General features: G+C 43.1%; 93 protein-coding genes and 3 tRNA genes (1 of these 96 only partly in view). 40 read left to right on the top strand and 56 right to left on the bottom strand.

Annotated features, from left to right (window positions below; translation table 11 throughout):
- Positions 1-222 precede the first annotated feature (222 nt).
- On the bottom strand, positions 223-1029 hold the full coding sequence (locus tag PHU20_RS08190; protein WP_274824865.1) for an alpha/beta fold hydrolase: 807 nt from the start codon (positions 1027-1029) through the stop codon (positions 223-225).
- Positions 1030-1255: 226 nt separating this feature from the next.
- Between PHU20_RS08190 and PHU20_RS08185 the strand changes: the two genes are divergently transcribed.
- Entirely contained in the window at positions 1256-1450 is a 195-nt protein-coding gene (locus tag PHU20_RS08185; RefSeq protein ID WP_274824864.1) for a hypothetical protein, read from the top strand.
- A gap of 6 nt (positions 1451-1456) precedes the next feature.
- Here PHU20_RS08185 and pyrF read toward each other — a convergent pair whose 3' ends face one another.
- From pyrF to PHU20_RS08140, 9 genes are all read right to left on the bottom strand, one after another.
- Positions 1457-2278 (bottom strand): orotidine-5'-phosphate decarboxylase, encoded by an 822-nt coding sequence (gene pyrF, locus PHU20_RS08180; RefSeq protein WP_274824863.1) that lies wholly within the window; start codon positions 2276-2278, stop codon positions 1457-1459.
- A 99-nt stretch (positions 2279-2377) separates the two neighbouring features.
- The gene (gene prfA / locus PHU20_RS08175; RefSeq protein WP_274824862.1) at positions 2378-3454 is read right to left on the bottom strand and encodes a peptide chain release factor 1; all 1077 of its coding nucleotides are present in this window, start codon (positions 3452-3454) and stop codon (positions 2378-2380) included.
- Between the two features lie 131 nt (positions 3455-3585).
- Positions 3586-4869, bottom strand: coding sequence for a DUF3570 domain-containing protein (locus PHU20_RS08170; RefSeq protein WP_274824861.1), 1284 nt, complete (start codon positions 4867-4869; stop codon positions 3586-3588).
- A 105-nt stretch (positions 4870-4974) separates the two neighbouring features.
- Positions 4975-5184, bottom strand: coding sequence for a DUF4266 domain-containing protein (locus PHU20_RS08165; protein ID WP_274824860.1), 210 nt, complete (start codon positions 5182-5184; stop codon positions 4975-4977).
- A 9-nt stretch (positions 5185-5193) separates the two neighbouring features.
- Positions 5194-6189, bottom strand: coding sequence for an FAD:protein FMN transferase (locus PHU20_RS08160; RefSeq protein WP_274824859.1), 996 nt, complete (start codon positions 6187-6189; stop codon positions 5194-5196).
- Positions 6186-6620 (bottom strand): thioredoxin family protein, encoded by a 435-nt coding sequence (locus PHU20_RS08155; RefSeq protein WP_274824858.1) that lies wholly within the window; start codon positions 6618-6620, stop codon positions 6186-6188. Before PHU20_RS08155 ends, PHU20_RS08160 begins: the two co-directional genes overlap by 4 nt.
- An 18-nt stretch (positions 6621-6638) precedes the next feature.
- Positions 6639-7079: a QcrA and Rieske domain-containing protein gene (locus PHU20_RS08150; RefSeq protein ID WP_274824857.1), complete on the bottom strand. Its 441-nt coding sequence runs from the start codon at positions 7077-7079 to the stop codon at positions 6639-6641.
- Between the two features lie 178 nt (positions 7080-7257).
- Positions 7258-8439 (bottom strand): AIR synthase related protein, encoded by a 1182-nt coding sequence (locus PHU20_RS08145; RefSeq protein ID WP_274824856.1) that lies wholly within the window; start codon positions 8437-8439, stop codon positions 7258-7260.
- Between the two features lie 110 nt (positions 8440-8549).
- Entirely contained in the window at positions 8550-10736 is a 2187-nt protein-coding gene (locus PHU20_RS08140; RefSeq protein WP_274824855.1) for a glutamine synthetase III family protein, read from the bottom strand.
- Positions 10737-10946: 210 nt separating this feature from the next.
- Between PHU20_RS08140 and PHU20_RS08135 the strand changes: the two genes are divergently transcribed.
- Positions 10947-11969, top strand: a complete 1023-nt coding sequence (locus tag PHU20_RS08135) for a glutamine synthetase beta-grasp domain-containing protein (protein ID WP_274824854.1) — start codon at positions 10947-10949, stop codon at positions 11967-11969.
- 70 nt (positions 11970-12039) lie between these two features.
- Here PHU20_RS08135 and PHU20_RS08130 read toward each other — a convergent pair whose 3' ends face one another.
- Positions 12040-12978 (bottom strand): calcium/sodium antiporter, encoded by a 939-nt coding sequence (locus PHU20_RS08130; protein WP_274824853.1) that lies wholly within the window; start codon positions 12976-12978, stop codon positions 12040-12042.
- Positions 12979-13135: 157 nt separating this feature from the next.
- Between PHU20_RS08130 and PHU20_RS08125 the strand changes: the two genes are divergently transcribed.
- The 3 genes from PHU20_RS08125 to PHU20_RS08115 all read left to right on the top strand — a co-directional run bounded on the left by PHU20_RS08125 (position 13136) and on the right by PHU20_RS08115 (position 15405).
- Positions 13136-13495: a BlaI/MecI/CopY family transcriptional regulator gene (locus tag PHU20_RS08125; RefSeq protein ID WP_274824852.1), complete on the top strand. Its 360-nt coding sequence runs from the start codon at positions 13136-13138 to the stop codon at positions 13493-13495.
- Positions 13495-15183 (top strand): M56 family metallopeptidase, encoded by a 1689-nt coding sequence (locus PHU20_RS08120; RefSeq protein WP_274824851.1) that lies wholly within the window; start codon positions 13495-13497, stop codon positions 15181-15183. The genes PHU20_RS08125 and PHU20_RS08120 overlap by 1 nt, the downstream gene beginning before the upstream one ends.
- A 78-nt stretch (positions 15184-15261) precedes the next feature.
- Positions 15262-15405, top strand: a complete 144-nt coding sequence (locus tag PHU20_RS08115; RefSeq protein ID WP_274824850.1) for an SsrA-binding protein — start codon at positions 15262-15264, stop codon at positions 15403-15405.
- Here PHU20_RS08115 and PHU20_RS08110 read toward each other — a convergent pair.
- Positions 15399-15911: an adenine phosphoribosyltransferase gene (locus PHU20_RS08110; RefSeq protein ID WP_274824849.1), complete on the bottom strand. Its 513-nt coding sequence runs from the start codon at positions 15909-15911 to the stop codon at positions 15399-15401. The two genes, PHU20_RS08115 and PHU20_RS08110, sit on opposite strands and share 7 nt — an antisense overlap.
- 63 nt (positions 15912-15974) lie before the next feature.
- Between PHU20_RS08110 and PHU20_RS08105 the strand changes: the two genes are divergently transcribed.
- Positions 15975-16048, top strand: a tRNA-Arg gene (locus PHU20_RS08105).
- Between the two features lie 219 nt (positions 16049-16267).
- Here the strand turns inward: PHU20_RS08105 and PHU20_RS08100 are convergent.
- The 6 genes from PHU20_RS08100 to galB all read right to left on the bottom strand — a co-directional run bounded on the left by PHU20_RS08100 (position 16268) and on the right by galB (position 26981).
- Positions 16268-17638, bottom strand: a complete 1371-nt coding sequence (locus PHU20_RS08100; RefSeq protein WP_274824848.1) for an alpha-L-fucosidase — start codon at positions 17636-17638, stop codon at positions 16268-16270.
- Positions 17639-17671: 33 nt separating this feature from the next.
- Positions 17672-19267, bottom strand: a complete 1596-nt coding sequence (locus tag PHU20_RS08095) for a sulfatase (RefSeq protein ID WP_274824847.1) — start codon at positions 19265-19267, stop codon at positions 17672-17674.
- 188 nt (positions 19268-19455) lie between these two features.
- A complete protein-coding gene (locus tag PHU20_RS08090) occupies positions 19456-21084 on the bottom strand; it encodes a sulfatase family protein (protein ID WP_420828670.1) in 1629 nt (542 codons plus the stop codon).
- Positions 21047-22489 (bottom strand): sulfatase, encoded by a 1443-nt coding sequence (locus tag PHU20_RS08085; RefSeq protein ID WP_274824846.1) that lies wholly within the window; start codon positions 22487-22489, stop codon positions 21047-21049. The genes PHU20_RS08090 and PHU20_RS08085 overlap by 38 nt, the downstream gene beginning before the upstream one ends.
- A gap of 14 nt (positions 22490-22503) precedes the next feature.
- Positions 22504-24048: a sulfatase family protein gene (locus PHU20_RS08080; RefSeq protein WP_274824845.1), complete on the bottom strand. Its 1545-nt coding sequence runs from the start codon at positions 24046-24048 to the stop codon at positions 22504-22506.
- Between the two features lie 455 nt (positions 24049-24503).
- A complete protein-coding gene (gene galB / locus PHU20_RS08075; protein ID WP_274824844.1) occupies positions 24504-26981 on the bottom strand; it encodes a beta-galactosidase GalB in 2478 nt (825 codons plus the stop codon).
- Positions 26982-27115: 134 nt separating this feature from the next.
- Between galB and PHU20_RS20145 the strand changes: the two genes are divergently transcribed.
- Positions 27116-27352 carry a hypothetical protein gene (locus PHU20_RS20145; protein ID WP_420828669.1) on the top strand — a complete coding sequence of 79 codons (237 nt, stop codon included), beginning with the start codon at positions 27116-27118 and terminating at the stop codon, positions 27350-27352.
- 217 nt (positions 27353-27569) lie between these two features.
- On the opposite strand, the gene PHU20_RS08065 is transcribed toward PHU20_RS20145, so the two are convergent.
- From PHU20_RS08065 to PHU20_RS08040, 6 genes are all read right to left on the bottom strand, one after another.
- Positions 27570-29108: a SusD/RagB family nutrient-binding outer membrane lipoprotein gene (locus PHU20_RS08065; RefSeq protein WP_274824843.1), complete on the bottom strand. Its 1539-nt coding sequence runs from the start codon at positions 29106-29108 to the stop codon at positions 27570-27572.
- Positions 29109-29119: 11 nt separating this feature from the next.
- A complete protein-coding gene (locus tag PHU20_RS08060; protein WP_274824842.1) occupies positions 29120-32191 on the bottom strand; it encodes a SusC/RagA family TonB-linked outer membrane protein in 3072 nt (1023 codons plus the stop codon).
- Positions 32192-32682: 491 nt separating this feature from the next.
- The gene (locus tag PHU20_RS08055; RefSeq protein WP_274824841.1) at positions 32683-34923 is read right to left on the bottom strand and encodes a GH92 family glycosyl hydrolase; all 2241 of its coding nucleotides are present in this window, start codon (positions 34921-34923) and stop codon (positions 32683-32685) included.
- Between the two features lie 92 nt (positions 34924-35015).
- Positions 35016-37358, bottom strand: coding sequence for a GH92 family glycosyl hydrolase (locus tag PHU20_RS08050; RefSeq protein WP_274825176.1), 2343 nt, complete (start codon positions 37356-37358; stop codon positions 35016-35018).
- A 256-nt stretch (positions 37359-37614) separates the two neighbouring features.
- Positions 37615-39492, bottom strand: a complete 1878-nt coding sequence (locus PHU20_RS08045) for a sodium:solute symporter family protein (protein ID WP_274824840.1) — start codon at positions 39490-39492, stop codon at positions 37615-37617.
- 10 nt (positions 39493-39502) lie between these two features.
- Positions 39503-41752, bottom strand: a complete 2250-nt coding sequence (locus PHU20_RS08040) for a GH92 family glycosyl hydrolase (protein WP_274824839.1) — start codon at positions 41750-41752, stop codon at positions 39503-39505.
- Positions 41753-41912: 160 nt separating this feature from the next.
- Between PHU20_RS08040 and PHU20_RS08035 the strand changes: the two genes are divergently transcribed.
- Positions 41913-43043 (top strand): sensor histidine kinase, encoded by a 1131-nt coding sequence (locus tag PHU20_RS08035; RefSeq protein ID WP_338040884.1) that lies wholly within the window; start codon positions 41913-41915, stop codon positions 43041-43043.
- On the top strand, positions 43043-43750 hold the full coding sequence (locus PHU20_RS08030) for a LytR/AlgR family response regulator transcription factor (protein ID WP_274825174.1): 708 nt from the start codon (positions 43043-43045) through the stop codon (positions 43748-43750). The genes PHU20_RS08035 and PHU20_RS08030 overlap by 1 nt, the downstream gene beginning before the upstream one ends.
- A 172-nt stretch (positions 43751-43922) precedes the next feature.
- Here PHU20_RS08030 and PHU20_RS08025 read toward each other — a convergent pair whose 3' ends face one another.
- From PHU20_RS08025 to PHU20_RS08005, 5 genes are all read right to left on the bottom strand, one after another.
- Positions 43923-44684, bottom strand: a complete 762-nt coding sequence (locus PHU20_RS08025; protein ID WP_274824838.1) for a helix-turn-helix domain-containing protein — start codon at positions 44682-44684, stop codon at positions 43923-43925.
- A 121-nt stretch (positions 44685-44805) separates the two neighbouring features.
- On the bottom strand, positions 44806-45447 hold the full coding sequence (can, locus tag PHU20_RS08020) for a carbonate dehydratase (protein WP_274824837.1): 642 nt from the start codon (positions 45445-45447) through the stop codon (positions 44806-44808).
- A gap of 18 nt (positions 45448-45465) precedes the next feature.
- A complete protein-coding gene (locus tag PHU20_RS08015) occupies positions 45466-47025 on the bottom strand; it encodes a SulP family inorganic anion transporter (RefSeq protein ID WP_274824836.1) in 1560 nt (519 codons plus the stop codon).
- A gap of 134 nt (positions 47026-47159) precedes the next feature.
- Positions 47160-47438 (bottom strand): hypothetical protein, encoded by a 279-nt coding sequence (locus PHU20_RS08010; RefSeq protein WP_274824835.1) that lies wholly within the window; start codon positions 47436-47438, stop codon positions 47160-47162.
- Positions 47439-47772: 334 nt separating this feature from the next.
- Positions 47773-48915 carry an MFS transporter gene (locus tag PHU20_RS08005; protein ID WP_274824834.1) on the bottom strand — a complete coding sequence of 381 codons (1143 nt, stop codon included), beginning with the start codon at positions 48913-48915 and terminating at the stop codon, positions 47773-47775.
- 196 nt (positions 48916-49111) lie between these two features.
- Here PHU20_RS08005 and PHU20_RS08000 point away from each other — a divergent pair, with 196 nt between their 5' ends.
- The 5 genes from PHU20_RS08000 to PHU20_RS07980 all read left to right on the top strand — a co-directional run bounded on the left by PHU20_RS08000 (position 49112) and on the right by PHU20_RS07980 (position 54013).
- Positions 49112-49873, top strand: a complete 762-nt coding sequence (locus PHU20_RS08000) for an SDR family NAD(P)-dependent oxidoreductase (RefSeq protein ID WP_274824833.1) — start codon at positions 49112-49114, stop codon at positions 49871-49873.
- 25 nt (positions 49874-49898) lie between these two features.
- The gene (locus tag PHU20_RS07995; protein ID WP_274824832.1) at positions 49899-50807 is read left to right on the top strand and encodes a helix-turn-helix domain-containing protein; all 909 of its coding nucleotides are present in this window, start codon (positions 49899-49901) and stop codon (positions 50805-50807) included.
- A 357-nt stretch (positions 50808-51164) separates the two neighbouring features.
- Entirely contained in the window at positions 51165-52427 is a 1263-nt protein-coding gene (locus PHU20_RS07990) for an Nramp family divalent metal transporter (protein WP_274824831.1), read from the top strand.
- Positions 52428-52429: 2 nt separating this feature from the next.
- Positions 52430-53524, top strand: coding sequence for a type I phosphomannose isomerase catalytic subunit (locus tag PHU20_RS07985; protein WP_274824830.1), 1095 nt, complete (start codon positions 52430-52432; stop codon positions 53522-53524).
- Between the two features lie 309 nt (positions 53525-53833).
- A complete protein-coding gene (locus PHU20_RS07980; RefSeq protein ID WP_274824829.1) occupies positions 53834-54013 on the top strand; it encodes a hypothetical protein in 180 nt (59 codons plus the stop codon).
- 264 nt (positions 54014-54277) lie between these two features.
- Here PHU20_RS07980 and PHU20_RS07975 read toward each other — a convergent pair whose 3' ends face one another.
- Positions 54278-54919 (bottom strand): hypothetical protein, encoded by a 642-nt coding sequence (locus PHU20_RS07975; RefSeq protein WP_274824828.1) that lies wholly within the window; start codon positions 54917-54919, stop codon positions 54278-54280.
- A gap of 432 nt (positions 54920-55351) precedes the next feature.
- Here PHU20_RS07975 and PHU20_RS20140 point away from each other — a divergent pair, with 432 nt between their 5' ends.
- Together PHU20_RS20140 and PHU20_RS07970 are read left to right on the top strand one after the other, a co-directional pair.
- Entirely contained in the window at positions 55352-55678 is a 327-nt protein-coding gene (locus tag PHU20_RS20140) for a DUF6660 family protein (protein WP_420828668.1), read from the top strand.
- Between the two features lie 85 nt (positions 55679-55763).
- Positions 55764-57935: a TonB-dependent receptor gene (locus PHU20_RS07970; protein WP_274824827.1), complete on the top strand. Its 2172-nt coding sequence runs from the start codon at positions 55764-55766 to the stop codon at positions 57933-57935.
- A gap of 208 nt (positions 57936-58143) precedes the next feature.
- Here PHU20_RS07970 and nadE read toward each other — a convergent pair whose 3' ends face one another.
- Entirely contained in the window at positions 58144-60093 is a 1950-nt protein-coding gene (gene nadE / locus PHU20_RS07965; protein ID WP_274824826.1) for an NAD(+) synthase, read from the bottom strand.
- 223 nt (positions 60094-60316) lie between these two features.
- On the opposite strand from nadE, the gene PHU20_RS07960 reads away from it, so the two are divergent.
- From PHU20_RS07960 to PHU20_RS07930, 7 genes are all read left to right on the top strand, one after another.
- Positions 60317-61255: a family 43 glycosylhydrolase gene (locus PHU20_RS07960; RefSeq protein WP_274824825.1), complete on the top strand. Its 939-nt coding sequence runs from the start codon at positions 60317-60319 to the stop codon at positions 61253-61255.
- A 276-nt stretch (positions 61256-61531) separates the two neighbouring features.
- Positions 61532-62761 carry a hypothetical protein gene (locus PHU20_RS07955; RefSeq protein WP_274824824.1) on the top strand — a complete coding sequence of 410 codons (1230 nt, stop codon included), beginning with the start codon at positions 61532-61534 and terminating at the stop codon, positions 62759-62761.
- Complete coding sequence (locus PHU20_RS07950; protein WP_274824823.1) at positions 62751-63632, top strand: DNA adenine methylase; 882 nt, start codon at positions 62751-62753, stop codon at positions 63630-63632. Before PHU20_RS07955 ends, PHU20_RS07950 begins: the two co-directional genes overlap by 11 nt.
- A 427-nt stretch (positions 63633-64059) precedes the next feature.
- Complete coding sequence (locus PHU20_RS07945) at positions 64060-64830, top strand: HNH endonuclease (protein ID WP_274824822.1); 771 nt, start codon at positions 64060-64062, stop codon at positions 64828-64830.
- 320 nt (positions 64831-65150) lie between these two features.
- Positions 65151-65630, top strand: a complete 480-nt coding sequence (locus PHU20_RS07940; protein ID WP_274824821.1) for a M23 family metallopeptidase — start codon at positions 65151-65153, stop codon at positions 65628-65630.
- Positions 65631-65632: 2 nt separating this feature from the next.
- Entirely contained in the window at positions 65633-66127 is a 495-nt protein-coding gene (locus tag PHU20_RS07935; protein ID WP_274824820.1) for a cupin domain-containing protein, read from the top strand.
- 189 nt (positions 66128-66316) lie between these two features.
- The gene (locus PHU20_RS07930) at positions 66317-67087 is read left to right on the top strand and encodes an SDR family NAD(P)-dependent oxidoreductase (protein WP_274824819.1); all 771 of its coding nucleotides are present in this window, start codon (positions 66317-66319) and stop codon (positions 67085-67087) included.
- A gap of 83 nt (positions 67088-67170) precedes the next feature.
- Here PHU20_RS07930 and PHU20_RS07925 read toward each other — a convergent pair whose 3' ends face one another.
- The 7 genes from PHU20_RS07925 to PHU20_RS07895 form a co-directional block, all read right to left on the bottom strand.
- Positions 67171-68976: a M61 family metallopeptidase gene (locus PHU20_RS07925; protein WP_274824818.1), complete on the bottom strand. Its 1806-nt coding sequence runs from the start codon at positions 68974-68976 to the stop codon at positions 67171-67173.
- Positions 68977-69180: 204 nt separating this feature from the next.
- Positions 69181-71307 (bottom strand): glycoside hydrolase domain-containing protein, encoded by a 2127-nt coding sequence (locus PHU20_RS07920; RefSeq protein WP_274824817.1) that lies wholly within the window; start codon positions 71305-71307, stop codon positions 69181-69183.
- A 6-nt stretch (positions 71308-71313) separates the two neighbouring features.
- The gene (locus PHU20_RS07915) at positions 71314-72624 is read right to left on the bottom strand and encodes a YdcF family protein (RefSeq protein WP_274824816.1); all 1311 of its coding nucleotides are present in this window, start codon (positions 72622-72624) and stop codon (positions 71314-71316) included.
- On the bottom strand, positions 72621-74297 hold the full coding sequence (locus tag PHU20_RS07910) for a RagB/SusD family nutrient uptake outer membrane protein (protein WP_274824815.1): 1677 nt from the start codon (positions 74295-74297) through the stop codon (positions 72621-72623). Before PHU20_RS07910 ends, PHU20_RS07915 begins: the two co-directional genes overlap by 4 nt.
- A gap of 6 nt (positions 74298-74303) precedes the next feature.
- Complete coding sequence (locus PHU20_RS07905) at positions 74304-77675, bottom strand: SusC/RagA family TonB-linked outer membrane protein (protein ID WP_274824814.1); 3372 nt, start codon at positions 77673-77675, stop codon at positions 74304-74306.
- A gap of 179 nt (positions 77676-77854) precedes the next feature.
- The gene (locus PHU20_RS07900) at positions 77855-78847 is read right to left on the bottom strand and encodes a FecR family protein (protein WP_274824813.1); all 993 of its coding nucleotides are present in this window, start codon (positions 78845-78847) and stop codon (positions 77855-77857) included.
- 81 nt (positions 78848-78928) lie between these two features.
- Positions 78929-79453, bottom strand: coding sequence for an RNA polymerase sigma-70 factor (locus PHU20_RS07895; RefSeq protein ID WP_274824812.1), 525 nt, complete (start codon positions 79451-79453; stop codon positions 78929-78931).
- Between the two features lie 299 nt (positions 79454-79752).
- Between PHU20_RS07895 and PHU20_RS07890 the strand changes: the two genes are divergently transcribed.
- The gene (locus PHU20_RS07890) at positions 79753-80319 is read left to right on the top strand and encodes a YeeE/YedE family protein (protein WP_274824811.1); all 567 of its coding nucleotides are present in this window, start codon (positions 79753-79755) and stop codon (positions 80317-80319) included.
- Positions 80316-80729, top strand: coding sequence for a DUF6691 family protein (locus tag PHU20_RS07885; protein WP_274824810.1), 414 nt, complete (start codon positions 80316-80318; stop codon positions 80727-80729). Before PHU20_RS07890 ends, PHU20_RS07885 begins: the two co-directional genes overlap by 4 nt.
- Before the next feature lies 1 nt (position 80730).
- Here the strand turns inward: PHU20_RS07885 and PHU20_RS07880 are convergent, their stop codons facing one another.
- From PHU20_RS07880 to PHU20_RS07845, 8 genes are all read right to left on the bottom strand, one after another.
- A complete protein-coding gene (locus PHU20_RS07880; protein WP_274824809.1) occupies positions 80731-83166 on the bottom strand; it encodes a glycoside hydrolase family 94 protein in 2436 nt (811 codons plus the stop codon).
- 90 nt (positions 83167-83256) lie between these two features.
- Complete coding sequence (locus PHU20_RS07875; RefSeq protein ID WP_274824808.1) at positions 83257-84876, bottom strand: MFS transporter; 1620 nt, start codon at positions 84874-84876, stop codon at positions 83257-83259.
- A 160-nt stretch (positions 84877-85036) separates the two neighbouring features.
- Entirely contained in the window at positions 85037-85312 is a 276-nt protein-coding gene (locus PHU20_RS07870) for an ATP-dependent Clp protease adaptor ClpS (RefSeq protein WP_274824807.1), read from the bottom strand.
- A 31-nt stretch (positions 85313-85343) separates the two neighbouring features.
- Positions 85344-86180, bottom strand: coding sequence for a 50S ribosomal protein L11 methyltransferase (prmA, locus tag PHU20_RS07865; RefSeq protein WP_274824806.1), 837 nt, complete (start codon positions 86178-86180; stop codon positions 85344-85346).
- 79 nt (positions 86181-86259) lie between these two features.
- Complete coding sequence (gene tpiA / locus PHU20_RS07860; RefSeq protein WP_274824805.1) at positions 86260-87009, bottom strand: triose-phosphate isomerase; 750 nt, start codon at positions 87007-87009, stop codon at positions 86260-86262.
- Positions 86999-87532 (bottom strand): TlpA family protein disulfide reductase, encoded by a 534-nt coding sequence (locus PHU20_RS07855; protein ID WP_274824804.1) that lies wholly within the window; start codon positions 87530-87532, stop codon positions 86999-87001. The genes tpiA and PHU20_RS07855 overlap by 11 nt, the downstream gene beginning before the upstream one ends.
- 11 nt (positions 87533-87543) lie before the next feature.
- Positions 87544-88638, bottom strand: a complete 1095-nt coding sequence (locus tag PHU20_RS07850; protein WP_274824803.1) for a BT_3928 family protein — start codon at positions 88636-88638, stop codon at positions 87544-87546.
- Entirely contained in the window at positions 88635-89180 is a 546-nt protein-coding gene (locus PHU20_RS07845; protein WP_274824802.1) for a DUF1599 domain-containing protein, read from the bottom strand. Before PHU20_RS07845 ends, PHU20_RS07850 begins: the two co-directional genes overlap by 4 nt.
- Positions 89181-89295: 115 nt before the next feature.
- On the opposite strand from PHU20_RS07845, the gene folP reads away from it, so the two are divergent.
- Complete coding sequence (folP, locus tag PHU20_RS07840; RefSeq protein WP_274824801.1) at positions 89296-90117, top strand: dihydropteroate synthase; 822 nt, start codon at positions 89296-89298, stop codon at positions 90115-90117.
- A gap of 56 nt (positions 90118-90173) precedes the next feature.
- Positions 90174-90959 carry a diadenylate cyclase CdaA gene (gene cdaA, locus PHU20_RS07835; protein ID WP_274824800.1) on the top strand — a complete coding sequence of 262 codons (786 nt, stop codon included), beginning with the start codon at positions 90174-90176 and terminating at the stop codon, positions 90957-90959.
- Here cdaA and PHU20_RS07830 read toward each other — a convergent pair.
- Complete coding sequence (locus tag PHU20_RS07830; RefSeq protein WP_274824799.1) at positions 90956-92722, bottom strand: ABC transporter ATP-binding protein; 1767 nt, start codon at positions 92720-92722, stop codon at positions 90956-90958. The two genes, cdaA and PHU20_RS07830, sit on opposite strands and share 4 nt — an antisense overlap.
- Positions 92719-93465, bottom strand: a complete 747-nt coding sequence (truA, locus tag PHU20_RS07825) for a tRNA pseudouridine(38-40) synthase TruA (protein ID WP_274824798.1) — start codon at positions 93463-93465, stop codon at positions 92719-92721. Before truA ends, PHU20_RS07830 begins: the two co-directional genes overlap by 4 nt.
- Before the next feature lie 91 nt (positions 93466-93556).
- Between truA and PHU20_RS07820 the strand changes: the two genes are divergently transcribed.
- A complete protein-coding gene (locus PHU20_RS07820; protein WP_274824797.1) occupies positions 93557-94051 on the top strand; it encodes a metallophosphoesterase family protein in 495 nt (164 codons plus the stop codon).
- A gap of 99 nt (positions 94052-94150) precedes the next feature.
- Here the strand turns inward: PHU20_RS07820 and PHU20_RS07815 are convergent, their stop codons facing one another.
- Positions 94151-94561, bottom strand: a complete 411-nt coding sequence (locus PHU20_RS07815) for a DUF4293 domain-containing protein (RefSeq protein WP_274824796.1) — start codon at positions 94559-94561, stop codon at positions 94151-94153.
- A 194-nt stretch (positions 94562-94755) separates the two neighbouring features.
- Between PHU20_RS07815 and rho the strand changes: the two genes are divergently transcribed.
- The 4 genes from rho (at position 94756) to PHU20_RS07795 (ending at position 99065) form a co-directional block, all read left to right on the top strand.
- Positions 94756-96408 (top strand): transcription termination factor Rho, encoded by a 1653-nt coding sequence (gene rho / locus PHU20_RS07810; RefSeq protein ID WP_274824795.1) that lies wholly within the window; start codon positions 94756-94758, stop codon positions 96406-96408.
- Positions 96409-96612: 204 nt separating this feature from the next.
- Positions 96613-97308, top strand: a complete 696-nt coding sequence (locus PHU20_RS07805; RefSeq protein WP_274824794.1) for a hypothetical protein — start codon at positions 96613-96615, stop codon at positions 97306-97308.
- A 2-nt stretch (positions 97309-97310) separates the two neighbouring features.
- Complete coding sequence (locus PHU20_RS07800) at positions 97311-98000, top strand: hypothetical protein (protein WP_274824793.1); 690 nt, start codon at positions 97311-97313, stop codon at positions 97998-98000.
- A gap of 336 nt (positions 98001-98336) precedes the next feature.
- A complete protein-coding gene (locus PHU20_RS07795) occupies positions 98337-99065 on the top strand; it encodes a hypothetical protein (RefSeq protein ID WP_274824792.1) in 729 nt (242 codons plus the stop codon).
- A 37-nt stretch (positions 99066-99102) separates the two neighbouring features.
- On the opposite strand, the gene rpsT is transcribed toward PHU20_RS07795, so the two are convergent.
- The 4 genes from rpsT to proS form a co-directional block, all read right to left on the bottom strand.
- Positions 99103-99354: a 30S ribosomal protein S20 gene (rpsT, locus tag PHU20_RS07790; protein WP_274824791.1), complete on the bottom strand. Its 252-nt coding sequence runs from the start codon at positions 99352-99354 to the stop codon at positions 99103-99105.
- 42 nt (positions 99355-99396) lie between these two features.
- Positions 99397-99471: transfer RNA gene (locus PHU20_RS07785), tRNA-Glu, on the bottom strand.
- Positions 99472-99530: 59 nt separating this feature from the next.
- Positions 99531-99602 (bottom strand) — tRNA-Glu (locus PHU20_RS07780).
- Between the two features lie 170 nt (positions 99603-99772).
- Positions 99773-101248 (bottom strand): proline--tRNA ligase, encoded by a 1476-nt coding sequence (gene proS / locus PHU20_RS07775; protein ID WP_274824790.1) that lies wholly within the window; start codon positions 101246-101248, stop codon positions 99773-99775.
- Positions 101249-101348: 100 nt separating this feature from the next.
- On the opposite strand from proS, the gene PHU20_RS07770 reads away from it, so the two are divergent.
- Together PHU20_RS07770 and PHU20_RS07765 are read left to right on the top strand one after the other, a co-directional pair.
- Positions 101349-102572 (top strand): hypothetical protein, encoded by a 1224-nt coding sequence (locus PHU20_RS07770; RefSeq protein ID WP_274824789.1) that lies wholly within the window; start codon positions 101349-101351, stop codon positions 102570-102572.
- Positions 102573-102607: 35 nt separating this feature from the next.
- The gene (locus tag PHU20_RS07765) at positions 102608-104110 is read left to right on the top strand and encodes an OmpP1/FadL family transporter (protein ID WP_274824788.1); all 1503 of its coding nucleotides are present in this window, start codon (positions 102608-102610) and stop codon (positions 104108-104110) included.
- 70 nt (positions 104111-104180) lie between these two features.
- Here PHU20_RS07765 and PHU20_RS07760 read toward each other — a convergent pair whose 3' ends face one another.
- Together PHU20_RS07760 and PHU20_RS07755 are read right to left on the bottom strand one after the other, a co-directional pair.
- The gene (locus tag PHU20_RS07760; RefSeq protein ID WP_274824787.1) at positions 104181-105617 is read right to left on the bottom strand and encodes a T9SS type B sorting domain-containing protein; all 1437 of its coding nucleotides are present in this window, start codon (positions 105615-105617) and stop codon (positions 104181-104183) included.
- Positions 105618-105744: 127 nt separating this feature from the next.
- The gene (locus PHU20_RS07755; protein WP_274824786.1) at positions 105745-107553 is read right to left on the bottom strand and encodes a T9SS type B sorting domain-containing protein; all 1809 of its coding nucleotides are present in this window, start codon (positions 107551-107553) and stop codon (positions 105745-105747) included.
- Between the two features lie 134 nt (positions 107554-107687).
- On the opposite strand from PHU20_RS07755, the gene folE reads away from it, so the two are divergent.
- From folE to PHU20_RS07730, 5 genes are all read left to right on the top strand, one after another.
- Positions 107688-108368 carry a GTP cyclohydrolase I FolE gene (gene folE / locus PHU20_RS07750; protein ID WP_274824785.1) on the top strand — a complete coding sequence of 227 codons (681 nt, stop codon included), beginning with the start codon at positions 107688-107690 and terminating at the stop codon, positions 108366-108368.
- A 15-nt stretch (positions 108369-108383) separates the two neighbouring features.
- The gene (cysS, locus tag PHU20_RS07745; RefSeq protein ID WP_274824784.1) at positions 108384-109865 is read left to right on the top strand and encodes a cysteine--tRNA ligase; all 1482 of its coding nucleotides are present in this window, start codon (positions 108384-108386) and stop codon (positions 109863-109865) included.
- A gap of 37 nt (positions 109866-109902) precedes the next feature.
- The gene (gene yidD, locus PHU20_RS07740) at positions 109903-110142 is read left to right on the top strand and encodes a membrane protein insertion efficiency factor YidD (protein WP_274824783.1); all 240 of its coding nucleotides are present in this window, start codon (positions 109903-109905) and stop codon (positions 110140-110142) included.
- Between the two features lie 111 nt (positions 110143-110253).
- Positions 110254-111216, top strand: coding sequence for a prolipoprotein diacylglyceryl transferase (gene lgt, locus PHU20_RS07735; protein ID WP_274824782.1), 963 nt, complete (start codon positions 110254-110256; stop codon positions 111214-111216).
- A 34-nt stretch (positions 111217-111250) separates the two neighbouring features.
- Positions 111251-111742 (top strand): DUF192 domain-containing protein, encoded by a 492-nt coding sequence (locus PHU20_RS07730; protein ID WP_274824781.1) that lies wholly within the window; start codon positions 111251-111253, stop codon positions 111740-111742.
- A gap of 206 nt (positions 111743-111948) precedes the next feature.
- Here the strand turns inward: PHU20_RS07730 and PHU20_RS07725 are convergent, their stop codons facing one another.
- On the bottom strand, positions 111949-114717 hold the full coding sequence (locus PHU20_RS07725) for a phosphoenolpyruvate carboxylase (RefSeq protein ID WP_274824780.1): 2769 nt from the start codon (positions 114715-114717) through the stop codon (positions 111949-111951).
- A gap of 204 nt (positions 114718-114921) precedes the next feature.
- Between PHU20_RS07725 and PHU20_RS07720 the strand changes: the two genes are divergently transcribed.
- Positions 114922-115343 carry the 5' portion of an ATP-binding cassette domain-containing protein gene (locus PHU20_RS07720; protein ID WP_274824779.1) on the top strand. Its footprint extends 823 nt past the window's final position, so only the first 422 of its 1245 coding nucleotides appear in the window; the start codon lies at positions 114922-114924; its stop codon lies off the right edge, out of view.

Here is a 115343-nt window from a genome sequence, read left to right as displayed (position 1 = left end):
TTGAGTTAGTAATTTTTTGAGTTAGTTAGTTAAAAAACCGATGGGAGCATCGGTTTTTTTTATGCCTTTTTCACTTCTCCAATAACCGAAGGATTATGGCCCAAGGCCGTATTGCCTACTCGGAATTTACCCCTTCTTTTAGCCAATGTTCTTTATGTGATTTTAGGTAATGCTTTGCGAATCAACGCTGTTCCCGAAATCGCGGATCGGAAGGGTCAAGCCCTATATCGTCTGTTCTGTAAACTGCATATTGGTATCGCTCACATAGGCTATGACCATACGATTGAAAATGTGAGGTTGCTCCACGTTAACAACATGTCCACACTTATCTATGGTCAACAAATTACTGGCCGTATGGTTCTTTACGATTTTTTCGACCGCAGGCAAAAAAAGATAATCCTCACCTCCCATGACATACAAGGTGGGTATTTTAGTATCGACGACCCTGAACAAGCGCAACAGTGGGTTGATCTCGGAAGTCAATCTAAACCATCTGGTGAATTCCTTTTGATATAACTTCTTGGCTTCCCGAACAAAAAGTGATCTTGATTCCCTATGGTTTTTATTGGGCATGATAATAAAGGCGAAGAATTTATAGAGCCACAAATAAGGTATAACGGATTTAAACAAGTTGCCCAAACGTATCAATATCCGTGACCGGATATCCAATTGCATGATCGCCCCGCCCATAACCATACTTTCGACCCTTTGGGGGTGTTTCTCCGCAAGGTTTCGAATCAGTATGGTCCCCAGCGATATTCCGACAAAGTGCGATTTATTGATTTTCAAGTGATCGATCACCTCTACAATGTCATGGGTAATGGCGTCAAAAGTATACTTATCGTTAAAGGCATCTTTCAGGCTGGGTTTTGATTTTCCATGACCCCTCAAATCCAACAACAATACATTGAACCGCTTTTTAAATTCGCGCACCTGTTTGAACCAAATGGAGGAACTGCCTCCTGCTCCATGGACAAAAGTCACCCAAGTGGTTGATTCTTTATGTACGTATGTGTAATAGTTTAACAATAGCGTTCTCTAAATGCCCCGTTATATGGTCCTCCGCAAGGTATTAAAACTTTTTATAGCAGAACCACTTTACATTTTTTTTAACAACAATTTCCGCACCCTTTTAAGAACATCGTTAAACAATCATCAACAAAACCATAAACTACCTTAAAATCCCATAATATTCGAGCTTAGGAACATCCAATATCATAATTCGTACGTATATTCAATATACACATTACACACTATGGAAAAGCAATATTGCAAAGTCGGTTCGGTAACATCTATTTTAGCAGGTAATCAAGCAATAGCCGTATTGGAATACCAATACCAATGTTTTATGGAAAAGGCCTCCAATATTAAGTATAGCAATACGAAATTGGGTGAGTTTTTCGAACAAAAAGCGAAAAAGACCAAAAAAACATTGGAAGAACTCGGATAGGTTTCCCTACCCAAGGGATTTTAATTCCTCTTGCATCTGTTGTTGTAACTCTTCTGCTTTGAGTGCCGCCTTCGATGCAAAATCCGTGTCTTTGGATGCATAGATGATCCCTCGGGAGGAATTTACCAACAACCCGACATTCCGGTTCATTCCGTAATGACAGACTTCCTTTAAGCTCCCTCCTTGGGCTCCTACACCGGGTACCAATAAAAAACCATCGGGAATGATTTTGCGGATATCCCCTAGGTAACTTGCTTTGGTAGCCCCCACGACATACATTAAATTATGGGCATTTTCATAGCTTAAGGAAGTTTGAAGGACCTTCTTGTACAATGCAACACCGTCAACTTTTTGTGTTTGGAAATCATAGGCCCCTTCATTGGATGTCAACGCCAATAATATGGTATGTTTGTCCTTAAAGGCCAAAAACGGTTCTACGGAATCCTTGCCCATATAAGGGGCAATGGTAATGGAGTCGAAACCGAATTCCTCAAAGAAGGCCTTCGCATATCTTGTCGATGTATTTCCGATATCCCCTCTTTTGGCATCGGCTATCGTAAAAATCTCCGGATGGTTTTCGTTCAAATAGGAAATGGTCTTACCCAGGGCTTGCCAACCTTTAATACCATACGCCTCATAGAATGCGGTGTTGGGCTTATAGGCGACACACAAATGGTGTGTAGCATCGATGATAGCTTTATTAAACGCAAAAATAGGGTCTTCCTCTTCTAAAAGATGGGGCGGTATTTTTTCCAAATCGGTATCCAACCCAATACATAAAAAGGATTGCTTCTTGTGAATCTGCGCTATTAATTCCTGGGTAGTCATAAACCAAAGATATCCTCGAATGCAGTCGAGAGGTTGATATTTAAAGTAAAGTCCTGAAAATTACCGACTGCATTCGACCGGACATTATAATTGAAGGTTTTAAAATATTTCTGAAGCCTCTTTCAGTTTTTCCGTGTTTTCGACCAAACTCAATTCATCGATGATCTTTTGGATATCGCCGTCGATGATATTCTGCAGGTCATACAAGGTTAATCCGATCCTGTGATCGGTAACCCTACCTTGTGGATAATTGTAGGTCCTGATCTTGGCAGAACGATCGCCACTGCTCACCTGAGAATTCCTTTTGGCAGCGTCTTCCTCTTGTTTTTTGGCCAATTCCAAATCGTATAATCGGGAACGCAATACCTTAAAAGCCTTCTCCTTGTTCTTATGCTGTGATTTTTGATCTTGACATTGGGCCACCAAACCGGTCGGTAAGTGGGTTAAACGAACAGCGGAATAGGTAGTGTTCACGGATTGTCCTCCAGGTCCCGAAGAACAGAAAAAATCTATACGAACGTCTTTGGGGTCTATCTGTACATCAAAATCCTCAGCCTCTGGCAAAACCATTACCGTTGCCGCACTGGTGTGCACGCGGCCTTGGGTCTCGGTCTGTGGAACCCGTTGGACTCGGTGTACCCCAGCCTCGAATTTCAAGGTACCGTACACATCTTCCCCGTTAACTTCGAATTGGATTTCCTTATACCCGCCACTGGTACCTTCACTTAGATCGATGACATTGGTCTTCCATCCTCTGCTTTCACAATATTTGGTGTACATCCTAAAAAGGTCCCCGGCAAAAATACTGGCCTCATCACCCCCGGTACCTGCACGGATCTCCACAACCACATCTTTTGCATCTTCAGGATCCTTGGGTATCAACATGAATTTTATTTCCTCTTCCAAAGCAGGTAACGCCCCTTTGGCTTCGTCCAATTGCATTTTGGCCATTTCCACCATCTCCGCATCACTGCCATCCGAGATGATTTCTTCGGCTTCCTTTATGTTGTTCGTAAGTTCTATATATTGATCGCGCTTGGCCACCAATTCCTTAAGATCCTTATATTCCTTGGTAAGCTGCACATATTTTTTTTGATCGGTAATCACATCCGGCTGTATAATAAGGTCGGATACCTCATCAAAACGTTGCTTAACTATATTTAATTTATCAATCATATTCTTTCCTCTAGTGGTGCGAATTTACGATAAATTTACACATCTGCGCCATTCCCGATCCCCGTAAGGTACAATAGTTTATGAACAAAGACATTAAAAAAAGTAGGTCTTCCAAGCTTATTCCTTAGGGTTTAAATCCCTACAAAAGTAGCCCCTAGACTGAAAATGTAAGAAGAGAGTCCGTCGCTGCGGTCATATTTGTTGCCTCTAAAATCGATCGCCTTTAACCCGAAAGTAAGGATCTTGGCTTTGGTGAAAATATCCTTATAGCGTATCCCCATTCCGTACTGATGGGAATCAAAAGCAGACAGGTCATAGTCCGAAGTATAGAATTCAAGGCTCGAATCCGCCGCCTCTTTCCCATAAAAATAATCCGCAGCTGTTTGACTATAGTAGCGGTAGTTGGGGTACAAGGTAAATTGATCATTCAGTTTAATCGGAACCTCCAAACTGGCCGTATGGGCCGATATACCCCAATCATCGGAATAATAGCGGTAGTAACTGCGCAGTACGATCAAATCGTTCATGTAATAATTAAGTCGGGCCCCAACAGGGATTTTAAATCGGGAATCGGGCAATCGTTCTACATCATCGGCCAACTGAAAATCCTCGATAAAAAAGTCATCGACATCACTAAAATAAACCCTTTGATGGGGCGTACCCAACAAGCCTTTTTGGGACACCAGATCCATGAAAATGGACCCTTGTATGCGTTTACCCAAAATTTGGGAAAGACTTAAAGAAAGGGAGTATGAATTCCTCGTCTCATCATCAAAGGCAACGAAGTTCGGATCATAGGTACCCGTACCCGTTATCCTGGAATCGTTAAACCCATCCCTTAACTCCACCGGATATTGCGGGTTCCAGCGATCCAAAAACAACTGAAAGCTGGCGCTTAACTGCGTATTTTTTTCATTGAACAGTCTCGTATACCCACCCCCGAATCCGATAGAAAAATAATCATATTCCGACGCGATGTAAGCCTGCACGGAATATATGGCGTTTCGATCTTCGGAACTGTGTTCGTAGGTAGGATTGAAGTGCACCAAGGCATCGCTTTGTGAAGCACCTGATGAGGCGCTGAACGGACTCGCCGTTCTACCGGTATCATCAAAAGGATCGATATTGCTCGAAGATGCGGAGGAGTAGGCCGAAATACCTACATCAAGGGTCAAGACATCATCTGGGTTCAAAGGCATTTTAACCACAATACTGGATGTTGCATCCGTTAATTCCTCGGTACCCTCCCCTCCTGTTACGGCGGCGTGTTCCCCGTCTTGGTTGTAATAACTGAAGAGTAGATCTATCTCAGCGGTTTCCAAAACACGTTTTTGATACCTATTGGAGCCATCTTCTTGGGCAAACCCCCAATTGGCAACCAATACAAAGAGAAGTACTACACTAAGCTTTTTCAAAAAAAATAGGATTAAACTGTTTATTATAAAATCCGTTTAAGTCATAATTACCCAACTGATCCTTGCCATCCATCCAGCACGCCAAACCCAAGGAAGAGTAATTGATCAATTACAACCGCAACCCCCTCCAGATTTGCCACCATTGGCTCCCGAGGCAGCCTCCCGATATATCTGGAAGTTGGTCTCAAAACGTTCCGAACCTTTCGCACCCAATACCATTTCCTCATCGTTCAAGTACACTTTTTCGTACTCCTTAACGACCACGCAAGAAGTGGCAAGACCGGCGAACAGCAAAAGAAGAACAACCTTTCCCATGACACTAAATTATGGATTATTATCAAATAAAATACCGCTACTCTTATGTATTTTATTATCGCTATCAACCAAAATGACCTCGGTACCCCCCAGTTGATCGATCAACGAAAGACCTGCTTCCTTACCCATGATAAAAACGGCTGTGGCCAAGGCATCACAGAGTTCCGCACTTTTGGCGAATACCGACACACTGTTTACCCCTTGGGAAGGATACCCTGTTCGCGGGTCTATGATATGGGTGTATTTTCTACCGTTGAACATCACGAATTTTTCATAATTGCCGGAGGTTGCAACTGAGGATTCAACAATCGGCAACCAAGAAAAAACCTTGTCCTTACTTAAAGGGTTTGCGATACCTATCAACCATTTTTCCCCACTGGCTTTGGTTCCCCAGGTGGTCAAGTCTCCCGAGGCATTGATGATACCTCCGACCACTTGTTTCGACACCAACAATTCTTTGGTCTTGTCAGCTGCAAAGCCCTTACCGATGGCCCCAAAGGAAATTTTCATCCCTTTATGTTTTAAAAACACCGTTAGTTCCTCGGGATCCAAAATTATTTTTTCGTACCCCACTTTGGCAATGGATTCCTTTACCGCTTCCTGTGAAGGCATGGTGGTCATGCTCCCATCGAATTTCCAAATCGTATCCATCGAGGAATACGAAATATCAAAAGCCCCATCGGTAATCTCTGAAATCTGCTTTGCCCGTTCAATGAGCTTAAAAAGTTCCAAACTCACTTTTACGGGCTTAATCCCTGCATTTTTATTGATCTGTGCGGTTTCGGATTCGGGGTCCCAAGAAGAAATCATTTTTTCAATACGCTTGATCTCGGCAATGGCCTCATCGATGTTGATATATCCGATTTCCTCATTTGCAGCCACCACCGTAATATCGAAACGGCTCCCCATTAATTTCAAGGTCTTATGAACGGTCACGTATTTACGCTCTTGTCCATAACCAAGAACAACAAAGAAAACCAAAAAAAGTAGTAGGGCCTTTTTCACTTGACAAATGCGTTTAACAACGATATATAAGCACTAGGGGTTATATTCCGATACCCTGTCGTTCCTAACACTTCCTGCTTTGGATCCAACACCACAACCCATGGAAAATAGCCTTTCGGATTATATCTCTCGGCCAGTTTAGCGTTCTGTTGGGCAATAGCATCAGGTAACCGGTTACTTTTTTTTCTGGGGAAGTCTGCCCGATACAGCACATAATTTTCATTGGAATAGTCAATGAACTCCTTGGATTGCCATATACCCCGATCCAATTTAATACATGGGGCACACCAATCGGATCCGGAAAAAACAAGGATGATCGGTTTATTCCCCTCCGACGAGACCTCCACGGCATCCGTATAGGTCGGTTGCCATTCTTGGGCCGAAACAACCATTGAACCCAATAAAAACAAAATAAAAAACAACTTTTTCAATCTAAAAAAGTATTAAGATTATTCATAAACCCGAAGTATGTCCCCGTCGAGTTCGGTATTGTATATTTTCAAAGGCTTTGCCGCAGTACTATCCACTTGGTTCAAAGGCTCTCCGTCCATCGCGAATCTTGAACCATGCACATCACAATAAAAAATACCCCCATCATTGGTCAGATACCTCACTTGATCATAGGACTCATGACTACACACTTGGGTCGCAGCAACAAAGTTACCACTCAAATCCTTGACCACAACGACCAATTCCTTTAAAATATAACTGCCGTTATCGGCCAATTGCTGGCCTTCTGTGGAGTTTAAATCAATGGTAAAATCAATGCCCGTAGGTTCTTCGACCTTGTCCCCGTTTTCATCCTCTTTGGAACACCCTTGCAGACAAGGAAACGTAAGGGCGAAAGCCGCACCGGCGCCTAATGTCCTTAAAAACTCCTTTCTTTCCATAACATTGGTTTTAGTACTATCAACGTTACATTCAGGTGAATCGTATAAGAGAAATCATAAAGTCGGTCAACTACTTGAGTACTTACTTAAAATCAATTCAAAAGACTGACTTTAAGGGTGAATTTCAACGTTTGACCATCGTGGAACCCGCCTGTAAAAGGATTCCGTCCGATGTTAATCATTCATAGGTAAAAGTACCGTATTCGCTTTTTATGGTCAGTTTTTTAGTGGGATGCCCCTCTACCCTTCCCACGATCCGGGCATCTACGCCGAATTGTTTGGAGATATCGATCAAATCCCCTGCAACGGTCTCGTTGGTATAAATTTCCAAACGGTGCCCACAATTAAAGACCTGGTACATTTCCCGCCAATCGGTTCCCGATTGTTCCTGGATCAACTTGAACAAGGGAGGTATGGGAAATAAGTTGTCTTTTACCACATGAAGGTCATCTATGAAGTGAAGGATCTTCGTTTGGGCTCCACCACTGCAGTGCACCATTCCATGGATATCGGCCGCATTGTACTTGGATAATATTTTTTTTACGATCGGTGCATAGGTACGCGTTGGCGACAACACCAATTTACCGGCATCCAAAGGAGCATCGGCAACTTCATCGGTCAAGCTCATTTTCCCAGAATACACCAATTCATCGGGAACCGAGGCATCATAACTTTCGGGATATTTTTCGGCCAAATATTTGGCAAAAACATCGTGCCTTGCCGAGGTCAGTCCATTACTGCCCATTCCCCCATTATAGGCCTTCTCGTAAATGGCCTGTCCAAAAGATTCCAAACCAACGATCACATCCCCTGCCTTGATATTGGCATTGTCGATAACATCTTCACGTTTTAATCTGGCGGTCACTGTGGAATCCACGATGATTGTCCGTACCAAATCCCCGACGTCTGCCGTTTCCCCTCCCGTTGAGTGGATCACCATGCCGTGTTTGGCCAAATCAGCGATCAATTCCTCGGTGCCATTGATGATCGCGGAAATCACTTCCCCGGGAATCAGGTTCTTATTACGTCCTATGGTAGAGGACAATAGGATATTATCGGTGGCACCCACACAGATCAGATCATCGATATTCATGATCAGCGCGTCTTGGGCTATACCTTTCCATACCGACACATCACCGGTTTCTTTCCAATACATATAGGCCAAGGACGATTTTGTACCTGCCCCATCGGCATGCATTACCAAACAATAATCCCCATCATTGGTCAGGTAATCCGGAACGATTTTACAGAACGCTTTCGGAAAAAGTCCCTTATCGATATTCTTGATGGCATTGTGCACATCTTCTTTTGAAGCCGAAACCCCTCTCTGTTTATACCTTTCACTGTTCGATGACCCCATGAGATTTAATTTGTGGCAAAAATAATGGATTCGTTAAAAAAAAGCCCACGATTCGTGAGCTTTTCATTCTTAATGCGTGGACATAACAAAAAAATCTGCCCAACTGGGGGTTATTTTACAAAAAGCAACTCCCTATACTTGGTCAATGGCCAATGCGCATCACTGACCAATCGTTCCAATTTATCGCTGTGATAGCGTATTTCGTCAAAATACGGCTTCACTTTATGGCAATAGGCATCTGCCTTGGCTTTACTGCCCGTAATGACATTTGCCTTTTTGCGTTCGTTCACCATGGCATCGGTCTTGGTCTTCAGGGCTTCCACATGTTCAGAAATCCGACCGATGATGGCCATTTGGCTTTCGGCAAGTTGCTTAAACCCTTCCCCATAAATGTCCTTTAACCCACTGACATTGGCCAACAGAACATTCTGATAGGCTATTGCGGCCGGAATCACATAACCATATACCAGCTCGTTGAATACCCTACCTTCTATCTGCAAATGCATGATATAGGCTTCGAGTTCGACTTCCTGTCTCGCCTTTACCTCGACCTCACTCATGACATTCATGGCTTTAAACAGGGCGGAACTTTCTTTGGAAGTCAAAATCCCAATGGCCTCCGGAGTGGTTTTGTTATTGCTCAGTTTTCTTTTCTTCGCCTCTTTTTCCCATTCCTGGCTATACCCGTCCCCATCGAAACGGATCCGTTTGGATGTCTTTATATATTCCCTTAAAACATTGAATATGGCTTCATCCTTCTTTAGGTTCTTGGTATCGATCAAGACATCGACTTCCTTTTTAAAGTCATTCAATTGTTTGGCCACTATGGTGTTTAAAATCGTCATCGGCTTGGCACAATTGGTTTTTGAGCCCACTCCGCGCATTTCGAATTTATTCCCGGTAAACGCAAAAGGTGATGTTCTGTTGCGGTCTGTGTTATCGAGCATTATCTCAGGGATCTTACCCACCACGTTCAATTTCAGTTCTGTTTTTTCCTCTGGCGATAATTTACCTTTGGACACCCCTTCCAGTTCATCCAGCACATTGCTCAATTGTGTTCCGATAAAAATGGAGAGTATGGCAGGCGGCGCCTCATTGGCCCCTAACCTGTGGTCATTGCTTGCAGAGGCGATGGAGGAACGCAAAAGTTCTTCATAGGTATCCACGGCCTTGATCGTATTGACGAAAAAGGTCAGGAACTGCAGGTTCTTCATCGGTGTAGAACCAGGACTCAATAGATTCACCCCGGTATCCGTGGCCAAGGACCAATTGTTATGCTTGCCCGAACCATTGATCCCTGCAAACGGTTTTTCATGGAACAATACTTTCAAATCATGCTCTTCGGCAACCTTTTCCATAACATCCATGAGTAGGAGGTTATGATCTACCGCCAGATTGGCCTCCTCGAAAACAGGTGCCAATTCAAATTGGTTGGGGGCTACTTCGTTATGCCTGGTTTTCACCGGAATACCCAATTGGGTACATTCCATTTCCAAATGACGCATAAAATTCAACACCCTACTGGGAATGACCCCAAAATAATGATCGTCCAATTGCTGCCCTTTGGCGGCCGTCTGGCCAATGAGGGTTCGCCCGGTCATAACGATATCGGGCCTGGACATCGCCAAAGCCCTGTCGATCAGAAAATATTCCTGTTCCCATCCTAAAGTAGCACTCACCTTTGATACGTTCTTATCGAAATACCGGGCCACCGCCGTAGCCGCTAGGTCGACCGCATTCAAAGCCCTCAGCAGGGGCGCCTTATTGTCAAGAGCCTCTCCCGTATAGGCTACAAAAATTGTAGGAACACATAACGTGGTCCCATATACAAAAGCCGGGGAAGTGGGATCCCAAGCGGTATACCCCCTGGCTTCAAAGGTATTTCTGATCCCTCCATGGGGGAAACTTGAAGCATCCGGTTCTTGTTGAACCAATTGCCCCCCTCCGAATTTTTCCAAGGCCCTACCATCGTGGAACAGGTCAAAAAAAGCATCATGCTTTTCAGCCGTGGCGCCCGTTAATGGTTGAAACCAATGGGTATAATGGGTCGCCCCCATGTTTATGGCCCAACACTTCATGGCTTCCGCAACCTGATCGGCTATTTTCCGATCGATCTTAGACCCTGAAAAAATAGCTGCTTTTACACTTTCGTAGGCGTCCTTGGTCAGAAACTGTCGCATTTTGTCCTCATTGAAAACATGGGAACCGAAATACTCGGACCTTCTACCTTTCTCCTCAACGTTCTTACCGCCCCTTTTCTGGCTGTCTATCAGCGCTTTAAACCTTAATTCCGACATAAATACCACCGATTTTTTTACCAAAAGTAAGAATTAACGAATTAATAATATAACAGACATAATAATTAACTTTAATTAAAATACCCCCTCAAATTAAGGGGTATCCTAAATTATTTTACCTATAATGTTAAATAACCCCCCAAGAATTCGATTAATTCACAGAAAAACATATTTTTGCTTGTCTTAAAATTTAAATTAACATCCAGCATTATGGCAAAGATTAAATTAGAATACATTTGGTTAGATGGTTATTTCCCTACCCAAAATATGAGAAGCAAAACCAAAGTCGAGGAACATGAAGATTTTAAAGGGACTTTAGAAGAATTAGGGAATTGGTCCTTCGACGGATCTTCCACGAAGCAAGCTACGGGCGATGCTTCTGACTGTTTATTGGTTCCAGTAGCGATCTACCCAGACCCTGAACGCGTCAACGGATGGTTGGTCATGACTGAAGTCTACAATGCGGATGGCACACCCCATACATCCAATGGAAGGGCAACCATCGATGATGAAGATGATGATTTCTGGTTTGGTTTTGAACAAGAATATTTTATAATGGATACGGAAACCGACTTACCTTTAGGTTTCCCAAGAGGAGGATATCCTGCTCCACAAGGATTATATTACTGCTCTGTTGGCGGATTGAATACCCACGGAAGACAGTTGGTTGAAGAGCATGCCGATCTTTGTATAGAAGCCGGTTTGAATTTTGAAGGTATTAACCAAGAAGTGGCCTGCGGACAGTGGGAATTCCAATTATTTGCCAAAGGAGCCAAAAAAGCTGGTGATGAATTATGGATCGCCAGATATTTATTGGACCGATTGACTGAAAAATACGGTTACTATATCGAATACCACCCAAAACCTCTTGGAAGGGATATGGACTGGAACGGTTCAGGTATGCATGCCAATTTCTCCAATAATACTTTAAGAACTTGTGGTTCCAAAGAAGTTTACGCTGCAATATGTGAAGCTTTCCGTGATGTTGTTGATGAACACATTGCCGTTTACGGAGAATTCAATGACCAACGTTTGACCGGTTTGCATGAGACCGCTGCTATTACTGATTTCTCTTGGGGAGTTTCCGATAGAGGGGCATCTATCCGTATTCCATTGATTACCGTGGAAAAAGGATACAAAGGTTGGTTGGAAGACAGACGACCTGCTTCCAATGGTGATCCTTACAAAATTGCGGGTAGAATCATCAAAACCGTTAAATCTGCAAAGATCTAATAAAGAAAAAGAATTTAGTTAATTGTTTTTATCCCTACAGGCCCTGACTGAACCAGTCAGGGCTTTTTATTTATCGTATCGTAAAATAAATAAAAAGTCCATAGGTAAAAAGTAAGACAAGTCCGTCCCTCCAGCCTAACCGAAGTCCTTTCGGAAAGAACACCAAAGGCAAAATCAAAAAGGCCATTCCCAGCATCCAAAAGATATCATTCCCCAACAGTCCTTGATCCATTACCGTTACCGGGGTAATGAGCGAGGTAATACCCAATACGGCCATAATATTGAAAATATTGGACCCGACGAGATTCCCCAAAGAAATGGCCTTTTCCTTCTTTACTATAGCGACAACGGAAGCTGCCAATTCAGGAATACTGGTCCCTATCGACACTATGGTTATCCCAATGATCCGTTCACTTACCCCATAATTTTTGGCAAGCCCTACAGACCCCGTTACCAATAATTCAGAGCCCCCCCATAAAGCAAGGCCCCCAATACCCAAAAACAACACCGCCTTGTACAATGGCAAGGGCACATCATCTTCATAGGCCTCATCGACCACAGCCGTTTTTTGATATTTGAGGAGATAGACCAAAAACAAAAACAGGCCTACCACCAAAATAATTCCTTCAACCCTTACCAAGACCCCATCAAAGAAAATAAAACCGAAAAAAAGCAGGGAAGCCAACATCATCATGGGCCAATCGGTAGTATAAAAACTTCTTTTCACATCTATACTTCCCATTAAAAGTATGATCCCCAATACCAACCCTAAATTGGCAATATTGGACCCCACGACGTTACCCAGTGCCAAATCGGGGTAACCTTCAACTGCAGCTTTTATGCTTACGATAAGCTCAGGTGCCGATGTCGCAAAAGAAACGACGGTCATTCCGATAACGATTTTCGGGATGCTCAACCGTAAGGAAAGGGCAACTGCGGACCTTAAAAGCCAATTTCCGCCAGCGATCAATATCACGAGACCAAGAACAATAAAAAAAAAGTTTTGCATAAAAGAAGGTTTTGACAAATATAGCCTAAGAATTTTGTTTGAACATTGACCTCAAGCATGGCCAAGACAATCTAAAACTATTTTTATAGTTAAATAACTATTAATATAGTTGTATATTTGATCCAAGGCCCTTATTTTTGAAAAAACAAGAAGACAAATGCAAAAATTGACGAACAAGGAAGAAGAAGTCATGATCATTCTTTGGCGCCTGGAAAAAGCGTTCGTAAAAGAGATAATGACCCAAATCGAAGGCCCTAAGCCCCACTATAATACCTTATCAACGATGGTACGCAATCTCGTGGAAAAAAAATACGTAGGCTATGAGGCCTTTGGAAAGACCCATAGGTACTACCCTTTAGTATCCCTTGAAGCCTACCGCAAGCAATTCGTAAACTCCAAACTAGCCGAATATTTCGACAATTCCTATAAAAGTATGGTTTCCTTTTTTGCCAAGGAAGACAAGATATCGGTCGAAGAACTTAAAGAAATCATAGCCCTAATTGAAAAGAAGAACTGATGGAACCCCTATTACTATACGTCTTAAAGGCCTCCGGACTACTTTTTTTATTCCTTACGGTCTACCAACTGTTCTTAAAACAGGAAACCTTTTATACCGTCAACCGTCACTTCCTTCTAATTGGACTCCTCGCATCCCTGATTTTGCCTTCCATGGGGTTTACCCATTATATTGAAACCACAACAGCCCCCTTATCACAAACAGGTTCAATAGACCTACCTAAGGAAGCCCCGGAGTATATTTTCCACATCGATTATATCACGATATCATTTATAATTTACAGCGCAGGCGTATTGTTCCTACTGATCAAATTGGCCCTCCAGCTTTTAGCGATCGTCAAATTGATAAAAACCAACAAGGTCATACGAAAAGGCAGGTACTTTCATGTAATACTCCGTACGGGTACAGCTCCCTTTTCGTTTTTCAACTATATTTTCTATAATCCGAAGCACTTTACGCAAGTGGAGTTATCCACCATACTAAGGCATGAAGAAGCCCATAGCTCACAATGGCACTCTTTCGATATTTTACTCTCCAGGATCGTTTCGATCTTCTTATGGATCAACCCTTTTAGTTGGTACTATCAAATCAAAATAAAACAAAATCTGGAATTTATGGCCGATGCCCATGCCATCCATAAAATGGCTTCCGTAAAAAGCTACCAGTACACCCTGTTGAAAGTTTCGGGGAATGCCCTGCCTACCCCACTCATCAATAATTTTTATAATTCATTAATCAAAAAACGAATCGTCATGTTAAACAAATCGAAATCGAAAAACAGCAAAATCCTAAAAACAATGCTGATCCTTCCGCTTCTGGCCATCTTTTTGGTCAGTTTCAATACAGAAACAGTGTATATATTGAAGATGGATGGTTCGGACCACTCCTCAACCAAGACCCCTTACCAACTGATCGAAATTACCATAAACAAGAACACCACGGACCAGGAGCTTAGGAAAATAAAAAAAGACCTTTTAAAAAAGGGGGTTGATTTTTCCTATTCCCTAGCACACAATTCCAAAAATGAAATAACCGATATTACGGTTAACTTCACAACCACCAACAAGGAGGGTAAAAAAATAAACAGTTCCTCCAATTTTTCGAGTGACAATGAGGGAATAGAGCCCATACATATTGTTTACAATGAAGACACAAATTCATTTTCAATTGGCAACAACAAAGATCTTTATTATCAAACCGTAAAAGATATATCCCCTGAACTAGACGAAGATGACGATGATGCAATATGGATTTCATCCGAAGGAGACAAAAAGGAACATAAAACCATTGAAATAGCCAATGAAAACGGCAAAGAAACCATAAAGGTCAACGGTAAGAAAATAAGCCGTGAAGAATTTGATGCCCTAAAGGAAAAGGAAGGGATACAGGAAGAACATAGTACCATACGAAAGTCAGGTGGTAATGACTCCGAAAGCACCATCAAGATAAATATTTCGGATGAAAATGCATCCGATGCAACCAAAAACAAAGAGAAAATCGCAATACATAGCGTGAACGAACCCCCTCTGGTCTTCATCGACGGAAGGGAATCCGATGAAAAAGAAATGCGCGCCATGAACCCCGCAAAAATTGCCTCGATCAATGTGTTGAAAGGTGAGGCGGCCCAAAAGAAATACGGAAAAAAAGGTGAAAACGGAGTTATTGAGATTACCAGTAAAAATCAGTAGCCGATAAAAAAACCTTGACGGTTGCGTCAAGGTTTTTTTTACTTTTGACGTATCGAACGACCACATATACATACATCAATGTACAAAATACTGGCCAAGCTCAACAAAATAATCCTGCCTTCATATTCAAAAAAAGGATTGGACCTATCCAAGGCCACAAAACTGCAATTGGCCCTTATTGGCTGGCGCTATTATATAACCACTAGGGCATTGGATCAATAGTGCAAGAGGGAGTTCACTTCGAAGTCCTTGAGCTTTTCCTTTCCCTTTAGTCCATCGAGCTCCAACAAAAAATTACATTGAATGATTTCCCCACCCATTTTCGCGACCAAGTCACAGGTAGCCTTTGCGGTGCCCCCGGTTGCCAAAACGTCATCATGGATCAAGACCCTATCCCCTTTTTTAAGGGCATCGGCATGCATCTCCAACGCATCTGTACCGTATTCGAGGTCATAGTCTTGCCGTATGGTGGTAAAAGGCAGTTTTCCAGGCTTACGAACGGGTACAAAGCCCGCGTTGAGTTTAGCGGCCAACATCGGGGCAAAAAAGAATCCCCTACTTTCCATTCCCACGACTTTATCGATTTTTAGGGTACCGACGAGATCTAACAAAGCTTCTTCTGTGTATCTTATGGCATTATGGTCTTTGAGCAGGGGTGTAATATCCCGAAACACGACACCTTTGGTTGGAAAATCAGGAATATCCCTGATAAAGGATTTTAAATTCATAGAAATAGATTATACATATTTTGTTGTAAAGGTAAAAAGAAATATATTTGCACCCCTATAAACGGCCTCGTGGCGCAACTGAATAGCGCATCTGATTACGGCTCAGAAGGTTACAGGTTTGAATCCTGTCGAGGTCACGAATAAATAGTTCAATAAGAAAAAAACGCCAAGTTTACTTGAGCGTTTTTTTTGTTTGGACTATTTTCAAAGCGGAGCTTTGTCAGGATGTGCGCCAGCAAATCCTGCCTTTGCCAAGGCTACGGCGGGCACACCTGTCGAGGTCACATCAAGCAAGAAACCGCACTCGTAAAGTGCGGTTTTTTATTTTCATTTCCCGAAGTCCATCCTCCCTTAAGTCAATCCTTTAAGAATATTTCGATGACAGAAATCTCCACATTGGGTTTATTTACAGGCAATACCAAGTTTACATCACCCTCTTTCATTTTTTCTTTACCCCAAGCACCATACATCTTACCCATTTTAATTTCGGATGCATCATGCAAAAATTGAGCATACTTGATTTTATCCCGTATACCCTTCATTATAAAGTTCTGTATGGGATAGTCGAGCAGATGCACATATAGACGATTTGTTTTCGGATTATAGGTCAATAATGAATTGGCAGGTACGACAAACTCTTCGGGAGCTTGTGTACAACCATAGATGGATCTGGAATTATACCTCATCCAATCACCCATACCTTCCAAGGCCTGATCAGCACGATAGTCAAATGTCCCTCTAGCAGTTGGACCTACGTTCAATAACAAATTACCTCCTTTACTTACCGATTCTATTAATAAAGTCAATAATTGCTTATTGTCTTTCCAGGTGTGTTCATCACGATAATAGCCCCATGAACCGGAAAAAGTTTGACAGGTTTCCCAAGGAACTCTTTTCCCATCTACTTCTGGCCATTTTTCTACTTTAAACTGCTCTGGGGTCGTAAAATCCCATCCACCGGCATATTCTTTTAAATCCAATCGGTCATTAACCAAGATTTTTGGTTGAAGTTTACGAACCATCTTGATCAATTCAACAGAGCCCCAATCGTCTCTACCTTTTCCAAACTCCCCTGGGTATGAAAAATCCAACCATAATAAATCCACTTTTCCATAATTGGAAAGTAATTCACGAACTTGGTTTTTGAGATATTTTCGGTAGACCGCCATATCGCGACCTTTGTTCAACCCATCATATTCCTCTTTATTATCCACTTTTATGGAATGTCTGCTGTCAATAGTGAAATCCGGGTGATGCCAATCAATTAATGAATAGTAAAAACCAATGCCTAAACCTTCGGCACGAAAAGCCTCTACCCATTCTTTAAGAATGTCTTTACCATAAGGAGTATTTGTACTATTATAATCTGAATAATCGGTTTTGAACATGCTAAACCCTTCATGATGTTTTGTAGTAAGTACCGCATATTTCATGCCAGCTGCTTTTGCCTTTTTTGCCCATTCCCTAGGATCAAAAAGGTCTGGATTAAATACATCAAAATATTTTTGATAGTCTGTATCTGAAATATGTTCACGCTTTTTTACCCACTCATGGCGTGCGGCTTGTGCGTACAAACCCCAATGAATAAACATGCCAAACCTAGCTTCTTGCCACCAAGCCATACGCTCCGTTTTTTCCTTTTCAGTTTCGTTCCATATTTTTTTCTGGGAAAAACTTGACAACCCCATTGTTAAGGTCAGCAGTAAAATAAGATGGTTTTTTTTCATATTCATTGATGGTATAAAACAGTACGCTTAAGATCACTTATCCAATTCACTTCCCCACCAATCTTCGTTTGGCTGCCAATCTGGATCCAGCATTTGTTTACGCTGTTTTTCTTGCCAAGGCAGGGATTTCGTTTTCTGATTTTCCAACCATTCTTTACGGGCCTCTTCATCCCATTCAGGATCTACTTGTGCATAATGTGTGTTCATGGAATCCAACCATTCCAGCAATTGCATTTGCATTTGTCCGGCAATTTCAGGTTTATCATTTGCAACATCGTCCCGTTCCCCTATATCAGTTTCCAAATCATACAATTCGGCATGCAAATCTTCCCAGTAGTAAATCAACTTCCATTTTCCTTTTCTAATGGTCGAACTTGGTTCCCCACCTTGGTTTCCATAATGCGGATAATGCCAATACAAGGGTCTTTCATCAATATTTCCGCCATGTAAAAGCGGCTTTAAACTAACGCCATCCCTATGTGCTTCCGGTTGAAGTGGCAAACCTGCCAAATCCATTAATGTAGGATATAAATCCGTTCCAGAAACCGGAACATCGATACGTGCCCCATTTTGCCGCATCCATGGAACATGGATAAAATATGGTATTCTAATTCCTCCTTCCCATTGATATCCTTTCCCCCCTCTTAAGGTAAGTTGATTGGTAGAAAAATTGTCTCCAGAAGTAACCCCTCCATTATCTGAGGTAAAAACAATAATCGTATTTTCTTCCAGGCCTAAATCTTTCAATGTTTTCATTACAGTACCAATGGCTTCGTCTACATGCTCAATTAAACCGGCATAAACAGGATTGTCTTGGTACTTTCTAGCAGGCAAAACACGCTCCATTTCAAATCCGTTTTCATGAATTCCCATTTTTTCTGCCTTGTCCCTGTATTTGGCCCACTTCGCTTTCGTTGTTTGTATGCCTCCATGAACTGCGTAAAAAGAGAGGTACGCAAAAAAAGGGGAATCTTTGTTGGTTTCTATAAATTCACTAGTCTTCTTAGCCAATTTCATCGATAAATTCAATCCTTTCTCCTCCGGTAAATTTGGCAGATCCGGATTCTCAAATGGAGAGAAATACCCCCCTTTTGGCCCTCCTGCCTCATTCCCCCCAATATTGACATCAAAACCATGGTCTGTGGGTAGTGATTTCTGCTCTTTGCCACCCAAATGCCATTTGCCCGCAAAAAAAGTAGCATACCCTTGTCCTTTAAAAGCTTCTGGCATTGTTATAAGACCAGAGTCTAAATGATGCTTATATTCCGGGGGTAGTAGCTTGGTATATCGTTTACGTTCTTTCCATGCTTGCCCACTATTTCTGGCCCCCTCAAATTGAGTAATACCGTGTCTTGCCGGATTTTGCCCCGTCATTAAACTTGCTCTAGACGGACTACAAACGGTACATGCAGCATACCCATTTGTGAAAACCGCACCGGATTTTGCTATTTCATCAATATTGGGGGTTTCGTAGTATGCACTTCCCATTACGCTTAAATCCGCATAGCCTAAATCATCCACTAAAATAAAAAGGACATTGGGTTTTCTTGAAACCACTTCTTTTTTTTCAGCTTCCTTACAGGATAAAAACAAAAATAATACGGCAACAATTGAGATTGTTTTTTTCATGATTTACTTTAATTCCGGTTTAATCCACATACAAGGCCCAGCTCCGAAGGCCATTTTGCTTTTACAAGTGCCAGCTCCTTTTCAACAATACCCGTTCTTGTAGGTCTTTCTTTATTTTTTTAACTGGCCAAATCATATTTGGCCATGGAAATGTTCAGCGTTCCTTTGATCTTAAAATAAACAATGGATTATTTTAATTCCATTTGCTTAATGTTTTGATAGCCTTCCCCTCTTAGCTCAGCGAATTTTAACATCATTTCTTTCAGTTTTTTCGGCTTTACTTTGGCCAAATTATTTTTCTGACCTAAGTCATTTTTCAAATTATACAACTGATACGCTTTATCATTACCAATTTCAATGTTTACTTTTTTATTGTACTTTGGAGCATCGTACGGCGGAATCATTACCCAATCACCACTTCTAAGTGCTGTTCTACCAGTTGCTTCAATAATCAAATCTTTTCTTCCTTCTGGATTTTTACCTAAAAATGTATCCATTAATTGTTCCCCGTCCATACCATCAACTTCTGTCCCCAATAAGTTGGCAAGGGATGGTAAGAGATCCATTTGACAAACCATGGCATCTGATTTTCCCGGTTGGATCTTACCTTTCCAATAAGCTATGAAAGGCACTCTAGTCCCCGCTTCAAACAAGCTATACTTACCACCTTTTAAAACCCCTGCAGGCTTATGGTTTCCTAGTTTTTCAACGGCATTATCATAATAGCCATCATTCAACACAGGTCCATTATCACTTGAAAAAATGATTAAGGTGTTTTCCAGCAGTCCCTCAGTTTCCAAAGTTTTTATAAACTCTCCAACAACATAATCCGCTTCGACAATAACATCACCTCTGGGTCCCATTCCTGAAGCACCTACAAAGCGAGGGTGCGGCGTTCTTGGAACATGCGGTTGTTGTAATGCATAGTATAAGAAAAACGGGGATTCTTTATGTTTTACCACATAGTCTTGCGCTTCTTTTAAAAACGTATCTGCCATATCCACATCTTTCCACTTCGCACTTTCGCCACCCTTCATAAATCCAATACGAGGAATACCATTCACAATACTATTGTTATGGCCGTGGTGCCATTTCAATTTTACAAGCTCTGGGTTATCTATAGCTGTCGGTTCTCCTTCAAAATTCTTTTGATAGCTGATTTCAATGGGATCATTAGGGTCTAGACCAACAACATTACCATCTTGTATATAAACTGTTGGAACCCTATCTTGTGTTGCAGCCATAATATAACTGTAGTCAAAACCTACTTCATTTGGTCCTGGCGACACCCTCTGATTCCAATTCACATTCCCGTTTCCTAAGCCTAAATGCCATTTACCAACAATACCCGTTGCATATCCTTGATTTCGTAGCAACTTAGGAATGGTAATTTGAGCAGTATCTATAATCAAAGGGGCCGACCCTGATAGTATGGATGCCTTCTTTCGCCAAGGATACATCCCGGTAAGTAATGCATATCTACTAGGCGTACACGTTGCTGAAGAAGCGTAACCATTGGTAAATAGCATACCGCCATTTGCCAATTCATCCAAGTTAGGCGTTTTTAGTCCCGTAGCTCCATAAGCACCTAAATCCCCATACCCTAAATCATCGGCATATATAAAAACAATGTTTGGTTTTTCTTTCTGTATTGCCTTTTTCCCAACGGCACTGACCATTTTCTTTTCTTTAGCCCCATCTTTACATGCACCGAGTATACCTATGGCCAATAGGAGTAAAAGACCGTACTTTTTATTCAGTATAAATTTTTTTATCATACTAATTTTCAATTTCCCTGAATTCAAATTCTGAATCATAATTGGGATTTATTCGGTTTGGTATGGGTGCATTCATTTTAGTTCTCCAAATATCCAGCATTCGGAAAAGTTCCTTCGCTTTTTTTGGATGTGTTGTTATCAGATTATCCTGCTCTCCCAAATCAGTGCTTAAATTGTAAAGTTCAAGACTATTGTCCTCAAAATAATGATGTAATTTCCAGTTATCCGCTAAAATCGTGGAACCGGGTCGCGTTCTGAATAATGGGTCCCTACCGCCGTCTTTACCTTTGCTATAGGCTTGAAGGTAAACCGGGAAATGCCAATACAAATTGCGCTCAGCAATACGTTCACCCTTTAGCAATGGCAGTATATTCACCCCATCTAAAACCTTGGATGAAACATCTATGTTCACTAATTCCGCGAAGGTCGGCAAAAAATCCAAGTTCGTTATTGGGGTGGTATTCTTGGTTCCGGCTTTTATCTTATGTGTCCATTTTATGATGTAGGGCACTCTTGTTCCCCCTTCATAATACGACCCTTTTCCCGCGCGTAAGGGGTCTTGTCGGGAAATTGCGCGGATACCTCCATTGTCGGAAGTGAATACAATCATTGTATTTTTTGTTAGTTGTAAACGATCTAGCGTTTTTAATAAACGCCCAATATTGGTGTCTACATTTTCTATCATAGCCGCATAAACAGCTTTATCATAATAACCGCTATTTTGTTTTTCTTTTTTACCCTGCTTTTCCTTGTATTTGGCAATCAAATTTTCTTTACCCATCAAAGGCGTGTGTACTGCGTAATAAGGAAGGTATACGAAGAAGGGTTTTGACTTATTGTCCGTAATAAATGCAATGCATTCATCGGTAAGCCTATCCGTAAGGTTTTCACCATCGGCGGCGACCTTCAAATTAGGTAATTCATTATACGGGGCCGTATAGCCACCTTTACCCGGATTACCTCTTTCATCCCCTCCTATATTGACATCAAATCCATTCTGCAAAGGATTCTTCGTCACATGCCATTTACCGAAAGTACCTGTTGTATATCCTGCTTTTTTAAACAGGTCTGCCATGGTAAAAACACTATCAGCCAAATGATCTGTATTTTCTATGGGAATCAATTTTCTTGTTTTTCCATCGCCCCTTTCTGATGACCCAACCGTGTATACCCCATGTCTTGGTGTATTTTGCCCGCTCATCAAACAAGCCCTACTTGGGGCACAATTTGCAGCTGCAGCATAGCCCTGGGTAAATGTCATTCCGTTTGCAGCCAATTGATCGATGTTTGGGGTTTCATAAAAATCACTCCCCATGAAACCAACATCTTTCCAACCTAAATCATCGACATTAATATAAATTACATTAGGGGTGCTCAAAACTTCTTCTTGGGATTCACATCCTAAAAACATTAGCGCCATCACAACCAATAAACCATATGTCATTCCCCTAGGTTCCATTACTTTTTTTGGGATTTATAAATCTTAAATTCTTTATTCAATCCACTAAAACCTATCTCCTCACCCAGTAGCATTTTTTGATACAACACCGGTCTTTCTTTTTTTACCCATTTCAACACCTCCACACTTATTGCATGTGTCGGAAAATAAATACTGTCTTTTGGCTTCATTTGGGCATCAAAATCTTGGGTGTTTTTTTTCATTCTTTCCAAAACCTTGCTATATTTCAAGTTATCGGCAAGATTATTCAGCTCCATTGGATCGGCTTTCAAATCATACAATTCTTCTTTAGGCTTTGAATTTTCAAAAAAGAATCCTTGATTTTCCGAAAGCTTATTTTCATTTTTTAGGGTTCGCATGATATGTACTGCCGGGCGATAGAATTCCAAATAAGCTTGATGTGCATCAAAAGGTATTTCTGGCTTATCATTTCTAATATATTTCCATGTGCCTGAAGTAATTGCTCTTGATTTCTCCTCAACTTCATCCCATAAACTACGTGAGGCGTAAACGAATTCCCTAGAGAAATCCTCATCAAAAATAGGCTTACCCGTCATGTATTCAGGGATTTCCACACCTGCAAAATCCAAAATAGTTGCTGTAATATCCGTAGCGCCAACAACATCTTTCCTAACCTTATTTACTTCTGAATTCTTAGGATTATAAATAATCAATGGAATATGCAACCCTGAATCATGTAAATACCCTTTGCCTCGAATATTGCAACGACCATTGTCCCCAATAAAGATAACGATGGTATTATCAGCCATTCCTTTATCTTCCAATTCTTGAAAAATCATTCCAACTTCATCATCAATATACTCCACCTGATCTAAATACTTAGCCCAATCCAACCGTGTTACCGGATGATCTGCTATATATTCCGGCAATTCTACCTCATCTGGATTCACGGGATGTTTTGATGCTGCCCTAACGGCATTCCACCAATCTCCCCTATGGGTTGCGTCCAATTGAATTTGCATAAAAAAGGGCTGATCTTCTTTTTCAAAGTGATCTACTTTATCAAATAAGCCAAAATTTTCTTTTCCGTCCCATTTACCGATCTTTTCAGATTTAAAATTCACATCGGTTTTTCTTCCCTTCCCCATAACACCGTGGTGACCTAGAATGCAAGTGTAACCAGATCGGCGAAGCCAATAGGTAAAAGGTTTGTACTTTTCATTTAATGGCACATCCCTATTGCTTCTATGATTATCTGCATTTATTTTTAACTGATGCGTACCTACCATCATCGCAGATCTACTGGGGGAACAGATAGGGTTTGTGACAAAACAATTATCAAACCTGACCCCATTAGCCGCCATTTTATTCAGATGAGGGGTTTTAACGGCTTTTGTGCCATAACATTCCAGATCCAGACTTATATCTTCAGCCATTAGCCAAATAATATTTGGTTTGGTTTGAGCATAGGCACTGCTGGCACTTACTAAAATGGCAATTACTATATATAGTTTTTTTAACATCACAATAATTAAATTCCATTTAACCTTTGTTGCCGGTAAATTTAGATGTGCGTTCTTCATTTGAAAGCAGCAAAGACAGCTGTCATCAGACCGTTTAGTTTCCAGCACTACCTACAAACCAAAAATATTCAAAACAAGAGATCGATACAGGGTACGTTTCAACCAAATACGGGGGTAATATGTCAAAAAGTCTATTTTTCAAATGATTTATCCATTTAATGTTTAAACTCCTCGAATAGCTGCAACAAATTTATAGGCCTTACTGTTGACATGCATCAAAGACATTGGATAAATCCCGATTAAAAAAAACATGCGCATAATTCGGATGACGAAACGGTTCTGCCCTATCTTTTTTATGAATAATGACCTGATATAAAACTCGCATTGCCATGAAGTGTTAGATAGACAGATACCCCTCCAATATTTTTAGGAATATCCGCTTCCTTTATGGTACAAAATGCTGGAAAAACATCCAAAAAAGCAGCATTGACAAACCAATTTATTTCATATTGTCATTATTTTGAATTAATCATTATCGTAGCGCTTTTTAGATTTTCCGAAGAAGCCGTAATTTTAATTTCCCCTGTCGTATTTCTCTTGCTTTTAATGATCACCATACATAAGCCATTAAATGCTTTTCTATAATTGACTTGAAATGACTCGGTTGTCGCAGCATTGCCATTTCCTACAGCCGCAATGGTTCCTGGGCCAGAAACTTCAAAGTTTATAAGATCAGCTGCTAATGGGCAGAAATTCCCATCTTTATCTTCAATTCTTACGGTTATAAAGGAAAGGTCGTTACCATCTGCATCGATTTCCGTTCTATCTGCCGTTAATTTTATTTTCGCTGCTTGTGATGCAGTAACAATTGTCTTTTCAGCTACTTGTTTTCCATCTTTATAAGCTACTATTTTTAATTCGCCTGGCTCAAAGGCTACATTCCAATGTAATCTATACGGAGAATCCCAAGTCTTTTCAGGTTTTCTCCACCAGTTAAATTCCGCAGGAATGGTTGTTTTATCCACCCCCATTACTTTCTTGCCTAAAGATTTTCCATTAAGAAATAATTCCGCTTCATCACAATTGGTATAACAATAAACCGGTATTTCCTTATGCGGTGTATTTTCCCAATTCCAATGTGGTAAGATGTGTACCATAGGTTTATCCGTCCATCTACTTTGATAGTAATAATACCTGTCTTTTGGAAAACCACATAAATCCACGATACCAAAGTACGAACTACGCGATGGCCAATCGCCACCCCATTTTCCGTGGGTATCCAAGTCTCTACCATTATAGGGTGTCGGTTCGCCTAAATAGTCAAACCCAGTCCATACAAATTCGCCTAAAGAATGTGGCATTGTTTCTTGTGCATAGGTTTCAAAATCTGGAGGATACGCCCAAAATGGACTTATGATATCATAACCCGTTACTTGTAAAGATTCGTGTCTATCATAATTTTGAAGTGGTAAATGATAAACTCCTCTTGAGCTTACCGTTGATGCCGTTTCAGCTCCATATACAATATAATTGGGATTGTTTTTTAGGATAGTATCGTATAACGTTGGCTTATAATTAAACCCTACAAGGTCTATGGCATCGGCTAGACCGTTATTTATACATGCCGGGTATTGATTGAACCCTGCAGACACAGGACGTGTAGGGTCTTCATCATGACATATGTCGGTTAGCTGTTGGGCAAGTTGACCTCCCTCTTTACTCCCCTGCTCTCTCACCTCATTACCAATACTCCACATGACCACCGAGGGGTGGTTGCGATCGCGTTTTATCATATCCCGCAAATCAGTTTCGTGCCATTCATCCCATACCTTGTGGTATCCGTTTTCCACTTTTGCTTTTTTCCATTCATCAAAAGCTTCCACCTGAACGAGTATCCCCATTTTATCACATAATATTAATTGTTCAGGTGATGGAGGGTTATGACTTGTACGTATCGCATTGACCCCCATACCCTTCATGATTTCCAACTGACGCTCTGTTGCCCTATAATTGACTGCCGATCCCAAGGGGCCTAAATCGTGATGAAGGCAAACACCTTTGAATTTCACCTGTTCTCCGTTCAACTCAAAACCTTTTTCCTGTGAATATTTTATAGCCCTTATACCGAAGGTAGTGTTGTAATTGTCTATGGGCGTACCCTTTTTTAGCAGCACGGATATTGCGGTATACAAGTGTGGATCATCCAACTGCCAAAGTATGGGGTTTTGCACCACTAGTTTGTCTTCCAATTCCACGGAAGTACCGGATAAATCAAGTGTGTTCGTGCTGGTAGCAACAGTTTCACCCTTACTGCTTTTAATGGTTGTGCTTAATGTATATTCACCCGTTATATCAGTCTTGTTTTCCAAAATTGTTTTGATAACAACTTCAGCTTCTTTATCCGAAATTTTCGGTGTAGTTATATACGTGCCGTTATATGCTATGGAAACGGGATTTTTAATAGTTAAATATACATTCCTGTATATACCTGCACCAGGGTACCATCTTGCGGATAACTCTTTGGGATCGACACGCACCGCAATTATATTTTCTTCACCAAATCTTATATAGGGAGTTAAATCAACTTCAAAACCGATATAACCATAAGGACGGGCACCTGCTTTTTCTCCATTTATATATATTTCAGCGTAGTTCATTATCCCATCAAAATCAATGGCAACCGTTTTACCTTCATGTTTTTTATCTACTATGAAATTTTTACGATACCATGCCGTACCGTAAATAGGAAGTCCCCCTGTTCTGGTATTATGTGCTTCGCTAAATGGACCTTCAATTGCCCAATCATGGGGTAAATCAAGAATACGCCATGAAGTATCCTCAAAATCCATTGTTTTTTCAGAACCTATTTCCCCTTTCTGAAATTTCCAATTTTGATTGAACGACTCCGTAATGCGTTCATTGGATTTTACACAAGATTGAATGCATGGAAATAGTACAAGAATTATTATTAGTTTGATGGTATATAAATTCATTTAATCGAGTATATAATCTCCATAGAAATTTAATTAATAAAAAAGGCAACTACTTTTGCCCCCCTCCCTTTACACCGGACAGTTTAAAAGTAGGGAATTCCGATCGAATAAATGTTTTACTTTAAATGGATCATATGATTACGAAAGGATCCAAGTATTCGGAATCAGAGCTTGTCGTTGCCTTTAAACAGAGGGAGACGTTTACAATGGTTGGGGTATTGGAACTGTATAGGCTCAAGAATCCGGAGGATGGGAATTCCCAACTCAAGAAGCTAAAGGCCGGCCTAAACCTTGACAAGCAGTTTTTACAGGATGTCCTGAAAAAAAAGTGTCCTGACCTCCCGACAAGAAGCACCGTACCAAACCTCTAAGAAGCCTATTCGATATGTGTATCGCGTTCTTGCGAGATCCTGGACCTTGCCCGTTCGATGTGTATCCACCACACCCGAACATCCCATGGTAGACAAAAAAAAGGAGGGCTTTCGCCCTCCTTTACACTAACTCCAACTACATTACTCCAAGCTTATCATAGTGGATACAACAACTTGTGGTTTATCCGCTATAAGCGATCCTTAACTTTATGAATGGTTAAAAGTTACTATTCATCAAGCCGCTGGATTTATCTTTTGTGTCGGCCGTATCCCACCAAAGTCTTATATCCATTCGATCCGTATCAATGGTATTTTGTGATGTAGGCATACTAGCACTGTTCAGATTGTGTTGGTTATCCGGATACCTGATTCGTTTCACCCACGTATCGGCAGCAACACTGGCACTACCACTTACACCATCTAACGGCAAAGAAATATCGGGATAATCCGTTCTTCTAAAATCTGCCCATGATTCGGATCCATTAGGGAAGTTGGCAATATACTTTTGCGTGATCAACTGTTTTAGTTGTTCCTCATTGGATCCCGTCAAGCCTGACAATCCGTTGATATAATCACTGGCCGCTGTAGCCTCTACACCTACATAATCCATTGAGGCCTGGACACCTTCGATATACAAGCCATTCGCATCACCGGCTATCCACCCCCTTAGGGCCGCTTCCGCCTTTAAAAACACGGTTTCAGAATAAAACATATAAGGCATGTACATTAGAATATCTGCCCCATCACCGACAAAACCAACATAACCTCCATCCAAATTAATGGTGGCATAGGCCCTTGCATCTGCGGGCAAGGTATTATAACCGTTTTCAATACCCGTAATAACACTCTCGTCATCCAGGCTATAGGAATCATCCTTATAAGTAAACCATTTCCAAGCCCTGGGATCTTCGCCTACACTGGATTGGCCATATAAATAATCGGTAAAGGTTCTTGAAGCCCTCGTATTGTCCCAATTCCAAGCCATTTGATGATGATAATCATACCAACCTGAACTCCACAACGGAATATGGGCCCCATCGGCATTACTCTCCATTACTCCGTCAGCTACGGCAGCTGCAGCTGCTTCCTGAGCCGCATCGGGATCCACATTTGACATTCTCATCGCCAATCTCAATCGCAATGAATTCCCAAAGCGCTTCCATTTATCCAAATCCCCATAATAAAGAAGGTCATAATTGGTCGGAAAGGCATATTGGGTAGCATCATCGGTATCAATCGCATTCACTGCTTCCGTCAACCTACTGATCAGGTCATTGTAAATTTCTTCCTGGGTATTGTAAGGAACGGACTCCCCGGTACCTGCACCAAAATAAGGAATATCTCCATAGGTATCGGTCATTCTTTGCCATTCAGCACACATCCAAATTTCCATTTGGGCCAGTACATTGGTATAGGTGGGATCATCACCATAAAAACCGAGTTGCGCATTGTAATCCGCCAATGGACCGGTATAAAACTCATTCCATTGGTTTCCGATCCACCCATCTACATACTCATATCTTGGGGATTCAAAACTCGATACGATATTCGACCAATATTGGGCATAAAAATCAGGGTACAGATTAATGTTCCTTTGATAATTCGTAAGCGGATTCTGAAACATTCGATTGATCACATAAGATGGCTCAACCTTGGTAATTACATTACTCGGCGTATTCATCTCTTCAAAATCCTCGGTACAACCAACCGCAAAGGTCAATAGTACCATTCCTAAATATATTACTCTTTTTTTCATGTCTTTAACTATTAAAATTTAAAGTTTACTGAACATCCTACCGATCTTGTTACCGGTACTGGAGAAAAGTCAAAAGCCCTTGCACCATATGAAGTACTGAATGCACTGGCATCGGGAACCGTACCTGGCGTATTCTTATACAGATAGAACAGATCACGACCTATCAAGGAAATTCTTGCCTCCTTAATAACGCTAGACACTTTATCCCCGAAAATGGAAAGGGGTACATTGTATCCAATGGAAATCTCCCTTAATTTCATATAGGAAGCATCGTAAATGAATTCTTCGGTTATACCCGACACACGACTCCAGTATTCTTGGGCGGAAACCGACTGTGAAGACGCAGATCCATCTGCCAGAACACCATCAGCGATAAAATCGACCCTACCGTTCGCTGCCGTCCTTAAGGCATTTCCTGAACTTGCAGCACTCGCTTCCGTCAATGAGTAAATATCACCACCTTCTTGCATACCCAACAAGGCATTTACGGTAAAGTTTTTGTAATTGACATTAAGGCCTATAGACCCTGTAAAGTCGGGTTGTATATTACCAAGCACCTGTCTTTCGGCTGCCCGTACCGGTAAACCATCATCATCGATGATGATCTGACCATCGTCACTCCGCTCATAGGCATACCCATAAATGTCACCCATCAGTTCCCCTTCGGTACCCCTTACCTGAACGCCTCCATTATCCGTAATAAACGTATAAAACTCATCATCATCTTCAGCGGTAACCAATTCTTTTACTTCCCCCTTGTTCTTGGCATAATTCAAGGTAATATCAAACCTGAAGTCATCCCTTCTAATAGGGGTGATCGTGGTCATAAGTTCAATCCCCCGGTTCACCACTAGACCCAGGTTATCATATTTACCGGTATATCCCGTACTTTGATCAAGATCGACAATTACGATTTGGTTTTTCGTGTCTTCTGAATAGTATGTAAAATCGAATCCTAAAATCCCTTTGAACAACCGAAGCTCTGCACCGATTTCCGAAGATGTGGAAATTTCCGGTTTCAGATCACTGTTCACCAACAGATCTGGCTCGCTGGAAGTGGTTAAATTAAACCTTCCAGAACCTAAGGTATAAACCTGGGTGGTGTTATAGGGATCGGTATCCTTACCCACCTGGGCCCAAGAACCCCTCAACTTGAAATACTGGATCCAATCGGGCATCATGAACATTTCAGAAACCAAGCCACTAAGGTTTACCGATGGGTAAAAGTAAGAGTTGTTGTTTTCCGGCAAGGTTGAAGACCAGTCATTTCTAGCTGTTGCATTCAAGAACAAATAATCCTTATACGACAAATCGACAAAACCATAAACCGATTGTATTTCCCTTTCCGTAAATTCCTCAGAAGCACTTATGGTTGAAGAATCCTCCGCTCCTGATAAGAAGTAAGTCTCCTCAGAAATCAACTTTCCTGAACTAGCCGATAATTTATCCGTATTACGGTACATCTTATTGGCCCCTGCACTGACCCCTAAATTAAAATCTTCATTCAGATCCTTGTTGTAGGTCAACAACATTTCCATATTCTCTTCTGAGTAGAACTTCTCTGCAGTACTATAACTAGGTTTCTGATCATTTACGTTATCCGCATAACGATAACCACTTTCAGTTTCATACCTATAATTGTCGAGTCCGTATCGCAATCGTAATTTCAGGTTCTCACTAAAGGAAATATTAGTGGTAAGATTACCAAAGAACCGATTACGCTCATCATTATTCACGATTTGTTCCTGTAAGAAATAAGGATTTCGATAATTCGCGTTTGCCGTGGTATACAAGGTCTCAACATGTTCTCCCCCAATAATCTCGTAACCTGGGCTCAAATCCTCAAGCCTGATGTTCATGGGCATTGCATTAAAATAAGAAACAAGACTATAATAACCTATTTCGGGTCGTTGTTGTCCTTTTGTCTTTATATATGAAACTTTGGCATCGACATTAAGCCAAGGATTGATTTCGTACGTGGCCTTTAAATCGAAATTCGTTTTCTTGATCTCATGGTTTTCATAAACCCCTTCTGTATAATCTTTGGAAATAGTGGCTCGATAAGACCCTTTTTCCCCTCCATTGGTCAAGGAAACGGAATGTCTACTGGTTACCCCTGTTTTTGTGAAATTTGTAAGTCGGTTTTTTTCAGCAGCATAAGGCAATAGTTCACCGGTCCAGGCCACTCTTTCAACACCATCGAATTCTGGACCCCAACTGGAAGTTCCGAATTCATCATATACCCCTTCGGATCCTTGACCGAATTCTTCTTGCAAATCCAAGAAATAAGCAGAGGTTGATGCGAAAACACTACCTGAATAGGAAATGCCCAGCCCTTGTGCCTTACTACCTGTTTTTGTTGTTATGACAACAACACCATTTGCACCACGTGACCCATATAGGGCTGCGGCACTACCTCCTTTTAGTACGGACATGGACGCGATATCCTCTGGATTGATGTCCAAAAGGCCACCACCGTTTGAAGTACCTCCCCAAATGCCACCATCACTGGTATCACCTGATGAGAAAGGAATTCCATCAACAACCCATAACACGTCATTGTTATCTGCCAAGGAGCTATTACCCCTTAACTCTATCCTCGAATTACCTCCGATACCCCCTGTAGTGGTTATATTGACACCAGCGACTTTACCTTGCAAAGCCGTTGTCACATTACCGTCAGCGCCAGCAGAGATATCCTCTCCTGAGACCTCCTGTACCGAATAACCCAAGGCCTTTTTTTCCCTTTTAATACCCAAAGCCGTTACAACAACTTCCCCGAGCTGCTCTACATCCTCTTGAAGTACGACGTTAATGGAGGACTTACCCCCTACCGGAATTTCCTGGGCCACAAAACCCAAGGAAGAAAAGATCAAAGTTCCCGAAGTACTGGAAACGGTAATGGAATAATTACCATCAAAATCGGTTGTACTACCATTGGTCGTCCCTTTTTCAATGACATTGACACTGGGAACCGGCGTACCATAATTATCAGTAACCGTACCTGAAATTGTTTGAGCCATGGCCCCTTGAATAAAGAGCAAGGCAACAAACAGCAACACATAATTAAATTTTTGGTTCATGTTAGAAATGTTTTGTTGATTAAATAATTTCATACTTCAAATATTAACATCATCATAAAATATCTTTAAGTTTATGTTAACACAATAAAGTTGAAATTTCGCCCTAAATCTTTAGAATGTTTTCGACCAATAACAAGGTTGAAAAGCCAGAGAACACTTCTACAATAACCAAAGACCGAAATAAATCTTCAAGTTTATTCATTTCAGGAACTCCACAACCCCAAAACGTTAAATTTAAGTGTGCATAAAATCCTACACACCACGATTATATGTTAAAATAGCGCTATTTATGGGAAGTCTGTTCAATGGGTATGTTTTACCAAATCCCAATACACTTTAAATGAAATAACTTATATTTTCGGGATATGGGTCCTATATGGAATCCCAGCTGTGCCCCTTCCCGCGCAGGCAACCATCACCTTTTGGATTTGGATGATTTGCGTATCCGACCTTGTTCCGAAAAGAATGGCCCCCTCTTGTATCCCGAACCTTTAGTCTATCGAAATTTCGGAAGCCTTGACCAGATCTTGATGCCTTATAAAAACCCCTTTTAAGGGCTTGCCATCCAAACTGATGTTTTTGATCGCTTCACCCTTCGAGGATGTAGTGGATTTGATCACCAAAGACTGCCCCTTATAATATTCCCCATCCAAATGTATGGTGACCTTATCGAATTTAGGCTTGGTCACGGCATATATGGGTTCGGCCGGATTCACAGGGTACATTCCCATCATGGAAAAAACCGCCCAAGCCGACATGGTACCCGTATCGTCATTGCCGGGAATACCGTCCGGACTATTCTTAAAATGCTCCTTCAATAAATCCGAAACCATTTCCTGGGTCCTATATTCCTGTCCCTTCACGTAATTGAAAAGGTACGGATAGGCAATGTCAGGTTCATTGGCCATATCGAACTGATTCTTATCAAATACATCCTGAAGTCTATGCACAAAAGGCCCAGATCCCCCCATCAATCTCATTAATCCCTTGATATCATGGGGAACCATAAAGGTATATTGCCAGGCATTGCCTTCAATAAAACCAAGGTTCTTCTCAAAATTCGCCCCGGATTCGGGATTGTAAGGCGTTAACCAAGTGCCATCATCGTTTCTGGGCCTTAGAAGATTGAATTCCTTATCGAACAGTTTTCTATAGGATATAGACCGTTTTGCAAAACGTTTATAATCGTCTTTCTTCCCTAATTCCTTTGCCAATTGGGCAATGGCATAGTCCGTAATGTTATACTCCTGGGTCGTGGAAACCGAACCACTATTGGTTGTTCTTGTGGTAAGATATCCTTTCTCGATATAATCCCGAAGACCTGGCCGCAATGGATTGTCCGCTATCTGGTCCGCACTTTTCAGCATGGCCTCGTACGCTTTGTCCACATCAAAATCACGGATGCCTTTCAAATACGTATCGGCAATGATGATTCCGGCAGGATCACCCACCATGGTCGTGGTCTCCGTGGCATTCAATTCCCACTTAGGAAGCCACCCGCTTTCATCATAGATTTGAAGCATACTTTTTACCATATCGGATTGCTGTTTCGGATATACCAAGCTCATCAACTGGTGCAGATTGCGATAGGTATCCCAAAGGGAAAATACCGTATAACGGGTCCCTTCGGTCCTTAAGGTTTCCCGGGTCCTCATTTTTGGATACTCCCCGTTATGGTCGTTCAAGGTATTGGGATGGATCAAAGTATGGTAGAGGGCCGTATAAAATATGGTCTTATCATCTTCACTACCTCCTTCAACCTCAATTTTGGACAGGTAATCGTTCCATTCTTTTCGCGCATCCTTCAAAATCCCATCAAACGTCTTGCCCTTGGTTTCCATCTCCAAATTCTCCCTGGCATTTTCCAAGCTAACATATGATATACCGATTTTCATTTCCACCTCGGTCGGACGTTCAAAATCATACCGCATATAAGCACCGATACTATCACCGACCACTTCCTTGGTAAAGCCCTTCATCAACCGCGTCTTGCCATTATATCCCATCCATTCGGATTCGACCCCTTTATATTTTCCCGGTTTTTTCCAGACCCCGAACTCATCGGCGGCCCTGGAAAATCGTGCAACGAAATACACCGGATAGGCTTCTTCGGGCTTATAGTAACAGAACGAACCTACGGAACGCACCCCTTCGATTTCCGTGTCCGATACAACTTTAACACTGGCACCTTCCTCATTGGTCAGCCCCAATCCCAAATTGAGTAGAATATTCGACTCCCCGGCAGGAAATGTATACTTACTGACCCCGACCCTGGTCGTCGCCGTGGCTTCGACTTTTATATCGTATTTATCCAGAACATTGGAATAGTACCCGACTTGGCTTTTTTCATTCGAATACGTGCTGCCATACGCCAAATGATCGGTCACAAGGGCCCCTGTGGTGGGCATGGCCAAAATGACCCCTAATTCAGGACAACCTACTCCACTTAAGTTAATATGGCTAAATCCCGTTAAAAAGGTGTTTTCGCGCACATAAGGGGTCGAAAGCCATCGACTGTCTTTCTCCAAAGGTAAATTTTGAGGCCCCGCCACGTTAAAAGGGGAAACATTCGCCATGCCACGAACGGCAATTGGCCCCGGATTGGTGGTTCCGAAATTGGAGGTGCCAATAAAAGGGTTCACATAGTCAACTGGGGATTTCTGGGCCATGCCCATAGCATAAAGAAACCCAAAAACAACTATCCAAATTATTCGTAATGCCCTATTTTTCATGATGTACCGATTCATTGTTTCAAACTGTTCAATATCCATAATACCAAGTGTGTTGCTCTATCGCTTTCCTTGGCAAAGAAAATTTTAATGTCCTATTTTCGATTACTTAAGGAGTATGGTACCGAATCTTCGCCACTTGCCCATTCCGTATTCGGTTTTTTATCCATGGTAAACTGCAATGTGCCCCCTTTGACGATGTCATCATACTTTAAAAAAGACTTATCGTAATCCACACCGTTCAATCTTGCCGATTGTATATAAAAATTTTCCTTACCGTTCCCTGGGGCCGTAATTTCAAAACGATTGCCGTTTTCCAAGGAAATACTCGCTTTTTTAAATAACGGACTACCTATGACATACTGATCCACGCCGGGCGTAACCGGATAAAAACCAAGGGAACTGAACACATACCAGGCAGACGTTTGCCCGTTATCCTCATCGCCACAATAACCATCCGGCGTGGGCGCATACAACTTGGTCAAGACGGTCCTGATCTTTTCCTGAGCCTTATATGGGACATTGGCGTAATTATACAAATAAATCATGTGTTGGATGGGTTGGTTCCCATGCGCATAATTACCCATGTTCATGATCTGCATTTCCCGTATTTCATGAATGGTAAACCCGTAATAGGAATCATCGAAATCAGGGGGCATATCAAAAACGGCATCCAATTTATTTTCAAATTCTTTTTTTCCTCCCATCAATCCGATCAATCCATTTACATCATGGAAAACGGACCAGGTATAATGGATACTGTTTCCTTCGGTAAAGGCATCCCCCCATTTCAAGGGATTGAATGGACTTTGAAAAGTTCCGTCCTTATTTTTACCGCGCATCCATTTTGTAGTGGGATCAAACAGGTTTTTATAATTCATGGAACGTTTGTAGAACGTATCGGCCAATTCGGTTTTCCCCATTTTTTCGGCCATTTGCCCAATAGTGAAATCCGCATAGGCATATTCCAATGTCCGGGCGGCATTTTCGTTGATGCCCACATCGTAAGGCACATAGCCCAATTCATTATAATATTCCAATCCCTCCCTACCTACGGAGTGGATCACATTCCCATTGGACAATGGCCTGTTCTCCGAGGTGGTTGCGTTCTTGACCATGGCCTCAAGCAAAACTTCGGTATCTCCCATAGCAATCCCCTTTAAAAAGGCATCGGCAATAATGGGTGATGAGTTAGAGCCGATCATACAATCCCGATGCCCCGGACTGGCCCATTCAGGCAGCCAACCCGACTCTTTATACGTATTTGCCAAACCTTCCATGATATGGCCATTAAGCTCAGGATACATTAAATTGAAAAACGGGAAAACCGCTCTAAAGGTGTCCCAAAATCCGTTATCAGTGAACATATATCCGGGTAAGACCTTGCCATTATACGGACTATAATGCACTATTTCATCGGACTCATCCAACTCATACATTTTTCTTGGAAACAGCAACACGCGATAAAGACAGGAATAAAAAGTCCTTATATGATCTATATTATCATCTTCGATCTGGATTTTCACTAATTCCCTTTCCCAAGCTGCGGTGGCTTTTTCCCTGGTGGCCTCGAACGTATCATCGCCGATTTCCCTGTCCAAATTCAATTGCGCCTGCTCCGGACTAATAAAGGAAGAGGCGACTTTTACATGTATTTCCTGACCTTTTTTAGTATTAAAACCAACGATGGCCCCAACATGGTCGCCTTTATTTTCTTTTGAATTCCCTTTCAATTCCCAATTATCGCCCCAGGTATGCGTCAATTCGAAATCCGTATCGAATTCAGCCACGAAGTAATTATGGAAATTCTCGGGAACACCCCCGCTGTTATTTCTGCAATACCCGATTATCTTTCGTTCTTCCGGAATTATCCGGACCATTGAACCTTTAAAAAAACCGTCCAACAATATATACGATCGATCCTCGGGAAAGGTAAATTTAAAGTGTGCCGCCCTTTCTGTCGGGGAAACCTCAGCGACTACGTCATAATCTGCCAAATACACACTGTAATAATCGGGTCTAACGGTCTCGGCCTTATGCGAAAAATATGACTCCCGTTCATCTTCCTGATATTTTAGATCGCCCGTAACCGCCATCAAGGAAAATGCCGCATAATCATTGATCCACGGACTGGGTTGATGGGTTTGCTTAATCCCTCGTATTTTTTTGTCGTGGTATTTGTACGTCCACCCGTCGCCCATTTTTGAGGTCATGGGGGTCCAAAAATTCATTCCCCAAGGTGTGGCGATTGCCGGATAGGTGTTTCCGTTCGATAGACTAAAGTCAGAATCGGTACCCATTAACGGATTAACGTACCCCAAGAGATCTTGCTCCACTTTATCGGCATGTACACCTTCCTGGGATTTATGCTCACTACAGGCCACTAAAAAAAATAGGGCCACCATATAGGAAATACTGATTTTCAATTGTCTATTCATTACCATAATGTGCGCTAACTTATTTCTTTCTTGAAGTTTCATTTTCTTGGACCAAAAATACCGATTCATAACAACACCATTTTTATAAACCCTGTTTCTTCTTGAATTCAATGGTTTCCAACTACGTATAAATAATTTTGTGGCAACGCTATCTACCGTCACAGCTTTAAAGGCCTTCTTTTCCCCTTCGATGGCATGTAACGCAGTATATGGAATCCTCATATATATCCAATCTCCACGATTTCATTTGACTCCGCTAATTTGGGATTTTCCTGACCTTATCCAACCAGGTGTATTTCAAAATAACCGAGGTTATTATAAATATACCCAAGGCCGCCCAGGTTTTCGGGTAATCCCTAACCATAAAATAGATGGGCAATACGATCATACTTGATTGCCAAATAATACCTACGGTACAATTCGCCATATCTTTCCAGAATCCGTTGTTTTTATTGACTACGATACCCCCCTTGTCCAAGGCTGTGATCACCGGTTTCCAAAAACCCCAAGGTCGCACGTTCCGATAAAATTTCCCCAAGGTTTCCATTTGGGTAGGCGGGGTTAGCCAAGTACCTAGGAAAGACCCCAGTAATGACACCAAGAAAATAATGGGAAATATATAAATGGCAGGTATCCGGGCCAATTCGTACAGCCATGTACCTACTTCCAAATGGATTTTATTTTGATCCAGGACGAACTGTAACGTAGCAATCAACAACCCGGAGGCCATTCCCCAGAAATAGCCCCAACCATTAAATCGCCACCACACCCATTTTAAAAAGTTCGCGGCCACATATCCCCCGAACAAAGCACTGGTGATCCACAGGGTCAATGAATTAATGGATTCCGCAAAGAACCCCATAAAAACCCCTAGAAAGACCACAACTACCGAAGCAATATGGCTGACCTTTATGTAATGCCGATCGGTGGCCACAGGCTTAAAATATTTTTTATAAATATCGTTTACGATATAAGCCGGCCCTGCATTCACAAAGGCCGAAAAAGTACTCATGAAAGCAGCCAATAACCCTGCCAACAAAAGCCCTTTGATTCCGACAGGAACATGGAAATTAATGACTTTCGGCAATAAAATTTCCAACTCGGCCCCTGTCAATCCCGGATCGGAAGCCATTCCAGGACCCAATACCACCAAAGCGATGACCACGATACCGGCAATCAACAAGTACCTGGGAATATAGAGTACCAAAGCTGTAAAACCACTCATATAAGCAGCTTCTTTTACGGTTCTTGTCGATAGTATCCGCTGCATATCAAAACCAGGGGTAGGCCCGGCAATACTGGCAAAAAATCCTTTAAACAGCGACATTCCAATGAACGCCCCGAACATTTTGTACCCTTCGGAATCGATCAGATCATTGAAAGCATCGAATTTGCCACTCCAATGATCCCCCAATTCCCAGCCAAAAAAGACATTCTTCCATTCTTCCGTAATAATCGCATTGATCTGTAGATCCGAAAATTCATAAAAGGCATATCCGGCCACTAAAATACCGGCCAAGACCATGATCAAGTATTGGAGCACCTCGGTCGCCACTACGGAGAACATCCCTCCTTTTACCGTATATAGGGTCGTTAGGATTATGATGATCATAGCATAAGATTGTTCGGAAAGAAGTAAGACCGATTCCCCGACTTGCCATGTAAAATCCCATGGCAGTATTATGGTCATGAACTTGCCGACACCTTCAAAAAAATAGGCTATGAACCCTACGGCTGCGATTACGGCAAATACCGCAACGATACTATGGGCGGCCCTACCCGCCCGGTCATCCCCAAAACGGGTCAACATCCATTCGGAGCCGGTCATGATATTGGACCTTCGGATCCAAACGGCCAGGAACATCATAATGAATATTTGGTTCCATACCGGCCACAACCACATGAACATAAAACTCTTTACACCGTATAGGAATAGGATCCCTACCATCCAAGCCGTACCCGAAACATCGAACATGCCCGAACCGTTACTAAGTCCCAAATAGTACCATTTTATACCGTTACCCCCTAAAAAATAAGAGTTCAACCCCTTTGAGGCCCTTTTGGATACCCAGATGCCCACGGCTAGGGTAAGAAAAACATAGAGAAGAATTATCGAAATATCTATTAGATCCATATAGGGTTATTTAGTTGTGTTTTTTTACTCCCCATTCTTTATTCGGGGTGGGTCCCATTTCAAATTCCAAGGTGCCTCCGGAAACAATATCCCCATGCATGATGTAGGTTCTATCTAGAAGTTCACCGTTCAGTTTTACCGATTGCACATAAATATTCTTTTGGGAGGTGTCGGGTGCGGAAATCACAAAGGTTTTACCGCCGGGTAACTTTATCGTGGTTTTTTCGAATATCGGACTTCCGATTTCATATTCCCCTGAAGCAGGGTTCATGGGATAAATACCCATTGCACTCATGATATACCATGCGGACATTTGTCCACAATCCTCATTACCACTCAATCCGTCTGGTTTTGTACTGTATTGGGTATCCATTATTTTACGAACCCAATATTGGGTACGCCATGGGGCATCGGCCTTATTCAGCATATAGGCGATATGGTGACTCGGTTCGTTCCCATGGGCATATTGACCAATAAGTCCGGATATATCGGGAGATACATTGTGGCCGCTCAGATCGGAATCTTCCGTAAAAAGTCGCTCCACCATTAGGGCAAAAGAATCCATCTTCCCATGTAGCTCCATCAAACCGGCGACATCATGCAACACATACCAACTATGTTGCCATGCATTGCCTTCGGTATAATCGGTATCTTCGATATGGTTAGAGGATTTTGGATCAAAAGGTTCATGGAAATTCTTTCCGTCCTTCGATTTACCCCTTAAAAATCCCGAACCGCCATCGAAAAAATTCCGGTATGCTTTTGAACGGTCATCAAAATAGGCGTAGTCCCCATCGTAACCCAATTTCTTGGCCACCTGCGCCACACACCAATCATTGTAAGCATACTCAAGACTTATGGAGACGGACTGATCCATGACTTCATACGGAATATACCCGTATTCCTTATAGGCCTTCAACCCCCGTTCATCGCCCATCATGGTCTCTTTCATGGCGGTATAGGCCTTTTGTACATCAAAGGAAGTATGTCCTTTCATAATGGCTTCCGCAATTATGGAAACCGAGTGGTATCCGGGCATTGTTCCGGTTTCATTACCCGATAGTACCCACACCGGCAAAACCCCGCTCTCGTCATAATAGACCAACATAGATCTGACCATATCGTCCAATCGGTTGGGATCGATGATACTCAGCAAAGGGGTTTCAGCACGATAGATGTCCCATAACGATAAAGACGAATACATCTTAAAATCGGTTTTGGCAATACTATCGTTCTGCATTCTAAATTCCCCGTTGAGATCATTGAACATGGTCGGGGCCACTTGGGCATGGTAGAGTGCCGTATAAAAAATCGTCTTTAAGCTATCCGTTGGGGTTTCTACCGTGATATTGGACAAGAGATCGCCCCAATCCCCTCGGGTTTTTTCCCGTATTTCCCCAAAACCGGGGTTACCCTGTGAGCTTAAGTTCGCTTTGGCATTTTCAATACTCACCGACGACACGGCAATTTTCACTTCAACACTGTCCGTATCCCCTTTAAAGAAAAACTGACCCCCTGCTTTTACCCCATGAACTTCCGTTGAGGCAATGCCCGTAGGTGCATCACCGATAAACCTTTGTTGAACGATAGGGCGGGAGGTTTCCATGGCAAAAAACACCTTTTGGTTTTTGGCCCATCCTGTACTAAAACGGTACCCGACGATATGCCGGCTGTCCTCCATCTTTAAACTACTTTCCAAGGGCTTGTCCCAATTAACCGCATATCCCAAATCGACGACAAAAGAAGGTTTCACCGCATTTTGATAGGTATATCTATGATACGCGACATAATCATTCGCCGTAAGCTCCACGGTAATATCGGGATCATTCAAATGTACTTTGTAATACCCCGGTGAAGCTTCTTCTCCCTCATGGGAAAAGTGTGAGGTATAGGGCAGGGAATCCCTTTTTTTCCCGAAAAGCCCGAGATCCATATCCGAATTGGTCGGCATCAAAAGCACATCGGCCAAATCACCGATCCCGGTACCGCTTAAATGCAATTGGGCAAAACCGGATATTATGGAATCCGTAATATGGTAACCCGAACACCAATCCCACCCAGTGGTCCCATTATCCGGGCTTGGCTGCATACGGCCAAAAGGCGAGGATGCTCCGGGATACGTATGCCCATGGCCACCGGTCCCAATAAAAGGATCTACATAATCGACTATGTTCCTTGCCTGTGACCGATCGGTTTTATGATCCGTACAAGACATAACAACTGCTACTGCAGTAAAAGCATATAATACGTATTTATTCATATTTATGGTTGGTTCTGCAATCTGGAATCCACTTACCTATTAACCCTTATTTAACAGGATATTTCTAAAATTTAAGTAACTTACCCCGCAATTACGACATCATAAATATTTCCACTTTTTCTTATAAACCGAACATTTTTAGACCAACAACGACCTACCAATGCCCAACGTCATCAAAAATGAATTAAACCCTATACAAGAACGGCCTCCTTTAAATGAAAGAGTAAGTGGATTTTTTAGAAAGAAGATGTCCAAAGACTATGACATCTCCTACGTACACCACATCATATTCTGGTCTATCTATTTCATGTTCAATACGTTACGCTGGGGGCACGTGCATAATGATCTACTATATTCCTTAAAGACCAACCTCGTTGGGTTTCCGATACACATTGCCCTTTCCTATTTCAATGTGTATTATCTAATGCCCAAATACATTTACACTAGAAAATATGTCTCCTATGCACTATTGATCTTAGCATCACTATTGATCATGCTTTTGGTCAAATTCAATGTCACCTATTATTTTGTCAGTACGAATGTGATGCCCGAGGCTCCCGAGGTGGTGGATACCATGACGTTGAATTATGCGATCACCACCATGTTGGGCGAGTTGTATGTAATATCATTCGTTACGGCCATAAAAATAACGGTCGATTGGCTGCGGGAAACCAATAAGCTACACGACTTGGAAAAAAGGCAATTAATGACCGAATTGAAATTCTTAAGGTCACAGGTCTCCCCCCATTTCTTTTTCAATACGTTGAACAATATATATTCCTTGACCTTGGAAAAATCGGATAATGCCCCTGAAGTGGTCTTGAAACTATCCGAATTAATGCGTTACCTCTTATATGCTGCCAATAAGCCAAAACAAAGCCTGAAAAAAGAAATAGATTGCATTCAGAACTATATCGATCTGGAGCGTATACGTTTTGACGATTCTTTGGAAGTGAACCTGGAACTATCCGGAATCTTAGAGAATAAAAAAATATCCCCCATGTTGCTTGTCCCACTCATAGAAAACTGTTTTAAACACGGGGCCAATCAAAATATCGGGAACATATTTATCGATATCAAGATCAAGGTCGAAAAAGACATGCTGTATTTTAAGGTCTCGAACACCATGCCCAAAAAAAGGAAGAAAAAGAAATCTTCTACCAAAAACAGTGGTATTGGGCTATCGAATGTAAAAAAACGGCTCGAACTTGGCTATGGCCAAAACGACTATGACCTCAAGATCTATGAAAAAGAAAAAATGTTTCATGTTGAACTAAAGTTAAAGGTATGATGGAGTTAAAAGCTATTATTATTGATGATGAACCGTTGGCGATCAATGTACTTAGGAATTATATAAGTCAGGTCAAGGAATTACAACTCATCAAAACATTCCCCAATGCCGTAGATGCTTCTGCCTATTTGCAGTCCCACGAAGTCGATATCATTTTTTTGGATATAAACATGCCCATTTTGGATGGTTTGGAGTTCTTGAAAACCTTGAACGAAGCCCCCATGATCCTTATTACCACCGCCCACGAGGAATATGCCTTGGAGAGTTTTGAATTGGAGGTCATCGATTACCTCGTAAAACCCATTCCTTTTCCCAGGTTCCTGAAATCGGTAAACCGCATCTTAAAATTAAAAAAGGGGAGCAGTACGAACGGACACAATGGCCATAAGGAAAAAGCCAATATTTTTGTCAAGGTCGATAAGAAGAAATTACAGAAAATCTACCTGGATGAAATAATGGTGGTCGAAAGTTTGAAAGACTACATCCGTATTAAAACCACTTCAGACAAGTTTATCGTACACAAAACCTTGAGCAGTTTTACCGAAGAGTTGCCGATAGACCAATTTATTCGAATTCACCGCTCTTATACCATCAATATCGATAAAGTACAGGTCGTGGAAGGCAACAGTCTAGAAATCGGCAAAACGCGCTATACGATAGGACGGAGTTACATAAATGATGTAAAGGAGAAAATCCTGAACAGATGACCCTATTGCAGCGAATGTACTTTTAACGCACCAGTCCACCTGAAAACATCGGATCGGGCGAATATCGCAGAACAGATATTCCGGAAGTCGGCGAAAGCGATACGGATGAAAGCATTCCTTGTGGTACGACCCATATCGAAAAATTCCACGGGAGCATCGTACCCTTGTCGTGTTAGTTTTGCCTCTTGTAAACCGAAGGATTGACCCCAACGTTTTTCTTAAAAAATCTTGAGAAACTACTTAAGGAACCAAAACCCAATTCAAAGGCCAATTCCTTAGTGGAAACCTCGCTTCTGACCAGCCTGCGCTTTGCCTCTGTAATTTGTCGTTGTTGAATGACCTGCTTTGCCGTTAGGTTCAATTTTTCTTTTAAAATCTGGTTCAATCGTTTTAAGCTGATCCCTATTTCATGGGCATAAAATTCGGGATTCGTTTCATTCAAAAAATGGGTCTCCATTAATTCCAAAAACTGAAAAACCCTTTTTTGATTCAAGTCCTGCACCAAAAAACCGTCATTCCGATAGCGGATCAAATGAAGCAACAATACCTTTAACAAGGTCTTTAGCATGATGTAAGACGCCCGATCACCATAATACTCCGCCTTTATCAAATCGATTGATTTCCTTAGCTGCCGTACTTCATTGGGGTCATTTAAATTGTATCGGGGATATTTATTGAAAAGTGACATGACATCCAATGCATATTCTATGTCGTCCTCATCGATAAGATCCCGTTCAAAATTGATCAAAATCCCATTCTCGGCATGGAACACCTCTTCTTTAAAAACTTCATTTAAAGGCTTAAAATGGATCGTTAGGGAGTTCTCCGATCGGGACTCAAAATAAATCCCCATGGAGTTGCCCGAGAGCAACGGGCTATTGCGTTCAAAATTTTGAACGACCTGGATCTTATTTTTCCAACTACCGATATCCATCCTCAATGTATGATCAAAGGCTACAAAAATAAGCAGAAATTAACCGTAGTGCATTTAATTCATCCAGTCGATAGACCCTTTGCGGTTGTCTCGCAACCATAAATGCACTACGGATCTATATTTAAACTACCCCGAGCTTATAAAATTCCTCCAATTGGGAATTGCATTCGAAATTGACGTTCAGGTCCTTGACGACTCCCGTTCCCACTCCATAGACCCAACCATGCAGATAAAGGTCTTGCCCCCTTTCCCATGCATTCTGGACAATCGAGGTTTTGGCTAAATTGTACACCTGTTCCATGGTGTTGTATTCCACAAAACGGTCTAGAAGCTCGGATTCATCCTTTATTGCCCCCAGCGAATCCTGATGCTGTCTATAAACATCCCTTATATGGCGGATCCAATTATCGGCCAGACCATACGATTTGTTACCCATGGCCGCCTGGACACCACCACACCCGTAATGGCCGCAAACGATAATATGCTTGATCTTAAGAACGTTTACGGCATAGTCCAAGACACTAAGCATGTTCATATCGGAGTGTACCACCATATTCGCAATGTTCCGATGCACAAAAACCTCCCCCGGTTTTCCCCCGATTATCTCATTGGCAGGCACACGACTGTCGGAGCAGCCAATCCACAATAACGGCGGTTGTTGACCCTTTTCCAATTTTTTGAAGAATTCCGGGTCACCCTCCAATTTAGATCGCACCCATTCCTTATTATTTTCGAGCAAGCTTTTATAAAAATCCAATTTCATGATGTTTTCGTTTTAAGTTCAATGTCCTACTTGAAAAACTTGATGCCCGAAATATTTCCTGAAACTTTCCGGATTGTCCAAGGTTTCCTTTTCCGCGATCATCTTGATTCGGATGTCATTATTTTTGGCCTTGATGGAAAATTCATCCAGATACTCCAAAATATCATAATCGAGCACTTTGGTTTTCCTAAAATCCAATTCCAGGTAAGAACCCTTTTCCAAGGCGTCCAACTCTTTCATGATGCGTCCTTTATTGATGAAGGTAACCTCTTCGGCAAAGTTGATATGGAAGAGGTTCTTTTTCCCTTGGTACTCCTTTAAAAGCAGATGATGGGAATTATAGTACGACTTTAAAAGGACCGTGATCAGCCCTAAGGTCAAACCTATCATTATACCTTTTAACAGATCGGTAGTAACAATACCGATTACCGTGAAGATAAAGGGAACGAATTGCGTCTTGCCCAATTTGTACATCTGTACAAAGGATTTGGGATTGGCAAGTTTATAACCGATTACCAACAGCACACTGGCCAATACGGCTTGGGGTATCAAGTTGAGCAAGGTTGGTATGGCGATGACGCTCAACAAGATCAATAGACCGTGCAAAATGGAAGATAGCTTGCTCATTGCCCCACTCATGACGTTGGCCGAACTACGAACCACTACTTGGGTTATGGGTATTCCTCCGATCAATCCCGAAACCGTGGTACCGACCCCTTGGGCAATCAGCTCCCTATTGGTAGGTGTCTGTCGCTTATAGGGATCCAGTTTGTCAGAGGCCTCTACACTCAACAAGGTCTCGAGACTCGCAACTATGGCAATGGTGAAGGCCGTGATATATACCGCACTATTCGACAAAGCTGAAAAATCCGGTAACGTAAACTGTCCTAAAAAAGACGACACATCCTGTGGCACGGGAACGCTCACCAATTGACTTTCATGAAGTGCGAAGTAACCCGATGCCCCCAAAGTGACATAAATGACGATTCCCGCGATTACGGCGATCAAAGGGGCGGGAACGAGTTTGAATATTTTGTTCTTTTTGGCCAGTACACCATCCCAAAACAATAGGATGCCCAATGAAATGACCGAAATCAATATGGCACCGGGCGTAATCTGGTCGTGAAGGCCACTGAGATTTATCCGATCCGTGTTCACATCCCCACTAAACCCAAATGCCAAGGGTATCTGTTGTACAAAGATCATGATTCCTATGGCGCTGAGCATTCCCTTGATGACCGCTGAAGGAAAATAATACCCGATTACCCCGGCCCGAAATACCCCCAATAAAATCTGGATGATCCCTGCCAAAATTACAGAAGTAAGGAAAAGTTCATAGCTCCCCAATTCGGTTATGGCATTGAAAACGATTACCACCAATCCGGCAGCGGGACCACTTACCCCAATCGAAGATCCGGAAAGATACCCGACCAGCACCCCTCCTACCAGTCCGGCGATAAGTCCGGCAAACGGTGGCGCCCCACTTGCTAGGGCAATCCCCAAGCATAATGGCAATGCGACAAAGAAAACAACGAGACTTGCAGGCAAGTCCTTTTTCCAATAGTTAAATAATTTCATGGAATTAAAAATTTAGAATAAAAGGGTTTATAGACCTTCCGGGATATGTACATACGGAAGCTCCTGAATAATTGAAATTCGTGATGGTAGATTACTTGGACACGTTTGTTCCAAGGTAATGTTCAATTACATGATCAACCTAAATATTCAGGGGGAGGGGTGGGCTGGGAAATCCCTAGTAGTGGTACACCCAGAGTCAAGTGCGTAGCAATGCCCAACTTGTTTTCGTTGGAATAATCCCTGGACAAAAGGGTGTGATTAACGGGAAGACCGAAATCGAATACATCCTCGTCAATATCGGATTCGGGATCATCTTGATTATCCTGATGTTCCAACTCAAAAACCATAGCCGTATCAACACTGTATTTTATCATGATACCATGTACCAAACCCAACATAAAAATAAGGGCCAAAAAGCTTGATTTACTATGTTTTGTCTTGATAATCAATTTTTTACAATAAATATTGGTTTTTGATGGAAAATTCTTAGTAAAATTAACTTTATACAAGAGACATTATACTAAAATACTGTTAAAGGGTGTGATAATTGAATTATCATCAAATTTTAGATCTTATTTTAAGTACTCAGTAAAATATTGAACACCGAAGTTGCAATTCTTCAATTTCTACATACTGGAATGGATATAAAACATATGACCCTTTCTATCAAAGGGCCTTTTTTTTTATAGTTGAGGACTTATACATATAAGCGCTTATGAATGGCTTATAAAAAAATGTAAACAAGATCTATTTTTTGACGATTCTCTGGAACAAAAAATAAATACTACAGGCTATCAACAAAGCCAAAACCGATGAAACCCCATAAATGGCCTTATAATTATTGGAAAGGGACTCAATGAATGTAGAAAGGAACTGTCCCCCAAAAACCCCCATGGAAAACAACCCTAAATTTTTTCCGAGATTTTGGGTAGAACTCACCTCGATCATCAAATGGTTCAATAAGGGAATGGTAAATCCGAAACCCGTACCTATGAAAACCACCGTTAACACTAAAAAGGGCACACTTAAGGTCGTCGCCAAAACCATATAGCCCATCATAAAGAACAAGAACCCCAGGGCCACGGTTTTACCCCCGCCCAAGGCTTTGACCATTTTCGGCATTTGGCTGGCGGTGATAATGGCGACCACTGAAATGGAAGCCATAAGATACCCTGTTTGGGACTCACTGAAACCAAAAGAATTCGGGAGGTATAAGGGCAAGGAAACAAAACCCACAAAGAACAACATCATGGCCAATAAGGAAGCTAAAAACAGCAACCTGACCTCTGATTTACCAGTATCCCCGGCCGGTGAAATTTCCTTGGTTTCCTTTGTTGAATGCCCGGACTTTGGTAAGGCCACCGCCACCAAAACCAAACACACTAAAGCGATAAGGTAAATATAAAAGGGAAATTGCCAATGCCATTCGCCCAAGACACCGCCGAGCGCCAAAAAAACAACACCCCCCAGTTCGATCGACATGCCTTGCCAGGCAATCATTTTCAACCGATCTTCCCCCGTAAATAAATCCGCCATAAAGGCGGTAACGGATACTTGCACTGCAACGGTTGCCGTTCCCAATAAAATCCGGTCTAGGATCAACACATAATCGTTGGTGATATAGGCCCCCAATACCCCCAAAAGCGCATAGGGCACCAGACCGAAGACCAACAACCGAAGCGAGCCCAACGTATTGAGCAACCTACCGATCATCGTAGCCGAGAGCACCACCCCCAATGAAGGTAGGGTTATCAACCAACTGGGCGAAAAACCCAATTGCTGGTTTGCTGCAATCGCGGAAAGCGAAGGAGCTATTACCGTACCCACCATAATGGTCAAACTACTGATGAGCAACAAAGTGAAAATTCCGAATTTCGATATTTTATCCATGCGGCAAAAATCAAACTATTCTTGCAGAAGTAGTTTACCTGATTTCCAAATAAGTTGTCAAAAATGGAAATGTTATACATGGCACCCTTCATACCACTCCAACACCCAATCATGGTTCTGCCTACAACAACCTTGGATTTGACTACACGAACGTTGCGGATTATGGGGTCCTTTGTCAAAAATAAATTCCAATCACATGTCAAACACAAAAATTGCTTTGGTTACCGGAGGTAGTCGTGGTCTCGGTCGGGATATGGCCCTCAATCTTGCCCAAAAAGGGATCGACATCCTATTCACCTATCACCGCAACCTTTCCGCTGCAAATGAAGTTATGGCCGAAATCGGGGCACTCGATCGGAAAGTAAAGGCTTTTCCATTGAACACCGCCAACTGCGATGGATTCGAAGCGTTCTTCAGCAACGTTTCGGATTACCTGAACAAGGAGTACGGAACGCCACATTTTGATTTTTTGGTGAACAATGCCGGAACAGGTATCTATAAACCCTTTATGGAAACAACAGAAGATGATTTTGATGAAATGATCGGCATTCATCTAAAAGGGGTGTTCTTCCTGACCCAAAAAGCCCTTAAGCTGATGAACAATGGCGGAAGGATCATTAATATCTCATCGGGACTTACACGGTTTTCCTTCCCCGGTTCATCGGCCTATGGGACTGCAAAAGGAGCCGTCGAGGTTTTCACCCGATATCTGGCAAAAGAACTGGGTTCCCGAAAAATAACCGCGAACACCGTTGCTCCCGGGGCCATCGGTACCGACTTTGGAGGGGGCGAGAACAAGAAGAACGAACAAAAAAGAAATGCAACCGCAAACCTAACGGCTTTGGGCCGCATTGGGGAAGCTTGGGATATCGGTGGGGTGGTTGCTTTCCTTTGCACCCCAGAGGCCGGGTGGATCAATGGTCAACGTATCGAGGTTTCGGGTGGCATGTTCCTATAAACAATATCTTTAATATCTTTAAACCATGAAGGTCCGAAGGATAAAAACCATAAGTGAGTTTCACCGCGTAAGGGGATTGACACCCCCGTTGCACCCCCTGGTAAGTCTGGTCGATTATGGGGAAGCAAAAATCCTTCCCGAGTACATCGGGGAACATTGGATCTTTGATTTTTATTCCGTAGGCATCAAAAGAAATGTGGGCACCCTTCGTTACGGGCAACAAGAATATGATTTTGATGGGGGAATTTTGTCTTTTATCGCGCCTGGGCAACGCTTAAGCATCGTACCGAACCATAGGGCCCGGATGAAACCCTCGGGATGGCTGTTGTTACTCCATCCCGATTTTTTTTGGAAGACCTCCTTGGCCAAATCCATTAGGGAGCATGATTTCTTCGGTTATGCCATAAACGAGGCCCTTTTTATGTCGGAAAAGGAGGAGGCGACCCTTGAAGGGATTTTATTGCAGATACAACGAGAGATCGCGACCAACATGGATGCCTTTAGCCAGGATATCATTATAGCGCACATCGAACTTTTGCTCCAATACGCGAACCGGTACTACCAACGCCAATTCATTACCCGTAAGAAAGAAAACCATACGGTCCTGACCAAGGTCGAAGCATTGCTGGACGCCTATTTCAATGAAGAGCAAACGATCGATACCGGACTGCCTACCGTACAGTACCTGGCAGACAAATTGCATTTTTCACCTTCCTACCTGAGCAGTTTGCTCAAATCGCTTACCGGACTGAATGCCCAACAACACATTCACGAAAAGTTGATTGCCAAAGCCAAGGAAAAATTGGCGAACACCGAACTTTCGGTCAGTGAAATCGCCTATGGACTGGGTTTCGGACACCCACAATCCTTTAGCAAGTTGTTCAAAAGCAAGGTAAACCTATCGCCTTTGGAATTCAGAACCGGTTGTAACTGAAAAGGGAAACCCTTCCCCAAGCCCAAAAAAAAAACGAAAACCGAAAGGGAAAAAATCCGCTCCCAATGAATCCATATTCATTATAAATAAATAGGAGGATCCCGAAAGAACATCAAGGTCCTTTGCTCCCAAAAGGCGTGGGAAATTGCCCAAACTTGGGCCCTAGCCTAAATCGGACCGTATAGGGGCAGCCCAATGGGGCCGGATATCAAAGGTACAAGAAAGCGGATTTATTATTTTTATTCCGCATAGAGGATTATCTTCGAACATCGGTTACTTTAATCATAAAATAGCTGTAGTCCAGGTCTTCTGGCTAGATAACCCTCATGCTTAATATTTTTGAAACCATCATCGTAAATGCAATCTGAAAAAAAAACCTGGCGATCTAAACTCTCCGCCTACATCGCACTATTTTTACCCGGAATTTTCTTACTTGGATTAAACATTGGGACCGGAAGCGTTACCTCAATGGCAAAGGCAGGTGCCGACTATGGCATGACATTGCTCTGGACGATCCTTGCCTCTTGCCTTACCACATTTTTCATGATCAACCTATACGGTCGATTTACCTTGGTGACCGGGGAAACAGCACTTCAGGCCTTTAAAAAACATATACACCCTGCCGTGGGTATTTTCTTTATCATCGCCCTTACCGTAGGGGTTTGTGGTAGTGTCATGGGGGTTATGGGTATCGTGGCGGATATCTGCTACGAATGGTCAACAACCATAGTGGATGGTGGTATTTCACCGCTCTACTTTGCCCTGTTCTTTATAACCATGGTCTATTTCATCTTCTGGAACGGGAAAACCGAATTTTTCGAAAGGGCCTTGGCGGTCATCGTGGCCATCATGTCCGCCAGCTTTATTCTCAATTTTTTCATCATGATGCCCCCTCCTTTGGAAATCTTAAAAGGACTTATCCCCAATGTACCCGAAACGCTAAGAGGTAATGAAAGTCCATTTTTGATTATTGCCTCTATGATCGGAACAACGGTTTTTTCGGGTCTTTTCATTATCAGGACCACCTTGGTAAAAGAAGCGGGTTGGGAATTGGCCGATTTAAAAAAACAACGGAACGACGCCCTTTTTTCGGTAACCCTGATGTTCATCATCAGTGGCTCCATAATGGCCGCTGCCGCGGGAACGTTGCACGTGGAGGGGATACAGCTATCCAAAGCCTCACAAATGATCGAGCTTTTGCAGCCCTTGGCCGGTAGTTTTGCCACCTCCATATTTGCCGTAGGGATCGTTTCGGCTGGAGTGTCCTCCCAATTTCCGAATATCTTGATGCTTCCTTGGCTCATTTGCGACTATAACGAATCTGAACGCGATATGAGCTTGCCGAAATACAGGCTTATCGTCTTTTTGATCTCCTTATTGGGCTTGGTCGTTCCCATATTCAATGCACAGCCCGTATTCGTCATGATCATCTCACAGGCCTTGAATGCGATTATATTGCCCCTTACCGTGATAAGTATCTTCTATCTGGTCAACCGTAAGGATCTTATGGGGGAACACAAAGCAGGCTTGGGATCCAATATTATTTTGGCACTGATCCTATTGTTCGCTATTTTCACCTCGGTATCGGGAATTAAAGGAGTAATGGAATTAATACAATAAAAATGGAGAAGGATTTACAGCAATTTGCACATATACCCCTAAAACAAGTTTCCAATAGGGTTTGGCGCACCTATTCAGGTGGTGCCTTGATCGATCACTGGAAAAAGGACACTCCGGAGGTCGATAACAGTTTTCCTGAAGAATGGATCATGTCGACCGTTACCGCCAGAGGCAAGAACCGACCCGTGGACGAAGGACTCACCAAGGTTGAAACCCCTAATGGCCTATTACCGCTAAAAGAACTGATCGATTCGAACAAAAAATTGTTCCTAGGGGAAAAGCTGGCCGAAAAATTCGGTACTACCGGAGTGTTGATCAAGATGCTCGATTCCCAAGAACGCTTAACGATCCAAGTGCATCCCGATAAACGCTATGCCAAGGAAATTTTAAATTCATCCTTCGGAAAAACCGAATCTTGGTACGTATTGAACACCCGCGAAATCGATGGTGAGAAAAGTGTCATTTATATGGGATTCAAGAAAGGGGTTACCCGGGAACAGTGGGAAGGCTATTTCTACGATCAAGATATAGAAGGCATGTTGAACAGCCTGCATAAAATAGAGGTAAAACCGGGCGATGCCTTTATGATCTATGGAGGGGTACCCCATGCGATCGGAAGCGGATGTTTTTTGATGGAAGTCCAGGAACCCACCGATTATACCATGCGGGTAGAGAAAACCACGCCAGCCGGACTCCGGATTACCGATGAACTGATCCATCAAGGAGTAGGTGAAAAAACAATGCTCGATTGCTTTCACTACGACGACTATACCCTCGAAGAGGCTTTGGCCAAATGGAAGGTCGCGCCACAACTCGTGGAGTCTTCCGAGGAGTTTACCTTCAACACCATTTTCAACAAAACCCATACCGACTGTTTCGGCCTGAGCGAACTGTACTTGGATGGTACCTATACGGTAAAGGCCAACGGAAGCTTCTATGTGATCGTGGTATACCAAGGGGAAGGGGTATTGCTTTGCAACGGCAAGGAATATACCTATACCCAAGGGGATGAGATCTTTGTCTCGGCCGCCATAGAAAGTGTCACCTTAAAATCGGATAGCAGCTCCAAATTATTGCTGTGTTATCCACCGAGCTAAAAAGCCAATACGCATCCCCAATTGCCTTTTTGGCATTGGCAGTGATTTCGGTATCGGGAAGACATCCAAAAGTTAAGCTGATCGCAACGACCGAAACTCCCGGAATTTTGGTCGTTGTATAATTTCCGAATAAAAGTCCCTCAAATTTGCCTACCTCCGAATATTATTGCAAATTTATGGGAGGTAATGTCATGGGGTGCAATCCCTTATCCCCAAATTAGGTGTATTGCACAAAACGGTCTACTATCCACGAAGAGGTTCACATTACCGAATTCTTTTAGAAACTGATCATAAATCGTATGCACGCAAATGGAAAACAAGAATCTACTTTTCCTGGCGATCGGACTTGGTATCTGTTCCGCGACCCTTTTAATTGAACGTTTTGTCTTTAGTATTCCCGATTGGGCGGTTATCGTATTGATGTTATTGGCCAGTGTGGCCTTGATCCTCCATGTTTTCACCTATAGGAAAAACCATCATAAGCATTGATGTTTTTTATACGGAAATAAAATCCGCCCTCCGCCTTGATATGGTTCTCCCTTCCCTTGCTTGCATTACTACGGCAGAAGATCCACCCCGAAACATACACTATCATGCCATGGAAAGTCCGTTGCAATCGAATGCCCCATGGGGTTCCTAAAACCTATGGAAGGGTTTCCCGGCCTATTTTCATTTTCGTGCCAGATCAAGAAAGGGGTACAAACCAAAAGCCCCAAGATGTTTCTTGGGGCTTTAGATTCTGTGATAGGGAAACTATTTCCCCCCATCCAATTTATCCTGTAATTTTTTCAATTCGTCCCATTTCCCTTGATCCGCCAATTTCGCCTGCTTGGGCCAAGAACCGGGTTTGTGCATGGAATAACGGGGACCGGCTTCCTTTAAGATCCCCTCAAGGACTTTTACGGGCGATTCGCTTAACTTCTTAAAGGTCCCTATCCCCTTTTCGGTTAAAATGCCCGCAATTTTAGGGCCTATACCCTCAATTTTTTTAAGATCGTCCTTTGTGGCTTTCTTTGCCGTTTTCGCAACCGGTTTCTTTACGGCTTTCTTCACCGGTTTCTTGGCGACTTTCTTTTTTTCGGGTACCGTGGTCAAATCAACCACCCCATTGTCTATACCTTCATAAGGGGAAGGCACATAAGCATCCGCCGCGTGGTCATTGAACCATCCTTTATCCTCACTTAAATATCGATATTCGTACCTTTTCCCGTTTTTTAATTTTATACGTTTTTGGTACGTATTCCCATTTTTATCCATTTGGCAAGTTTTGTCATTGGTCTGCCAATCGTTAAAATCGCCCAATAGCAAAATAGGTGCTGCACTTGGGGCCTCATCCGCTGCAATCGTAAATGTAACTTCGGTTTGTGAACCTTTAATTGTTTTTGTTAATGCCATGTTCTTAGTATTTTGTTCATACTATAAAAGTAACATAGAAAATACTCCTATTCAAGTGTTTGGGGCAACAATTATCATATTTTATTTCCACCCCAAAAACATCGAAATTCAATTGCACCCTACCCTTCCACGTTGTTCGTAATGGGGGGATACCCCACCTATTTCCTACACTTGAACACATGTCTTTTTTCTAAATACCGGCAAGAACGTTTCCCTGATAGCCCTTTCTTGAACGGCGTTTCAAACCCCTAACCACTTCCCACCTTATAGGGGCATCAATACGGCAGGGCACCAACATTTGCATACCCGGGCCCGGTTTTTAATGCATACCCCACTTTATATCCCCATCCCCTGCTTTGATTACACCTCGCTCCAAGGCAACAATTTTGCAAAGACCCATGAAATTTCAAATAAGATCGTATCTTTGAAACCATGAAATGGGTATCTTTCATACTAGCCGTTTATACTTTGGTGCTTACCCTAAGACCATGTTGTGGGGACGATAATTGCACCGACAGCGACAACTGCCAAACGGAACTCGTGGACAACCACGACAAGGACAACCATCAAAACAACGGACACAAAGGTTCTTGTTCCCCATTTTTTACCTGCGGAAACTGTGTGGGGTTCACCCTTACAACCGTTCATTTTTCGTTGCCCCCACAAACCGATATAACACCGGATTTGGTAACGATGTATCATTGTAATTTCCTTTCAGGCTTCGAGATGCCCATTTGGCAGCCCCCACAAATTCGTTGATGACCACTGCCTAACGGCGCAGACCATTTGCTTTTCGGTGCCACGCACCGCTTCATTTTCAACAACATTAACGAAATCATCAGTAATGAAAAAAACCATCATGCTGTGTATCGCCCTTATCAACCTAACAGCGGTATTCGGTCAGAACACTTTACGAACGGTCGTAAAAGACAGCGAAACACAAGAACCCTTAATGGGTGCCACGGCAGTTGTGCAAGGCACCACCAATGGCGTCATTGCGGACATCAATGGCAACATTGAATTAAAGGACATTCCCGACGGCGAACAGATCATCGTTTTCAGTTATATCGGTTATGAAACCCGGAAAGAAACCTATAATTTTCCCCTTGTGGCCACGACACCCTTGGTCATACTGCTTGAAAGTAAAGGGGAACATTTGGAGGAAGTCGTTATTTCTTCGACCCGTAGTAGCCGTACCATCGACAATATTGCCACTAGGGTAGAATCGATTGCCGGCGAAGAATTGGAGGAAAAAGGAAATATGAAGCCCGGCGATATTAGGATGCTACTGAATGAAAGTACCGGGATTCAAACCCAGCAGACATCGGCCACCAGTTACAATTCCTCTATCCGCATTCAAGGCCTTGACGGAAAATACACCCAGATTTTAAGGGACGGATTCCCCTTGTATTCAGGCTTTTCAGGCGGATTGAGTTTAATGCAGATTGCGCCCTTGGATCTACAACAGGTGGAAGTCATCAAAGGGGCTTCTTCGACACTTTATGGGGGCGGAGCCATTTCGGGCCTCGTAAACCTTATCTCAAAAATGCCCGAAGAAGAACGCGAAATAAGTTTCGTAATCAACGGCACCTCCGCATTGGGCTTGGATCTTAGTGGGTATTATTCACAAAAATTCGAAAAAGTGGGCACCACCGTATTTGCCTCCTACAACTTAGGCACTCCTTATGATCCCGCCGACATTGGCCTAACGGCCATTCCGAAATTCAACCGATACACCATCAACCCGAAATTCTACTATTATCCCAATGAAAAAACCACCCTGTATCTTGGGTTGAACAATACCGTGGAAGAACGTATTGGCGGCGATATCGAATACATAGAAGGTAATGGGGACAGCATACATTCCTACTACGAAAAAAACAATACCGACCGTCTAAGTACCCAATTGGGTTTTGACCGCATTTTGGATGAAAAATCCAAATTCGCATTCAAAAACAGTGTGAGCTACTATGACAGGAACATTGAAATTCCCGATTTCGAATTTTCCGGAACCCAATTGGCCTCATTCAGTGAAGCCAATTACAACCACAAGACCGAAAAGACCGAATGGATCGGTGGATTGAACTTATGGACGGACAAATTCACCCAAAGCAATGTGGCCGAAGAAGACGCCGTGGATTACAACTATACCACGGTAGGTGCTTTTGTCCAAAACACCTATAACATTTCGGAAAAATTCATTCTTGAATCGGGACTCAGGGGGGACTACCAAAACGAATACGGCTTTTTTGTCTTGCCACGTATTTCCGCCTTGTACAAATTGAACAAGAAATTGAGTATGCGGATCGGTGGAGGACTTGGTTATAAATCCCCCACGGTTTTTACGGAAGATGCCGAAAAAATCCAGTTCGGAAATGTATTGCCTTTAGACGTGGCCAATACCCATGCCGAAGAATCGATCGGCGGGAATCTGGACCTCAATTATAAAACGGCCCTCTCGGACAAATCCATTTTCACCATTAATGCCTTGTTCTTTTACACCCGTGTCGATGACCCCTTGGTGCTAACCACCACCACAAATGATTATTATGAATTTCAACAACCCAATGGCTATATAGACACCAAAGGCGTTGAAACGAACACTAAAATCACCTATGGGGACCTTAAACTGTTCGTGGGCTACACCTATGCCGATGTCAATGAACATTACAACGGTACCTCAACGACCTATCCGTTGGTGGCAAAACACCGCCTGAACAATGTGCTGATGTACGAAGTTGAGGAGAAATTGAAAATGGGCTTGGAGGCTTACTATTTCAGTCCACAGCAACTCAATGACGGTGCTACGGGAAAACAATATTGGCTCATGGGCTTTATGGTAGAAAAACTATGGGATAATTTCTCGATCTTCATCAATTTTGAAAACCTTACCGACACACGACAAACAAAATTCGACACCATTTACACCGGAACGATCACCGACCCCACCTTTAGGGACATTTACGCCCCCGTCGACGGTTTTGTCATCAATGGCGGTGTAAAGATAAAACTGTAAAGGAAGAGGCCGACAGATAAAACCACCTGCCACAGAACCGCTTTAAAGTACACCCTCAAGGGCCTGTTTACGATGATTGCCAAAACCCCTTTTGGCAATCATCGTATGACATTGCCTTCCCGAAGGTTTAAGGAGAAGGCCAGGATGCATCCCCTATGGCACGTTGCGTTTTTGGGTAAGCCCTGCCACAAACCATACCTAACGATCCCTAAGCGTTTTGGTTTGCCGGACTGTATTTGTCCATCTTCTGGATTATTTCCTTAAGTGCCTTGAACCTTTTCGTCTTCAATACCGGTAAGATCGATTCCCTGATGTCATAACCGTAGCTCGATTTACTGGTCAGGATGATCGGTGGACTCTGTACCCTTTTAAAAACGTTTCGTTGTATGGTATCGTAAAACCATTCTAGATCCCTTAAAAACTCCGTGGGGTCATCAATATGCCAACGCAGCATCATTTCCAAACCGATTCCCAGTTTTTCATGCAGGTTCCCCTCGACATACCAGGCCATGATGTCCTCGATGCCCTTTTTTTGAAAGTTCGTCGCTGCTTGCAGTAAGGCACAATGGTAGCCGAATTTCATGGGATCTACCTGATTGCTTTTCAATTCCGCGGTGGGTTGTATCTGCTCCTCCCCAAAACGCCATAAGGCATCGGGCAATAACAGATCGGGAATGATCTCCTCCCCGTAGACCACTTCGTTGATGTAACGACACATCTCGGCGACCTCCGTTTTGGTAAGATCCCCGATGGGGGCGATCGCCCCTCCCCAATCGCCATAGAGGGTGGCATACCCCAAGGCAATTTCCACCTTGTTCCCGTTGTTGGTAAAGAAGTACCTGTATTTGGCAGACAGGTTCGAAAGGATCGAAGCCCCACGTATTTTCGCCTGTACGTTCTCCAAATTGAATTCGCTCAGCGGTTTCCCATCCAATTCCAGAACACTTTTGTTGGCTTTTACCATATCCTCGATGGGAAGCACCAGATATTCGATCCCCAAATTTTGGGCCAATGTTTTGGCGGCCCCTTTGGTCTTGGCGGTATTGTATTGGGAGGGCATATTCACCCCAACGACCTTGTCTTTCCCAAAGGCCAACACCAATAGGGTCGCTACCAAAGAGCTGTCGATCCCCCCACTCAACCCAATGACAAAATGGGGATCATCGCCCAACATGTTCCTTGAATTTTTCAATCCGTTATAAATGGCCAGGTATTTTTCCCTGATCGTATTCCCTATGGCCCGCTTTTTTGATGAGAATGAAGCGGTTTCATCAATGACCATCAACTCCTCTTGCCAGCCCTTGGTGGAAAGGATGCAGGGATCCCCCGCCTCATTATAGACCGTAGACCCCCCGTCGAAGGTGATCATGTTCTTCCCGTTGTTCTGTACCCCGACACAGTTTACATAAAAGTACTTTACAAAGGTTTCCGATTGTTCTTTTAGGTATTTCACCCGCCTGTCCCTCGCATTGTTCTTCATAAAGGTCCATGGCGATGCCGATAGGTTCACGATGCTCTCCGCTCCGGCTTCTATAAGGATCTTGGTAATGTTTATGGGTTCGCCTTTGGCCCTATAGTCATGGCACCAAAGGTCTTCGCACAGCTCCATGCCCACGGGGATCTTTTGGTCCCCCTTCGAAATCGAAAATGGCGACAATAGGTCGCCCAGTTCCTTCCCATAATCGATGGCGACATCGAATAAGGAGAAAAAATAACGTTCATCGTCAAAAAACCGATAGTTGGGCAACAGGGTCTTGGGTTGCACCCCTACGGGCAGTATGCCGTTTTCCCGAACGCGCTCTACATAGGCACCGTTTTGCACCACATATACGGCATTGTATTTTCTGCTTCGCCCATCTTTATTGGGGTGATAGCCCTCGGCGGGCTTATGTACATGAATATTGCCATAGGCGATCGCGATGTTATCACTGGCCGCCAACAGTTCCTCGTTATAGCCCATCAACTCCTCGCAATAGGCATCTTCAAGGAATTTATCGCCCAATAGATAGCCGCCCACGCACATTTCGGGGAAGCAGATCAGATCAACGGATTGTGCCTTTGCCTGCTCGATCATATTGAGCATGTTGTCTACGTTCAATCGGGGCCGCCCGGGCACCACGTTCATTTGGGCCAAGGCTATGGTAAGTTTATCGGTCATTCGTGTATTGCTTTAAGAAACCTCTTTCGGTACACAAAAGTAAGGAATCGGAAGGGATCCCAAAGCCAAAGACCCATTTCGTCCCCTACCCTTTATCGGTTATTTTAAAAGTTAATCGCCATCGATTGGGTCACCTCATTTATTTGTAGGAAATTTAAGAGGCCTAAAGGCTAGGGAACCCAGTTGCCCCTAGCCCCGAACTGCCCACTAAAACCTAGACCAAATGAAATATGCCTTTTCTACCTTGTTGCTCCTGATATGCGCAACGGGATGTTTTGCCCAAAACCCGTTTATCACCCATATGTATACCGCCGACCCTTCGGCAAGGGTATTCAACGACACCTTATACGTGTATCCCTCCCATGATGAGGACGATGCCAACTGGTTTTTCATGAAGGACTGGCATGTGTTTTCGACCACCGATATGGAAAACTGGACCGATCATGGGGTTGCTTTTTCCTTGGATGACCTCAGCTGGGCCGACAAAATGGCCTGGGCCCCGGATGCGATCCAAAGAAACGGCAAGTATTATTTTTATTACCCGGTGGAACAGAGTAAGATCGGAGTCGCGGTAGGTGATTCCCCTACCGGACCGTTTAAAGACCCCTTAAATGCCCCCTTGATACACATCAACTCGGAAGGGGTGGTCTGTAACCGCGATTTTATAGACCCGGCCGTTTTTATCGATACCGATGGCCAGGCCTATCTCTATATGGGCCAATTGGTCGTAAATGCGATAAAACTCAACGAGGATATGATCTCTTATGACGGGGAAGTGCATTTGTTGGAAGGTACCGATGACTTTTTCGAAGCCATTTGGATGCATAAGCACAACGGCAAATATTACCTCTCCTATGTAGGGGAGAGTGGGGAAATCAAGTACTGCATGAGTGATGACCCTTTGGGACCCTTTGAATACAAAGGAGTGATACTCCCTAAGATGAACAGCGGCACCAACCACCATTCGATCGTGGAATACAAAGGGCAATGGTATATGTTCTACCACAATTCGGATCTCTATTACCGCAACCACCCCGAGGTAGCGGAAAAATTTGGTTGGGGGCATGAAGGGAGCCCACACCCCTATCGCCGATCGATCTGTTTTGACAAACTGTACTACAATGAAGACGGCAGTATTCGGCACGTAATACCTACAAAGTAAACCGATCAATGTAAGCATAAAAATGGAAGGGCCATTACAGATATCTGTAAGGTTTTGTGAAATATTGTTTGGATATTTATGAGATAAAATAGAACGAATAAACCTAATATTAACAACCTTAACCTTTTATCGGGTATTTTTTGGGTTTATCTATTTAGGGTTGCTTACCTGCAACTTTTGAAAGAATTTTAAGGTAACCTTGAATTATAAAATTGTTTTTATTAATTATTCAAGCAACCATTATACTTCATGCCAGAATAAGTAGAATAAAGAGAAATGAGTCAAAAAATAGAAAAAATAAAAATTGAAGACTTGGTTTTATGGACCGAAAATCCAAGAGACCCAATTGACCCTAATAGCAACGACCAAGATATTACTGACAAAGCATGGAAAGATGACCACGACAAATGGAATCTTTTAAAATTAGCCAAAGAAATGAGAGAATTTTATGATTTCAGTGAACTTCCAACGGTAGTTTATTATGGCAATAAACCTGTCGTTTATGATGGTAATAGAAGAATGATATTAGCTAAACTAAAACATGACCTTGTAAAGCTTCCAGAGTTTGACAAAACAAAATTACCTCATATCCCTAAAATAATTCCATGTAATGTATGTGACAAGGAGATTGCCATAAAAAATGTTTTTAGAAAACATGGCAACTCAGGTACTTGGTCTCCTTTAGATAGAGATATTTTTTTACATAAACATATGAATGAACCGAAAAGCACATTTTTAAAAATTGAAGATGCAACCGGTATAATATCCAACAACCCACACCTAAATCAAAGATTCGTCAAAGAAGAAATATTTACAAATCAAAAACTTAAAGAAATGGGGTTCGAGTTTAATCAAGACGACCTTGAAAGTAAACACTCGAAATCCGAAGCTAAAACCATATTCGATGACATTTCTAGTAAAGTTGCTGCTAAAGTAATTCATACTCGAAAAAATCGTGGAAAGGTTATTGAAGTTCTTGATAAATCATCGAGAAGTTTGATTGAAACTAATAAGAAAAAACCACTTACTAAGATTCATATTAATGCCACAGGAGTAATAACACCTCTTAAGAAAAAACAAGCACCTAGAACTAAGAAAAGGGAACCAGAAATATTTAATGGTAAGTTATACCTCAAACCGGGACAAGTAAGTGATCTTTACCGTGACATTGTAGATTTATATGGCTTTTATCAGCAAAAAAAAGATACTTTTAGCCAATATTTCCCAAGTCTTGTTAGAATGTCTTTGCGTTTACTAGGTGAAACTGCAGCTACTGATAATCAATTGCCTTTGGACAAATATCTAAAAAAGAATTATAAGAATGCGAAGAAAAATTTAGATAAAGATGCCAAAACCACTCTTTCCACACAGAATGTCACCGAAGGCTCATTAACACAGCTTCTTCATATTGGTGCGCACAATTATCAAGCTAGTAATAACCTTGACCAAACAATAGCAATATCAATTATACTTGGTGAAATTTTGACAATTACACATGGAAGATAGCGAAAGACATAGCCAATTCGAATCACCTCTTAGATATCCAGGTGGCAAAGCCTGTATTTTCCCTTTTATTTCAAATCTTTTTTATGAAAATGGACTACTTGGTGTTGATTATGCTGAACCATATGCCGGTGGCTCAGGACTTGCCTTAAAACTATTATTCAACGAATATGTAAATCATATCCACATTAATGACTTTGATTATTCGATTTATTCTTTTTGGAAATCTATTTTAGAATCCAATCAACGATTTTGTGATTGGGTAGAAGATGTTCAAGTAGATATAGACAATTGGAACTATTACAAATCAGTACAAAAAAAACCAAAGGAGTTTAGCCAATTTGAATTAGGTCAGGCAGTCTTTTTTCTTAATAGAACAAATATTTCAGGTGTAATTAAAGGTGGAGCAATTGGTGGTTTAGAGCAAAAAGGAAAGTATAAAATTACAGCAAGATTTAATAAAACGGATTTGATAAAACGGATTGAAAGAATTTCTAAGTTTAAACACCGCATTTCCCTTACAAATCATGATGGCTTAAATTTTATTCGTCAATTAAATCAAAAAAAACTAAATACATTTATCTACTTAGACCCACCTTACGTTCATAAGGGTGCTGATTTGTACATGAACTATTTCAAGAAGAAAGACCATAAAAAGCTTGCTCAGCAGGTGGAGAAAATAAACCATAAATGGTTAGTATCATACGATGATAATGACTTCATTATAAATCTTTATGGGAAACAAAAGAAATTACGCTACAGACTTTCCCAATCAGCCTCAAACCGTGTAGGTAATGAAATTTTAGTCTTTGCCGACCAATTAAAATTTGATCAATCCAAATTGAAGCTAAAGAATGTTCAAATTATAGAATAAAAACATGAAGGTCCTACTAACTCACGCCACCCTTAATCGGCTATATTGAAGCATCCCCCCGCTGGCGCAAGCGTCACGCTTGTGCCTGTAAGCGTAAAAAGGATTTTAATATGGCCTAAATAATTGAAAAGTAAAAATTAGAAATGAGCATAAAATACAATTTCAATAACTCGGTAGAAAAAAGGTTTTGTAGCAGCGCCAATTGATTGAAAGTACAGTAGTACAAGAAAATATAATTTTAAGAATAGTCAACGATTGTATGCTTCGGCCTATTGTAATTTTGAAGGAAGTGGCAGCCATAATAAGAACAGGAAAGGTACGAGCTTGACGCTCACACTAGCGGAGCTATGATTGTTATATTAACCGTTATGAACTAGCTTTAAAAAATCTGCAAACGACAAACAATAGAAATTACAAAAGCTATTGAATGAAAAAAGGTCAAAAACTTTGGACTAGAGATGAATTGATTTTAGCAATAAACCTTTATTGCAAACTACCATTTGGAAAATTACATAGGTTAAATCCGCAAGTTATACATTTAGCAGGGTTAATAGGAAGAACTCCAAGCTCTGTAGCTTTTAAATTAGGTAATTTCGCTAGCCTTGACCCAAGTTTACAAGCAAGGGGCATTAAAGGTGCCTCCAATACAAGTAAATTGGATAAGGTTATTTGGAATGAATTTTACAATAACTGGGAGGAATTGCCTTTTGAAAGCGAGAAACTTTTATCAAAATTTGAAAATACATCAATTGAAGAACTCAACAATATTGATTTAGATGATCTTCCCGATGGAAAAACAAGGGAACAAATAGTTAAAGTAAGAGTTAATCAAGCATTTTTTCGTAATTCTATTTTAGCGTCCTATAACAACACCTGCTGCATTACTGGTTTAAACCAAAGCGAACTATTAATCGCCGGACATATAAAACCTTGGAGTACTGACGAGAAAAACAGATTAAATCCCAGAAACGGAATTGCAATCAATGCCCTACACGATAAAGCATTTGAACGTGGTTTAATTACAATAACACCCAATTATAAAATCAAAGTATCAAATACTTTATTGAAACAAAAAAAATCGGATGCTCTCGAGAAATACTTTTTCCAATATGACAATAAAGATATTTTTTTGCCCTCAAAATTTTTACCTGACAGTGAATTTTTAAAATTCCATAATGAAAATAGATTTTTAGGTTAGGGAAATAAAAAAACACCCCCGCTGGCGCAAGCGTCCCGCTTGTGCCATCATGGTTCTAAATAGATTACATAGCGGTTTTCAAAACAAACGCCCTTATTAACCACCCATATCCTTCGCTCTTTCATCCACTACAGTATCGTAAAAACACCCCATTTGTATGCACCAAGGGCATGGTGCTACAGCCGAAAATGAGTATCTTTATACTACGATGTAACGGCTTAATCACAGCATGTTCTACAATGCCATACACCATCTATTTAAATAGTTCGCACTAATCAAAAACAGAGACGCCATTGAGAAAAAGAAAAAAGGTTCTGCTCATGCTACTGACACTCCTGATCCTCGGTTTTTTGATTCCTCAGCAATTGAAAATGCCCGTTCAAGGTGCCACCACATCGGACTATAACCCAAAATCCTTTTGGTTTTATCCTTGGGGGAAATCCGTTACCCACAAAGGCGTGGATATCTTTGCCGCAACAGGAACCGACATCCATGCTTCAACCATCGGTATGGTTTTGTATGCCGGGGAAATACCCGTGGGCGGAAATATCGTTTTGGTCCTGGGACCCAAATGGAGACTGCATTATTACGCACATATGAATGCCCTAAAAACCTCGTCATTTACTTTCGTGAATAAAAAATCAACCCTTGGAACCGTCGGTTCCAGTGGCAATGCTGCCGGTAAATCGCCCCATTTACACTATTCCATTGTAACCATGGTTCCGTATGTCTGGAGAATGGATTCGGACAAACAAGGTTGGAAAAAAATGTTTTATTTAAACCCCATAGCATATTTATAATCATGACCCCATCAAAAAGAGAAGACGTATCCGAAAGTGAGAAAACCTATCTCAACACCCTTATCGACGAACATGTACACCTCAACACCATCCACTTTGGCAAAAAGCCCAGAGGGGTGGTACGGTACGACAAAAGACCCAAGATGTACGGGGGCGATGGCACCGTGTACCTTTTGCAAATGTTCGAGGAAAAAGGGGAGCTGGTCAATAACCGGATCGGCGCCTATATGATCTTACCGACCTCCAAGGATTCCGTTGGTTTCCATACCCACGGTTCCCGAAAAGAGCAAGAGCTGTATGTGATCATCTCCGGGAAAGGCCAATACTTGGAAAAGGACAATTGGGAAAGCCCCGAAAAAACCTATAACGTAGAACGAGGGAACATTACCAGCATTAAAGGCAGTGGGTTTCACGGTATCAAAAATATCGGGGATGCCCCCTTGATCATTTTTGTGATCACCACTTATGAAAGAAAAACCGATCTCGAACCAAAATAACCGCAGTACAAGTCTTTAATTCCCATATCAAAAAGGTGGGTGGTGCCACAAACAGCAATATAATAATTCACCGTTGCATTTTTATCCCTTATATTGCCAAGGTTCGTATCGAATACTTTTAAAATAACGTAGCGCGAATTAATATTTTGTAATTTACACGATCATCAAAACGATTAAAACAGGAAGGATATGAAAAACCAGAATAAATTAACCGGAAAGAACGTTCTGATCACCGCTGGCGCCCAAGGAATTGGTGAATCGATCACCAGGCACTTCATTGATAGCGGTGCCAATGTGGCCATACACTATTTTTCCAGCGCCGATACCGCCAACCAATTAAAGGAATACGCGACAAGCAAAGGACAAAAAGCGGTTACCATAAGTGGGGATTTAACCAAAGAGGCCGATGCCAATGCATTGGTCGAAAAGACCGTGGAAGCGTTTGGGGGCTTGGACATATTGATCAACAATGCGGGTTCCCTTGTTGCCCGTAGAATGCTGAGCGAAATGGAGGCCACATTTTGGCAGAAAGTAATGGACATTAACCTTACCTCCATGATGTTCGTGACTCGGGCAGCATCTCCTTACCTAGCAAAAAACGATAACAGCAGTATCGTTAATCTCGCATCATTGGCGGGGCGTAAAGGGGGACACCCAGGGTCGTTGGCCTATTCGACAAGCAAAGGGGCCATTTTAACATTTACAAGAGCGCTGTCCTCAGAATTGGGTCCTCAAGGCATACGGGTAAATGCCGTCGCTCCTGGACTTATCCTTGGGACTTCATTTCATAATACCCATACCACAAAAGAATCCGCTGCCGAAACAACCGCGGGCATTCCAATACAACGGGCAGGTAACGCCGCTGACGTAGCCCGGGCGGTGGTATATCTGGCCTCCGAATACGATGGTTTTATTACCGGTGCTACATTGGACATCAATGGGGGTGTCTACAATATGTAGTTCTTGGTGTCTGCATTAGCAGGGGCAACCGTGTTGAATACGACCCAAGCTTTACGTTTGGGGAGTAATGGTTTTGAATAAAGTTACTCCCCTTCGGTTTTAAGCCATTCGTTTCTTCGCTGCAACTGCTTTTTAGAAACCTTTGCCCCTTCTTTTTCCGAAAGGAAAAGGCTGTAGCTGGGGTCGGACTTCAATACGACACTGGTCTCCTTTTGCACGCCGTACCGGTTAAAAACGATTTTTAGGGTATCGCCCACTTTCAGTCCTTGAATATAGGCACTGAATCGTTGTCCGTCGGGAAAGCCCTGTCCGTTGATAGCGGTGATCTCATTCCCTTTGTCCAGTCCGGCCTCATAGGCGGGCGTACCCATTTTGGGGTTGGAGCTGACCTCCCCATGGCCGTCCCCGTTCAATGCCACCGAGGCCCCGAAATAAGGCACTGTGGGATCTTGTTTAAGGGTAACCCCCACCGCGTTCAAAAGCGTATGGTAATCGGGCATGCCACTCTTATGGATGTATTGGCCAAAGAACGTATCGGCAAAATCGCTACCCGCATAGTCGGCCAACGCTTGTTGAAGGTTGTTTAACGTATAGGGGGTCTCCGATGTCCCAAATCGGTTCCAAACGAATTTCATAAAATCGTCGAGGTTCAATTTTTCCTCCCGTAGCGATAGGTCCAGCGCAAGGCCCAACACACTTCCGTAGGAATAATAGGAGATAAACGTATTTTCCCGGTTCACCGGATCTACCGATGTAGCCGCATCTACGAAGGGCGCCTGATAACTCATCTCGATCGGATTGAAGAATCGGCGTGCCGGGGAGTTCCAAACATAGTTAAACGTGCCCGTAATGCCTTCGACATAGGCCTCAGGTGAAATAAGGCCTGCCCTACACAGGTTGAGACTGGTATAATAACTGGTGAACCCTTCGGCAAACCACAGGGCACCGCTCATATTGGCTTTTTCAAAATCAAAAGGCTCCAACCCTTTCGGGCGTATGCGCTCTACGTTCCACGCATGGAAAAACTCATGGGACACCGTCCCGATATTCCGTTCTGCCCCACCGTTGGCCAAGCTACGGGTACTCGTTACGATGGTGGAGTTCCTGTGTTCCATGCCATCGCCCGAGGCATTGGGGATATAACAGGCCAAAAACGTGTAGGTGCCATAATCGAAAGCGGGCAATTCTCCATAGACTTCCCGCTCGGCAAGTACGACCTTCTTCACCTTTTCGAAATAGGCATCCAATTCCTCCTCGGTACCGTTGTGGTGGAGTACAAAGCGTACGTTTTGTTTTTTCCCGTGGTCTTCCACCTCGAATTCCCGAACCGAAAAGTTACTGATTTCGGTAGGGCTATCCATAAAATAATACAGATCTGGGGCCCAATAGGTGGTCCCGGAAACCAAAGGCAATTGGGTAGCCACCTTCCAATTCAAATCCTTTCGCACCTTAAAATCGACCTCTATTTTCCGGTCTTTCAAGGAAGAGGCATACATAAAGGTCGCGGGGATGTTCAAATGGGCATGGGATTCATCCACCTGGGAATACGTACCCCCACCCCTATTGGCAAAAAGGGTATAACGAATAGCAATAGTGCCATCGTGTCCTACCACCTGCCATTGGTACGGATCTGGACGCAAGACCTTCAAATCCTTGCCCTTACTATCGGTCGCGGTAAACCCATATACGTTCTTGGCGAATTCGTGCAAGGCATACCTACCCGGGGAAGAGCGACTCATCCGAAAGGCAACGGTATCGTTTTTAAGGTCGGGAAATGTACCGCGTACCACCGCTTCGTGGTGTACGGCATTGTCAAAGGAGATTTCGTAACGGTTGGTCTGTGCGCATAATACATTACTCAACAGAAAGAGGGGAAAGAGGAACTTCATTGGTTTGGCTTTAAAAGGGCAATATACTATTTATAACAAGTAATACCTAGGGCTGCCCTGGAGGATAACGTGCCAAAATTGGGAAGCCCCGCCAAAAGAAAGTAATTCCCCCTGCAGCTTTGTCCAACCCGGAGAAATAAAAAAGGCGCAGCTAAAAAGCCGCGCCCTTTACAAGCTAAACCAAATTATCGAACACTCGTCTTTTTACTTTGTTTTTACGGTATTCACCGGGTTTTCCCGAAGGCCTGGGCCAACGGAATCGATTTTGGAAATATAGGGGTCGCTGGTTCCCCATTTTTTATGGGGGACACTATCGGTTTCCAGAAGGAGCTCGCCCCCGGCCATGATCTCTTCATGGGTAAGCCAATTCCGTTCCAAAGTCTTTCCGTTCAAACGAACCGATTTGATATAGTAATTATCCTTATGGTAATTGGACACTGTTATGTTAAAGGACCGCCCTGAAGGCCAATGCAAACCCACATTTTGAAATATCGGCGCCGTCACATAATATACCGGCTCGCCCACATTGACCGGGGAAAGCCCCATGGCCCGTAAAACGAACCAAGACGAGAGGGTACCCATATCGTCATCCATGGTACGCAGATAGGCCTTGGGCCGATTCTGGTAGATGCGTCCGATATAAGGGTCTACCCCTTTACTGTTATTGTTGAAATAAAACTGCACCACCGTATCGAGCATGATATTCCTGAACAATTTCTGGGATTTCCAAGGTTCTTGTGTGGCATTGTAAAGTCCGGGAACCTGAAGATCGGGCTGATTGGCGTGATTGTAGTTGAACTCGGCAAAAAATTCATCCAATTGTGCCACGAAAGTTTCTTCCCCTCCGACCAATTCCTTAAGTCCCTCGATATCGAAGGGTACAAACCAGCGATACTGCCAAAGGGTCCCCTGATACAATCCCCTGGCCCCCATTTGGTCCACATCGGGCAAATCCAACTCCTTAAAATCCTTTTTCCAAAAGGTCTTATAATCCATTGCTTTCATTAGGAATTCGTTGGCTTTGGTCGTATCCCCCATGGCAAGCATCAGTTCTGAAAGGGCCCATAGGTCATAGGAAGATTCGAGCGCCTTATCGGGGGCGGCAAAATCCAATCGCTCGGCTTCCTTGGCCAAAGCATCCTTTAAGGTGGCCAACGGAAGTCGATGGCCCTTCTTATACGCATCCAAGAGTACGATCAAGGCATGCTCGGTCCTGACCGTATTCGAAGGTTCGTTCATGGTAGCCCAATCCTTCTTCCCAAAACGATACATTTGGGCAATGGACCGGGAGATGTCGCCATAGGTATCGGGATAGATCAAAGACAACAAAGGCAGTTGCTCCCTGTAATTATCCCAAATGGCCCAACCATTGTAGATAGCGGTTTCGGAGTATTGTACCGAACCATCGACCGCCTTAAAACTCCCATCGGGTTCGGATACCAAGAAGGGAGCCTGAAGCCCCCGGTACAACAACGAATAAAATAGGGATTCCCGGTCTTTTTCGCCGGAAACGACGACCCTTCCCAAAGCAGCATCCCATTGTGCCCCAGTATTTTCCCGTGTAGTTTCGAATCCTTCATTATCCATCACCCTTTTTTTAGCGAAGGCTTCGCTGATGGATGAAAACCCAATACGCAGGGTCATTTCCCCGGCATCGGCACCGTGTACCCTAAGGGTATGTTCCCCAATACGCTCAATCGTGTCCGCATTGGAGAATGCCATATAAAAATAGAGCCGGTACTGCCCCCTGTCACATACGGTCTTGGTATCTACCCACCCTTGAACGGTATTGCCCCTTACAACATGTTCTTCGGCCACAAAGCGGTTTACAAAGGCATGGGATATAGCGACGAACAGGCTTTTGTCTTTATGGGGAAAAGCGTATTTATGAACGCCATAATTATGGGCGACCGCCATTTCGGCCTTAATGCCGTTTTCAAAGGACACCCCATAATATCCGGGACGGCCTTTTTCATTTTTTTTATGGAGTTTGGTTTCCAATCCCGCTTCACCCAAAGGTTTAACGAGGATATTTCCTCCGCCCCCGAGACAGCCTACCCCTTCCATATGGGTATGTACAAAACCCAAAAATTCTTTGGCATAGTGTTCATAACCCGTATGGGTTTGTGGGTGGGTCACCGGCCCTATCGAAATCATATTGAAAGGTGATGCCGCCGAAGGGGACAGCTGTCCATGATCACCCGAAGTTCCCAAAAATACATTTACCTTGTCACTCGGCGTTTCACTCCCATCGGGCAGGGCCCTTTCCCCCTGGCAACTTAGGATACTGCCGACAAGGCCAAACACAACCCATTTAAAAATCACTTTCATACTCATTTATGGGTCTAAGGGTTGATATGGGTTTTGATGGAGCGATTGCCTATTCCCCGTAAACTCCATCGTGGAGGGAGACAGGCGACCCTGAAGGTTTACGGGTTGATATCCCAATTCGATGGCACAGCGCTCCTTAAAGGCATCACTTCCCAAATAGGAGCTATGTCGGGGATTCGTAACCACCAGACTCTTTTTGTCGATGGGAATATCGTACCTCAACATCAAGCGGGTCACATTTCGCATATTGGTCGTGGTATGCCTGGCATGGGGCTCAATGATGACCCGTTCTTCGGGTACCCCATAGATTTGTACCAGTTCTTTTTTCATCTCCACGGCTTCACAATACGGTGTCCTATTCGGATGCACATGCCCGCCAGAAACAATGATAAAAGGGGCCTTCCCTTCCCGATATTCCCTAATGGCCAGGAGCAGGTTTATTTTCCCCATTATCGAAAGTCGATCGCGATAATTCTCGGGTCCTCCCCCCAATACGACGATAGTGGCATATTCGTAGTCCGAGAAATCAAGGGCTCCGATGGCCTTGACCGCCTTGGAATTTTCCTTTTCCTCCAAGGGTTCGTAACGAACGGCCTCATCGCGATGGTTGGTATATAGAAGGGAAAGCGAAAGCTCTAAACCGGGCTGAAAAAACAGCGTTTCTTCCATGGGGCGCTCCAAAACCATATCCTTTTGGATGTTCAACCCATAGGTATACATTTTGGAATGCACATCAAAGGAAACCGAATCTATTTGATCGTACAACGGCGCTTTCCCCAAACCATATACCTCCAGGATGGTATCGATGCCTTTGGCGCAAAGTTCCCAGGACTTATACCATAAATCATCATCGGAATACCCTTCAAAATTGGCATAACTATGCGATTCCTTAAGTTTTCGGGTTACATTGGCCATGGCCTTGTACTTCTTGGACAGTTGTACCAATCGCTTTCCGATCGTTGCTATATCTTGGTCATTCCATAGAAAAGGGCGGATCACTTCTTCCCCATTTTTGAGTTCGGGGTTCCCTTTTTTTTCCGAATAGAGGGGCTTTAGAAATGCTTGTAGGGTCGTATCGTTTCTCAGGATCGCGCTTACTTCCTGGTCGCCCGTTATGGCTGTGAACAGGTAAAAATTCTTGTCCTGCAACCTTTGCAGGCTTTCGTTTGGGAATGTTCGTGCCGATCCCTTATTCTGGGCCACCAATCCGATGGAAGCGCCCAACACCAATAAAAAGAATAATTTTTTCATTTTCTTGTTCAATAAAAAAAGGGCCCCGAGGATACGAGGCCCTAAAATGTCAATGTCAGTGATCAATAGCCGCTGTTTTGGGTTACCATGCCTTCATCCATGCCATCTACATATTCCTGCGGAATGGGCATATATTCATTTTTTCCGGCCGTAAAGTAGGCATTGGTCAAATGGCTTCTTTGTGTCTTTTCCACCGAAATGTAGTCGTTCAATACTTCGGAGGCGATGCCCCAGCGTACCAGATTAAAGAAGCGGTGGCCCTCCATGGCCAGTTCCAACCTACTTTCGAGGCGCACTTTGTCCCGCGCATCATCGGCATCCGCCCACGTGGTATCATAGGTACCCACATGATAATTGGCAGCATCGGCAGTACCCTCCAAGGTCGTTATATGGGCAGTATTGGCGGCACGTTCACGTATTTGGTTGACCAGGGATCGGGCTTCCTCCAAATTACCCAACTCCACGGCGGCTTCAGCGCGCCATAGCAACACTTCCGCATAGCGGATAATGTAGTAATTAAGGGCACTTACATAGGGCCATACCGTAATATAATACGATGAGTTGGCCGATAACATCCGCTTTTTGGGAGAATAAGGCCCGTAAGTGGCCAAATCCCTTGCCCAACTATCCTCATATTCAACCCCTAAATCCTTATAAGGAATTCCGGGCCTGGCAAGGGTAATATCAATACGGGTATCTACATAATCGGTATCGGTAACATCTACATTGTCAGCCACTGGAAGCCCGTCATCCCCGGTCTTAAAGGCATTTACCAAGTTTTGGGAAGGACGGTGGAACCCATACTGGGGATAATAAGGACCCCCTGGGGCCATTAAACGATCTCCGATACTGCCGTTATAATTGTTGGCCTGACCGTCGTTGACCGAGAATTGTACGGCAAAGATAATTTCCTCGCTATTGTCGTTATCAGGAAGGAACACATCCTGGAAATCATCCAAAAGTGCATAACCCCCGCCCATGACCAAGGTCGTCGCATCATAGGCTTCCTGCCATTTTTCCTGAAATAGGTAGGTCTTTGCCAAATAGGCCATAGCGGCAAGTTTGGTAGGCCTGCCCACTGCTGTCTGGGCATCGGGCAACGCTTCATAGGCCGCAGTGAAATCATCCGCTATCTTACCCCAAAGTTCCTCGGAGGTAAACTCGGTATTGGAACGTTCGTAGTCGGCCACCGTGGTCGCCGTCTCATCGATATAGGGAATCTGGCCATAGATTTTTTTGAGTTCAAAATAATAATGCCCCCTTAAAAACCGCAACTCGGCATTGCGCTGTATTTTTAAACTGCTGTCGAAATCTTCCGAGGTCGCTAAAAGGATCATGGCCTCATTGACGCGTTTTACCCCTTCATACAAGGCAACCCATTTACGTTCCACATCATAGGTCGTGGGGTCGGTATTGTACAATTCCATTTGATGGATCTGGCTTTGGTCACCGGTACCCCCTCCCCCTTTATAACTATCATCGGAAAGCACATCTCCAAAACTCCAGTTCGAGGCCGGGGAATTATAGGCGTTACTGGCATCATCTATTTGACCGTTTAGGACACTATAGGCCGAAATGATGGCCCTTTCCACATTTTCGGCCTTGGTCATTTCCGAAGGGGATACTTCGCCATAAGTCGTTTCCTCCAAAAAGTCATCGGAACAAGCCCCCAAGACCAATATCAATAGCGCCGTACTTATCTTAAATAAACTGCTGTATTTGCTTAATATATTTTTCATGGTGTATTATAATTTTAAGTTGCATCCAATAACAAACGTTCTACTCGGTGGGTATAGGCCACGATCAATGCCAATATCCAGGTTACGGTTCGAGCCACTATAGTTCTGTAACCCTACTTGCGGATTCATTCCACTATAATCGGTTATGGTGAACAAATTGCTGCCCTGAAGGTATATCCTAAGCTGTACGCCCGACAATTGGTCTTTATCGAAATTATAGCCCAATTGTAAATTGTTCAATCGTACGTAGGATCCGTTCTCTACATAATAGGTCGATTGACGGATGTTGTTATTGGCATCATCCAAGGAAAGACGTGGAATACTCGAATCGGTATTGCTCTCAGTCCAAGCATCTACCAATATATTTTGCTTATTGTAGGCCGCTTGGTTGAAAAAATGGTTTTTGAATTTGGTGAAATTGTAGATGTCGTTTCCGAAACTACCACTAAAAAACAGGCTCAAGTCAAATTTTTTGTAATTCAATTTCACATTAAGTCCCAGTAGTAGATCCGGGTGGGGCGAACCTATAAAGGTACGGTCGTCGGCATCCACATCCCCGTCACCATCGACATCCTTGAACCTGATATCACCGGGTTGGGCATTGGGCTGTAGGCCATAATTGTCTATTTCGGCCTGGTTTTGGAACAGGCCTTCCGCAACATAACCGAAAAAAGAAGCCAAAGGTTGCCCAACCGCACTCCTCGATATCTCTTGATCAAAATTCACCGAATGCAATGAAGAACTGGGAATGCCCAAATAATCCGAGGTGCTCAATTCGGTCAGTTCATTCCTTGAACCCGTAAGGTTCAGTCCGACATCATACCCAAAATCCCCGGCACGGTCGGCATAATTGACATTCAATTCAAAACCTGAGTTTTTCATCCTTCCGTCATTGACCCATTGCCCGTCGTTGGTACCCCCATAAGTCAAAGGCACCGTACTGTACACCAAAATATCCTTGGTCTTTTTAATATAATAGTCGGCCGTTACCCCCAACTTATTTTCCAAAAAGCCCAAGTCTACCCCAATGGAAGTCTGGGTGGTGGTTTCCCATTTTAGGTCGGCATTCGGAATACGGGACTGTGTAAGTCCGACAGAAACGGACTCCTGTGCGCCATCTATGGCATAATTGGAGTTGGCATTGTTGTTCCTATAACTGTCCACCGTGGCATAACTCGAAATTTCCTGGTTCCCGGTCTGTCCCCAGCTACCGCGAATCATGGCAGAAGTCAAAAGTCCGTCATTATTGAAAAAACCTTCCCGATCCAGGCGCCAACCCATGGAAAAGGCCGGAAACGTACCCCATTTATTGTCCCCACTGAACCTCGAACTTCCATCACGCCTAACCGATGCCGTAAAAAGGTATTTTTCATCATAATTATAATTAAGCCTTCCGAAGTATGAATTGAGTGCCCAACCCGATGCACTGCCCGAGTTAAGCATATTTTCGGTACCGTAGCTCAAATACCTATAATTGGTGTCTTCATACAAAAAGTCGTCGATGGAGGCATCGAACCCTTCATAGTTGTATTCTATGGCCTCCTGACCAAGAAGTACATCCAAATTATGCAACCCGAAATCCTTTTTGTAATTCAGGGTATTCGTAAATGAAAATTGGTAGTTAAAGCTATTGTACGTGGTCAACGAACTTGTGTTGTTCGATGGGATGATCTCATCATAGGTCGGTGAAAAATCCCTTAGGTTATAATTTTGATAATCCAAACCGAAAGACGTCTTAAAGGTAAAATCCTTTATAAACAGACTGGCATATATATTCCCCAAGGCCTGTATCCTTTTCTGCTTATTGTCTTTGTTCCTATAAAGATCCCCTAAGGGGTTTGAAATATCGTTCAATGGGTTACCGCCAAATTCCCCGTTGATATCCTTTACCGGTACGATAGACGGGAATTGCATGGCATTCAAAACTATACCCCCTAAGGCACTGTTGGTACTAGCGGCTACCTGCTCCTTGTAATTCGCAGTGAAATTTTCACCGATCACTAGGAAATCCCCAATATTAAAACTGGAATTGAAACGGGCCGAATAACGCTCAAATCCCGTATATTTCAAAAGTCCTTCCTGATTGAAATATCCCAAAGAAAATAGCTGCTGGCCTTTTTCGTCACCTTTGGCCAAAGACACGTTGTACGACTGGATGGCAGCGGTCTGCATAATTTCCTTAACCCAATCCACATCATCACTGGGAAGGGTCTGTTCATCGTTCAACCATTCGGGTATGACCGCCTGTGTTGGGTCATCCCCATAGATATCATTGGATGGCGTTCCCCCGTCATTGATCGTGGCCTGCCACAACAGATCCCCGTATTCCTGGGCCGACAACATCCTAGGGACATTGTAATTGGACTGTAACCCCGCATAACTATCGAAAGAAACCACGTAATCACCCCCTGTTTTCGCACCTTTTTTCGTGGTTATGATCACCACGCCATTGGCGGCCCGGGATCCATAAATAGAGGCAGAGGCGGCATCTTTCAATACTTGTATCGTTTCAATATCCACAGGATTCACCCCATTTAGCCCATTGGAAGCAGGAACCCCATCGATAATCACCAATGGATCATTGCTATTTATGGTACTGAACCCCCTTATCCTTATGGAGGTGCCCCCACCGGGAGAATTATCGCTCATGACCTGCACTCCCGGCAAACGGCCATCAAGCATTTCAACAACATTGGCCTTGGGCTGGGAAACTATTTCCTCGGGAGCCACGGTGGCAATAGCCCCGGTTATGTTCTTTTTGGCCAAGGTACCGTAACCTACCACGACTACCTCATCCAGATTGGAGGAAGATGGTTGAAGCTGTATCTTTAGGGTGGTTTGCGACCCAACGGTAACGTATTTGGTCTCATACCCGATAAAAGACACTTCAAGAATCGCATCGGGCCCTACCACCATGGTAAAATTACCGTCAAAATCGGTAGCCGTACCGTTGGAAGTCCCTTTTTCGGTAACCGAAGCAGCCGGTAAGGGATTTCCGTTTTCATCAACAACGCTCCCTTTTATCTGCTGAAAGATAACTTCTGTGACCTTTTCCACAGCCTTGGGCCGCCGATCGACGGAAATATTCCCATCGATACGCCTAAAGGCCAACCCGGCATCTTTCGCCAATAGTTCCAATATGGACTTTAGGGAAACATTGTTGTAATCGAAACTATATCTATTCGCTAATCTGGAAATGCTACGACCATATACAAAGTTAAAAGAGGTTTGCTTCTCGATATCCCCAATAACTTCTTCAATGGAGGCGTTTTTCACTGATAGATCAATGGTAACGTGTTCTAATTTCTGTGCTCTTGCCGTCGATGCAAAAACGGGGTTCAAAAGCGCAACAATCACAAGAACAAAAGAGATTTTCATTGTCAACGCTATAAATTGTTTAACTGAAGGTGAATTCATAACTTCACATACTATTTAATGGTTATTTAATTAATCGTTAATCGCTGCAGCCTGTAGATTCTCGCCAAAGTGTCACGGGCTGCTTTTTTTTATGGGGGGTTTTATGTCATAGGCTTTTTATTTAATTGGTTTAGCTTGGTTCAATTCGTACAATTCCCTAGAAAGAGAATGGTATTTTCATCCTTATATTCATAATCCATTCCCTTGATGGCATATTTTATACTTTCTAAAACCACTTGTAATGTGGCATTTTCATATCGGGCGGTCAAATGACAATTTTGAAGCGATTCATTGACAAAAACGATGTGAACACCATACCATCGGGAGAGCGTTTTGGAAACCTCCAAAAGATCGATGTCGTCAAAACGTATTATGCCATTCTTCCAATCCATATAATCCTCGTTTTCCGCGAAGTGTTTGGAGAAACTGCCGTCTTTACGGTTATATTCCATTTTTTCGTTCGGCCCGAGGGCCATTGCCATACATACCCCATTTTCCGGGGAAGTCTTTACCCGTACCCGCCCCGTTCGCACCGTAACCGAAATCGCGGTATTGAATGCATAGGAATTGACGTTGAACGAGGTCCCCAGTACGGTCGTGCGTACATTTTCGGTCTTGACGACAAATGGTTTTTCAGGATTTTCGGCGACTTCAAAAAAAGCCTCCCCATTCAATTTCACCTCCCTTACCGAAGCTGTTTGAAAACTATCGGGAAATTCTATCGTACTTCCCGAATTGAGCAAAATCATAGTGCCATCGCTCAAGTTCACGGTAGTACGTTGTCCCCATTCCGTTGTTTGGGTTATCATTTTATGTCCTATGGATGTATTGGGCACCTTACTCAAATACCAGGCTGCACCTATTCCCATCACTATTAAAAAAGAGGCCGCGATGTTCATCCATTTTTTTGGATTTGCTTTTTGGGGATTCCTCCTGTTTGCACCTGCCCCGGTTTTGGATATGATGTTTGCGTAGATTTCATTTTTTATGTCAAGCTCCCTGTCCAAATGCAAATCGGAATGTGCTTGATCATCGTAAGAATCAAGGACCGTATCAAGCAGTTCTTTCTCCTTTTCGGTACAGGTTCCTTCCAGATACTTATCCATAAGGACCCTTAGTTCTTTTTCATTCATCGTAATGTGACTCTATATGGTAAGAGTCAAAAAAAGGCCTTAACCCTAAACAATAAATTGATTTTTTTTCGACAAACCCGACTAAGAGGCCAAATCCAAACGCAACCGCTTAATACACTGCGTAATATGATACTCGACGGTTTTTATGGAGATATCCAATTCATGGGCGATCTCTTTATTCGACAACTCTTGATACCTGCTCATCGTGAAAATCCTCTTGGATTTTTCGGGTAAGGAATCTATACCTCTTTGCAACTTTACCTGTGTGTCTTTAAAACTCATTTCTTTCTCAAGGCTGTCATCTTGAATGAAGAGGTTTACCTGGTTCAAGAAAACGGTCAATCTTTCTTTCTTCAAATATTCCAAACATTTGAATTTTGTAGAGGCGAACAAATAAGGCTTCACTTCCCTTATTTCCAAATCCCGTCTTTTGGACCATAACATACAGAATACCTCTTGGACCACATCTTTTGCCTCACTTTCATTCTTAAGGAACTTAAATGAAAACACATACAGTCTTTTCCAGTGTCTGTCATATAATTGTTTAAAAGCAATCTCATTGTCCTTCTTGGCCAACATTAGCAAATCGGCATCCGATGTTTTCATAGTCTTGTTGAGTTACCCGACAATATTACAGCGCTAAGATGAAGGCATTATTAACTAATCTTTAACTTTGGGTTCCTTTTTGGGTCCTTTTGCCTTAAAAAAGGGAAACCCATAGGGCCGGGTACTCCCAAAAACCTACAAGTAATTCAATACAAACCCATTACCCCCAAATTCGGGATATATTGCCGTACCTTTTAATACCGCTCCATTCTTAAGGGCTTTCCCAATTGATAAAGCCTCGACCTTATCCTAAATCCCATAATAAAACCATTCCCCTATATTTGCACAAAAATTTTGATATGGAAATTCTTCTTCAACCTTGGCCGTGGTATGTTTCGGGGCCATTGATCACCATGGTCATGCTACTGTTGTTCTACTTTGGCAAAACCTTTGGAATGTCATCGAACCTAAGAACCCTATGCAGTATCGGGGGGGCCGGTAAATATGCCGACTTCTTTAAATTCGATTGGAGGTCCAAACGCTGGAACCTGGTGGTCGTCCTTGGGGCTATCTTAGGGGGCTATATTTCGGTAAACTTCCTTTCTGACGGTGCTACCATTGCCCTTTCGCCCGACACCATTACCGATTTAAAAGGTTTGGGGTTCCAAAATGCAGGGGCGACAATACTGCCCTCGGAAATATATGATTGGGATGCGGTATTGACCGTGAAGGGATTGTCCATACTTATCATTGCCGGATTTTTGGTAGGTTTCGGTACCCGCTATGCCGGGGGCTGTACCTCGGGCCATGCCATTTCCGGACTGAGTAACCTGCAAAAACCGTCCTTGGTGGCCGTCATCGGCTTTTTTATCGGTGGACTGATCATGACCCATTTTATTCTCCCCCTAATATTTACAGCATCATGAAATTATTGAAATATCTATTCGTAGGTATGGTCTTCGGGATCATATTGGTAAAATCCGAAGCAGTGTCTTGGTACCGGATCTATGAAATGTTCAAGTTCCAGTCCTTCCACATGTATGGGATCATCGGTTCTGCCGTATTCCTTGGGGTCATCGGGGTAGCTTTGATCAAAAAGGGCGGACTCAAAAGTATCGAGGGCAAAAAGATAACCCTTATCCCTAAAGAAAAGGGGTTTACCCGCTACCTTGTGGGGGGCAGTATTTTCGGTTTGGGATGGGCCCTGGCAGGGGCATGTCCGGGACCCATGTATATTTTGGTGGGTGCAGGCGTTTTCAGCATGCTCATCGTGATCTTTGGGGCCCTCCTTGGCACCTTCGTTTATGGGATGATCAAGGATAAACTACCCCATTAGGTCATCCCATGATCACCAGTACCGAATGCGCTTGTCCGGCTTCCAGAATGGGAACCGTTTTGGAAGCGATTTCCGACCCGTTCACCAAAATGCGCTTTACGCCTTTACTGATATGGTCGGGATTCCGCACCTCGATATGATAAATGGCCCCGCGAAATGACCGTGTCATTTTGAATCCGTCCCATTTTGAAGGAATACAGGGATCGATGACCAAGCCATCATAATCGGTCTTTATGCCGAGGATGTATTGGGTAATCGCAAAAAAGTTCCAGGAAGCGGTACCCGACAACCAAGAGTTTTTGGCCTCCCCGGGTTTGAACGCTTCCTTACCGGCGATCATTTGGCAATACACATACGGTTCTACCCGGTGCAGTTCCGAAATATCCTCCAAGAAACTAGGGGCTATCTTGGTGTAATATTCGTAAGCCCGGTCGCCCCTACCCAAAACGGTTTCCCCGATCATGATCCAAGGGTTGTTATGGCAAAAGATGCCCCCGTTTTCCTTATAACCTGCAGGATAAGTGGAAATCTCCCCATATTCGATATGGTATTTGGTAAAGGCCGGACTGTTCAAAACGATTCCGTATTCACAATCGAGATGCGCTTTAACCGCATTCAATGATTTTTCCACCATACCTTCTTCCTGACCGATCCCGGCCATCGTACACCATCCTTGGGATTCTATAAAGATCTTGCCTTCCTCATTTTCATTGGAGCCTACTCTCTTCCCGTAATAATCGTAGGCACGAAGGTACCAATCCCCGTCCCACCCATAGGTTTTTACGGCTTCGATCATGGCATTCACATGCTTTTCGGCCGCTTCGGCCTTGGTATCCTTACCTACCCTTCTGCACAGTTTCACATATTCCTTCCCATAGACCACGAAAAGTCCGGCAATCATCAGCGATTCCGCCGTACTGCCTTTTTTATTCCCTGTGGTCTGGAACGATTCGTTGGGGTCTTCGGAAAAACAATTCAGGTTTAAACAATCGTTCCAATCGGCACGCCCGATAAGGGGCAATCCGTGTGGACCCAAATTATTCACCACATGGTAGAAAGAGGCTTTTATATGGTCGAAATGGGGTTTGGCACGTGAGGGATCATTATCAAAGGGCACCATTTCATCCAAGAGTGCGAAATCGCCCGTTTCCTTAATGTATTCCGTGGTAGAAAGTATCAACCATAAGGGGTCGTCATTAAAATCGCCCCCAATGGCCGAATTCCCTTTTTTGGTCAATGGTTGGTATTGGTGGTAGCAGGAGCCGTCCTCGAACTGGGTTGATGCGATATCGAAAATGCGTTCCCGGGCCCGTTCCGGAATCTGGTGCACAAATCCGATCAGGTCCTGATTGGAGTCCCTAAAGCCCATTCCACGCCCAATACCCGACTCAAAGAAGGAAGCGGAGCGCGACATATTAAAGGTGACCATACATTGGTATTGGTTCCAGATATTCACCATCCGGTCCAAGCGGTCATCCCCCGATTGAATGGTGATCTTGCCCAACAATTGGTCCCAGTAGTTCCGCAAGGCATCATAAGCCGCATCGATTTTTTCAACCGTATCGAATTTGGCCATCATGGCCTTGGCCGGTTTTTTATTGATCACCAACTTACTTTCCCATTTATCGTGCTTGTCGACCTCAACATAGCCCAACATAAAGATAAAATCCCGCGATTCGCCCGGAAGCAATTCCACTTCCAAATAGTGCGATGCGATGGGCGACCACCCATGGGCCACGCTGTTCTTCGGGCTACCTTCATTGACGACATCGGGGTTATCAAAACCATTGTACAGTCCCAAGAACGATTCCCTATCGGTATCATACCCGGCTATCGGGGCATTTACGTTATAAAAGGCATAATGGTTACGTCTTTCCTTGAACTCCGTTTTATGGTAAATGGTGGAATCCTGGATCTCTACTTCCCCCGTGGAAAAGTTACGTTGAAAGTTGGTCATATCGTCCTCGGCATTCCATAGGCACCACTCGATAAAAGAAAACAGTTTTAATTTTTTGGTGTCGGAAGCGGTGTTCTTTAAGGTTACTTTTTGAAGCTCGCCCCAAAATCCCAAGGGTATGAACTGAAGGATCTGGGCTTGCACCCCGTTCTTTGAACTATTGAATTTGGTATAGCTCATCCCATGGCGGCATTCATAACTATCCAGAGGGGTCTTCATGGGTTTCCATCCCGGGGACCAGGTGGTATCCCCATCCTTGATATATAAATATTTCCCCCCATCATCAATAGGGACATTGTTATATCGGTAACGGGTCAATCGTCTGAATTTGGCATCCTTATAAAAGGTATAGCCCCCACCGGTATTGGACGTTAAGGAAAAGAAATCCTCATTGCCCAAATAATTGATCCATGGATATGGCGTCTGGGGGTTGGTGATGACATATTCCCTATGCTGATCATCAAAGTATCCGAATCTCATGTTGCTAATTTTAAGGTTTTTAATCGCTTTGTTATTTTATGGGAACAGCCATGGCCTTACCCCGAATGTGCCTTCCCTTTAGTTTCCAAATTACTGTTTATGGGTACGTTCTTGCAGCCTTCTTTTCTGAAGTTCCAAGGTGATCGCATCCAATTTCTTTTGGGTCAAAGGATACAGGAACATGAACCCTGCCGCGATGACGGTGATCACTGTGGGTACCCAACTCATCAACATTTTTATGCCCGGGATGGCCCCTTGTATGGCGTCGACATCTTGACCGTTATATTGAAATGCCCCTAGGACCATTCCGATGATCGCCCCGGCAATTCCACCACCGAATTTGGTGGCGAACGAACCCGCGGAATAGATAAGTCCGGTTGCCCTTCGTCCATTCTTGAATTCGGAATAATCGGCGGCATCGCCCAACATGGCAAAAAACAAGGTTGGTAAAATAGCGGCAGCGAATTCCGAGAGGATACCAATGGTGAATATTGCGGTAATATCTTCTGGACCGCAAAAGAACAACAAGGCATTTACCCCTCCCGAAAACAACAAGGCCGCTATAAAAAGATTGCGTTTCCCGAATTTTTTACCCAAAGGTGCCGTTGCCATGGCCCCCAATACCGATACTATCATGAGTCCGATCAAGAAAGAGGCCCCCAAGAGTTGATCGTTAAGGTAATGGGTAAAATAAATGATAACGATACCCTGTTTGATGGAGTTATAGACATTGAACAATAACCCTATGGCCAACAAAACCAACCATGGCTTGTTCGTAACCAAGTCCTTGAAATCCTTTTTGAGGTTGTTCTCCTGTGCTTTTGGCGGTTGTATCCTTTCCTTGGTGGTATAGAAGGTCAAGAACATGAATAGGGCCAAAAAGACCGACATGAGGTACATGGCCCGGCCATATCCTTTCTTCTGATCGATTATGGTGAGCTTATCCGCAGTCAGGTTTTGTTCCCCTTCAACAATAAAGGCATACTCTTGATTCGCCTGCATGGAAAAACTTTTGCCGGGAGTGGGTGTATTATCCCCAATAACATTTTGGGTATCGTCCCAAGTGAAATTGGCGATCCCATCATCCGTTTTGATATTCACGTTTTCTACATCGGAGGGGGCCGAAACCACCACCTTGAATTTATCGTCATCCAAGGGAGCTACGGCAATGGTCGGGTCTACGTTGCCATAATAGGCCACCAAGAACAACAGTGCCCCTTGTACCAACATACCTCCACCGAAGGCCCCGACCATACGGTAAGACCCTAAACTGGTACGCTCTTTATCATCACCGGTCATGACCGCCATTAAGGCCCCATAAGGCACATTGTTCGCGGTATAGATCAAAGTAAAAAAGATATAGGTAACATAGGCGTAAACGATTTTTCCGGTCTCGCCCAAATCGGGACTTGTGAACAATAAGGACAGGATTACCGCCAAAGGTATGGCCGTCCATAAGATCCATGGGCGGAATTTCCCGTATTTTGAAGTGGTGCGGTCGCCGATAATGCCCATTAGTACATCGCTGATACCATCGCTAAAACGGGCAACAAGCATAAGTACCCCAACAGTTACGGGGCTCAACCCAAATACATCGGTATAGAATATGAACAAAAAAGTGGCTACCCCCCTCCATGCGATATTCGCCGCACCATCCCCAAGGGCATACCCTATTTTTTCCTTGATCGAGAGCTTATCAGAAGTAGACATGGTTCTATCGGATTGATTACGGACTAAAAATAATCAATGGTTTAAGGCCCCACTAATGCAATATAATCTTTTAGTGCGCTAAATCTGTTACGAAATGATATGGGAAATCCCCAAGGGCAATTGCCAACAAAGTTGTATTATAAGAGGGGGGGGAAACCGATCAGACGATCTCCGCACTCAAACCCGCCTGCAGTAAACGGCTGCACCGTGGTTTCAAATCGTTGTATTCACCGGTCTTTACCGTACATTTACCATTGTAATGAACAATCAAAGAGCATTGTTCGGCCTGTTCGGGTGTATGTTCACATACATCGATCAAGGTATTGATGACATGATCGAAGGTATTTACGTCATCATTGAAAAGTACGATTTCGTTTTGCTTTACGGTTTCTTCCTTAAGCAGTAATTCTTCCGAAGTTTTCTCTTTAGTGCCCATAATCCAGTATTTAAAATCGGAATAACAATCCCTAAATTACATATTTTACGGCAACCCAATTATTTTTTTCAAGATTTTTTTCGAAACGAAGTCCATATTCACTGCATTTCCCAGTGATTTTAGGAATATCCTCTTTATAAAAACCGCTAAGGAACAGTACGCCCCCTTCGGTAAGGCATTTTGCATATTCGGGAATATCGGCGAGGAGTATATTCCTGTTTATATTGGCGATGATCACCTCATACTTTCGATCTTTCAACAGGGAAGCATCCCCTTCGTACACGGTGATATGTTTACAATTATTGCGTTCCACATTTTCCAAGGCATTCAAATAGCACCAATTGTCTATATCTATGGCATCCAAGGCGGTTGCCCCCTTCATCTCCGCCAAAATGGCCAGAACCCCTGTACCACATCCCATATCCAGGACTTTTTTCCCCTCAAAATCGTGCCCAAGGATAAACTGTAACATCATATGGGTGGTTTCGTGGTGGCCCGTACCAAAACTCATTTTAGGCTCTATGACGATATCGTAGGTAACGTTGGACTTTTCATGAAAAGGGGCCCGTACCTCACAGGCATTGTCAACAGTGATCGGATTGAAATTCCGTTCCCAGGTCGCATTCCAATTCTCCTGTTCAATCTCTTTGATTTTATAAGAGATGGTAAAGTCTGGATGGGTCAAAATACCTACCTCTTTTAACATATCGGAATTCCAGTCCTCTTTTTGGATATAGGCCTGGATCCCGGTTTCGTGCTCCACGAAACTTTCAAAACCGATCGCCCCCAATTCGGCGATCAGAATGTCTGACGTGGGTTGCAGGGGTGAAATTTCGAAATTGTACTCAATATAAACGGTATTTGACATAGTTACAGGTTTCTGGGAAAAGAATGCCCCTTAAAATACAGGTATTCAAGGGGCATCAAAATTACAAATATTCTTGGGCTTAGATCGCCTTTACAATGGCAATAAAATCATCGGCTACCAAAGCGGCACCACCGATCAAACCACCATCGACATCGGGTTTAGAGAAAATTTCCTCAGCATTGCCCGGTTTTACACTACCTCCATAAAGAATGGATACCTTATCGGCAATCTCTTGGTTAAATGCGGCAGCGATGGTCTTACGTACAAAAGCGTGCATTTCCTGAGCTTGTTCCGGAGAGGCCGTTTCACCCGTACCAATGGCCCAAACAGGCTCGTAGGCCAATATGATGCTGTCCCATGCCTTGGCATCCAATGCGAAAAGGGCATTCTTCAACTGGCTTTCAACGACCTTGAAATGGTTGCCCGATTTACGGTCGTCCAACTCCTCCCCAAAACAGAACATTACCGTCATGTTCTTGGCAAGGGCCGCTTTGACTTTTTTCGCTAAGATCTCATCGGTTTCCCCAAAATAAGCCCTGCGTTCCGAGTGGCCTAAAATAACGGTGTTGATTCCGATGTTCAATAACATATCCGCGGAAATTTCACCCGTATAGGCCCCGCTTTCCGCAAAATGCATGTTCTGGGCGATCACCTCTATGGTGGAATCTTCCAATTGGCTTACGGCACTGGCCAAGTTTACAAAGGTCGGAGCTACCATTACCTTTGCGGTGGTATCCGGTACTTTTGCGGCAACCTCTGCCAATAAGGCTTCGGTCTCTGCCAAGTTCTTATTCATTTTCCAGTTTCCTGCTACTATTTTACTTCTCATGATTTGTGTGGTTTCTTAATTGTTCTACAATCGATTTATCACTTGCCTTTATGGCCTTATATAATTTAATTTTACCTTCTGGATCCAGCACCATGTATCTGGGGATCCAATCCAGATCAATGTCTTGGAACAATTCCGATTTCCAACCATCGTTGGCCCAATAATGTGCTCCTTTCGCTATCTTGAACTTTTCGATTCCCTGTTTCCAACTGGCTTCATTCTTATCCAAGGAAATGAACACCACTGCCATATCGGGGAAATCCCTTTGCAACTCCTTTACCTTTGGCATCGCTACGACACAATCCTTGCACCATGAGGCCCAGATATCCAAAAGTACGGTTTTACCGCCATGGGCATCGATGATGGACTTAAAAGTAACCGCTTCCCCATCCAGATCCAACAGAACATCGTTCAATGCCGCTTTTGAAAAAGAATGCTCTTGGGCCTGTATCGTCATAAAAGAAGATAAGACCAGAAGTATGTAAATTTTTTTGATTCCTTTTCCCATTGTTTTTCCCGGCATTTGTATCCCGATTAAAAAATCAAATCGTCCAAATCGTTATAATGTACCTTTTGCGTAATGGTGCCTTTCTCTAAGGTCAACACCCCGGGATTGGAACGCACTACGGTTTTCAAAGCCGTCTCATCGGTAAAATAAAACTCGATATCAAGATTATACTTTTTAACCAATTCAGCGGTTTTGTCAGGACCTGAGGCCGACATTCCTATTACCTTATACCCATTATCCTTTGCTTTCGGGATCAACCGGGCCAGTTGGGTGAATGCCTCTAGATCACTACTTTGTAGATTATAGGAAATGACCATCATCAATTTGGGTTCTTCCAACAGCTCCGCTGCAAAATCGACCCCTTCCTGTTCTATGGTAAAATCGTGTATGGGCGGTTCATACCCCTTTACGATCTCGGTGGTTTCCACATCAACGAAATCCCCGTCCACCGATGGGTACCCGCCGTTGGTAACCACGACCTGTTCTTCCCCGTCGACGTTGAATTTCCATGCGTATTCAAAAACGGGCTTTTGGGCATCCTCGGGCATTGTCATTCCTTCCGGGATATTGGCCCCGATCTTATAAGGCCTAAAATCGATTACCGGAAGGTGGTTTAAAACATGATGGGCAAAGAGCACACAGAACACCAAAGCCAATGCGGTGATCCCCCTTCTTATGTTAATTCCGAAAATCGGTGTTAAATATCTTTTTCCAAGGATCAACACGACGATGAACACCAACAGAACCATATCCTTGGTAAATGAGCCCCAAGGCGTCAAATTCACGGCATCCCCAAAACAACCACAATCGGTTACCTTGTTGAAATAGGCCGAATAGAAGGTCAAAAAACCAAAGAATACGATCATCAGGAACAAACTCCACAAGGTAAACTTCGTCTTGTACCCCAACAGCAACATCACGCCCAATAGGATTTCAAAAACCACCACAAAAAGGGCAAAGGCAAGGGCGTAAGGCGTTAAAAAAGTAAGGTTTAGGACCGCTTCGCTAAAATATTCCTCCAATTTAAAGGTAAAGCCCACAGGGTCGTTAAGCTTTACGAAACCACTGAAAATAAACAACAAACCAACGAATAATCTACTGAATCCGACTAGGTATTTCATTTGGAATTTTCTTTTAAATGTATCATTGCAAAAACGGCGTAGTTTACCATGTCCTGATAATTGGCATCAATACCCTCACTCACCAAGGTCGCCCCTTTATTATCCTCGATTTGTTTAACCCGTAAGAGCTTTTGAAGGATCAGATCGGTCAAGGAACTGACACGCATATCGCGCCAAGCTTCCCCGTAATCGTGGTTTTTGTCCTCCATTAAGGATTTTGTGATCGCTGCATGCTTATCGAACAACGCCACTGCTTCCGGCTCGGACAGATCCGGTTGATCGACCACCCCTTTTTCCAATTGGATCAGGGCCATGATCGAATAGTTGATGATTCCGATGAATTCGGAACGCTCATCCTCGTCCACTTTTCGCACCTCATTTTCTTGAAGCCCACGAATGCGTTGTGCCTTGATAAAAATTTGATCGGTCAAGGAAGGTAAACGAAGAATACGCCAAGCGCTGCCGTAATCTTTCATCTTTTTCTGGAATAAATCCCTACATATCTTAATTACGGCGTCATATTGTTCGGAAGTCTGCTGCATGTAGTATCACTAATTTGCGTAAATTTCGCCTAAAAAAAATTAAACCCCAAAGTTCGTGTTTTAAAGTTGGTTTATCAAACTTTAGAGGGGCAACTTTGCATCTAAATTGAGTTGTATGACCTTGAACTGTAACGGAAAGCTTATCGATTTGTCTACCCCCAAAATAATGGGCATTCTCAACCTTACCCCGGATTCATTTTTTGACGGGGGAAAATACAGGAATGAACCCGAGATTTTGGGCCAAGTCGAAAAAATGTTGGAAGAGGGAGCCACCTTTATCGATGTAGGCGCCTACAGTTCCCGACCGGGGGCTGCCCCGGTATCTTTGGAAGAGGAAATGTCGCGAATGATTCCCGTGGTACAACGGATAATACGTGAATTCCCGGAAACCATACTTTCGATAGACACCTTTCGCAGTCAGGTAGCCTTGGCCAGTTTAAATGAAGGGGCTGCGATCATCAATGATATTTCCGCAGGACTGCAAGACGAGGATATGTTCCGAGTGGTTTCCGAACACGGGGCCCCTTACATCATGATGCACATGCGGGGCACCCCGCAGAACATGCAGCAGCATACCGATTACAAAGACCTGATGACCGAATTATTGGCGTATTTCTCAGAAAGGATCGCCAAAGCAAGGGAATATCACATCAACGATATCATTATCGATCCCGGGTTCGGATTCAGTAAAACTTTGGAACAGAATTATGAACTGCTGAAAAAAACCGATCTACTCCACATCTTGGAATTACCCATTTTAGTCGGAATAAGTAGAAAATCGATGATATACAAAGTACTTGACAAGACCCCACAAGAAGCCTTGAACGGCACCACCGCCCTACATATGGTCGCCTTGCAGAAAGGGGCCCAAATCTTAAGGGTACACGATGTGGCCGCCGCTGTGGAATGCGTTAAATTAAACCAACAGTTCAACTAATCCATCAGAGGTATCGTTGTTCATCAAATTTTGTTAATTTTACAAAAAAGCTAGGATTGGATTTTTTGGATTTTCTCGACTTTAAGATTACCGATATTCTCGACATTTTCTTAGTCGCCGTACTGCTATATTACATCTACAAACTTGTTCGGGGATCTGTAGCGATAAATATTTTCATTGGGATCGTCATCATTTGGGGGTTTTGGAAACTTACCGAATTGCTGCGTATGGAAATGATCAGTAGTATGTTGGGGGGCTTTATGCAGGTAGGCCTTATTGCCCTGATCATCGTTTTTCAACAAGAGATCCGGAAATTCTTGCTTATGGTGGGATCCACGAATTTAGCCAACAAGCGGAATTTCATTCGCCGGTTTCGTTTTTTAAGGCCCGATGGGGTCAAAACGAATATCGATGTGGATGCCATTTTGGATGCCTGTGAGGTCATGGGACGGACCAAAACCGGAGCGATAATCATCATCAAACGAAATAATTCGCTTGATTTCATTAAATCTTCCGGGGATAGCATGTATGCAGAGGTCAATAAGCCCTTGTTGCGGAGTATTTTCTTTAAAAACAGTCCGTTACATGATGGTGCCGTCGTGATCGAGGACAATTATGTGGTGGCCACCCGTGTGATCCTTCCGGTATCGAATGAGCGCAGTATTCCCCTTCGGTTCGGATTGCGCCATAGGGCCGCAGTGGGCATTACCGAAAGAACCGATGCCCTAGCCATAGTGGTCAGTGAGGAAACCGGAAACATCTCCTATTTTAAAAATGGGGAATTCGTTATGTTCAGTGACTATGCCGAATTAAGCAACCTTATCAAGGAAGACCTGTCCTAAACCGCTTCCTCTGCCACGAATTGGGCCTCATAAAGTTTGTTGTAATAACCGCCTTTTTTCAGGAGTTCGCTGTGGGTTCCCGATTCGACGATCTTACCGGATTCCATCACCAATATCCTATCGGCCTTTTTAATGGTCGCCAAGCGATGTGCGATGATAATGGATGTCCTACCTTCCGTGATCTTATCGGTGGCACATTGGATCAGACGTTCGGAATAGGTATCGACCGAAGAAGTCGCCTCATCCAAGATCAAGATACTGGGATTACTCACATAAGCCCTTAGAAAGGCGATCAATTGACGTTGCCCACTGGATAACATGGAGCCCCGCTCCTTTACATTGAACCCATAACTGCCCGGAAGGCTTTCGATAAACTCATCTACCCCGATCTCCTTGGCCGCCGCTCTAACCTCATTGAGGCCTATATGTTCATTCTTTAAGGTAATATTGTTTAAAATGGTATCGGCAAAAAGAAAGACATCCTGTAAGACCACGGCAATATGGGAACGCAGCTCGGCCAACTTATAGTCCTTACTATCGACACCATCAATCAATATCCGCCCCGAATCAATTTCATAAAAACGGTTCAGCAGATTGATTATCGTTGATTTCCCGGCACCGGTAGCCCCTACAATGGCAATGGTTTCCCCGGCCTTGGCCCGAAATGATATCCCATGAAGCACTTCCTCGTCCCGGGTGTAACCAAAATGCACATCGGTAAATTCAATATCACCCCGTACATCGGCCTCCCCATGGGATCCAAAATCCTCCATCTTGCTTTTGGTGTCCAAGATCAAAAACACCCTATTGGCCGCCACCATACCCATTTGTAAGGTATTGAACTTATCGGCAATCTGCCTTAATGGCCTAAAAAGCATCTCGATACAAAGGATATAGGCAAAAATGGTACCCGCCTCCCCATCTGAAATATTGGCTACATTCAAGAGTCCGCCGTACCAAACCACCAATCCAATGGCCAAAGAACCGACGATTTCAGCCACAGGGAAAAAGATGGAGTTGTACCATACCGTTTTTAACCAGGCCAACTTATGCTTTTCATTGATTTCCCGGAATTTTTCACTCTCGATTTTTTCGCGGGTAAACAATTGAACGACTTTCATTCCCGCGATCCTTTCCTGGACAAAGGAATTTAAATTGGCTACTTGGGCCCTAACCTCAATAAAGGCCACCTTCATCGCCTTTTGGAACAATCGTGTGGCATAGAGAATGATCGGCAGCAATGAAAAAACGATCAACGCCAGCTTCCAATTCAGATAAACCATCAATGCGGCCGCTGCCACCATTTTCAATAAATCGGCAATGATCACGAAAAAGCCCTGACTGAAGATTTCACCAATACGCTGCATATCGGCCACGGCCCGGGTAACCAAAACCCCCAAGGACGAGTTGTCGAAATAGGTCATTTTAAAACCCAACATATGCCGAAACAGCCGAATACGGACATCCTTGATCACCGACTCCCCCAACCAATTCGCATAATAATTGAAAAGCAACTGAAAAGTGACCTGGAACAGTAACACCACCAACATGATCACTGAAAGTAAAAGCAGTTTATCGGCTTTGGCCGGAATAATGGCCTCATCGATGAGCATGCGCAATAAATACGGTGTCATTACCGCAAATGCAGAAAGTAAGATCGCGGAAAGGGCCACCCCGTAAAAAGTAAGCTTATAGGGCTTGGTAAACGCCATTAAACGTTTGAACAAACCGGTATCAAATGCTTTTCCTGAATCTTTACTCATATTTTACGTAATGGTTCTGGGTAAATAATTTTGGTCAAATATAATCCTTTTGCAGGCACTGATGGCCCTGCCAAGGACCTGTTCTTACTGTTGAGGATCCGGGCCACATGATCCACATCGGTTTTCCCAACCCCGACATCCATGAGTGTACCCACCACGGCCCTGACCATATTGCGAAGAAAACGATCGGCGGTGATCGTAAAAACCAACTTATCGGAAGCCGCGGTCCATTCCGCCTTTCTTACATCACATAAATAGGTATGCACATCGGTATTCGATTTTGAAAAACATTCAAAATCACTATGGTCCAACAATAACTTGGCGGCATCGTTCATCGCCTCCACATCAAGGGGATGTTTTACATAGTGGGCCGTGTGCCAATGAAAAGGATCTTTCTTCTGAACGACCCAATATTCATAGGTACGCTCAATGGCATCGAATCTTGCATGGGCACTGTTTGCTACCGGTATCAGTTCACAAACGGCAATATCCTGAGGCAAAAAAGCATTCAACCGATAAATGAAACCATCGGCATCGATTTCCCCTTCATGATCGAAATGGGCGTACATTTGCCTGGCATGCACCCCGGCATCCGTCCTGCCCGCACCGACCAAGGCTATTTTTTCCCGAAGCAACTTGGACATGGCATCTTCCATTACTTCCTGTACCGTGATGGCATTGGGTTGGTTTTGCCAGCCATGGTACGACTTACCGAAGTATGAAAAAACGATAAAATATCTCAAGTGAATCGCCTATTTTTGTGGATTCCAAAGATACTTTGTTCCTTCTAAAAAGAGATCCAATTCCTTTATTTTTAAGCTTAATTTAAGTTTTATGACCAAAATTCTTTTATTGTCCGACACCCATGGCCATATGGATGATTCGATATTGAAATATGTGCGTCAGGCCGACGAGGTATGGCATGCGGGAGATATCGGTAGCTTAAAGGTTACCGATCAAATTGAAGCCCTAAAACCAATTCGGGGGGTTTATGGCAATATCGACGATCATATGATCCAAAAAGAATTTCCCCTACACCAGCGTTTCCATTGTGAAGGGGTGGATGTTTGGATAACACATATAGGAGGCTACCCGCCCAAATACAATGGTTTGGTTTATAAGGAGATAAAAGCAAATCCCCCCAAATTGTTCATCAGTGGCCATTCCCATATCCTCAAGGTGATGATGGATAAGAAATTGGGGGTACTCCATATGAACCCCGGGGCCTGTGGAAAACACGGTTTCCATCAGGTACGCACCCTGTTACGCTTTACAATCGACGGGAAAGAGATCAAGGATTTGGAAGTCATTGAATTGGGCAAACGATAAAATCCCAAGGGACCATCTTCCTTTTACTTCCCTTGAAAGCATAAAAAACCCTGATGCTTCCATCAGGGTTTACGCACTAATACTACTAAGATGTTAGGCTTAACGCAAACGATCAACAGATTTTACAAGATCCTCATCCTTTTTGATAGCCCTATTGGCAAGGACCAAAAAAACGATAGAAAATACAGGAATCAACATCCCAATACCCTTCTCAGAAACCAAGGTTTCTCCGGATAAGTTTAGCGATCGGTAAACGAAAAATCCTAGTAAAAAAAGATTCAATATCATGTTCAACCTGTTCATCACAAATTGATTTTGTCGTTTCTTATACAAAAAAATGGCAATCAAGGCCAAGCTACCGGACCCATAAAAGACCAAAGATACCAAAATATCGTTTTGGGCAAAAAATTCTTTTCCTTTTGCATCCAACCAAAGGTAAGCCAGAAAAGGTGCCACACCACCCAACAAGGCGACAATAACAAGATAAATGGTCTGTATTCTTTGAATCATTGCTCGAATAACGAATTTAAAGGGCAAAAATACATGTCTTTTAAAAAATATCCCTGAATTAATGAAAATAATTTGTAATATTGTTGCGTTATTAGTTATATCACTTACCATAACGGGGATTCTTCCCCTAGTAAACCCAAATAACGATACACTTCTTAATTTTGTCTAAAGACGTATAATTTATATCACACTTAATGTTTGAGATTTCAGATTTAAAATCGAAAAAGCTTCCTGAATTGCAGGAAATCGCAAAAGGTTTGAAAGTACCTAAATTCAAATCACTGAAAAAGTTGGACCTTGTTTATCAAATTTTGGATGTACAGGCCGCAAATCCAAAAGCTACTGAAGAAATTGCCTTAGCTCCAACCGAAGAAAAAAAACCTGAAGGGGAACCCGAAGTGAAAAAGCAGAAAGAGCGTCCCAAAAGGACCCGGGTCGCACCTGTAAAAAATACCAAAGCAACCAAACCGGAAAACAATAAACCGGAAGCCACTGCCGCTCCGGAAACCCCAACAACGAAAACACAGCCCGAAACCCCTGCAACAAAAACGCAGACCGAAACAAAAAGGCCCAACCCCAGAGCCAACACGGGACAAAATCCCAAAAAAGGCCCCCAACCACACAAAAACCCGAATCCTAAAAAACAGCCCCACCAAAAAAGTGGGCAAGATAAACGGAATAGTAATTTCGACAAGGATTTAAAAAACCGCTATAAGGAACCCGAATTTGAATTCGATAGTATCATAGCCAGTGAAGGGGTACTCGACATCATGCAGGATGGTTACGGATTCTTACGATCTTCCGATTACAATTACCTTTCATCACCCGACGATATCTATGTCTCACAATCACAGATCAGGTTGTTCGGACTTAAGACCGGGGATACCGTTTTGGGCAATGTGCGTCCGCCTAAAGAAGGCGAAAAGTATTTTCCACTGATCAAAGTGAACAAAATAAACGGTATTGACCCACAAGTCGTACGTGACCGGGTATCCTTTGAACATTTGACGCCTTTGTTCCCTCAGGAAAAATTCAATTTATCGGAACGCCAAAGCAGTATTTCGACACGTATTATCGACTTGTTCTCCCCAATAGGAAAAGGACAAAGAGGTATGATCGTCTCCCAGCCAAAAACAGGAAAGACGATGCTATTGAAAGATGTTGCGAATGCCATAGCGGCCAACCACCCCGAGGTCTATTTGATCGTATTACTTATTGATGAACGACCTGAAGAGGTTACCGATATGCAACGCAATGTACAAGGGGAGGTCATCGCCTCCACTTTTGACAAAGAGGCGACCGAGCACGTTCGTGTAGCCAATATCGTTCTCGAAAAAGCCAAGCGCTTGGTCGAATGCGGCCATGATGTGGTCATCCTACTGGATTCCATTACAAGGTTGGCAAGAGCCTATAACACCGTACAGCCGGCTTCCGGAAAAGTATTGAGTGGTGGTGTGGATGCCAACGCCTTACATAAACCCAAACGATTCTTTGGGGCTGCCCGTAATATTGAAGGCGGCGGATCATTATCGATCATTGCCACGGCCTTGACCGATACAGGTTCAAAAATGGACGAGGTCATCTTTGAGGAATTCAAAGGAACCGGTAACATGGAACTTCAGTTAGACCGTAAGATCAGTAACCGAAGGATATTCCCGGCTATCGACCTTACCTCATCAAGTACCCGTAGGGACGATCTTCTTTTGGATGAAAGTACGATTCAACGTATGTGGATCTTGCGCAAATACTTAGCGGATATGAATCCTATCGAAGCCATGGAATTCATTGAACAACGCATTAAGCAAACCAAGAACAACGATGAGTTCTTAATGACCATGAACCAATAGTCATTTAAAGCAAATAACACATTGAAATCCCTTTGGTCTAGACCAAAGGGATTTTTTTTTACAAAACCTTCCTCGGCATATACCCATTAGTCCCCTCCGAAAGTCTTTCCTTGCCGTTAGTTAAAATTTAATATCTTTATCAAGCAAAACCCTTTCTCCCCCAAAGTTTTTGCAGGCACATTTTATAACCTAAATATCCTAATCATGACCCAAACAAATAAATCCTTGTTCCGTTTCTTGGTGCTTATATTATTGGTATCCAGTTTTAACAGTTGTGCAGAAAAAAAGGGGAAAGAAGAAGAAAAAGCCCCGGATGAAAAGGCCTCCCAAGAGATCAAGGCCCCAGCCAATATCATTTCACTGGAACAAGCCGATTCAATTTACACCAACTATTCCAAACATAGGGCTGCCGTAATCGAACGTTATGAAACACAGGAAAGGGCACCGCAGGAAAACTTCGAAGCCTCCCGCTTTGTGGATTTTGATTATGATTCCTTAAAAAACTATATCGCCTATGTAGACCAGGAAGCAAAAAAAGCCGGAGTAAAAAAAGTAACCAAACTACGTCTTTATTTTGCCAATTACCCCGATAAAGATGAATTCCCCAACGGCAAAAAGGTCGTTCACAAGCGACAAAATTCGATTTTCATGTTACCGACCTTGGACATGGAAGGTGTGAACTACGGATTCTTCATCGGTTCCGACGGGAAAGCGGAACTCATCTCCAATTGGAAAACCCAAATGGAAAAAGGGATGGGGGTATATACCAATTCTGAAAACAAAGCCTATGCAGGGTTTGTTCCTGCAAATGCCCCGATGGATGCGAACCTACAAGAAAGTAAAAGCCTAACCCTTAACTATGGTGGATCAGGACCTCCTCCTAAAACTGATTTTCAATAATCATGATAGAAGAGATTTTTGATTTATTGACCGAAAATTATTTTATCCCAGTATATTTTTTGACATTCATTGGGAGTATTGCCCGGTATAACCGCTATTTCGATACTGTCTTAAGATTTTTTCCAATCCTTATCGCATACACTTTCCTGAATGAATTATTGGGGGTGATCATAAGGAACTATCCCGATTTCTCATTATTCAACAATTTGGAATACAGCGAATATAATTTCATCCTATACAATATCTTTTCGCTCTTCTTTTTTGGGTTTTTCTATAGGGTGTATTGGAAATTAATCTCCAATGAAAGGTATAAGCAATGGATCCAAAGGATGTCGATCACCATTTTATTGATCTATGTTGTCAGCTGCGTATTTCAAAATCCCTTTGACACCGACTTCTATTACGCACACGCATTGGGGTCTTGGGTACTCCTATTTTGTGTTGCCCTGTATTTTATTGAGAAAAAGCGGGATAAAGGAACGATATACCAACCCAAAAACCTCGTTTTTTGGATAAGTATTGGGCTTATCATTTTCTACACCATATTTCCTTTCATTTTCATCATCGGTTATTGGGATTATGATATCTGGAAAAAATTTAACTTGAGAACCGTTCTCAGAGTACTTATTGTTGTTATGTATTCCCTGTTCATCACCGGTTTCTTAAAAGGAAGAAGAAGAAATTTCGGGTAATCCCCATACCATGATGCGAGAAACCCTAAAGTTTTTGAACAGTGACCACTACTGGATGTTTTTTCCAGTAGTCTGGTTTCTTGCGTTAACAATGTTCCCTATTACCCATAGTCCACCTTAAAATAAGCAACCCTACCCATAAGACAACCATGATCATCGCCCCTAATACGATATTCGTTTCGGGAATCCGGTTTGTTCCAAGCTATTATTGATCATCCTGGTTACGTAGGGCGACCTTCAACAAATGAATTTTCATCGACCGTAGCCCTATTCCCTTGTTTTATTCCACGATTTATCCCTAAGAGACCGTACCGACTTATTTAAAATCCTTGAATCATGAATTGTATGACTTTAGCGCTGAATGGTTTATTACTGAATACCTATTTCCTGTTTTTTTATGCCTTGGCGCTTATAGCCTCTATCTATAGTTATCGGTGGTATTACCACACCATTCTGAAATACTTTCCGATTTTGATCGGTTATACCTTGATTAATGAGGTACTGGGATATTTAATTTGGAACAATAATGACATACAAATCGTTTACACCGAAGGCTTTCACGAATACAACAACCTGATATACAATATTTTCGACATCATATTTTTCCTTTACTTTTATTATGTCTTTTGGAATACCATCACGGATCAAAAATCCAAGAGAATGGTTTTTTTAGGTAGCCTGTTGTTTATCCTGAGTAGTATTATCAATCCCTTTTTTCAGGATTTCTTTGTTTTTGCCCAAATTTGGGCATCATCGGTGGGGTCAATGGTACTCATAATCTGTATAATTTTCTATTTGGCACAGAAAAAACCAAGTATTAGAACCAATAAAAATTCAGACATCCTAATATGGATCGGTATCGGCCTGCTTGTATTTTATCCGTTTTACCCCTTCTTTTTAATCATTGGTCAAATGGATTATGGGCTATTCCAAAAATTGCACATTAGAAAGATACAGCACTTTTTGATCGCTTTAATGTACTTAAGTATGACGATCGGTTTCCTTCGAATGCGAAGGCCCTACTCGACTGTATACCAAGTAAACCAAAAAAGCCCAGACGGATGACCATCTGGGCTTTTTAAATACATTTTAAAAACAAAGACTACAAGGCTGCAACGTGCTTTGCCAACTTACTTTTTAAGTTAGCCGCTTTGTTGGTATGGATAATGTTGCGTTTTGCCAACCTATCGATCATACTAACCACCTCTGGTAACAATTTTGCAGCATCTTCCTTGTTCTCTTCACCACGTAACTTCTTAATAGCGTTACGGGTAGTTTTATGCTGATACCTGTTGCGTAAACGTACCGCTTCGTTTCTTCTGATTCTCTTTAATGCTGACTTGTGATTTGCCATCTTCTTTTTAATTAATGTTTTTAAGACAATTGCCTTTATACTTGGTAGTCCGTAGGGGAATCGAACCCCTGTTACCAGGATGAAAACCTGGCGTCCTAACCCCTAGACGAACGGACCTTACTATCGGGAATAACCTAATTCTAAATCAACCCCCAATGCTTTTCAAATAACTCTTGTAGTCCGTAGGGGAATCGAACCCCTGTTACCAGGATGAAAACCTGGCGTCCTAACCCCTAGACGAACGGACCATTACTCTGCACAAAATGCGGATGCAAAAATACAATTATTTTTTACTATCGCAACACCTGTACATATTTTTTTTACCGAATTACGAATTTAAGTATTTCAACACACAAAAATAAACGCTTACCACCCAAAAAAACGAATTTACGATCTAGGTTTAAAGTCCATGGGATCATTAATAGGCTTTAGCGAACAAAACCCTACGGCGAGAAGGCTCCCCGGTAACCATACAACGGCCCTCTTCGGTATCGCCATCCAAAGGGATGCAACGGATCGTCGCCTTGGTCTCTTCTTTGATTTTATCCTCTGTGGCTATTGAACCGTCCCAATGGGCTGCAATAAACCCTCCCTTTTCTTCCAGAACTTTTTTGAACTCCGCATAGGTATCAACTTCGGTAATATGTTCCTTTCTGTAATCAAATGCCTTGGCGAATACATTCTTTTGGATATCCTCCATAAGGAATTCGATTTTGGAGACCACCTGATCCATAGGTACGGTTTCCTTTTCGAGTGTATCACGGCGTGCTACCTCATAAGTACCGTTTTCCATATCCCGTTGGCCAATGGCCAAACGTACAGGAACCCCTTTCAATTCGTATTCATTGAATTTAAACCCTGGTTTATGGGTATCCCTATTGTCATATTTGACCGAAATGCCTTTGGCCCGTAATTCCTTAACCAAAGGATCTACTTTCCCCGAAATGGCATCCAATTGATCAAGACCTTTATAAATAGGAACGATAACCACTTGTATGGGCGCCAATTTGGGTGGCAACACCAGACCATTGTCATCGCTATGGGTCATGACCAATGCCCCCATCAAGCGCGTGGAAACTCCCCAAGAGGTTGCCCAAACATATTCTTGTTTACCTTCCTTGTTCGCGAATTTCACATCAAAAGCCTTGGCAAAATTCTGTCCTAAAAAATGGGATGTCCCCGCTTGCAGCGCCTTACCATCTTGCATCAATGCCTCGATACAATAGGTCTCTATGGCCCCTGCGAACCGTTCACTTTCCGTTTTCAACCCCTTGATCACCGGTACGGCCATGTAGTCCTCGGCAAACTCGGCATACACGTTCATCATCCGTTCCGCCTCTTCAATAGCCTCCTTTTCGGTAGCATGGGCCGTATGGCCTTCTTGCCATAAAAACTCCGCCGTCCTTAAGAAAAGTCGTGTACGCATTTCCCAACGTACTACGTTGGCCCACTGATTGATCAACAACGGTAAATCGCGATACGATTGTATCCACTTTCTATAGGTGTCCCAAATAATGGTTTCCGACGTTGGCCTTACGATCAATTCTTCCTCCAATTTCGCATCCTCATCTACGATGATGCCACTGCCATCTTCCGCATTTTTCAATCGATAATGCGTAACCACCGCACATTCCTTTGCAAATCCCTCAACATGACTGGCCTCCTTACTTAGGTATGACTTGGGAATGAACAAAGGAAAATACGCATTTTCATGTCCGGTTTCCTTGAACATCTTATCCAATGCCGCCTGCATCTTTTCCCAAATGGCAAACCCATAAGGCTTAATGACCATACAGCCCCTAACCCCCGAGTTTTCAGCTAAATCAGCTTTTACAACGAGCTCGTTATACCATTTGGAATAGTCCTCACTTCTCTTAGTCAATTTTTTACCCATTACGCGTAGTTTGGCACAAAACTTGTGTTAATTATATAAAACTATAATAGTTCGGCAAAACTAACTAAATTTAGCATGTTCAACAATAAAAATTGACGCCATGATATACGCTCAACCCTTCTCCAAGATTCGAACCGGATCCCTTTTTGTCCTTTTGGGCATTTTGGCAGTTTCCTGTGGTTCGTACCAGCAAGCCTCTTACTATGATAATGATGGCATTTATGAAAGCGATAACGTAAGGGTAGTCGAAAGGGCTCCCCAACAGGTTGAGCAGGAAAAAAGCACGGACCCCTACCAAGATTATTTTGGCCAAAAGGCCGATGAATATGGTGAGATATTAGACAGTGAGGTCTTTACCGACATTGATGGATACTCCAGCGAATCGGCATACGACAGCATTCCCCAAAGTGAAGACTTGACAGACTACTATCAACCTGAAAATGACTATGTAGGTTATGGCGGATGGGGAGATAACTCCACGGACGTCAGCATCAACATCTATGGCAATAATTGGGGTTATGGCGGTTACTATGGTTGGGGATTCAATGATCCTTGGCTATGGAACAACTGGGGCTATGGCGGCTATTACGGTTATTATGGATGGGGTGGATACTATAACCCATGGGCTTGGAACTATTGGGGTTGGGGTGGCCGATTTGGATATGGTTGGAATTACGGTTTCGGATATGGCTATTACGGCAATAGATATTACAATAGACCTTTTCTGCGATATGGCCCCAGGAATTATGCCCTGAACAGAAGTAGACGCGGATACTACAATACTTATGGCGTCGCAGGAGTCAATGCTTCCCGAAATTTAAGCGCACGATCCAATGTAAATACCAGAAGTGCTTCCCCACGCTATAGAAGCAGCAGTACCACGGCAAGAACAAGCGGTGTCCGAAGTAGCAGTACCGCAAGAAGTACCGGTACTTATAGAAGCAGTTCCACATCACGTAGGGCCGTAGGGGTAGACGTAAACAGGGCCTATCGCACAAGCAGAAGTACAAGGGCGACACCTAGATACAATTCCACTTCCAGATCCAGTTCGTACTATAACAGGAGTTCTACCCCAAGAAGCTCAACCTATAAAAGCTCGGGTAGCCGAACTGGAACTTCACGCTCATATAGAAGTTCTGGCAGCAGTACAAGGAGTTCCCAATCGTACCGAAGCACGGCTCCCAGGACCCGTAGTTATAAATCTTCGGGCAACTCCAGTTCACGAAGCAGTAGTTACCGCAGTTCAAGTTCCTCAAGTTCGTCCAGGTCATCATCAGCACGATCATCATCAAGGTCTTCCAGTAGTAGCGGAAGAAGAAATTAATGCGATAAAATAAATTCTGAAAAAAATCAATTCCAATGAAACGATATCTAACTTTCATAGTGCTGATGGCATGCACCATGGCCAGTGCCCAGAACATTAATGATGTATTACGCTATAGTCAGGAAAACCTTCAGGGAACAGCCCGATTCCAAGGCATGGGTGGAGCTTTCGGAGCCCTGGGGGGCGACCTCTCAGCCCTGAACATCAACCCGGCAAGTTCCGCAGTGTTCAACAACAGTCAGTTTACCATTTCAGGGACGAATTACCAAACCGATAATGCAGCGACCTATTTTGGAACCTTGAGAAATGCCAATGAAAACGACTTGAAAATAAACCAAGTAGGGGGGGTATTCATTTTCAAAAGCAGGACCGATAGCAACTGGAAGAAAATCGCCATTGCCGTCAATTATGATTTAGTACAGAGCTTTGAAGATGAATTCAGGATTTCGGGAACCAGCAATCAAGGCATTGATAATTACTTTTTGAATTATGCCGATGGGGTGCCGTTCGGCTCTATTCTTTTACAGAATGGGGAATATATCGAAAATGCGTATTTGGATATTGGCGCGTTTCAAGGTTTTGCCGACCAACAGGCCTTTTTAGGATATTACGGGGGCATTTTAGACCCCATAGAAGATGAGGAAACCGCCACGGAATATACCAGTAACACGGTTTATAGCGCCGTTGACCAGGTTTTTTCCCGATACACTTCAGGCTACAACGGAAAATTCAATATAAACTTTGCCTCACAGTACCAAGACAACCTTTACCTTGGGGCTTCGCTGAATTTCCATACGGTATTCTACGATCAATTTGATGAATTTCGGGAAACGGGCTATGATGCTTCCTCCCCTATTCAACAAACCTATTTTTCAAACTTCCTACATACCGAAGGTTCCGGGTTCTCATTCAATTTGGGGGCCATAGCCAAGGTGAATCAAAATATTCGGATTGGGGGTAGCTACCAGTCCCCTACTTGGTATCAATTAACAGATGATCTTTCACAACAAATCGATTCCGATCTGGCGGATAGCGAAATCAACTATATCAACCATGACATCATCAATTTATTCGAGGAATACACCATTAAGACCCCGGCTAAATTGACAGGTAGCATCGCTTTGGTTTTTGGCAGGGACGGACTATTGAGTTTTGATTATGACTATCAGGACATGTCCCAGGCCGAGCTAAGGCCAACGGGTGACGCTAGCTTTTCAGTCGTCAATTCCGAAATTGCGAACGAACTGAACGGGGTTTCCTCTATGCGATTGGGCGGGGAATACAGAATTGGCCACCTAAGCCTAAGGGCAGGATACCGTTTTGAACAGAGTCCGTATGCCGATGGTAACAATATCGGCGATTTAAATGCTTATTCCGGGGGAATCGGATATAACTTTGGAGGAAGTCGTTTGGATTTCGCAATCAACAGGACCGAACGCGATTACAATTTACAGTTGTTCGATACCGGGGTAACCACACCGGCACTTATCAACAAGAAAAATACGAATGCGACCTTAAGTTACACCTTGAACTTTTAAAGGGATTTACAAAATCAAAAAAGGCCCTGACTGTGCTCTCAGGCCTTTTTTGCTTATTCTTTATCTTACTTTATCTTTTCAAGGTGAAATGGGTGCGTAAGGTTCTTGCCACCACTATGCCATCTTCGTCCCGGGAGTATACCATTTTAAACCAATAATCCGATGAAGGCATGGCCTTCCCGTTATACGTGCCATCCCATCCGATCGTCGTAGCATCCAATTGCTTGATCAATTTACCATAACGATCAAAGACATGCACCACAGGATCGATCAGGGTCTCTATTCCCAAAACATTCCAATAATCATGGTACCCATCATTATTAGGGGTAAAGAACTTTGGATACCCTACCACCAAAAAGTCTATGGGATCACTGGTCCCACATCCATTCAAATCATTTATGATCACCGAATTGATTCCCGGGGGCACATCATAAAAAACAGGGTCTTCTTGAAATTCCCCACCATTAATGGCGTATTCATAGTTTCCGATGCCATCGACCACGACCTCAATAGTATTGCTATCCGATAGATCATCGAGGATGATCACTTCATCCAAGACCGGTATGGTGTAAAACGTTATCAGGACACCCCCATCATCCACGACTGTAGCCGGACTTCCGGAGGCGGTTGTGATTTCAGCAAAATAACGACCCGAATTAGGGCTGGTCACCACATACTCCGCACCATAGGTGCCCCTCCCTGTCAGGGTATCATCGTCTATGGTACCGTCATCATCATAATCCACTGACCATTCCACACGGTCTATATCCGATCCAGCGGGTGAATTAAGGGCACTTAAGGTTATGTCGGGATCCCCTTCACAGGCCACGATATCCAATCCTAAAAATTCATCACGCAAGGTACAATCCAATGCATTATCCTGATCGGCATCGACCGAACTCCCGGTAAAGGTCAATGAAAACAACTCGGGATCCCCATCAAAATTCGTATTGTAATTATTGATGAATATGTAATAGATTTCCCCTGGGAGGACCTCCAACCATTCGTCATAGGTATTCTGGCTTCCCTTTACAAAAGGGCCACCTTCGACCCCATTTTCAGGATTCACGCCTATACCCGTAAAATCGGTATCGTTTACTTCGTAATTGCATCGAATGGGTTCGGTAGTACCATCCCCGATAATAGAACAGAAATTTTGGCCACTGGATTCGTCAAAAGGACCATAAACCGCAAAATCCCATTCCGCAGTAGCGGTCAATGCCTCTATATCAAAACCTACCTGCCCCCCGGTACCTGCCCTAAAAACGAACCAAGAGGTGTTGTTTTCTAAATTGGCGGAAATATTACTTCCTTTTTCCAAACAACCACTTTGCCGAACATAATCGGGGTCGAAATCATCGACATCCCCGCCACCATCCACAGAAGGCATAATGGGTTGACCGTCGGCACAAACCGGAATCGCAGTTCTACAATCGCCAGAGTTCTGGGCATTTATTCCATTGATGACCAGAAACAAACAACAAAAAACAAGAATCAGTGTTCGCATAGAAAATGGGGCTAACATTATACCGGTAACATTTAGTATAACTCGCACGCCCCCATTTTATTATATTTTGTCGGAATTTTAAGCCGTTAATCGATAAAATACATCCCTAAGCCCAAGATGCCTGCCATTATCTTTTTAGCGCAAAATGATTATTGATGTGTTTGGCAAAAGACCGTGCACCACTCGAATCGGTATAACTCAATTTAAACCAGTAATCCGACGAAGGCATTGGGTTTCCATTAAAACGCCCATCCCACCCTAGGTTATCTTCATCAAGCACTTTTACCAATTTACCAAATCGGTCATAAATCTGTACGACAGGATTTTCAAGTTCGGAAATCTCGGTCATGTACCAATAATCATTCGTGCCATCCCCATTTGGTGTGAAGAATTTGGGAAATCCCACCACGACGATCTCTTCAGTGACCGTGCCACAGCCATTGGTATCATTTACGGTAACGGTATGCACTCCCGGTAACACGTTATCGAAAACATTGGATGTTTGGTACTCCCCATCATCCAATCGGAACTCAACACGCGAAGTATCATCGGTAAAAACAGTCACTTTATTATCGGCCTGTAAATCCTCGATTACGATATCGGTGATATCCGGGGTTATCGAGGTCGTAACGATTACAGTCCGTGAATCGCTACACGTCATCCCGTCTTGCGAATTCGTCGCGGTAAGCGTGTACGTACCTGCTTGGAACACCTCAAGCCTAGAGGTATTCTCCCCAGTATCCCAGACATAGGTATAGTTGGGATTTTGATTGGAAGTTTCGCCTATGATCATCCCGGAGTTTTCTTCACAAATAAAAACCTCGGTCTCGAAATCCATTACCGGGGTTTCGATATAGGTCAGTTCAAAATATTGGGAAGCATCAAAACAACCGGGATTCATTATGGAAGAAACCCGGGCATATATGGTTTGTGTACCCGTTCCCGCTTCCAACATTTCGGGCAAGGCATTTGCCCCACTCATGGCATCGACCATTGAATCGTGGTAACTGACGTTATATTCCGTTGGATCTTGTCCGCCCAAAACCTCTTCGTCCTTTACCGAAAGATCATAGATCACTGCCCCGGAACACAGGAATTCATCGGTCAAAGGATACGTAACGGGTAGGGCCGAATAGTATACTTGCACATCACTCACAATAGAACTCCCATCAGGCATTGAAACATTGACCCTGTAGGTGCCACTGGAATTAACCCCAAGTAAGGGATCATGTTCCCCGATCAGGGATTGGAAACCGGAACCATCATTAATATACCAATCGTATGTTATTGCCGAAGTCGTCGTCGCATCGAGGATTACGGTATCATTTTCACAGGCCGCAACGGGAGGCCCCAACAAATTACTTATAATGGAGCAGTCCAAGGCATCATAAGGGTTTGTAATGAATATATTTCCTGAAAACTGTATGGAAAATCCGGAATTACTGTTACTGAAATTATTGACCAACAAATAATAATCCTCCCCAGGCTCAACTTGAAGCCAATCTTCATATTGTACGTTGTACAATGATCCCGTTGGATCTTCCCCAACCCCGATAAAGGCATTCCCATCCCTATTATCATAAAAGTTGCAACGAACAGGCTCCCCCAGCGTATTGCAATCACTGGTCTTATATAAGGCGAAGTCCCAATCTTCAGAAGTATCGGCACCGATATTAAAACCCAATTGACCCGATGCCCCGGTCCGAAACCGATACCAAGCGGAATTCGATTCTATAGCCCCCGTGGTCGTTGCCTCCAAACAGCCCGTGACAGTGGCCCCACCGAAATCATCAGCCCCATATCCGAACGTGCCTCCGTTAACCGGGGTATTATTGCATATAGGCACGGCATTACCACAATCGGAGGCAATCTGGGCACACGCCAAATACCCCCCGAAAATGAAGAAGAAAAAAAACCAAATGCCCTTATGCTTCATCGGTAGCTTGAACTAATTGAATATGAAAATAATATATGGCCTTCCTTAACACTAATTTATGTTGTGTATTCAGTCAATTAAACCATAAAGTGCCATATAATGTATATCTTTGCCCTTCTTTAAAGTTTTTTTAAATGAAATTTGACAGCACATTGGAAGAGCAATTCGAAGAAATGGGAAATGATCATGTTTCTTCTGCCGAGGACACTCCATTACGTGATGATGCGTTCGTATTAAGTGATGATGAAAAGATAAAACGGATTAAGGCCAACGTTCGTGAGATAATGCTCACTTTGGGACTTGATTTGGATGACGACAGTCTCATGGGCACCCCAAACCGGGTCGCTAAAATGTTCGTAAAAGAAATTTTCAGTGGTCTGGATCCCCAAAAAAAACCGAACTCCTCTACATTCGACAATAAATACAAATATGGGGAAATGTTGGTCGAAAAGAACATCACCCTGTATTCTACCTGTGAGCACCACCTATTGCCCATTATCGGAAGGGCCCATGTGGCTTATATTTCCAATGGAACGGTGGTCGGACTTTCGAAAATGAACCGAATCGTCGATTATTATGCAAAAAGGCCACAAGTTCAGGAACGCTTGACCATTCAGGTCGTTCGGGAACTTCAAAGGGTATTGAACACCGAGGATGTGGCTTGTGTCATCGATGCCAAGCATTTATGTGTAAACTCTAGGGGTATAAGGGATATTGAAAGTAGTACCGTTACCGCGGAATACGGGGGTAAATTCAAAAATGAAGCCCTCCGAAGCGAATTTTTGGAATATTTAAATCTAGAAACAAAGTTTTAACCGTCTTCCTTAAGAATGCAATTGTACCAGGAACAAACCCTCAAGATCACAAATTCCCTAACCGGTAAAAAGGAAATATTCAAACCTATCAACGAAGGCCATGTAGGCATGTATGTCTGTGGCCCTACGGTCTATAGCAATGTGCATTTGGGAAACTGCAGGACCTTTATGTCGTTTGATATGATTTTCCGATACTTACGGCATTTAGGCTACAAAGTGCGTTATGTACGTAATATCACCGATGCCGGACATTTGGAAGATGATGCGGATACCGGTGAGGACAAGATTGCAAAAAAGGCGAGATTGGAAAAGATCGAACCCATGGAGGTCGTTCAACGGTATACGGTGGACTTCCACTACATATTGGATCAATTCAATTTTTTACCACCAAGTATAGAGCCTACAGCCACAGGACATATAATCGAACAACTGGCCATCATCAAGGACATCCTTGAAAAAGGGTACGCCTATGAAGTGAACGGCTCGGTATATTTCGATGTGAAGAAATTCAACGAGCAATACGAATACGGAAAACTGAGCGGGAGAAAATTGGAGGATATGATCGCCAATACCCGTGAATTGGCCGCACAGAGTGAGAAAAAAAATCCCCAGGATTTCGCACTTTGGAAAAAAGCAGAACCCCAACATATCATGCGTTGGCCCTCACCTTGGGGAGATGGTTTTCCCGGTTGGCACTTGGAGTGCACTGCCATGAGTACCAAATATCTTGGAGAGACCTTTGACATTCACGGAGGGGGAATGGATTTGAAATTCCCGCACCATGAATGTGAAATCGCCCAGGCCGAAGCCAGTAATGGACATTCGCCGGTAAATTATTGGATGCATGCCAATATGCTTACGATGAACGGTAAGAAAATGGCAAAATCCACAGGGAACAATATACTTCCCGGTGAGATGTTCTCCGGAGAGAATGATATCCTAAGTAAACCGTTTACCCCTCCGGTAGTACGGTTTTTTATGATGCAGGCGCATTATACCAGCATTTTGGACCTTAGCAACGATGCTCTTTTGGCCTCGGAGAAAGGATACCACAGACTTATGGATGCCTTTGACAACCTTAAAGACCTGGAACCGGGCGAAACCTCCGACTTCGATATTCGGGAATGGCGACAAAAGTGTTATGACGCCATGAACGACGACTTTAACACCCCGATTCTTATCGCCCATCTCTTTGAAGCCGTAAAGCACATTAATCTGATCAAAGAAGGTAAAGAAAAGATCAGCGCTCCCGATAAGGCCCTATTACTGAAAACCATGACCGACTTCATCTGCGATGTGTTGGGCTTGGAACATAAATCGGAAAGCAATCACGATACCAATAAGCTACAAGGGGTTGTAGAGCTTTTGATACAATTGCGTAATGAAGCTCGCAGTAATAAGGACTTTGCAACTTCCGACAAGATCAGAGACCAATTGGCGGCAATGGGGATCCAACTTAAAGACGGGAAGGAAGGGACTACTTTCAGTGTCTCCTGAACACATTCGGCAATTCAAAATACGATCACCTAAGGGTATGGCATCGAAAATCAACATCAAGAAAATATTGATTGCCCCTTTCGTACTATTGGTGCGTTTTTACCAATATGCGATTTCCCCCTATACCCCGGCCACCTGTAGATACTCGCCCACCTGCTCCCAATATACTGTGGAGGCCTTACAAAAACACGGCTTGTTCAAGGGCGGATGGCTAGCTTTGAAACGGATATTCAGTTGTCATCCATGGGGTGGCAAAGGCTACGACCCCGTGCCCTGAATTCCCCATGGCCATCTACATTTTACTATGTACCCGAAATGGATAAATACCGATGCCCGAATACCCAGTACTTTCCACTAAATACTTATCTTAGCCTTTCAAATTTTACATATGCACTTTTTAGGCCTTATTTGGAATCCGAATGAAACATTGTTCAAAATCGGCTTCCTTCAGATAAAGTATTACAATTTATTGTGGATTATCGCTTTTGCGATGGGTTGGTTCATTATGAAACGAATTTTTTCGAACGAAAAAAAGTCAATCGAACAACTCGATTCCCTGTTTATCTATACCGTTTTGGCAACCATGTTGGGTGCGCGCCTGGGCCACGTTATTTTCTATGATTGGCCCTATTACAAAAACCATATCGCAGAAATACTATTGCCTATTCGCGAGAGTGCCGATAGCAGTCTTTTCGGGATCATCAATGGTTACGAATTTACGGGTTTTACGGGGCTGGCCAGTCATGGTGCGGCCATTGGGGTGATTATTGGCATGTATTTATATACCAGAAAATTTCCCGAATTCAAGCTATTATGGATTTTGGACCGTATTGTCATTCCCGTCTCCATAGGGGCATTTTGTGTTCGCCTTGGGAATTTTTTCAATTCGGAAATCAACGGTAAGGTGACCGACGAATCATTCATCTTCGCCACTAAATTCATAAGGGATTCCGATGATATGCACCCGCAGAAAGCATTGGCCATCACCAAGGAAAAGACCGTCAATGCAGCTTATGATGCCATTGCGCATAAGGCCGAATTCGCTGAATACCTTAACCAGATTCCGTATAGGCATCCCGCCCAATTATATGAGGGGGTTTGCTATATTTTCCTTTTTATCCTATTGTATTTCCTATATTGGAAATCCGACAAAAAAGACAAGTTAGGATACCTGTTCGGACTCTTCTTGGTCGTACTTTGGACCATTCGTTTCTTTGTGGAGTACGTAAAGAAAAGCCAGGGTGGTTTCGAGGAATCGTTGGGCCTTTTATCCACAGGGCAATGGTTGAGCATCCCTTTTATCATCATAGGCCTTTATTTTATGCTAAGGCCTAGCTCTAAACAATCGTAATGTGCAATTAAACCGGTTTCCCAATCTATAAACGATGAAAAAACACAGCAGGTCGATACTTCTGTTTTTAAGTTCTTTCCTGATGCTTGTCGCCTGTAAGGAAGCACCAAAAAAAACGATAAAAACAGAAAAAATAGCCTTTACCAAAGAAGGCACGTTGACCATTTATAAAGCCCAAACCGATTCCGTACTTACCACTTTGGACATTGAGATTGCCGAAACCGATTATGAGACCGAAACCGGACTAATGTATCGAAAAAGCATGGCGCAGGACCGGGGAATGTTATTTATTTTCCCCGATGTTAGACAGCATTATTTCCACATGAAAAACACCGAATTCGGTTTGGATATTATCTTTATCGATGAGAATTTGAAAATCGCCAGTTTTCAGGAAAATGCCAAACCCTTTGACGAAACATCCCTTCCTTCCCAAGTACCCGTGAAATACGCACTGGAGATCAATGCCGGTTTATCGAAAAAATGGTTGCTCGAAGTTGGTGACCGGGTAAAGTACGCCAAGGAATAGACTTAAACGACATCCCTTTAGATTTTCCTGACCCCCAATACCTCCTAAAACCTATTTAGGCAAGGCCCCATCACATCGAATGGCAGGCCATCCTGAGTGATGGAACATCACGGAAAAACACCTACCCTACCCTGTTGCCCTTTTCGGGTATCCAGTGAATGGAATCGATTGCTTTTTATGTTCATCCATCCAATATCGATCACAAATCAACCCGTATTACGGATTGCCCCTGCTATCGCATTGATGGTAAGCATAAGCTCTATTTGGGTTTTTTGGGCAGCCTCGGGGTTTTCCGATTTTTCCACACGCCATTTCCCCAATAGCTCAATTTGTTTTTTATGTAAACTGTCCATCAACGGCGCCCTTAATTGGGTGGAATGGTATAGGTCCTGTCTCCTTTCCTCTATGGGCTTCCCCGTGAGGTCGTCCATGTGATCGTGCATCAATTTCAATTCTCCCAAAAATTTCGAAACAAACCGATCTCTCAAGGCACTGTTCTGCACCATTTCCGAATACAATTTCATGGTCTTCTCATCGGTGGCAACAAGACTACTATCGACATTGGTAAACACATACTGTAAGAAAGCATCGGTTTCCAGGGAGTGTTTCAACTCTTGATATTCGTTAGGCCGTTCGGATTTCAATTTTTTGAGCGCGGAACCCAATCCGTACCAACTGGTCATATGATAGCCAGACTGGCTCCAGGAGAACACCCAGGGAATGGCCCTTAAATCGGCCAACGTATTCGCTCCCGTTCTTTTGGATGGGCGGGAACCGATTTTACTGGTTTCAATGGCATCTATTGGGGTTGCAGCCCTAAAATATTCAATAAAGCCTTCCGAATTAATAAGATCGGTATATTGCTTTTTACTTTCCAAGGACAGCCATTCAATTATTTCCGCCTTATCGTGATACGTACGTTCATTCTTCTTATCCAACAATGTTTTGCTCAGGGTATTGGCCACCAATAATTCAAGGTTAAAAGCAGCATTAACCTTATTAGCATATTTCTGTGCTATGGTCTCCCCTTGCTCCGTTAACCTAAGATTACCGTTGGGCGACTTAAAAGGAAGTGCTTTGATGAAGAAATCCGTTGGCCCGGAACCCCTACTTATAGATCCGCCCTTACCATGGAAAAATCGTATATCGACATTGAATTCCTCACCCAGTTGGGCCAATTCGTATTGGGTCTTGTACAAATGCCAATTACTGGCCATGATACCTCCATCCTTATTACTATCGCTATACCCGATCATGATCTGTTGCATGGGTTTGGACAGTCCGAGTTGCTCTTGCTGATATTTTAAGGATCGCTGAACAATAGGGTTTGAAAAATACTCCGTTAGGATAACAGGCCCATTCTCCAAATCCTCGATGGTTTCCAACAAGGGCACAACATGTATTTTTGAGACCAAACCATCATCAGACATAAACGTTAGTCCGGCTTCCTTCGCCAAAAGATATACGGCCATTAAGTCGGAGAAAGAACGTGTCATGCTCACAATAAACGACCCAATACAGTTAAAACCATAGGTCGCCGTATGTTCCTCAATGGTGCGGTAACACTCCATAACGGCCTTCGCTTCACTTTCGAGCGGCACTTTCACATGTACAAACGGTCTGGCATGTTGCAACTCTTCCAATAAAAAAGCGACTCTTTTTTCCTCGTCCCAATCTATGAAAGAACTTTCTTCCCAATGGGCCGCCTTCAAAAGTTGCCCTATGGCCTTATCATGAAACGTACTATTTTGACGAATATCCAAGGCAGCAAGATGAAAACCGAACACCTCTACAATACGCAAGGCAGACGTAATATCCTCATAGGCCAATGACTTTGCCCCAAAACCCAATAATTCCTTTTGCAACAACCTTAAATCCGAACGTAATTGGGAAGAGTGTATATAAGCCCCTTGGGTATCGGATAACTTTGTGGTATGCCCACGTTCCGTATCCACAGGTAATTTTGCAAGCATCAAAGAGATCATTTGTCGAAAGGCCTCCCCCACATTTCGCTCCAATACATGGATTCCCCGATTGCCCAATTCGGATACCATCTCCTGAACCCGATTCTGATAGGTTTCAGAGCAACTTTCCAAGGGTAGGCTTAAACTTAGGCGCCGCACCAATTGGTTCAAATTTCTACTAATGACCACAAAGGCATTGAGCCTTAAATGCAATAAGGTTTTTTGGGTTACCTCCGCAGTCACCAAAGGATGCCCGTCACGATCACCCCCGACCCAATTCCCAAAGGTAATTTGGGGATAGGCATGATTACTTTGGATAGCGCCCTTATCAAGCCCCAATATTTGTGCAGCCTGTTCCAACCGTTGATCCACAATGGGAATGACTTCCGGAAATACATTTACCAGATAGTGGACAATATTCCGCAATTCGGATTCCACATCCGGCTTTTCCAAATATATTTCCCCCGTCTTCCATAGGCGGTATAAAGCCAATTTTATGGTGTTCCTGATATTTACCTTTTCATGTTGGGAATACATGGTATTCTCCATTTTGACCAAAAGCAAATATAATTCGCGATGATGCTCCAAAACCGTAGCCCTTTTTGCCTCAGTAGGGTGGGCGGTCAGTACCGGTTCTATGGATATTTCTTTTAAAACCGGAATGATATCCTCCTCCTTCATCCCTGCGGTTTTCAAATCTTTAAGGTTCGATGCCCATAACCCTTTAACCCCAGCCAGATCGGCTTCTTCCAAGGCCCTTCGGTTCTGTACGGCATTATTGATTTCCACCATGTTCACCAACTGAAAAACCAATGAATACAATTGTAAGGTTTTGGGGGTGATCGCTATTTCCTCTTTTTGATCTTCATTGATCCAGGGTATGGATTTTGCTATCTCTACTTCATCATTTTCAATCAATACCTCATTTAAGGCATCAAGTAAAAACCTTAGGCCCTTGAAGACCTTTCCCTTTTCTTTCTCTACCGTCCTAAGCGTTGTCTTTTCTTCCATAATGATGCTCTTTTTTAGTCATCCGATTGAAGGCCGAAATTACCTCATTATATCCAAAAATCAAAGATTCCCGAGCCCGTAGATTACAAATTTATCAATAAAGCCCCCTTTCAATTCCCAATTGGGGAAAAAACAGTCCCTTAAAGCCACAACCTTTTATAAGCCTCCGTTTCATCGTATCTTTAACCAAATTTGTTTTGCCATATGGACAACAATGAACATTGGGCGGTTTTCATTGACAACTCTTCAAATATCCGTGCTTTTACCCAAGCACTTTTCAGTAAATCCCCACCTAAGACCTTTGAATCCCTAGCCAACTTAAAGGGCGCCTTATTCTCAAAATTGACTTTGTTGAAATTTCTAGATGAAGAAAGTCGGCATGGCCATAGTGGCCTATCATTCGAAGAAAAACAAAGCCTACAATCCATGTCGAGCGGGGAACAAAAAAGGGCACTTCTCGATCATTTATTGCAAATGAAGCCCGACTATTTGGTGTTGGACAATCCCTTTGACAACCTTGACAGACAGTTCCAGGAAGAATTCAAAAAACAGCTTGAACAAATTGCCAAGGACCTTTCCATTATCCAAATCATAAGTAGAAAGAACGATCTTTTGCCTTTTATCAC

Origin of the sequence: Maribacter polysaccharolyticus, from assembly GCF_028882255.1 — a bacterium.
Lineage (GTDB): Bacteria > Bacteroidota > Bacteroidia > Flavobacteriales > Flavobacteriaceae > Maribacter_A > Maribacter_A polysaccharolyticus.
The sequence above is the reverse complement of the archived record's forward strand: the minus strand, read 5'-3'. Positions and strand labels throughout refer to the sequence as shown.

What these genes read in the sequence shown, in the direction of transcription:
- PHU20_RS08185 (WP_274824864.1), top strand. Translation starts at nt 1,256, where the DNA reads ATGGAAAAGCAATATTGCAAAGTCGGTTCGGTAACATCTATTTTAGCA.
- pyrF (WP_274824863.1), bottom strand. Translation starts at nt 2,278, where the DNA reads ATGACTACCCAGGAATTAATAGCGCAGATTCACAAGAAGCAATCCTTT.
- prfA (WP_274824862.1), bottom strand. Translation starts at nt 3,454, where the DNA reads ATGATTGATAAATTAAATATAGTTAAGCAACGTTTTGATGAGGTATCC.
- PHU20_RS08165 (WP_274824860.1), bottom strand. Translation starts at nt 5,184, where the DNA reads ATGGGAAAGGTTGTTCTTCTTTTGCTGTTCGCCGGTCTTGCCACTTCT.
- PHU20_RS08150 (WP_274824857.1), bottom strand. Translation starts at nt 7,079, where the DNA reads ATGGAAAGAAAGGAGTTTTTAAGGACATTAGGCGCCGGTGCGGCTTTC.
- PHU20_RS08145 (WP_274824856.1), bottom strand. Translation starts at nt 8,439, where the DNA reads ATGGGGTCATCGAACAGTGAAAGGTATAAACAGAGAGGGGTTTCGGCT.
- PHU20_RS08140 (WP_274824855.1), bottom strand. Translation starts at nt 10,736, where the DNA reads ATGTCGGAATTAAGGTTTAAAGCGCTGATAGACAGCCAGAAAAGGGGC.
- PHU20_RS08135 (WP_274824854.1), top strand. Translation starts at nt 10,947, where the DNA reads ATGGCAAAGATTAAATTAGAATACATTTGGTTAGATGGTTATTTCCCT.
- PHU20_RS08130 (WP_274824853.1), bottom strand. Translation starts at nt 12,978, where the DNA reads ATGCAAAACTTTTTTTTTATTGTTCTTGGTCTCGTGATATTGATCGCT.
- PHU20_RS08125 (WP_274824852.1), top strand. Translation starts at nt 13,136, where the DNA reads ATGCAAAAATTGACGAACAAGGAAGAAGAAGTCATGATCATTCTTTGG.
- PHU20_RS08120 (WP_274824851.1), top strand. Translation starts at nt 13,495, where the DNA reads ATGGAACCCCTATTACTATACGTCTTAAAGGCCTCCGGACTACTTTTT.
- PHU20_RS08115 (WP_274824850.1), top strand. Translation starts at nt 15,262, where the DNA reads ATGTACAAAATACTGGCCAAGCTCAACAAAATAATCCTGCCTTCATAT.
- PHU20_RS08110 (WP_274824849.1), bottom strand. Translation starts at nt 15,911, where the DNA reads ATGAATTTAAAATCCTTTATCAGGGATATTCCTGATTTTCCAACCAAA.
- PHU20_RS08100 (WP_274824848.1), bottom strand. Translation starts at nt 17,638, where the DNA reads ATGAAAAAAAACCATCTTATTTTACTGCTGACCTTAACAATGGGGTTG.
- PHU20_RS08095 (WP_274824847.1), bottom strand. Translation starts at nt 19,267, where the DNA reads ATGAAAAAAACAATCTCAATTGTTGCCGTATTATTTTTGTTTTTATCC.
- PHU20_RS08090 (WP_420828670.1), bottom strand. Translation starts at nt 21,084, where the DNA reads ATGATTCAGAATTTGAATTCAGGGAAATTGAAAATTAGTATGATAAAA.
- PHU20_RS08085 (WP_274824846.1), bottom strand. Translation starts at nt 22,489, where the DNA reads ATGACATATGGTTTATTGGTTGTGATGGCGCTAATGTTTTTAGGATGT.
- PHU20_RS08080 (WP_274824845.1), bottom strand. Translation starts at nt 24,048, where the DNA reads ATGAAGAACGCACATCTAAATTTACCGGCAACAAAGGTTAAATGGAAT.
- galB (WP_274824844.1), bottom strand. Translation starts at nt 26,981, where the DNA reads ATGAATTTATATACCATCAAACTAATAATAATTCTTGTACTATTTCCA.
- PHU20_RS20145 (WP_420828669.1), top strand. Translation starts at nt 27,116, where the DNA reads ATGATTACGAAAGGATCCAAGTATTCGGAATCAGAGCTTGTCGTTGCC.
- PHU20_RS08065 (WP_274824843.1), bottom strand. Translation starts at nt 29,108, where the DNA reads ATGAAAAAAAGAGTAATATATTTAGGAATGGTACTATTGACCTTTGCG.
- PHU20_RS08060 (WP_274824842.1), bottom strand. Translation starts at nt 32,191, where the DNA reads ATGAACCAAAAATTTAATTATGTGTTGCTGTTTGTTGCCTTGCTCTTT.
- PHU20_RS08055 (WP_274824841.1), bottom strand. Translation starts at nt 34,923, where the DNA reads ATGAAAAATAGGGCATTACGAATAATTTGGATAGTTGTTTTTGGGTTT.
- PHU20_RS08050 (WP_274825176.1), bottom strand. Translation starts at nt 37,358, where the DNA reads ATGAATAGACAATTGAAAATCAGTATTTCCTATATGGTGGCCCTATTT.
- PHU20_RS08045 (WP_274824840.1), bottom strand. Translation starts at nt 39,492, where the DNA reads ATGGATCTAATAGATATTTCGATAATTCTTCTCTATGTTTTTCTTACC.
- PHU20_RS08040 (WP_274824839.1), bottom strand. Translation starts at nt 41,752, where the DNA reads ATGAATAAATACGTATTATATGCTTTTACTGCAGTAGCAGTTGTTATG.
- PHU20_RS08035 (WP_338040884.1), top strand. Translation starts at nt 41,913, where the DNA reads ATGCCCAACGTCATCAAAAATGAATTAAACCCTATACAAGAACGGCCT.
- PHU20_RS08030 (WP_274825174.1), top strand. Translation starts at nt 43,043, where the DNA reads ATGGAGTTAAAAGCTATTATTATTGATGATGAACCGTTGGCGATCAAT.
- PHU20_RS08025 (WP_274824838.1), bottom strand. Translation starts at nt 44,684, where the DNA reads ATGGATATCGGTAGTTGGAAAAATAAGATCCAGGTCGTTCAAAATTTT.
- can (WP_274824837.1), bottom strand. Translation starts at nt 45,447, where the DNA reads ATGAAATTGGATTTTTATAAAAGCTTGCTCGAAAATAATAAGGAATGG.
- PHU20_RS08015 (WP_274824836.1), bottom strand. Translation starts at nt 47,025, where the DNA reads ATGAAATTATTTAACTATTGGAAAAAGGACTTGCCTGCAAGTCTCGTT.
- PHU20_RS08005 (WP_274824834.1), bottom strand. Translation starts at nt 48,915, where the DNA reads ATGGATAAAATATCGAAATTCGGAATTTTCACTTTGTTGCTCATCAGT.
- PHU20_RS08000 (WP_274824833.1), top strand. Translation starts at nt 49,112, where the DNA reads ATGTCAAACACAAAAATTGCTTTGGTTACCGGAGGTAGTCGTGGTCTC.
- PHU20_RS07995 (WP_274824832.1), top strand. Translation starts at nt 49,899, where the DNA reads ATGAAGGTCCGAAGGATAAAAACCATAAGTGAGTTTCACCGCGTAAGG.
- PHU20_RS07990 (WP_274824831.1), top strand. Translation starts at nt 51,165, where the DNA reads ATGCAATCTGAAAAAAAAACCTGGCGATCTAAACTCTCCGCCTACATC.
- PHU20_RS07985 (WP_274824830.1), top strand. Translation starts at nt 52,430, where the DNA reads ATGGAGAAGGATTTACAGCAATTTGCACATATACCCCTAAAACAAGTT.
- PHU20_RS07980 (WP_274824829.1), top strand. Translation starts at nt 53,834, where the DNA reads ATGGAAAACAAGAATCTACTTTTCCTGGCGATCGGACTTGGTATCTGT.
- PHU20_RS07975 (WP_274824828.1), bottom strand. Translation starts at nt 54,919, where the DNA reads ATGGCATTAACAAAAACAATTAAAGGTTCACAAACCGAAGTTACATTT.
- PHU20_RS20140 (WP_420828668.1), top strand. Translation starts at nt 55,352, where the DNA reads ATGAAATGGGTATCTTTCATACTAGCCGTTTATACTTTGGTGCTTACC.
- PHU20_RS07970 (WP_274824827.1), top strand. Translation starts at nt 55,764, where the DNA reads ATGAAAAAAACCATCATGCTGTGTATCGCCCTTATCAACCTAACAGCG.
- nadE (WP_274824826.1), bottom strand. Translation starts at nt 60,093, where the DNA reads ATGACCGATAAACTTACCATAGCCTTGGCCCAAATGAACGTGGTGCCC.
- PHU20_RS07960 (WP_274824825.1), top strand. Translation starts at nt 60,317, where the DNA reads ATGAAATATGCCTTTTCTACCTTGTTGCTCCTGATATGCGCAACGGGA.
- PHU20_RS07955 (WP_274824824.1), top strand. Translation starts at nt 61,532, where the DNA reads ATGAGTCAAAAAATAGAAAAAATAAAAATTGAAGACTTGGTTTTATGG.
- PHU20_RS07950 (WP_274824823.1), top strand. Translation starts at nt 62,751, where the DNA reads ATGGAAGATAGCGAAAGACATAGCCAATTCGAATCACCTCTTAGATAT.
- PHU20_RS07945 (WP_274824822.1), top strand. Translation starts at nt 64,060, where the DNA reads ATGAAAAAAGGTCAAAAACTTTGGACTAGAGATGAATTGATTTTAGCA.
- PHU20_RS07940 (WP_274824821.1), top strand. Translation starts at nt 65,151, where the DNA reads ATGCTACTGACACTCCTGATCCTCGGTTTTTTGATTCCTCAGCAATTG.
- PHU20_RS07935 (WP_274824820.1), top strand. Translation starts at nt 65,633, where the DNA reads ATGACCCCATCAAAAAGAGAAGACGTATCCGAAAGTGAGAAAACCTAT.
- PHU20_RS07930 (WP_274824819.1), top strand. Translation starts at nt 66,317, where the DNA reads ATGAAAAACCAGAATAAATTAACCGGAAAGAACGTTCTGATCACCGCT.
- PHU20_RS07925 (WP_274824818.1), bottom strand. Translation starts at nt 68,976, where the DNA reads ATGAAGTTCCTCTTTCCCCTCTTTCTGTTGAGTAATGTATTATGCGCA.
- PHU20_RS07920 (WP_274824817.1), bottom strand. Translation starts at nt 71,307, where the DNA reads ATGAAAGTGATTTTTAAATGGGTTGTGTTTGGCCTTGTCGGCAGTATC.
- PHU20_RS07910 (WP_274824815.1), bottom strand. Translation starts at nt 74,297, where the DNA reads ATGAAAAATATATTAAGCAAATACAGCAGTTTATTTAAGATAAGTACG.
- PHU20_RS07905 (WP_274824814.1), bottom strand. Translation starts at nt 77,675, where the DNA reads ATGAAAATCTCTTTTGTTCTTGTGATTGTTGCGCTTTTGAACCCCGTT.
- PHU20_RS07900 (WP_274824813.1), bottom strand. Translation starts at nt 78,847, where the DNA reads ATGAATGAAAAAGAACTAAGGGTCCTTATGGATAAGTATCTGGAAGGA.
- PHU20_RS07895 (WP_274824812.1), bottom strand. Translation starts at nt 79,453, where the DNA reads ATGAAAACATCGGATGCCGATTTGCTAATGTTGGCCAAGAAGGACAAT.
- PHU20_RS07890 (WP_274824811.1), top strand. Translation starts at nt 79,753, where the DNA reads ATGGAAATTCTTCTTCAACCTTGGCCGTGGTATGTTTCGGGGCCATTG.
- PHU20_RS07885 (WP_274824810.1), top strand. Translation starts at nt 80,316, where the DNA reads ATGAAATTATTGAAATATCTATTCGTAGGTATGGTCTTCGGGATCATA.
- PHU20_RS07880 (WP_274824809.1), bottom strand. Translation starts at nt 83,166, where the DNA reads ATGAGATTCGGATACTTTGATGATCAGCATAGGGAATATGTCATCACC.
- PHU20_RS07875 (WP_274824808.1), bottom strand. Translation starts at nt 84,876, where the DNA reads ATGTCTACTTCTGATAAGCTCTCGATCAAGGAAAAAATAGGGTATGCC.
- PHU20_RS07870 (WP_274824807.1), bottom strand. Translation starts at nt 85,312, where the DNA reads ATGGGCACTAAAGAGAAAACTTCGGAAGAATTACTGCTTAAGGAAGAA.
- prmA (WP_274824806.1), bottom strand. Translation starts at nt 86,180, where the DNA reads ATGTCAAATACCGTTTATATTGAGTACAATTTCGAAATTTCACCCCTG.
- tpiA (WP_274824805.1), bottom strand. Translation starts at nt 87,009, where the DNA reads ATGAGAAGTAAAATAGTAGCAGGAAACTGGAAAATGAATAAGAACTTG.
- PHU20_RS07855 (WP_274824804.1), bottom strand. Translation starts at nt 87,532, where the DNA reads ATGCCGGGAAAAACAATGGGAAAAGGAATCAAAAAAATTTACATACTT.
- PHU20_RS07850 (WP_274824803.1), bottom strand. Translation starts at nt 88,638, where the DNA reads ATGAAATACCTAGTCGGATTCAGTAGATTATTCGTTGGTTTGTTGTTT.
- PHU20_RS07845 (WP_274824802.1), bottom strand. Translation starts at nt 89,180, where the DNA reads ATGCAGCAGACTTCCGAACAATATGACGCCGTAATTAAGATATGTAGG.
- folP (WP_274824801.1), top strand. Translation starts at nt 89,296, where the DNA reads ATGACCTTGAACTGTAACGGAAAGCTTATCGATTTGTCTACCCCCAAA.
- PHU20_RS07830 (WP_274824799.1), bottom strand. Translation starts at nt 92,722, where the DNA reads ATGAGTAAAGATTCAGGAAAAGCATTTGATACCGGTTTGTTCAAACGT.
- PHU20_RS07820 (WP_274824797.1), top strand. Translation starts at nt 93,557, where the DNA reads ATGACCAAAATTCTTTTATTGTCCGACACCCATGGCCATATGGATGAT.
- PHU20_RS07815 (WP_274824796.1), bottom strand. Translation starts at nt 94,561, where the DNA reads ATGATTCAAAGAATACAGACCATTTATCTTGTTATTGTCGCCTTGTTG.
- rho (WP_274824795.1), top strand. Translation starts at nt 94,756, where the DNA reads ATGTTTGAGATTTCAGATTTAAAATCGAAAAAGCTTCCTGAATTGCAG.
- PHU20_RS07805 (WP_274824794.1), top strand. Translation starts at nt 96,613, where the DNA reads ATGACCCAAACAAATAAATCCTTGTTCCGTTTCTTGGTGCTTATATTA.
- PHU20_RS07800 (WP_274824793.1), top strand. Translation starts at nt 97,311, where the DNA reads ATGATAGAAGAGATTTTTGATTTATTGACCGAAAATTATTTTATCCCA.
- PHU20_RS07795 (WP_274824792.1), top strand. Translation starts at nt 98,337, where the DNA reads ATGAATTGTATGACTTTAGCGCTGAATGGTTTATTACTGAATACCTAT.
- rpsT (WP_274824791.1), bottom strand. Translation starts at nt 99,354, where the DNA reads ATGGCAAATCACAAGTCAGCATTAAAGAGAATCAGAAGAAACGAAGCG.
- proS (WP_274824790.1), bottom strand. Translation starts at nt 101,248, where the DNA reads ATGGGTAAAAAATTGACTAAGAGAAGTGAGGACTATTCCAAATGGTAT.
- PHU20_RS07770 (WP_274824789.1), top strand. Translation starts at nt 101,349, where the DNA reads ATGATATACGCTCAACCCTTCTCCAAGATTCGAACCGGATCCCTTTTT.
- PHU20_RS07765 (WP_274824788.1), top strand. Translation starts at nt 102,608, where the DNA reads ATGAAACGATATCTAACTTTCATAGTGCTGATGGCATGCACCATGGCC.
- PHU20_RS07760 (WP_274824787.1), bottom strand. Translation starts at nt 105,617, where the DNA reads ATGCGAACACTGATTCTTGTTTTTTGTTGTTTGTTTCTGGTCATCAAT.
- PHU20_RS07755 (WP_274824786.1), bottom strand. Translation starts at nt 107,553, where the DNA reads ATGAAGCATAAGGGCATTTGGTTTTTTTTCTTCTTCATTTTCGGGGGG.
- folE (WP_274824785.1), top strand. Translation starts at nt 107,688, where the DNA reads ATGAAATTTGACAGCACATTGGAAGAGCAATTCGAAGAAATGGGAAAT.
- cysS (WP_274824784.1), top strand. Translation starts at nt 108,384, where the DNA reads ATGCAATTGTACCAGGAACAAACCCTCAAGATCACAAATTCCCTAACC.
- yidD (WP_274824783.1), top strand. Translation starts at nt 109,903, where the DNA reads ATGGCATCGAAAATCAACATCAAGAAAATATTGATTGCCCCTTTCGTA.
- lgt (WP_274824782.1), top strand. Translation starts at nt 110,254, where the DNA reads ATGCACTTTTTAGGCCTTATTTGGAATCCGAATGAAACATTGTTCAAA.
- PHU20_RS07730 (WP_274824781.1), top strand. Translation starts at nt 111,251, where the DNA reads ATGAAAAAACACAGCAGGTCGATACTTCTGTTTTTAAGTTCTTTCCTG.
- PHU20_RS07725 (WP_274824780.1), bottom strand. Translation starts at nt 114,717, where the DNA reads ATGGAAGAAAAGACAACGCTTAGGACGGTAGAGAAAGAAAAGGGAAAG.